Origin of the sequence: Vibrio rotiferianus, from assembly GCF_002214395.1 — a bacterium.
GTDB classification, from domain to species: Bacteria; Pseudomonadota; Gammaproteobacteria; order Enterobacterales; family Vibrionaceae; genus Vibrio; species Vibrio rotiferianus.
The window spans coordinates 170300-285642 of the sequence record NZ_CP018311.1 but is presented as its reverse complement, the minus strand read 5'-3'; the positions used below and the strand labels follow the sequence as shown (position 1 = coordinate 285642).

The 115343-nt window shown below is 45.5% G+C and carries 95 protein-coding genes, 1 tRNA gene and 2 pseudogenes (2 of these 98 running past the window's edge); 57 read left to right on the top strand and 41 right to left on the bottom strand.

The window, feature by feature from the left end; all coding sequences use genetic code 11:
* Nucleotides 1-206 carry the start of an EAL domain-containing response regulator gene (locus tag BSZ04_RS01460; RefSeq protein ID WP_088879297.1) on the bottom strand. It extends 937 nt beyond the left edge of the window, so only the first 206 of its 1143 coding nucleotides appear in the window; its start codon is at nt 204-206; its stop codon lies beyond the left edge, outside the window.
* A gap of 4 nt (nt 207-210) precedes the next feature.
* A complete protein-coding gene (locus tag BSZ04_RS01455; protein ID WP_088879296.1) occupies nt 211-3777 on the bottom strand; it encodes an ATP-binding protein in 3567 nt (1188 codons plus the stop codon).
* 239 nt (nt 3778-4016) lie between these two features.
* Here BSZ04_RS01455 and BSZ04_RS01450 point away from each other — a divergent pair, with 239 nt between their 5' ends.
* From BSZ04_RS01450 to BSZ04_RS01435, 4 genes are all read left to right on the top strand, one after another.
* A complete protein-coding gene (locus BSZ04_RS01450; protein ID WP_088879295.1) occupies nt 4017-4484 on the top strand; it encodes an OsmC family protein in 468 nt (155 codons plus the stop codon).
* A gap of 230 nt (nt 4485-4714) precedes the next feature.
* On the top strand, nt 4715-5743 hold the full coding sequence (locus tag BSZ04_RS01445) for a DUF2804 domain-containing protein (RefSeq protein ID WP_088879294.1): 1029 nt from the start codon (nt 4715-4717) through the stop codon (nt 5741-5743).
* A gap of 9 nt (nt 5744-5752) precedes the next feature.
* Nucleotides 5753-6610 (top strand): sterol desaturase family protein, encoded by an 858-nt coding sequence (locus tag BSZ04_RS01440; RefSeq protein ID WP_038884414.1) that lies wholly within the window; start codon nt 5753-5755, stop codon nt 6608-6610.
* Between the two features lie 102 nt (nt 6611-6712).
* Nucleotides 6713-7120 carry a hypothetical protein gene (locus tag BSZ04_RS01435; protein ID WP_409384600.1) on the top strand — a complete coding sequence of 136 codons (408 nt, stop codon included), beginning with the start codon at nt 6713-6715 and terminating at the stop codon, nt 7118-7120.
* A 65-nt stretch (nt 7121-7185) separates the two neighbouring features.
* On the opposite strand, the gene BSZ04_RS01430 is transcribed toward BSZ04_RS01435, so the two are convergent.
* Nucleotides 7186-7800 (bottom strand): HAD family hydrolase, encoded by a 615-nt coding sequence (locus tag BSZ04_RS01430; protein ID WP_010451377.1) that lies wholly within the window; start codon nt 7798-7800, stop codon nt 7186-7188.
* 125 nt (nt 7801-7925) lie between these two features.
* Between BSZ04_RS01430 and BSZ04_RS01425 the strand changes: the two genes are divergently transcribed.
* Nucleotides 7926-8921 (top strand): S66 family peptidase, encoded by a 996-nt coding sequence (locus tag BSZ04_RS01425; RefSeq protein ID WP_088879293.1) that lies wholly within the window; start codon nt 7926-7928, stop codon nt 8919-8921.
* Nucleotides 8922-8949: 28 nt separating this feature from the next.
* On the opposite strand, the gene BSZ04_RS01420 is transcribed toward BSZ04_RS01425, so the two are convergent.
* The 4 genes from BSZ04_RS01420 to BSZ04_RS24990 all read right to left on the bottom strand — a co-directional run bounded on the left by BSZ04_RS01420 (nt 8950) and on the right by BSZ04_RS24990 (nt 12461).
* Nucleotides 8950-10026 carry a PQQ-dependent sugar dehydrogenase gene (locus BSZ04_RS01420; RefSeq protein ID WP_088879292.1) on the bottom strand — a complete coding sequence of 359 codons (1077 nt, stop codon included), beginning with the start codon at nt 10024-10026 and terminating at the stop codon, nt 8950-8952.
* Between the two features lie 143 nt (nt 10027-10169).
* Nucleotides 10170-11318, bottom strand: coding sequence for an L-threonine dehydrogenase (yiaY, locus tag BSZ04_RS01415; RefSeq protein ID WP_010451381.1), 1149 nt, complete (start codon nt 11316-11318; stop codon nt 10170-10172).
* A 333-nt stretch (nt 11319-11651) separates the two neighbouring features.
* A complete protein-coding gene (gene elbB / locus BSZ04_RS01410) occupies nt 11652-12302 on the bottom strand; it encodes an isoprenoid biosynthesis glyoxalase ElbB (protein WP_010451382.1) in 651 nt (216 codons plus the stop codon).
* Nucleotides 12303-12314: 12 nt separating this feature from the next.
* Nucleotides 12315-12461 carry a hypothetical protein gene (locus BSZ04_RS24990; protein WP_167381296.1) on the bottom strand — a complete coding sequence of 49 codons (147 nt, stop codon included), beginning with the start codon at nt 12459-12461 and terminating at the stop codon, nt 12315-12317.
* Nucleotides 12462-12590: 129 nt separating this feature from the next.
* On the opposite strand from BSZ04_RS24990, the gene yddG reads away from it, so the two are divergent.
* Both yddG and BSZ04_RS01400 read left to right on the top strand, forming a co-directional pair.
* A complete protein-coding gene (yddG, locus tag BSZ04_RS01405) occupies nt 12591-13493 on the top strand; it encodes an aromatic amino acid DMT transporter YddG (RefSeq protein WP_088879291.1) in 903 nt (300 codons plus the stop codon).
* Between the two features lie 24 nt (nt 13494-13517).
* Nucleotides 13518-13850 carry a hypothetical protein gene (locus BSZ04_RS01400; RefSeq protein WP_010451385.1) on the top strand — a complete coding sequence of 111 codons (333 nt, stop codon included), beginning with the start codon at nt 13518-13520 and terminating at the stop codon, nt 13848-13850.
* 704 nt (nt 13851-14554) lie between these two features.
* On the opposite strand, the gene BSZ04_RS01395 is transcribed toward BSZ04_RS01400, so the two are convergent.
* Both BSZ04_RS01395 and BSZ04_RS01390 read right to left on the bottom strand, forming a co-directional pair.
* Nucleotides 14555-15448 (bottom strand): cation diffusion facilitator family transporter, encoded by an 894-nt coding sequence (locus tag BSZ04_RS01395; protein WP_010451386.1) that lies wholly within the window; start codon nt 15446-15448, stop codon nt 14555-14557.
* 175 nt (nt 15449-15623) lie between these two features.
* A complete protein-coding gene (locus BSZ04_RS01390) occupies nt 15624-16502 on the bottom strand; it encodes a LysR family transcriptional regulator (RefSeq protein ID WP_010451387.1) in 879 nt (292 codons plus the stop codon).
* A 49-nt stretch (nt 16503-16551) separates the two neighbouring features.
* Between BSZ04_RS01390 and BSZ04_RS01385 the strand changes: the two genes are divergently transcribed.
* Nucleotides 16552-17250: a class I SAM-dependent DNA methyltransferase gene (locus BSZ04_RS01385; protein ID WP_162531021.1), complete on the top strand. Its 699-nt coding sequence runs from the start codon at nt 16552-16554 to the stop codon at nt 17248-17250.
* A 63-nt stretch (nt 17251-17313) separates the two neighbouring features.
* Here the strand turns inward: BSZ04_RS01385 and BSZ04_RS01380 are convergent, their stop codons facing one another.
* Nucleotides 17314-19284, bottom strand: a complete 1971-nt coding sequence (locus BSZ04_RS01380; RefSeq protein ID WP_088879290.1) for an acetoacetate--CoA ligase — start codon at nt 19282-19284, stop codon at nt 17314-17316.
* Nucleotides 19285-19505: 221 nt separating this feature from the next.
* Here BSZ04_RS01380 and phhA point away from each other — a divergent pair, with 221 nt between their 5' ends.
* On the top strand, nt 19506-20300 hold the full coding sequence (phhA, locus tag BSZ04_RS01370; protein WP_088879289.1) for a phenylalanine 4-monooxygenase: 795 nt from the start codon (nt 19506-19508) through the stop codon (nt 20298-20300).
* A complete protein-coding gene (locus tag BSZ04_RS01365; RefSeq protein ID WP_005433587.1) occupies nt 20290-20628 on the top strand; it encodes a 4a-hydroxytetrahydrobiopterin dehydratase in 339 nt (112 codons plus the stop codon). Before phhA ends, BSZ04_RS01365 begins: the two co-directional genes overlap by 11 nt.
* A 276-nt stretch (nt 20629-20904) precedes the next feature.
* Here the strand turns inward: BSZ04_RS01365 and BSZ04_RS01360 are convergent, their stop codons facing one another.
* Nucleotides 20905-22674, bottom strand: coding sequence for a choice-of-anchor I family protein (locus BSZ04_RS01360; protein WP_162531020.1), 1770 nt, complete (start codon nt 22672-22674; stop codon nt 20905-20907).
* A gap of 503 nt (nt 22675-23177) precedes the next feature.
* Between BSZ04_RS01360 and BSZ04_RS01350 the strand changes: the two genes are divergently transcribed.
* The gene (locus BSZ04_RS01350) at nt 23178-23522 is read left to right on the top strand and encodes a HopJ type III effector protein (RefSeq protein ID WP_045386777.1); all 345 of its coding nucleotides are present in this window, start codon (nt 23178-23180) and stop codon (nt 23520-23522) included.
* A gap of 52 nt (nt 23523-23574) precedes the next feature.
* Here the strand turns inward: BSZ04_RS01350 and BSZ04_RS01345 are convergent, their stop codons facing one another.
* Complete coding sequence (locus tag BSZ04_RS01345) at nt 23575-23883, bottom strand: cysteine-rich CWC family protein (RefSeq protein WP_012129093.1); 309 nt, start codon at nt 23881-23883, stop codon at nt 23575-23577.
* Between the two features lie 161 nt (nt 23884-24044).
* Here BSZ04_RS01345 and BSZ04_RS01340 point away from each other — a divergent pair, with 161 nt between their 5' ends.
* The 4 genes from BSZ04_RS01340 to BSZ04_RS01325 all read left to right on the top strand — a co-directional run bounded on the left by BSZ04_RS01340 (nt 24045) and on the right by BSZ04_RS01325 (nt 26386).
* Entirely contained in the window at nt 24045-24743 is a 699-nt protein-coding gene (locus BSZ04_RS01340) for a DUF3313 domain-containing protein (RefSeq protein ID WP_088879288.1), read from the top strand.
* 3 nt (nt 24744-24746) lie between these two features.
* Nucleotides 24747-24962 carry a DUF3820 family protein gene (locus BSZ04_RS01335; protein ID WP_010451398.1) on the top strand — a complete coding sequence of 72 codons (216 nt, stop codon included), beginning with the start codon at nt 24747-24749 and terminating at the stop codon, nt 24960-24962.
* 41 nt (nt 24963-25003) lie between these two features.
* On the top strand, nt 25004-25246 hold the full coding sequence (locus tag BSZ04_RS01330; RefSeq protein ID WP_088879287.1) for a hypothetical protein: 243 nt from the start codon (nt 25004-25006) through the stop codon (nt 25244-25246).
* A gap of 378 nt (nt 25247-25624) precedes the next feature.
* A complete protein-coding gene (locus tag BSZ04_RS01325; protein WP_088879286.1) occupies nt 25625-26386 on the top strand; it encodes a DUF2076 domain-containing protein in 762 nt (253 codons plus the stop codon).
* 423 nt (nt 26387-26809) lie between these two features.
* Here BSZ04_RS01325 and BSZ04_RS01320 read toward each other — a convergent pair whose 3' ends face one another.
* The gene (locus BSZ04_RS01320) at nt 26810-27058 is read right to left on the bottom strand and encodes a hypothetical protein (RefSeq protein WP_010451403.1); all 249 of its coding nucleotides are present in this window, start codon (nt 27056-27058) and stop codon (nt 26810-26812) included.
* 259 nt (nt 27059-27317) lie between these two features.
* Here BSZ04_RS01320 and pcp point away from each other — a divergent pair, with 259 nt between their 5' ends.
* From pcp to BSZ04_RS01300, 4 genes are all read left to right on the top strand, one after another.
* On the top strand, nt 27318-27956 hold the full coding sequence (gene pcp, locus BSZ04_RS01315) for a pyroglutamyl-peptidase I (RefSeq protein WP_088879285.1): 639 nt from the start codon (nt 27318-27320) through the stop codon (nt 27954-27956).
* 178 nt (nt 27957-28134) lie between these two features.
* Entirely contained in the window at nt 28135-28398 is a 264-nt protein-coding gene (locus BSZ04_RS01310; RefSeq protein ID WP_010451409.1) for a hypothetical protein, read from the top strand.
* A gap of 64 nt (nt 28399-28462) precedes the next feature.
* Nucleotides 28463-29449 carry a CobW family GTP-binding protein gene (locus BSZ04_RS01305; protein ID WP_088879284.1) on the top strand — a complete coding sequence of 329 codons (987 nt, stop codon included), beginning with the start codon at nt 28463-28465 and terminating at the stop codon, nt 29447-29449.
* Nucleotides 29450-29562: 113 nt separating this feature from the next.
* Nucleotides 29563-30855, top strand: coding sequence for a DEAD/DEAH box helicase (locus BSZ04_RS01300; RefSeq protein ID WP_010451415.1), 1293 nt, complete (start codon nt 29563-29565; stop codon nt 30853-30855).
* Between the two features lie 62 nt (nt 30856-30917).
* On the opposite strand, the gene BSZ04_RS01295 is transcribed toward BSZ04_RS01300, so the two are convergent.
* The 3 genes from BSZ04_RS01295 to BSZ04_RS01280 all read right to left on the bottom strand — a co-directional run bounded on the left by BSZ04_RS01295 (nt 30918) and on the right by BSZ04_RS01280 (nt 35776).
* On the bottom strand, nt 30918-33923 hold the full coding sequence (locus tag BSZ04_RS01295; RefSeq protein ID WP_088879283.1) for a DUF6701 domain-containing protein: 3006 nt from the start codon (nt 33921-33923) through the stop codon (nt 30918-30920).
* Nucleotides 33924-34198: 275 nt separating this feature from the next.
* Nucleotides 34199-35035, bottom strand: coding sequence for an arginase family protein (locus tag BSZ04_RS01285; protein ID WP_088879281.1), 837 nt, complete (start codon nt 35033-35035; stop codon nt 34199-34201).
* A 6-nt stretch (nt 35036-35041) separates the two neighbouring features.
* Nucleotides 35042-35776: an IclR family transcriptional regulator gene (locus BSZ04_RS01280; protein ID WP_010451423.1), complete on the bottom strand. Its 735-nt coding sequence runs from the start codon at nt 35774-35776 to the stop codon at nt 35042-35044.
* A 411-nt stretch (nt 35777-36187) separates the two neighbouring features.
* On the opposite strand from BSZ04_RS01280, the gene BSZ04_RS01275 reads away from it, so the two are divergent.
* Complete coding sequence (locus BSZ04_RS01275) at nt 36188-37657, top strand: EAL domain-containing protein (protein ID WP_088879280.1); 1470 nt, start codon at nt 36188-36190, stop codon at nt 37655-37657.
* Between the two features lie 82 nt (nt 37658-37739).
* On the opposite strand, the gene modF is transcribed toward BSZ04_RS01275, so the two are convergent.
* A complete protein-coding gene (modF, locus tag BSZ04_RS01270) occupies nt 37740-39203 on the bottom strand; it encodes a molybdate ABC transporter ATP-binding protein ModF (protein WP_088879279.1) in 1464 nt (487 codons plus the stop codon).
* Nucleotides 39204-39321: 118 nt separating this feature from the next.
* Nucleotides 39322-40260, bottom strand: a complete 939-nt coding sequence (gene dsdC / locus BSZ04_RS01265) for a DNA-binding transcriptional regulator DsdC (protein ID WP_088879278.1) — start codon at nt 40258-40260, stop codon at nt 39322-39324.
* A gap of 212 nt (nt 40261-40472) precedes the next feature.
* Between dsdC and BSZ04_RS01260 the strand changes: the two genes are divergently transcribed.
* The 4 genes from BSZ04_RS01260 (at nt 40473) to BSZ04_RS01245 (ending at nt 45033) form a co-directional block, all read left to right on the top strand.
* Nucleotides 40473-41804 (top strand): D-serine ammonia-lyase, encoded by a 1332-nt coding sequence (locus BSZ04_RS01260; RefSeq protein WP_088879277.1) that lies wholly within the window; start codon nt 40473-40475, stop codon nt 41802-41804.
* 101 nt (nt 41805-41905) lie between these two features.
* Nucleotides 41906-43066 carry a M20 aminoacylase family protein gene (locus BSZ04_RS01255; protein ID WP_088879276.1) on the top strand — a complete coding sequence of 387 codons (1161 nt, stop codon included), beginning with the start codon at nt 41906-41908 and terminating at the stop codon, nt 43064-43066.
* 56 nt (nt 43067-43122) lie between these two features.
* The gene (locus BSZ04_RS01250) at nt 43123-44343 is read left to right on the top strand and encodes an MFS transporter (RefSeq protein ID WP_088879275.1); all 1221 of its coding nucleotides are present in this window, start codon (nt 43123-43125) and stop codon (nt 44341-44343) included.
* Nucleotides 44344-44409: 66 nt separating this feature from the next.
* Complete coding sequence (locus BSZ04_RS01245) at nt 44410-45033, top strand: trimeric intracellular cation channel family protein (protein ID WP_088879274.1); 624 nt, start codon at nt 44410-44412, stop codon at nt 45031-45033.
* A 568-nt stretch (nt 45034-45601) separates the two neighbouring features.
* On the opposite strand, the gene BSZ04_RS01240 is transcribed toward BSZ04_RS01245, so the two are convergent.
* Nucleotides 45602-45692, bottom strand: a tRNA-Ser gene (locus tag BSZ04_RS01240).
* 329 nt (nt 45693-46021) lie between these two features.
* On the opposite strand from BSZ04_RS01240, the gene BSZ04_RS01235 reads away from it, so the two are divergent.
* The gene (locus BSZ04_RS01235; RefSeq protein WP_088879273.1) at nt 46022-46702 is read left to right on the top strand and encodes a MaoC family dehydratase; all 681 of its coding nucleotides are present in this window, start codon (nt 46022-46024) and stop codon (nt 46700-46702) included.
* A 51-nt stretch (nt 46703-46753) separates the two neighbouring features.
* Here BSZ04_RS01235 and BSZ04_RS01230 read toward each other — a convergent pair whose 3' ends face one another.
* Nucleotides 46754-47581, bottom strand: a complete 828-nt coding sequence (locus BSZ04_RS01230; protein ID WP_010451480.1) for a phosphate ABC transporter substrate-binding protein — start codon at nt 47579-47581, stop codon at nt 46754-46756.
* A 156-nt stretch (nt 47582-47737) separates the two neighbouring features.
* Between BSZ04_RS01230 and BSZ04_RS01225 the strand changes: the two genes are divergently transcribed.
* Nucleotides 47738-48094, top strand: a complete 357-nt coding sequence (locus BSZ04_RS01225) for a DUF3024 domain-containing protein (protein ID WP_088879272.1) — start codon at nt 47738-47740, stop codon at nt 48092-48094.
* Here BSZ04_RS01225 and BSZ04_RS01220 read toward each other — a convergent pair whose 3' ends face one another.
* Together BSZ04_RS01220 and rnb are read right to left on the bottom strand one after the other, a co-directional pair.
* Nucleotides 48095-48892 (bottom strand): helix-turn-helix transcriptional regulator, encoded by a 798-nt coding sequence (locus tag BSZ04_RS01220; protein WP_038888091.1) that lies wholly within the window; start codon nt 48890-48892, stop codon nt 48095-48097. It abuts the gene before it with no gap.
* 67 nt (nt 48893-48959) lie between these two features.
* A complete protein-coding gene (rnb, locus tag BSZ04_RS01215) occupies nt 48960-50963 on the bottom strand; it encodes an exoribonuclease II (protein WP_038888089.1) in 2004 nt (667 codons plus the stop codon).
* 380 nt (nt 50964-51343) lie between these two features.
* On the opposite strand from rnb, the gene BSZ04_RS01210 reads away from it, so the two are divergent.
* Both BSZ04_RS01210 and BSZ04_RS01205 read left to right on the top strand, forming a co-directional pair.
* Complete coding sequence (locus tag BSZ04_RS01210) at nt 51344-53263, top strand: DEAD/DEAH box helicase (RefSeq protein WP_088879271.1); 1920 nt, start codon at nt 51344-51346, stop codon at nt 53261-53263.
* 360 nt (nt 53264-53623) lie between these two features.
* A complete protein-coding gene (locus BSZ04_RS01205) occupies nt 53624-54817 on the top strand; it encodes an acetate/propionate family kinase (protein WP_010451490.1) in 1194 nt (397 codons plus the stop codon).
* 79 nt (nt 54818-54896) lie between these two features.
* On the opposite strand, the gene BSZ04_RS01200 is transcribed toward BSZ04_RS01205, so the two are convergent.
* The 5 genes from BSZ04_RS01200 to BSZ04_RS24985 form a co-directional block, all read right to left on the bottom strand.
* Entirely contained in the window at nt 54897-57053 is a 2157-nt protein-coding gene (locus BSZ04_RS01200) for a cytochrome c (protein WP_088879270.1), read from the bottom strand.
* Complete coding sequence (locus BSZ04_RS01195) at nt 57050-57661, bottom strand: cbb3-type cytochrome c oxidase subunit II (protein ID WP_010451493.1); 612 nt, start codon at nt 57659-57661, stop codon at nt 57050-57052. The genes BSZ04_RS01200 and BSZ04_RS01195 overlap by 4 nt, the downstream gene beginning before the upstream one ends.
* Nucleotide 57662: 1 nt before the next feature.
* Nucleotides 57663-59072, bottom strand: coding sequence for a cytochrome-c oxidase, cbb3-type subunit I (gene ccoN, locus BSZ04_RS01190; RefSeq protein ID WP_088879269.1), 1410 nt, complete (start codon nt 59070-59072; stop codon nt 57663-57665).
* Between the two features lie 15 nt (nt 59073-59087).
* Nucleotides 59088-59477, bottom strand: a complete 390-nt coding sequence (locus BSZ04_RS01185) for a c-type cytochrome (protein WP_045382574.1) — start codon at nt 59475-59477, stop codon at nt 59088-59090.
* Nucleotides 59478-59862: 385 nt separating this feature from the next.
* Nucleotides 59863-60033: a hypothetical protein gene (locus BSZ04_RS24985; RefSeq protein WP_167381295.1), complete on the bottom strand. Its 171-nt coding sequence runs from the start codon at nt 60031-60033 to the stop codon at nt 59863-59865.
* 343 nt (nt 60034-60376) lie between these two features.
* Between BSZ04_RS24985 and BSZ04_RS01180 the strand changes: the two genes are divergently transcribed.
* Nucleotides 60377-61255: a DMT family transporter gene (locus BSZ04_RS01180; RefSeq protein WP_010451502.1), complete on the top strand. Its 879-nt coding sequence runs from the start codon at nt 60377-60379 to the stop codon at nt 61253-61255.
* Nucleotides 61256-61334: 79 nt separating this feature from the next.
* A complete protein-coding gene (locus BSZ04_RS01175) occupies nt 61335-61886 on the top strand; it encodes a DUF2301 domain-containing membrane protein (RefSeq protein ID WP_045386832.1) in 552 nt (183 codons plus the stop codon).
* Here the strand turns inward: BSZ04_RS01175 and BSZ04_RS01170 are convergent.
* The 5 genes from BSZ04_RS01170 to BSZ04_RS01145 all read right to left on the bottom strand — a co-directional run bounded on the left by BSZ04_RS01170 (nt 61883) and on the right by BSZ04_RS01145 (nt 67190).
* Nucleotides 61883-62779: a hydroxymethylglutaryl-CoA lyase gene (locus tag BSZ04_RS01170; protein ID WP_038886883.1), complete on the bottom strand. Its 897-nt coding sequence runs from the start codon at nt 62777-62779 to the stop codon at nt 61883-61885. The two genes, BSZ04_RS01175 and BSZ04_RS01170, sit on opposite strands and share 4 nt — an antisense overlap.
* Nucleotides 62776-63621, bottom strand: a complete 846-nt coding sequence (locus BSZ04_RS01165; RefSeq protein ID WP_088879268.1) for an enoyl-CoA hydratase-related protein — start codon at nt 63619-63621, stop codon at nt 62776-62778. The genes BSZ04_RS01170 and BSZ04_RS01165 overlap by 4 nt, the downstream gene beginning before the upstream one ends.
* Nucleotides 63622-63638: 17 nt before the next feature.
* Nucleotides 63639-65243, bottom strand: coding sequence for a carboxyl transferase domain-containing protein (locus BSZ04_RS01160; RefSeq protein WP_088879267.1), 1605 nt, complete (start codon nt 65241-65243; stop codon nt 63639-63641).
* Between the two features lie 21 nt (nt 65244-65264).
* Nucleotides 65265-66434, bottom strand: a complete 1170-nt coding sequence (locus BSZ04_RS01155; protein WP_088879266.1) for an isovaleryl-CoA dehydrogenase — start codon at nt 66432-66434, stop codon at nt 65265-65267.
* Between the two features lie 342 nt (nt 66435-66776).
* Nucleotides 66777-67190, bottom strand: coding sequence for a MerR family transcriptional regulator (locus BSZ04_RS01145; protein ID WP_088879265.1), 414 nt, complete (start codon nt 67188-67190; stop codon nt 66777-66779).
* A 301-nt stretch (nt 67191-67491) separates the two neighbouring features.
* Between BSZ04_RS01145 and BSZ04_RS01140 the strand changes: the two genes are divergently transcribed.
* The 9 genes and pseudogenes from BSZ04_RS01140 to BSZ04_RS01100 all read left to right on the top strand — a co-directional run bounded on the left by BSZ04_RS01140 (nt 67492) and on the right by BSZ04_RS01100 (nt 77039).
* Complete coding sequence (locus tag BSZ04_RS01140; RefSeq protein WP_088879264.1) at nt 67492-68703, top strand: thiolase family protein; 1212 nt, start codon at nt 67492-67494, stop codon at nt 68701-68703.
* Between the two features lie 36 nt (nt 68704-68739).
* A complete protein-coding gene (locus BSZ04_RS01135; protein ID WP_010643729.1) occupies nt 68740-70233 on the top strand; it encodes a CoA-acylating methylmalonate-semialdehyde dehydrogenase in 1494 nt (497 codons plus the stop codon).
* 17 nt (nt 70234-70250) lie between these two features.
* A complete protein-coding gene (locus tag BSZ04_RS01130; protein ID WP_088879263.1) occupies nt 70251-71405 on the top strand; it encodes an acyl-CoA dehydrogenase family protein in 1155 nt (384 codons plus the stop codon).
* A gap of 69 nt (nt 71406-71474) precedes the next feature.
* Nucleotides 71475-72263 carry an enoyl-CoA hydratase gene (locus tag BSZ04_RS01125; RefSeq protein WP_009701914.1) on the top strand — a complete coding sequence of 263 codons (789 nt, stop codon included), beginning with the start codon at nt 71475-71477 and terminating at the stop codon, nt 72261-72263.
* 8 nt (nt 72264-72271) lie between these two features.
* Nucleotides 72272-73396, top strand: a complete 1125-nt coding sequence (locus tag BSZ04_RS01120; protein ID WP_088879262.1) for an enoyl-CoA hydratase/isomerase family protein — start codon at nt 72272-72274, stop codon at nt 73394-73396.
* An 11-nt stretch (nt 73397-73407) separates the two neighbouring features.
* Nucleotides 73408-74313: a 3-hydroxyisobutyrate dehydrogenase gene (gene mmsB / locus BSZ04_RS01115; protein WP_009696177.1), complete on the top strand. Its 906-nt coding sequence runs from the start codon at nt 73408-73410 to the stop codon at nt 74311-74313.
* A gap of 59 nt (nt 74314-74372) precedes the next feature.
* Entirely contained in the window at nt 74373-75131 is a 759-nt protein-coding gene (locus BSZ04_RS01110) for an SDR family oxidoreductase (RefSeq protein ID WP_088879261.1), read from the top strand.
* Between the two features lie 188 nt (nt 75132-75319).
* A pseudogene (locus BSZ04_RS24710) lies at nt 75320-75412 on the top strand (heme o synthase); the annotation flags it as partial.
* Between the two features lie 532 nt (nt 75413-75944).
* Nucleotides 75945-77039, top strand: a complete 1095-nt coding sequence (locus tag BSZ04_RS01100) for an NADH:flavin oxidoreductase (protein WP_088879260.1) — start codon at nt 75945-75947, stop codon at nt 77037-77039.
* Between the two features lie 65 nt (nt 77040-77104).
* Here BSZ04_RS01100 and BSZ04_RS01095 read toward each other — a convergent pair whose 3' ends face one another.
* Nucleotides 77105-78001, bottom strand: coding sequence for a LysR family transcriptional regulator (locus BSZ04_RS01095; protein WP_088879259.1), 897 nt, complete (start codon nt 77999-78001; stop codon nt 77105-77107).
* A gap of 155 nt (nt 78002-78156) precedes the next feature.
* Between BSZ04_RS01095 and BSZ04_RS01090 the strand changes: the two genes are divergently transcribed.
* The 11 genes and pseudogenes from BSZ04_RS01090 (at nt 78157) to BSZ04_RS01040 (ending at nt 89484) form a co-directional block, all read left to right on the top strand.
* The gene (locus BSZ04_RS01090) at nt 78157-78555 is read left to right on the top strand and encodes a RidA family protein (RefSeq protein WP_009704646.1); all 399 of its coding nucleotides are present in this window, start codon (nt 78157-78159) and stop codon (nt 78553-78555) included.
* A gap of 94 nt (nt 78556-78649) precedes the next feature.
* A complete protein-coding gene (locus tag BSZ04_RS01085) occupies nt 78650-80110 on the top strand; it encodes an aldehyde dehydrogenase family protein (RefSeq protein ID WP_088879258.1) in 1461 nt (486 codons plus the stop codon).
* 67 nt (nt 80111-80177) lie between these two features.
* Nucleotides 80178-81167 (top strand): membrane dipeptidase, encoded by a 990-nt coding sequence (locus BSZ04_RS01080; protein ID WP_010451550.1) that lies wholly within the window; start codon nt 80178-80180, stop codon nt 81165-81167.
* Nucleotides 81168-81373: 206 nt separating this feature from the next.
* Nucleotides 81374-82882 (top strand): annotated as a pseudogene (locus BSZ04_RS01075) (BCCT family transporter); the annotation flags it as partial.
* A gap of 112 nt (nt 82883-82994) precedes the next feature.
* The gene (locus BSZ04_RS01070; RefSeq protein WP_088879257.1) at nt 82995-84734 is read left to right on the top strand and encodes a hypothetical protein; all 1740 of its coding nucleotides are present in this window, start codon (nt 82995-82997) and stop codon (nt 84732-84734) included.
* Nucleotides 84731-85462 (top strand): DUF3726 domain-containing protein, encoded by a 732-nt coding sequence (locus BSZ04_RS01065; RefSeq protein ID WP_088879256.1) that lies wholly within the window; start codon nt 84731-84733, stop codon nt 85460-85462. Before BSZ04_RS01070 ends, BSZ04_RS01065 begins: the two co-directional genes overlap by 4 nt.
* Before the next feature lie 400 nt (nt 85463-85862).
* The gene (artP, locus tag BSZ04_RS01060) at nt 85863-86591 is read left to right on the top strand and encodes an arginine ABC transporter ATP-binding protein ArtP (RefSeq protein ID WP_010451570.1); all 729 of its coding nucleotides are present in this window, start codon (nt 85863-85865) and stop codon (nt 86589-86591) included.
* 88 nt (nt 86592-86679) lie between these two features.
* Nucleotides 86680-87423, top strand: coding sequence for an arginine ABC transporter substrate-binding protein (locus BSZ04_RS01055; RefSeq protein WP_088879255.1), 744 nt, complete (start codon nt 86680-86682; stop codon nt 87421-87423).
* A gap of 1 nt (nt 87424) precedes the next feature.
* Complete coding sequence (gene artQ, locus BSZ04_RS01050; protein WP_005431570.1) at nt 87425-88114, top strand: arginine ABC transporter permease ArtQ; 690 nt, start codon at nt 87425-87427, stop codon at nt 88112-88114.
* Nucleotides 88111-88779, top strand: coding sequence for an arginine ABC transporter permease ArtM (gene artM / locus BSZ04_RS01045; RefSeq protein ID WP_088879254.1), 669 nt, complete (start codon nt 88111-88113; stop codon nt 88777-88779). The genes artQ and artM overlap by 4 nt, the downstream gene beginning before the upstream one ends.
* A gap of 132 nt (nt 88780-88911) precedes the next feature.
* A complete protein-coding gene (locus tag BSZ04_RS01040) occupies nt 88912-89484 on the top strand; it encodes a dioxygenase family protein (protein WP_088879253.1) in 573 nt (190 codons plus the stop codon).
* A 9-nt stretch (nt 89485-89493) separates the two neighbouring features.
* Here BSZ04_RS01040 and BSZ04_RS01035 read toward each other — a convergent pair whose 3' ends face one another.
* Nucleotides 89494-90324, bottom strand: a complete 831-nt coding sequence (locus BSZ04_RS01035; protein WP_088879252.1) for a LysR family transcriptional regulator — start codon at nt 90322-90324, stop codon at nt 89494-89496.
* A 118-nt stretch (nt 90325-90442) separates the two neighbouring features.
* Between BSZ04_RS01035 and BSZ04_RS01030 the strand changes: the two genes are divergently transcribed.
* Both BSZ04_RS01030 and BSZ04_RS01025 read left to right on the top strand, forming a co-directional pair.
* A complete protein-coding gene (locus BSZ04_RS01030; protein ID WP_088879251.1) occupies nt 90443-91090 on the top strand; it encodes a glutathione S-transferase family protein in 648 nt (215 codons plus the stop codon).
* 231 nt (nt 91091-91321) lie between these two features.
* Nucleotides 91322-92755 carry an alpha/beta hydrolase domain-containing protein gene (locus tag BSZ04_RS01025; RefSeq protein WP_088879250.1) on the top strand — a complete coding sequence of 478 codons (1434 nt, stop codon included), beginning with the start codon at nt 91322-91324 and terminating at the stop codon, nt 92753-92755.
* A 189-nt stretch (nt 92756-92944) separates the two neighbouring features.
* On the opposite strand, the gene BSZ04_RS01020 is transcribed toward BSZ04_RS01025, so the two are convergent.
* From BSZ04_RS01020 to BSZ04_RS01010, 3 genes are all read right to left on the bottom strand, one after another.
* Entirely contained in the window at nt 92945-94594 is a 1650-nt protein-coding gene (locus BSZ04_RS01020; RefSeq protein WP_088879249.1) for an ABC transporter substrate-binding protein, read from the bottom strand.
* 388 nt (nt 94595-94982) lie between these two features.
* Entirely contained in the window at nt 94983-95600 is a 618-nt protein-coding gene (locus BSZ04_RS01015; protein WP_071234357.1) for an OmpA family protein, read from the bottom strand.
* A 5-nt stretch (nt 95601-95605) separates the two neighbouring features.
* Nucleotides 95606-96913 (bottom strand): TolC family outer membrane protein, encoded by a 1308-nt coding sequence (locus tag BSZ04_RS01010; protein WP_038887760.1) that lies wholly within the window; start codon nt 96911-96913, stop codon nt 95606-95608.
* Between the two features lie 370 nt (nt 96914-97283).
* Between BSZ04_RS01010 and BSZ04_RS25125 the strand changes: the two genes are divergently transcribed.
* Nucleotides 97284-105560, top strand: coding sequence for a VCBS domain-containing protein (locus BSZ04_RS25125; RefSeq protein WP_197697122.1), 8277 nt, complete (start codon nt 97284-97286; stop codon nt 105558-105560).
* Between the two features lie 84 nt (nt 105561-105644).
* Here BSZ04_RS25125 and BSZ04_RS00995 read toward each other — a convergent pair whose 3' ends face one another.
* A complete protein-coding gene (locus tag BSZ04_RS00995) occupies nt 105645-107306 on the bottom strand; it encodes an electron transfer flavoprotein-ubiquinone oxidoreductase (protein ID WP_088879248.1) in 1662 nt (553 codons plus the stop codon).
* 278 nt (nt 107307-107584) lie between these two features.
* Here BSZ04_RS00995 and BSZ04_RS00990 point away from each other — a divergent pair, with 278 nt between their 5' ends.
* Nucleotides 107585-108334, top strand: a complete 750-nt coding sequence (locus BSZ04_RS00990) for an electron transfer flavoprotein subunit beta/FixA family protein (RefSeq protein WP_088879247.1) — start codon at nt 107585-107587, stop codon at nt 108332-108334.
* An 11-nt stretch (nt 108335-108345) separates the two neighbouring features.
* Complete coding sequence (locus tag BSZ04_RS00985) at nt 108346-109311, top strand: electron transfer flavoprotein subunit alpha/FixB family protein (protein ID WP_088879246.1); 966 nt, start codon at nt 108346-108348, stop codon at nt 109309-109311.
* A 913-nt stretch (nt 109312-110224) separates the two neighbouring features.
* Here BSZ04_RS00985 and BSZ04_RS00980 read toward each other — a convergent pair.
* The 3 genes from BSZ04_RS00980 to pdhA are packed head-to-tail and all read right to left on the bottom strand — an operon-like array spanning nt 110225 to nt 113434.
* Nucleotides 110225-111367, bottom strand: a complete 1143-nt coding sequence (locus BSZ04_RS00980; RefSeq protein WP_162531019.1) for a dihydrolipoamide acetyltransferase family protein — start codon at nt 111365-111367, stop codon at nt 110225-110227.
* Nucleotides 111364-112347 (bottom strand): alpha-ketoacid dehydrogenase subunit beta, encoded by a 984-nt coding sequence (locus BSZ04_RS00975; RefSeq protein ID WP_071234362.1) that lies wholly within the window; start codon nt 112345-112347, stop codon nt 111364-111366. Before BSZ04_RS00975 ends, BSZ04_RS00980 begins: the two co-directional genes overlap by 4 nt.
* On the bottom strand, nt 112340-113434 hold the full coding sequence (gene pdhA / locus BSZ04_RS00970; RefSeq protein WP_088879244.1) for a pyruvate dehydrogenase (acetyl-transferring) E1 component subunit alpha: 1095 nt from the start codon (nt 113432-113434) through the stop codon (nt 112340-112342). The genes BSZ04_RS00975 and pdhA overlap by 8 nt, the downstream gene beginning before the upstream one ends.
* Nucleotides 113435-114071: 637 nt before the next feature.
* Here pdhA and BSZ04_RS00965 point away from each other — a divergent pair.
* Complete coding sequence (locus BSZ04_RS00965) at nt 114072-114614, top strand: NAD(P)H-dependent oxidoreductase (protein ID WP_010452238.1); 543 nt, start codon at nt 114072-114074, stop codon at nt 114612-114614.
* Nucleotides 114615-114620: 6 nt separating this feature from the next.
* Nucleotides 114621-115343: the 5' portion of a NupC/NupG family nucleoside CNT transporter gene (locus BSZ04_RS00960; RefSeq protein ID WP_038886423.1), read on the top strand. The gene runs 483 nt beyond the window's last position; only the first 723 of its 1206 coding nucleotides appear in the window; the start codon lies at nt 114621-114623; the stop codon falls past the right edge of the window.

Here is a 115343-nt window from a genome sequence, read left to right as displayed (position 1 = left end):
TCAGATAGTGACGATAGTAAGTCAATGCCATTTAAACCCGGTAAGTTTAAATCACAAAACATCAGGTCGATTTGTTGCTTGGCACACAATGGAGCGACCTCTTTGCCGGAATGCAGCAGCTGAATGTTGGCGCTAGTGTAACGGCTCAGTAAAATCTTCAGGTTTGTCGCTTGTAGAATGTCGTCTTCAACAATCAATATATTCATTTAACTACGCTCTGTTATCTAGCCACGCTTTCGTGCTTGACAAAATCTCTTCAAGTATTTTTATCAGTGCGTCCTTACTAACTTGCTCTTTGTCTGAGCCTATCCATTGTTCACATGTTTTTGCAGCTTGCTCTAGTTCACCAATAGAGAGTGCCGCTGCTGAGCCCTTAATTCTATGGGCGACAGATTTAAGAGGTTCTTCAGCACTGTTTAGTAGCGCTTTGTCTGAGGCAAAAGCCATGAGTACCACCTCTGCAATTTCAACCTGCTCATCCACGTGGTAACTATCAAGCCAACATCTGTTTTGGTTTACTGAGCTCGGCGGTAAGTACCTTTCAAAAATGCCTCTGAGTGTTTCGATAGAGTATGGCTTGAAAATGACTTCGTTCATTCCAGCTGCTGATGCTTTTTCCAACACATACTTAGCGTTGTCTGCGGTACAACCGACAATAGGCAGTGCATTCAACATCGGATGATTCTTTATTTTTTGGGTTAATTGATACCCATCCATGTGTGGCATATGGCAATCAGTGATGATTAAATCGTACGCGAGCTCTTCTTTCTCAATAGATTCGATCAGTGTTTTGAAAGCAGATTCTCCACTCGACATAACCGTTGCTGACACACCAATGCTGTCGAGTTGCTTTTTGAACAGCAAGCGGTTGATCGGATCATCATCAACTACCATCACATGACCTGACACAGATAGTGATTGCTGCGGCTTATCTTGACCTTGTTTGGATGTTCGGTTTAGCAGGGCATGATAAAGCGTGTCTGGGTAGAAGTTTGAACTCCCAGATTCTGGCTCTAATGCCGATGCATACAAACCGAACTCATCAACAGGTACTTCCCAGCAATTCAACCAAGCTTCGGTTTGGCTATTGTTGCAAGCAACTGGTCCAGTATTTAAAAGTTGAATCTGTCTACCAACCATTGGAATGCTAATGATGACAGAAGTACCAATATTGGGTTGGCTACTCACACTAATACTGCCTGCCATTAAGTCCACCAAACTTTTTACAATAGACATGCCAAGCCCAGTGCCGCCAAAGCGTCGTGTAATGGTTTCATCCCCTTGGATAAACGGTAAGTAGAGGGATGATACTTGCTCTGGCGTCATTCCACATCCGGTATCGGATATACCCATGACCAACTGAGACTCTGATGAAGCGATAGAAACTTCAACGCTGCCTTCATGGGTAAATTTGAGGGCATTACTCAACAAATTATTTAAAATTTGATTGATGCGCAGCCAGTCAAGGTCAACGTCCGCAAATGCGTTTGGTGGCCAATCGACAATAAATCTAAGCCCTTTTTGCTCAGCGTTCTTTTCAAAGCTACGAAGAATTGGCCCCAATTCGCTATAAAGATTTCCGTTGCAGATGTCTAACTGAAGTTGGTTTGCTTCAATCTTTGAGAAATCCAATATATCGTTTACGTGCAGCTTCAAACGATCGGCTGAAAGCATCGCATTTCTTAACAGTTCTTTGCTCTCTGGCTTCGTAAGATCCTCTTCCAACAGCTCCATTAAGCCCAACATGGCGGCAATAGGAGTTCTCAGCTCATGGCTCACTACAGCTAAGAAGTGGTTCCGTGACGCAATTGCTTGCTCTAGTTCGGCTTCTTTTCTCTTGAGCACTGAAATATCGTCAAAGACCGTCATCTGGTATTCGTTACCATCAGACGGGTGTTTTATTATCTGCTGGTGGACACGGTACATGTGATCATCAAGTTTTAAGTGTTTAGACTCATGTTCTAATGAGGATGCCTTGTCAAATTTTACCGTTTTCAGAAAGAGCTGCTTCTCATCAACTGACGCATTGCCATATTTAGTGCAGCGCTCCATTACTGACAAATATCGCTGATTGGCTAACACTTGTTGACTGCTTTTGTCCGTTATGACGATCAAGTTGGGCACATTATCTAAGATTGATGAAAGCCACTGGTTTTCAGTGCGTTTGATTTTTGATTCAAGCTCTCTTCTTCGCAGTGATCTAGACAATCTATCCGTGTGCATGAAGTAAATCATCAGAGCAATTAGGAACACACAAGTTCCTACCAGCGCCCAAATGACGACTAACTTCTTATCGATACCATAAGTGATCATCACCTTGTTATGACGTTCAATTAATTGCTCGATCTCATCTTTGGACGTAACGGTGAGCACAGTGTTTAGTATCTTGTGTAAGAACGCAGATTCACTACGTAACTCCATGCCGATTGGAGATGTTAGGTCGTATGCTGTTGGCGCAGTTACAGGTACATATAGCTTCTCGAACCCTTTGTAGTAGTGGTTATCAACAATGCTCTTATTGACGAAGGCATGAGAAGCTTTGCCCGAAGCAAAGGCATTCATCAGCGTCTCGAAATCTCGGTACACCGGATATTGTTTGAACTTTTCATTTTGATGAAAGTGGGTGTAAAAGTTACCACTGCGATCCAAGATGGCAGTGGTTTGCTTTCCTTTGATTTGTGTTGCTCTTATGTAGCTAAACTTGAGCTCAGAATACGGTTGTGTCGCGATAAAATCGCGGCGATCGATATTATTCGTATTGCGAGCAGGCAAGAGGTCAACGACACCGTCCTTTAACATCTGTTCGACATCATGACCTTGAGGATCGATATATTCGAATGACAATAAGCTACGTTGGGCTAGCAGTTTCAATAGGTCGTGAACGTATCCACGCAGTCTTCCTGTTTGCGGATCAATATAAGAGAGAGGATACAAATCATCTTCTATCGTGTATCGAATTGCTGTTCGGCCTTCTTGTTTTTCAAGTACTTTTAGCATCATGTCGTTATGCAATATATTGATATTTGCTTCTATTTCGACATGAGTATTCTGAGTGTTTTTTGTGTGTTCAATATACTTGTTGATGATTGACATCAACTCAGGGTTACTATTATTAGTCGCAATAGAGACTTCGCCTTTTGATAGCGACTTGTCATATATCACTTCACCAACGAGTTCACCGTTAACGTTCTGAAAACCATAGCTATTGAGGGTTGAGAGGCCCACAATTGCGGCATCAGCAATCCCAGTGTTTAAAGACTGGAACAGCATTTCGTTGTTATTGACGATATGAAGCTTATTGTAATCCTGCGTTCTTGCGAGGTCGCATGCGCTCGAATTTCTCACACATGCCCACACTAGTTCGTCTAAAGGTTTGGACTTTAGAGAGCTGTCTCTAAGCCAAATTAAGCGTAGAGTATTGAAGATAGGCTGTGAGAAAAGAAAGTCGGCGCTTCGAGCTTGTGTCGCAACAAAGCCAACCGTCAAATCGATCTCGTTCGCTTTTAACGCGGCAAAAAGCGCTTGTATATTGGAAAATGGGACATACTCCGGTGTTATGCCCAACTCTTCCGTCATTGTTTCAGCGTACTCAATATTGATACCTTCTTTTGAGCGAATATCGCCCCAGTAAGGTAACCAGTTTCCTTCTAGCACACCGACTTTTAGTGATGGGTTGTTTTTTAGATAAGTCTGCTGTTCTTTGCTTAAAAGATCAGCGGCAGAAATAGTAAATGTAATAGATGATAATGCAATCAATAAAAGGCTTTGAATTTTCACTAATTCTTTAAACTCAATAACTTATCAAAATGAAAAATGGGGGCGGATAGTATATGTTTTCACCACTTCCGCCAATTTGTCTTGTTTGTCGTATCGATAAGTAAGTCTTCTAGGTGGCTAATTCTTAGCCAGTAGTAAGGTAGTTGATGGTTTGAGACACGGAATGAGTAAATGGCCTTTAACATTCAAGCAATTTATCAGTATGGTGAAGTTCTTAACCAGTTTGACAAGGAAGTGATATGTCTCGACACACCGCTACCGTTTTTTGGCAGCGTCAGCCTCAGGAAATTTTCAGTGATAATTTATATAGTCGTGCGCATGTATGGCAGTTTGATGGTGGCGTGACCGTACCCGCTTCACCATCGCCTCATGTTGTACCATTGCCACTTTCAGTCGAAGAGAACGTTGATCCAGAAGAAGCGTTTGTTGCCGCGCTTTCAAGCTGTCATATGTTGGTGTTTCTCTCCATTGCAGCGAAACGCCGCTACGTGATCGACAGCTATATTGATGAGGCGTTCGGAGAACTTTCAGTAGGAGAAAATGGCAAAGAGTGGGTTTCGAAAGTAGTGCTTAGACCAAACATTGTCTTTTCTGGAGATAAGCAACCGACACGTGAACAGTTAGCGAAAATGCACAACATGGCACACGAAAACTGCTTTATTGCCAACTCAGTGAAGACGGATGTCGTTACAGAGTTAGTGGATTAAGGGAGAGTGGCGTTATAGGTGATAGGGCTGGTATTCAATCGTAATCAGCTTGTTATCTAACCCCAAGTTAAAGCTCTAATTAACCGTCTAATGGCTTGAATGTGAGTGACTTGTTTCACATTTTGAGTCATTAAAAGTCGGAGCCTGAACCAATGTTGTGCAGTGGCGCAAATAGTTTGTTGTTAAATTAATGTTAATATCGAATGGTGTGTCATTGATTAATAACGAGCATGGATGTGCAAACGCCTTTGAATCCCTTTATTCAAGCTAATGGAATACCTCAATTTGGTCACTTAGCATCAATACCGGAATCGCTTCAGTTAGATACTTTCGTGTATCTCACTGAAATGGATCTGCCCGCGTCGAGTTGGCGTAAGCGGTTCGACTACAAGCAATTCCAGTTTGTTTCGATTGTCACGTCGAAATACATCATTGGTGTCGCAATTGCGGATATTCGCTATTTGGCGTCTGGTTTTTGCTATGTGTTTGATACAGAAAACCATGAGCTAGTTGAACAGCAGTGGTTAAAGCCGCTTAATATGGGGTATCAAACGCAACCTTCTAGCTGGAATAGCCAAGCATATCTCGCTAATGATGCAATCCAGTTCAATATTGAAAATGGGCAGTGGCATATAAAGCTTGCCACGAATCTTGTTCAAGCGGATTTGATGCTCTTAGCTGATTCAAAATCTCAAACTGAGCAAGAAAGCTTACCCTTGATGCTTTGCACACCAACAGCATATTCAGGATGGACCTATACCCAAAAACATAATGCACTCACCGTACAAGGTGAAATGAGTGTGAAAGGGCAGCAACAAGACTTGGTGAATGCGGTTGCAGGGTATGATTTCTCGGCTGGGTATATGCGAAGAGAAACCAGTTGGCGATGGGCGAGTATCAATCATCAAGATGAAGATAAACGCATTGGACTTAACCTAGCGGCTGGGGTGAACGAAACGGGGTATTGTGAAAACGTCATTTGGATTGATGGTGAACGTCATCTGATGCCACCCGTACAGTTTGATTTTTCCCGCATGCATCAAGAAGCATCATGGCGGATCACTTCGCAAGACAAGCGCATTAACTTGGTGTTTACGCCTAAAAATCAACGTTCGGAGAAAAAGAACTTCTGGTTTTTGAAAAGCAATTTCCGTCAATTTGTCGGTTACTTCTCTGGCTATTTGATTGATGGCAATGGCATTAAGCACGAACTCGACGAGGTGATGGGACTCACCGAAGATCACTACGCGAAATGGTAGGAACGGACTATGGAATGGTCACAGATTACAGAACATCCTGATTTATTGCTGATGCTGCTCGCGCCAATATTCTTTCTCTGTATTGCGGCGGAATATTGGTTTGGACAGCGCGGCGGGAGATTACCAGAGAATGCGCGATATTATTTACCCGAGGTGGTGTGTAATTTCGTTCTAGCGGGGCTTCATCAAGCAACAGATATTTTAACAGGGCTGCTGATCGCTAAGCTGTATTTATGGTGGTTTGGCTGGCGTCTGTTTGACATTGAGATGACCGTCTCTACTTTCTTGCTGCTGATGGTTTTACAGGACTTCTTCTATTACTGGTTCCACCGTGCAAGTCATCGCATTCGTTGGATGTGGGCTGCCCATGTGGTACACCACAGTTCAGAGCGCATGAACTTCAGTACTGCATTCCGTCAAAGCTTGATGTACCCATTGGCTGGAATGTGGTTATTTTGGCTACCTTTGGTCATTATTGGCTTTGATCCTAAATGGGTTGTGTTTGTGGTGTTACTCAACCTTGGGCTGCAGTTCTTTGTTCATACCCAATCGATTCGTTCTCTCGGGCCTTTGGAATGGGTCTTCAATACGCCATCCCATCACCGTGTGCATCATGGGGTAAATCGTCAATATATCGATAAAAATTATGCCGGGGTACTGATCATCTGGGATCGTATATTTGGCACCTTCGAACCAGAAGTGGAAACGGTTCGTTATGGCATCTCTAAACCCGTCAACAGCTTCAACCCAATCACAGTAACGTTCGCTGAATGGAAAGACATGATCAAAGAAGTGACTCGTCCTAACTTGTCTTGGCGTCAGCGGTGGCGGTGCTTGTTTGCGCCACCATCCGACACTATAGAGTAGTGGTTCTGACTGGTTAACTGAACGACATACTATTTGTTATTGACAGGATTCTGCAATGTTGATTTAATGGTATGGTGTTTTGTGAATTTTAAGGTGCGGACGATGGCATTAAATCGATCTTTCTCAATCGCGGCGATGACATTGGCTATGCTTGGCTCTGGGTACGCAAATGCAGCTGCGGCTTTTAGTGCAGATCAGCTGTGTAAAGCAGGGTTGGCTCTGGCTATTGATAAGCAACCCCGCGGTATTAAATCAGCGGGGACGTCGGGTCAACGCATTTTGCTGGCGTTGAAAAATGGCAAAAATGATTGGGATTACCGTTGTACGGTAGATCGTCAAAATCGTACTTTAAAGATTGATGCTAGAGATTTGAAGCGAAACGATAAATATCTTGCCCAAGCGATACGCTATCGCGTCAATGAAGGGAAGCGAACAGTTGAGGTCACCATGAAAAAACGCACTGGTGGCGGATTGAAGAATGAGAACTTCTCTAAGATCCAATTAGACTAATCGCTTCGATTGACGACACAATAAAATTAGCTAAATAAAATAGCCCCTGCCCGACAGGGGCTATTTTATTTGTCATGAGCCAAATGAAATAAACTAAGTAAATCGCCTAGTTGCTCAAGAGCGACGGATGCAGATGGAATAAAGTCTTCTGGATTCCCATGGTGAATCAAGCAGGAGGGCATTTCAGCGTTAAATGCTGCTTGCAAATCATACAAGTGATCCCCGACATAGAGCACCTCGTTGGGCAACAAGCGCCAATCTTTAGCCAATACTTGCAGTGAAAGCGGATCGGGTTTGGGTGGGTAACACTCTCTCGTGATCACGATTTCAACGTTGATTTGATTGTGTTCGAGTTTCTTCTGCGTCGCAATTAAACAGTTGCGGGTTACAATCGCTGTCTTGATTTGTTGGCCGTGTAAGTGGTCTAACAGTTCATGGCATCCTGGCATCGGTGACGAGTGTTCCGCATCAGAAATCTCATAGTCAAAGATAACATTGTGGGCGTGTTCTTTATGATGTGGGTGATCAAGTGCTTCTACAAAATCCAATAAGTCCTCATCTGATGGACAGCCGAGCTGATGTCTTAACTGGCTGAAATTCATATCAGAACTGACAAGTGTATTGTCTAAGTCAAAAATAACAGCCTTGATATTTTCAATTTGTAATGGGAAAGGAACCATAGTGACCTCGTACAACAAAACCGAACGATCGTTTTAAAAAACAATTGGTTATTGTTAAGTGTAGGATCTTCTGTTTAGATTGTATGAAAATAAATCAATAGTGCATCACAAAACAAGGATGAGTCATGATAGTTCCAAAACCGTTACAAAAGGGCGATACCATCGGCTTTTTCTCTCCTTCATCTCCTGCCACAGTATTTGCCCCCGAGCGTTTTGAGCGTGCTAAAGCGTATGTGGAGTCATGTGGATATCAGCTAAAAGCAGGAAGCTTAACGGGCAAAACTGACCAATATCGCTCGGGTTCGATTCAAGAGCGAGTGGAAGAGTTGAATGCGCTGATTCGTGATCCCGAAGTACGCTGTATTATGTCGACCATTGGCGGTTACAACAGTAACTCATTGCTACCTTACATTGATTACGATGCATTGAAGAAAGATCCCAAGATCATTGTTGGCTATTCAGACGTGACAGCCCTACTGATGGGCATTTACGCACAAACTGGCATCGTCACTTTCTATGGTCCTGCTTTAGTGGCGTCGCTGGGTGAATTCCCGCCTTTGGTCGACGAGACCTTTGCTTCGTTCGAATCGAACGTAAATACGTTAGATGGCTTGGCACATCAGTACACAATGCCTCAAGGTTGGACAGATGAATGGATAGAGTGGGGTGACCAAGACCGCGCAAAGCACACTTTGCAAAACCAGTGGCACTTCAAAGGCGAAGGCAAGATCACCGGACGTTTGATTGGCGGTAACCTCAACACCATGACAGGAATCTGGGCAAGTGAGTTTATGCCGAGTATTGAACATGGCGATATTTTGCTGGTGGAAGATTGTTTGCAGGGGATTGAAACCGTAGAGCGTTCATTTGCGCTGCTTAAGCTCTCTGGGGTGTTTGATAAAGTCAGTGCGGTTGTGCTGGGCAAACATGAGAAGTTCAATGACAAAGGCACAGGACGTACACCAATAGATGTGTTACTGGAAGTTCTTAACGGTCAACCATTGCCGATTTTGTATGACTTTGATAGCTGCCATACTCACCCAATGCTCACCGTTCCATTGGGCTCGACCATGACGCTCGATTTTGACAATGAAACGGTGGCAGTCAGTTTAAAGAGCTAGCTTTGTCTGACTAGCTCGTCAGAGAAAACTATTTCTCCTCTAGACGAAATATTTTGCCGCTATCGGTAGAAAAGTAGATATAACCATCGGGGCTGATGGTTATATCTCTTACTCGCTCACCGAGATTCTCCATCAATCTTTTTGATTCGGTGAGCTTGCCATTCTCAATCGAAACCACGTTGATGTGCGCCAGTTTCAAGGCTCCGGCGAGGATTTTTCCGTCCAACTCTGGATATTTATCGCCACGGTATAAAATCATGTTACTTGGTGCGATAGAAGGGATGTAAACCAGCTTTGGATCTTCCATTCCGGGAAGCGATTTTGCTTCACCAACGTCCAACGGTCCCCAATATTCCTTACCATGAGAGACTTTTGCCCAGCCGTAGTTCGCGCCTTTCTTTATCAGGTTAATTTCATCACCGCCGCGCGGTCCATGTTCAATCGACCAAAGCTGTTTTGTTGCTTCGTCATAAAACATGCCTTGCGGGTTGCGGTGCCCGTAACTCCAAATCTCGGGACGAGCCTCAGAAGGTTTGAATGGGTTGTCTTGCGGAACCGAACCATCAAGGTTGAGACGAAGAATACTGCCAGCATGGGTTTGAGTATCTTGCCCATTATCACGTTCGCCGCGGTCACCAATCGAGAAGTAAACTTTGTCGTCAACAAACGCAACACGACTTCCGTAGTGACGTCCCGTGTCAGTGATCGCGTCAGCGACAAATACGTCTTTCCAGCCAACAAGCTGATTATTTTGCAATTGCGCAGTCGCTAATGCCACCGTATTGCCTTTTCTAGTGCGCTTACTGTAGGTAAAGAAGAGGTGCGGGTTCTGCTCATTGGTATTCGGTGCGAGTGCGACATCCAATAAGCCTGCTTGCCCACTGCTATTTATGTCTGGGACGTTAAACAGCTTGTGAGGCTTGCCTGAAGTGATATCGAGCAATGAAACCGTACCGTTTTTTTCATTAATGATAACGCGTTGGTTATCTAAGAACTCAATTCCCCAGGGAATTTGCAATCCATTCGCTACCTCGTTAGCGCGGTATTCAGCAGCGCTGGCAGAAAAGGATAGACAAGCGAGTAGGGCGGCGGTAATCGTTCTCATGGTTCCTTCCAATATGAATCGTATTAATGCTTAAAAGCTAACACTAAAAGACCATGTTTGGCAGGGTATGCGAACATAAAAAAATCCCCGATACGAGATCGGGGATTGAATTAAGGCAATAGAGAATTAATTATTCAGCGAGATTACATCGCTTCTTCGAAGATCTTCGAGATTTCTTCGTGAGTTGCTTGTTTAGGGTTAGTGAAACCACAAGCGTCTTTAAGTGCGTTGTCTGCTAGTGTTGGGATGTCTTCTAGCTTCGCACCAAGTTCTTTAATACCTGAAGGGATGCCAACATCTTTCGCTAGTACAACGATAGCGTCGATAGCTGCTGCCGCACCTTGTTCTGCTGACATACCTTCTACATCTACGCCCATTGCTTTCGCTACATCGCGTAGGCGCTCTGGACATACTTGCGCGTTGTAACGCTGTACGTGAGGTAGAAGAATCGCGTTACAAACACCGTGTGGAAGGTCGTAGAAACCACCTAGTTGGTGTGCCATTGCGTGTACGTAACCTAGAGACGCGTTGTTGAACGCCATACCAGCCATGAACTGTGCGTATGCCATTTGCTCACGAGCTTCTAGATCTTCACCATTTTTCACTGCTGTGCGTAGGTGCGCTTGAATCAATTCGATCGCTTTGATTGCTACTGCGTCAGTGATTGGTGTCGCTGCGATAGATACGTAAGCTTCAACGGCGTGCGTCAGTGCATCCATACCTGTAGCTGCTGTTAGCGAAGCTGGTTTAGCAAGCATTAGCTCAGGATCGTTTACAGAAATAAGCGGAGTAGTGTGCTTATCAACGATTGCCATCTTGATGTGACGTTCTTCGTCAGTGATGATGCAGAAACGAGTCATTTCAGATGCTGTACCAGCAGTCGTATTGATTGCAATCAGTGGCATCATTGGTTTTGCTGACTGATCTACGCCTTCGTAATCAGCGATTTTGCCGCCGTTAGAAGCAACTAGTGCGATACCTTTTGCACAGTCGTGTGGTGAGCCACCACCTAGAGAGATAACGAAGTCACACTCGTTATCAGAAAGAAGAGTTAAGCCTGCGTTTACGTTGCCAATTGTAGGGTTTGGCTGAGTGCCGTCAAACACAACAGTTTCAACGTCACGCTCAGTAAGAAGATCTTGTACCTGCTTTACTACGCCGATTTGGTTAAGGATTTTATCCGTAACGATCAAACCTTTTTTAAAGCCTTGAGATTGGATGCTGTCTGTTGCGTCTTTAAGGCAACCTGCGCCCATTAGGTTTACGGTAGGGATAAAAAATGCACTTGTCATATTGGATTGCTCCGTCGTTATTTTTAATAATCTTTCTTAATCTGTCATTTACTTTTGCATACCAAGTTCATGTTTGAGATTGATCTAGAACAAGAATAACCCCTTAGAGGTATCTTGAACGCAGAAAGTGTGATGGCAGTCTTGTTGCACAGTGAGGTGGTGCAACACCTACTTAACGTAGCTGAAATATTTCATTTATCACGCAAACGATTGGCAAAAATAGCAAGTTTTGTACGGTTAATCTCCCAATTCGACTAAAGTATAAAAAATCCCCATTGATGTTATATCTATCAATGGGGACTGGTATGCTGCCTTTAAGCAAACGTTTTCCTTTTAGGCAATTTTAACTAACTTATCTACTAACTTCTCAATACCTGACGCCGCTTGGGTTATATTCTCCGCTAACATATAAGCTGGTGTAGAAAGTACTTTGTGTTTTTCATCAAAGTGGACTTCATCAACTTGGCAATCAATGTGTTCACCACCCATGCGATTAAACGCCGCTGCCGTTGCTTCATCGTTACCAATCGTACCTTGTACGCCTTGGTCATAAACCAGTGGAATAATTGCTGGAGCAATACATAAATAACCAGCAGGTTTACCTGATTGAGCAAACGCTCGGCATGCTTGTGCTACGTGAGTATTGATAGAACACTCCGCACCGGAAACGGCGAAGTCAGTTAAGTTTTTTGCTGCGCCAAATCCACCAGGGAGAAGTAGGGCATCGTATTCGTCGACATTCAGTTTGGCGACATCATCAATGTTGCCGCGTGCAATACGCGCTGATTCGACTAGAACATTACGCGAGCCTTCCATTTCCTCGCCTGTCAGGTGATTAATGACGTGAAGTTGGTCGATGTTAGGTGCAAAGCAGTGCCATGTGGCGCCTGCTTTTTCGATAGCATAGAGTGCTAGTACCGCTTCGTGGATTTCTGCTCCGTCATAAACGCCGGAACCACTTAAAATAACTGCGATTTTCTTCATGATTGGATTCCCTTACTCTGAACGTTCCGTAGATTGTTCCTCACTATCTAAACTATGAGCTTCCGAACGTGTTTCAACGTTTTCACTTTCGTCTTCTTCTTCATAGTAGCGCACAACAAACGGTGTCAGCATGACACTGGAAGGAAGAAAATGTTTCATATCGACTCCAATCGCTTAATAGAGTAGTTCTTATACCGATTTTGGAAAAAGAGTACGTTGAAGCGGATCATTTTTGAGTTAAGCTGCAGTTTTCGTTGGTATTCATGAGCAGTAGGTCACACAGATAATATGCAATCTTATCAATTTCGTTTCACCCTCTATGGCTGTATCGCGATTCTTTGTTGGAGCTGTTTGCTCGGTATTGCTAGGTTGGTGACAGAGAGTCTAGGGCCAGTAGGAGGTGCAGCGATGCTGTACTCTCTGAGCGCCATCTTTCTACTGATTGTGGTTGGCATTCCTAAGTTGTCGTATTTTTCGCCCAAGTATTTAGTTCTTGGTGGGGCGATGTTCGTCTGCTATGAGATTTTCCTCGCTCTGGCATTGGGGTACTCAAACTCTCGAGCTCAAGCAATAGAGGTTTCTATTGTCAATTATCTCTGGCCTGCGCTAACCGTTTTATTCGCTGTGTTGGGCAGTAATAAAAAGCCAAACTGGTTATTGTACCCAGCAGTTACGTTGGCTTTTATTGGCGTTGCATGGACAGTTAGTGGTGACAACGGTCTATCTCCGACACAGTTAGTCGCTAATATTAGTAGCAATCCTCTGGTGTATTTTATGGCGTTTACTGGCGCAGTGATTTGGGCTGTATATTGCAACCTAACGCAACGACAACAATCAAAGCACAACGCAATTACGTTGTTCTTTATCGCAACGGCAGTATCTTTGTGGATCAAATACGCCTTTACTGATGAGCCACCAATGACATCCAGTTGGGAAGCTGCGGGTTATTTGCTCGCATCTGCCGCATTAATGGCGGGTGGCTACGGGTTGTGGAACATTGCGATCGTGGGGGGTAATATGGTGTTTCTCGCAACGTTGTCTTACTTCACGCCGATTTTCTCAGCTTTGTTTTCCTCTCTTATTCTTGGAGTCACTCTGAGCCACAGCTTCTGGCAGGGCGTCGTGATGGTGACGGTTGGTTCGTTGATGTGTTGGCTAGTTACTAAAGAGAAGCGCGAAGCAGCAGGATAAATGAGTACTTAAAAGGAAATATCTATGAAACTCAAAACTATCGCAGGCCTATTTATGCTTTTTGCCCATCCTGTAGTCGCTGATTCAGCCCTACCTGAAGGAGCAATACAAGAAGGAAGCTTGTCGAATCAAAAATTGATCCAGGATGCTATGGTTGGTGTTGTCGCAGAGGTAGCGACTAGGGGGTGTGAAAGTCCAGAAAATTTCCTGCCATACGTCAAGGCGCTACCTCAAGGAGAGATCGGTTCAAGATATTGGCGTGAGATTTGGGTGGTCAAAGGCTGTGAGAAGACATACCCAATTAACTTATATTTTAGTGAAGATGGTGTAGGTGCGGCAAATTGGGTTATTGAATAACGTGCTAACAAAGCGTTTATGTCAGATTCGCAACGCTTGGTATTTGGGGTTGAAGTAACTTTTGTTTTTAACGCCACAATGGTTTCAGTGAGATGGAGGGGCTGAGAGTCCACAAGTCCCAGTTCAATATTACCAACCCCTCCTAACCTCCCCTTGTATTGGCATTTAAGCTCTCAACACTCTGAGTTAAAGGGGAGGGACGGGCCCTGCATCCGAGAACAATCCAATACTTACCGTTAGCAATCACAAGACTTGCAGAATAACGGGGATCTTAAGTTAGCAAAGAGTAGCTCTCCCCTTGAAAGCTGTATTCAAACGCGGTGCAACTCAAGTCAATAAAAGGGGGAGTTGGAGTGGGGGCGAATGTGCAAGTCAAAGTCCCTGTTCAATGTACCAATCCCTCCTAACCTCCCCTTGTATTAGGCATCTAAGCTCTTAACACTCCGAGTTAAAGGGGAGGGACTGGTCCTGCATCCGAGAACAATCCAATACTTACCGTTAGCATTCAAAAGACTTGCAGAATAACGGGGATCTTAAGTTAGCAAAGAACAGCTCTCCCCCTTGAACGCTGTATTCAAACGCGATGCAACTCAAGTCACTAAAAGGAGGAGTTGGAGGGGGGGGCGAGTGCACCAACCGAACAAACAAAAAGCTCCCGAAAGTGGGAGCTTTTATTTTGAGTTCGAATGTTTTTCTGTGGCGTTTTAGCAAGCAACATTTAACTGCAATTGAAGCTTGAATCTGTGCTTCGATAGTCGCTTAGTAAGCTGCTTACGAGTGTGCTCTAGCGTATCCAGCTCTAGAGTATCGTCATCAATGTGAACGTCTACATTCACTCGTAACTCTTGACCTACCTTTGTCACACCAGCCAGTTTCAATTGGTGATCTGTGACTTTTTCAATTTCAAGTACGTCGTTCCCAACACTATGACAAAGCTCTTTGCTTGGTGCCATCATTAGTAGCTCACGTAATGCGCCAACCAGCATATCAAATGGTACTTTGAGGAAATAGAAGCCCATCAATACCATCATCATTGGGTCTGCATAGACCGCGTAATGTGCATATGGCGTTAGAGATACTAACCACGCAGCGATGAAACCGACTGTGACAGCAACACTTAGAAGTGTATCCATTTGCCATTGTTTTTTCTCAGCTTCGATCAGACCTGAAGAGAAGCGACGGCTTTTCTTCGCCATAAACCACCATGCATAGCCACAACCAATTACGTTGATTGCACCGAAGATAGTGGCAATTGAAGCGTCAACCTCGCGACCGCCAGATGTTAAGGCCGCTACTGCTGAGAACAATGAGAAGGCGACCACGACTAAAATTACAGCTGCTTTAATCGCGATAACGATTGGTTCTAGTATCGCTTTGCCAAAAGGAAAAATAGATTTTGATGGCTTGCTGATGTAGTACGAAGCTGCCAGTGACAATAAAGTTAACAGCAGGCTGACGAGAGAATATACACCGTCAAATACAATGACGATCGACCCAACAAGCAAGCCAAGTACCATTCCTCCTACTGCAAACCCAGAAGCTAAAAGGGCTGAGAAGATTAAGATACGGTTTTCGTTTTTGCTTGTCCTGTCACACATAAAAGATGCCTATAATTTTTACACCTTTATATTCTTCTCTTCTGAGTGAATTTAAGCAAATAGAAACTGTGTGACATTTAAACGATAAAGTGTGCTACTGATGATTGGTTCTTATTTTTCAATGGCTTATCTTGATTCTGCGCTGTCAATAAAATTGACGCTCACTGTGAAACGTTTAGAAGTCGAATAAATACTCGCTTAATTTATCAGCCAGCCAACTCATTGCTGGGTGTTCTGTTTGGCCATTTGGAACAAACATACAGTAGTCTTCTTGCTTCAAACCATACGTATGTTTGATCACCGCAAGCTTCTGATGTCGCAAGTAATGTCGGATCAACGGCTCGGGTAAAACGCCCCATGCGTCTTCTTCCAAAATGGTGTTGAGCATATAGTCAAAACTTGAAAAACCAATATATCGAGTAGAAAAGGGTTGCAGTTCAGGGTTGTCTTTCTCGTTCAAATACACCATCAGAGCTTGCATTTGGTTACGTAGGTCTTCATCGGTTACACGACGCATTTTGCTTAAACGGTGATCGAAGCTGCACACCGACATCATGCGAATTTTACCCAACGGGTTATAAACGATATGTGGGTCATCAACGCGTTCATAATCGACCCCAAACGCAAAGTCGACTTGTTGGGTACTCACTAAATTGGCTAAGTCACCACTGGACGCTAGGATCAAGTTGAATGTCGTTGAGGGGAAGCGGTTATTAAGCGTATGAGATAGCTCTTGCCACAAGTCATCAGGTAAAGAGTCATCTCGGGCAACCCAAACTTCAGCGTTGAAACCATCTGAGACTTGGGCACAAGTTTTCTTGATGCGTTGTGCGGTAACGAGCAAACTCTCACAATCTTTATAGATAGCTTTACCGGCTTCAGATAGGTTGAGTTGGTTGCCAGTACGGTTGAACAGTTCGACATCTAGGTCTTTCTCTAAGGCTTTTATCGCCATACTGAGCTTAGTACGGTTGCAGTCGAGTTGACGCGCGGCCTCCGATACGGAGCCATATTCGGCGATGGTACAAAAAGCTTCGACTTGAGTTAAGTTCATGATTAAAAAAGACCTAAACTAAAATGATAAGAACCGATAACGTAGATGAATGCGCGAACTAACGCCTAGAAAGATTATCGAAAAAAACACGGATTCGCCAGATAAGTCTATGGTGTTTTGGCGTTTTTGCGGTAATCTATGGGGGTTACAAGAAGTGAACATGGAGGCCACGATGGCACAAGATTGGGACGGCTTAGCAAAGAATTGGGAATCTAACCCAGCAACAGAACAATTTGCTCAGTCGGTGTTTGCACAGTTACAACAGCTTACTCAGCTTGATGGCATTAAAGTATTGGATTTTGGATGTGGGACAGGACAGTTAAGCCAACTGTTGTCACCATCCGCAAAAGAGATCGTGGCGCTAGATGCATCGGAAGCCATGATTGAAGAGCTTGATAAGAAAGAGCTAGATAATGTAGAGCCAATTGTTGATGCATTGACTCGTGGTTTGGTCGCTCAGCACCCAGCATTCCGTGGTCAGTTTGACCTAGTCGTTGCTTCTTCAGTGCTGGCTTTTATCGAAGACTACGAAACGTCTCTTGAGATTGCTCACTCGCTGCTAAACGCTGGTGGTCACTTCGTGCATTTTGACTGGATCGCGGATTCAGCAAAAGAAGGTTTCACGCTAGCGAAGTCAGAGATCGCTCTTATCAAAGCAGGCTTTACTGAGGTAGAAACGAAGAAGGTCTTCGAAATTACATCAGACGGCCATACAATGTCAGTGTTGATGGGTATAGGTCGCCGTTAATTCCCGATAAAGAACATAAGAAAAGCGAGCTAGGTAGCTCGCTTTTTTGTTGCCTTTGATTCGCTAGACAAACGTGAGTTTTCGAATTTCTTCCAGGACTTCTGGGTTCGAAATCGCACCTAAGTTCTCGACTTCCTTACCATTAATGACTTGTTTGACGGCAAGTTCCACCAGTTTACCTGAACGTGTTTTAGGAATGTCACTGATGGAGAATACTCGGCTTGGTACATGCCTTGGCGAGCAGGACGTTTTGAGTCGTGATTTAATTTCGGCAACTAATCCGTCATCTAAAGTGACACCAGAAGCGGTCTGCACAAATAGCCAAATTTGTTCGTTTCGATCGACCTCTTTACCTACAGCGATAGAATCTACGATGCCTTCAAGAGCATTCACTTGCTGATAAATTTCCGCAGTACCGATGCGCACACCGCCAGGGTTCAACAATGCATCGCTGCGACCATAGAAAATGAGCCCACCTTTGGCGCTTCGTTCTACATCATCACCGTGGTGCCAGATATTATCGAACTTGTCCCAATAGGCATTGTGGTAACGCTCGCCTGAATCGTCCCAAAAGCCGACAGGGAAGTTAGGCATGGAATTGGTGCAGACTAACTCACCGCGCTGTTCATTCACGCTTTGACCCTGTGAGTCGAACACTTGAACATCAATGCCCAAGCCAGCGTACTGGCACTCACCACGATAAACAGGCGAGATAGGGTTGCCTAATACAAAGCAACCACAGATGTCTGTGCCGCCTGAGATGGAAGCCAAATGGAGGTCTTGCTTGATGTGTTGATACACGTAATCAAACTGTTCTGGATAAAGCACAGATCCAGTAGAGCAGAGTGTTCTTAAATTAGGGAGTGAGTAATCTTTGATGGGTGACAGTCCGGCTTTTTCTATCGCTTCTAGATACTTGGCGGCAGTGCCAAAGAGACACACCTCTGCTCGCTGTGCTAAATCCCACAAAACATCAGGCGTTGGATGAACCGGGCTACCATCAAAGATCACCAAACATGCGCCGCTTGCAAGGGCAGACACGTGCCAGTTCCACATCATCCAGCCACAAGTTGTGTAGTAAAAAACACGATCTTTAGGCTGAATATCTGAATGAAGTTGGTGCTCTTTTAGGTGATTGATAATCGTGCCGCCAACCGAATGGACAATGCACTTAGGCTTGCCTGTCGTGCCGGAGGAATAAAGCACGAACAACGGGCTATTGAATTCAACGCGAGTGTAATGAAGCGGAGCAGGGGAGTATTGATTTATGACGTTTTGCCAATCGTGAGTACAAACGTCACATTCAAGCGAATGAGGTTTGAGGTAACCGATCTGACACACTTGTTTGAGTCCATCAAGGTGATCCGCGATATGATGGTTCTTCTCCGACATATCGAAGGTTTTGTCATTGAAGGTATAACCATCGCAGGTGAACAGGACTTTTGGCTTCACTTGTCCGAAGCGCTCAATAACGCTTTCCACGCCAAAATCAGGGGAGGTAGACGTCCAAGTCGCGCCTAAGCTGGTGGTGGCTAGCATTGCAGTAACGGTTTGTGGCATATGCGGTAAATAGCCTGCAACCACATCACCTTGCTTGATGCCGCACTCTACTAACCATTGCTGAACGCTCGAGACCTCATCACACAGCTCTTTCCATGTGTAGGTCTGTTTATCACCGCGTTCATTTTCGAACCAAATTGCCAGCTCATCGGCTTGTTTCTCTGCCAAGCTGAGTAGATTCTCTGCATAGTTAACTTGTGCTTGAGGGAACCACACGGTATCACGGTTTGACATAGGCGATTGCCAGCGGCTCTCACCTTGCGTTTTGATTGTATTTCCTTGCGTTCCAATCAAGTCACAAAACTGCCAAACCTCTTTCCAAAAATGCTCGTTGTGCTCCAAAGACCATTGGTGCAAATCAGAGTAGTTTTTGAGCTCGAAACCCTGTCGATTAATGTGTTCGATAAACTGCGTGATATTGGCTTGCTCGATTCGATCTTCCGTCGGCTGCCAGACTCTGGTGCTCTCGCGCATAGTTCCCTCTATAACAAAGTTTTAACGTTTTCAGTCTGAAGTGAAGCTTCAACAAAGTCAAACCAATGAGTGAATGTGGCTTTTTAGTTATATCAAGGTGTTAAGTGCTAATGTAAAGAAAATGTTACACCTAAATTTTGATTGAAAAATGGCCAGGGGATTGGAAGGTGAAAAGAGTGTAGATAGGCTTAATGTAAGGGATTTGTTAACGGAGATGTGCAATGACTCAGTATCATTCAAAACCCGTCGATCAGGATGGAAGGGTGGAATGGAGCCATGAAGAGGATGCCATTTGGCGCGACTTGGTAACCAGACAAATGAGCGTGATTCAAGACCGTGCATGCGAGGCGTATCTGCATGGACTTAAGCTGCTTGATTTACCTCTGGACCGAGTGCCACAACTGCCCGAAATCAATCGTGTTTTGATGGAGACCACGGGCTGGCAAGTGGAGCCAGTGCCAGCGTTGATCGACTTTGATCGTTTCTTCAATCTGCTTGGCAACAAACGCTTCCCAGTCGCGACGTTTTTGAGAACGCGAGAAGAGTTTGATTACCTACAAGAGCCGGATTTCTTCCATGAGATTTTTGGTCATTGCGCCATGCTCACCAACCCTGATTTCGCCGCCTTTACCGAGCACTACGGACAGCTTGGACAGGCCGCGACACCGAAGCAGCGAGGGTACCTTGCGCGTCTATATTGGTTTACAGTCGAGTTCGGCTTGGTCCGAGAAGGTAATCAAACCAAAATTTATGGTGGCGGAATCCTTTCATCTCCGGGAGAAACCATCTATTCGTTGGAAAGCGACATCGCGATTCGAGACGAATTCGATCTTCAAACAGTGCTAAGAACCCCTTACCGTATCGATATCATGCAGCCGAAATACTACGTGATTGAAGAGTTGTCCCAGCTTTTCCAAATTAGCCAACTGAATTTATTGAAACAAGCCGATCTAGCGATTGAAGCCGGATTGCTTCCACCACTTTTTGAACCAAAGGAACCTGCTCATGTTGAATGAACAAAAATGCGAAGCTTGTAGTATCGATGCCATTGCACTTAGTAAAGAGGAACAACAGTCTTTGCTGCTGCAATTGTCTGATTGGCAGATCATTGAGAGAGATGAGATTCCTCAACTTGAGAAGGTCTATAAGTTTAAGAACTTCAAACAAGCGTGGGCGTTTAGCAACAAGATTGCTGAGCTTGCAGAAGATGAATTCCATCACCCATCTATCTTGTTAGAGTGGGGCAAAGTGACCATCACTTGGTGGAGCCATTCCATCAAAGGTCTGCATAAGAACGACTTTATCTGCGCTTCGAAATGCGATGCGTTGGCGATTGAAGAATAGAGCTGAGTGATTAAAGAGAGATTCCGGACATCTCGTTCCTCGATTCCGGAATGACGTTGGTAGTGATGGTACTACTTGGAGGTGGAAGAGAGCTTTTCCACTTTGCAGGCTAGTATCGTTCTAAACTGTTAGGTTAGCTTCCGTCATTCTCGAGATCGACGAAGGAGCGAGTCGGGAATCTCACTCTCAAACAATGCTCAATCGTTATAAACAAAAAGCGCCCGGATTGAATTTCGGGCGCTTTAGTTTTAATTTTGTTGCCTTGAAGCTTGGGTATTAAAGCTCAATTCGAAACACAGATGTTGTCCCCGACACTTCATTACCAACCGCAATAAAGTGTTGTCCGTTACGAGCAAAGTAGTTGATTGACTCTGGCGCCAAATCACCTGCTTTTGGGTTGTAAGTGTTGTTCGCACATTCGCTATCTTCCACTTTCGTACAAACTGGTTGGCTGTAATCACGACGGTTTACGTAATGCAGGAATTGCGCTTGTTTCGGGTCGGTAATGTCATAAATCATGATGCCGCCTTGACGCTCCAAGCCGATGAACGCGTAATGACGACCATTGATTTGTGCCACTTCAATCGCTTCCGGCTCAATGCCTTTGTCGTCACTGCGGTCATCGCCGCTGTCATTGCTATCGTTAGTGCTGTTGAAGTTCTTACCTTCATTCATCAATGCGATGGTCGCGAAATCGTCACCACTATCGAAAACCAACTCACCGTTTTCATCCCAAATAGAGAATGAACGGGCACCATACGCTTGAACGTTGTCTTGCGCAGAAAGTGTTTGTTCAGGTTTAATCACTTTTAGACGCGCGAGTTGTTTGTTGTCCTTTAGTGCTTCTGCCAATGGGTGGCCTGCTGCTACTTTCAGCTTCTTACCGCGTACCTCATCAACATGGCTTAAACAGGTGCCTAGCTCAGAAGTATATTCATCTGTACCGAAGTAATCGTCTTCATCCCACTTAAAGCCCGCTTGGTCACATAGCTCTTGTGTTGTTTTGAAGCCATATTCGCGACCGTCACCTTCGTTGGCAGAGAGGATGTACGTTTTACCGTTTACGGAGTAGCTGTCGAGGGTATCTGGCATGTACAGACCAACCAGCTGAGGGTAGCTCTTAAAGTTGCCAATGATTTTGTCTTTGTTCGAAGCATCCAGTTTTGAGTCAGACCAAGATTTCTCGCCCAGACCCACAATCTTCTCTACCGATTTGCTTTCTGGGTTTACGATTGCCATCGCATTGTTCTCTTGCAGTGCAACGTAGATTTTGCCGTTGTCTGCAAAAGTGAGGTATTCCGGCTCTAGATCCTGCGCCACCGTGGCATTTGGGCCTGAGATTCGAACACCAGCAGGCAATTCAGACTTACGTGCACCATCGAACTCATTGAAACCAATCTGCGTGACTTCCGCTTGGTTTATGCCTTGGCTCAAGTCAATCAGCGTGATGCTGCCTTCTGGGTCGACACTGTAGTCACCATTTGGCTCACCTTCGTTTGCTGTTGCGATGTACCTGCCGTCTTTTGAGAAGCCAACCATGTCCGGCAGTGCGCCAGTAGGGAAGGTGGTGAGCAGTGACAAATCATCCGAGCGGTACAAACCAACAATACCATTTGCTTGTTTATCGCTGTTTTCAATCGCAACAGCAACTAAACCATTAAAGACTGCAACGCTGTTTGCCGCACCAATTTCAACGTCTGCCGCTTCGCCCGCGCTGTTGAGATCAATGAATGCGGTTTGTGTTGGTGCGCCGTTGTCATCAATAGAAAGCACATCGACACGTTTCGCTTGAGCGTTGACCACATAAAGCTTGTCAGTACACGCATCATATTGAACGATTTCTGCTGCTGATGTGTCGAATGGTGCATCAGCGATAGACGTTCCCACAAAGGTCAAACCTTGGATGGATGCCTCTCCCGCAACAGGTGCTACCGATGCTTTACATTGGGCTGTAAACGAAGAGAGAGAATCGTCAGGTTGAGATGAACATGCGATGGCAAGTGAAGATAATGCCAATACGCCTATTGCCTTAAATGGGGTGGTCATGATATTTCCTTATTAAACGGATACAATGTCACTCAATGCACTTAAATTAGATATCTATTCATTCACTACAACAGTGAGAAATAGCGCATTGATTGAAGTGTTATGAGGGTCTGTTGATCTTTCGCGGTTAAATTTTGTTCGGATGGGGACGCCTAGTCAAAATCGTTTTAGGCGAGGCAAGGAGTGTGTCGCCTAGTCGTTCTAAGCAAATACTCCTTAACAAAGCATGAAACGATTTTAGCCGAACCCTCCGGGCAGCGTTTGTTGGTCATTTCTACCGCGTTATCGACTTCTCATGTAGGCTAGCTACATAGCAAAGTCTCTGCCTTGTATAAATATCCAACAATTCGCTGCAAAAATCAGCTCGAAAGGTCAACAGACCCTAAGTAAGGCTCTGAATATATTTATGATTTATGACCTTTGTATTGGCTTTTTATGAAACAAATGTGTCACTGTTTATCCAATGTTACTTGGGAAAGTAAAGGCACTAGGAAATAGAAATAATGGAACTTAAAGTATTTTTGGATGCGCTAGCGGCATCACCTGAGACAGTAGAATTCGAAACGACAATGGCAGTAATTGAAGCGAACTACGAGTTTACGCCAACGGCCTTTGTGAATGGTGAAACCCAGAATAATGCAGGTGAGAACAACGGTTCATGCAAGATCTTCGCTTTTGGTCAACTGAATAACCTAAGCAAAGAGGCAACGTTGGCGTGTTTTGGTCGTTTCTACCGAGAAGATGTGTTGGCGTACCCAGAGAATAACGACCATCAAAACATTCGTAACTTTATGGTGACGGGTTGGCATGGCGTGAAGTTTGAATCCCAAGCATTAGCTCAGAAATAGCGCGCTAATAGTCTCGATTTCAATGACAAGCCGGTCAGCAAAGAACGACTAACTAGGCGACTGGCTTTTTCTCCAAACACTTACGACATAAACAAAGCTGTCCTGCCTCTGGCTTTGGTAAATCTCTGGTCTCGATATCAAAGCACCAACACGTCTCTTTCCCCGCAGCAATATCGCAGTGCGCGTTCGTGCCACACTCAGGACAAGAGTGGGTTGAATCATTTCCAACCAATTGTTCGATGATGGCGTCTCGTTGAGCATCAGACTTATTTTTCCACTGAACGATTTCTTCCACAGTTCGGTGGCAACCAGAACAGATCCCGCCATTGTTTTTACAGGCCGCGCGGCAAGGTGACTTCATTATTTTTCTCGTAGTACTTTCCAGTAAGCGGCGTACTTTAACATGAAATTGTGATGCGGGAAGCTCAATCCGTGATTCAACAACACATCCATTAAGTGAATAAATACTAGCCAAATTTATATGGAATGATAAACTGTATGCTCGAAGTTTGAGGAGCTGGTATGTTTAAGTTATTGGTTGAGCGCTTGTTTAAGACAACGGTAGTTGTATCTCTAGGTTTCATCTTGAGTGGATGTGCTGGTGGCCCTGTCGTCAGTGCGACGAAATTCACCAGTTATGAAGATTTTCGTCCTGGTCCAGAGGGTGGGGTCGATCTCGTTTGGGCGAGAGTAGGCTTGCGCGATGCTACTCGTTTGAAAGAGAAAATGGATGATTACGACAGCGTGGTAATTGACCGAGTAATGGTTGTGGTTCAAGAATCTGAGCTCGATGATGAAGAAATCCAAGAGCTGACAACTTACATGGTCGATCAGCTAAAAGCGCGCATCTCACCCGTCAAAAAGATTGTCGACCAACCTGGTGAAAAAACACTTCGTTTGAGTATTGCGGTCAGTAATGTGGAAACGCCGAATCCTGTCCTTGCTGTCACTTCAAGTATTCTGCCAGTTGGTTTAGGGATCTCTACCATCTCAAAAATCACGACAGGTGAGCACACCAATGTAGGTTCCGCGACAGTGGAGTTACTTGTGAGTGATTCTGAGAGTGATACGCCGCTGTTTGCTGCAATTGATCGCCAAGCAGGGAACAAAGACTTCTCTACCATGATTGATTCTTTAGACGACGCCAAAGATGCAATTAACTGGTGGGTCGATCGCTTGGGTGTTACTCTTAGCCAAGATGTATCCCAACAGACCCCGTAGTATATGTTAGAAAAAGAAAACCTTATCAAACTCGCTCGAATGCAAATGCCGTTTGGCAAATACGCTGGGCGTGTACTTATTGATCTCCCAGAAGAATACCTACTCTGGTTCGATAAAAAAGGTTTTCCGGAAGGGGAGCTAGGTGACTTGTTGAAACTCTGCCTTGCATTAAAAATTGAAGGCCTAGACAGTGTTGTTAAGCCTTTAAAGCGCATGTAATCTGCCACAGCAACTCCCCATTTTTAAATAAAAGAATGTCCATGAATTTTGATATCAATGCACTGAAACACCATCAACTCGTCGAAGATGGCCAACTAGAAGGGTGTTACCTTCATCAGCCCGCTCAAGGTAGTCAGCAAAATGACAAAGCCGTTTTGGCAGAACGCCAAGCGTTGGAGAAGATGGGGTACAAGGTAATACAGGTTAAAGCCAAAGGCGGGACAACAACGTTTGCCGAAGCGATGCAAGAGTTTGCAAAGAAGACTGGTCACCAGCCTAATTAGTAAGTGAATGGGGCTGGGGCTTTTTACATCAGTTAGTTAGCTCCTGCTGTCACCATTTTGTCCATTCGTGAGTTACCACAATAAAGGTTTCCCCAATGTGGACTTTGGACACGTTTTACAACACTGCTTGGCCCTAAAATGAAGGGGTTAGATTCGGTTATGAAGCCGTTTAAGTACGCCCCTTTCCTACGATATTAGAGACAGAAACCACCATCCCCCTAACTTATTAGAGAGTCGAAGCAAGCTAATTTGTTTGCTGACAGACCTACACACGATAGTGGAAATTTGCAATATAAGTTTGTCTTGCTATCGGCATCAGGTAATCGGCGTATTGTGCGGATCTGTAATTTTATTTCTCGTCGCTATGCGAGGATATTTATGACCCCACAAGAACAAGAACTTATTCAAAAATTGGCTGATAAAATGCGTGTTAATCAAAGCAACGCAAAAGATGCCGCAGCCGCTCAGCTAATCCAAGAGCAGATCGCATCTCAATCCGACATTGTTTATCGTCTTACACAAGTCGCTCTGGCGCAAGAAGTTGCACTCAAAGATCTAAAAGAACGTAACGAGTATTTGCAACGCAATGCAGATTTTTATAAACAAGAATCTAACAGAGGTAGCCTGTACCGTATGTTTGGCAGGGCCAGCACACCACCGTTGCCACCTCAGCCTGCTTACCGTCCTAGTGCCTTTGGCGGCTTCATGCAAACAGCTGCCGGTGTTGCCACTGGGATGGTTGCGGGAAGTGCATTAAGTCATCTTTTATTTGGCGGTGAGCATAGTTCACCGATGGTGGAAGATGTTACCAACAACACCATCATTGAGCAGCCTGAAGAAAGCGCAGACTCCCAAATAGATCCCTCACAGAATACCTCTAGTCAACCAACTGATACAGCAGATAACAGTGGGGGCTTTCTGGATGGCACCGATGGTTATACGCAGGATTACACAGGTGGAGGTTGGAGCCAAAATTCAGGTTTTGATGATAATTCGGCTTTTCAATCGTCAGGTCTTGATGATGGTAACGCGTTTAATGATGATACGCTCACAAATAATGATGCTGATAGCTTTGGTGGGGGGAGTAGCTTTTTTGGTGGCGATGAGATCGACTTTGGCGATGATGATAGCTTGTTCTGAATCATGAAAGCTGAGACAGCGTCGTTAAACCACTAATTAATAGTAACCAAATACTCAAATAATCGCTGCTTAGTCAGCGGTTTTTTGTATCTAGTCTTGTATACCCATATACGTAAAAAAGCCCCGCTTAGTCCAAGGCTGTCAAGCGGACTAGGCGAGGCAAAAAGAACAGCTAGGAACTCTGTTCTTTGATGGTGTCTGGAAACGAATAGTTGAATCGTCTCCGAAATAAATTTTAGGAATTTCTGACGCTGTTTTGTCAGCGAAATGTCACGACTCTACATCATGCCGGCAAGCTTATTTTTTATTTTTGAACAATAGCTTAGGAAGCAATCGGACTTTGTAGGAATCGGCGAAGTGTTCTGACGAAAGGCACAAAAAACTCGCTATGTAAGCGAGTTTTCTGTCAATTGAAGTTCTGGATTAATGTCGACGTTGAGGGCCGTGACGAACGATGTCTTTACCGTGTTCGTAAACATGTTGAGAAACCCAACGGCCAAGAACCAGTTGATGCTTGTCATCTAGTACCGCTACAAATGGGCGGCCATCTGTGTTGTTTGTCGCTAGTGCTACGCCTGCGACGCCTTCAAGGCCTAGCGCACCACTTTCAACTAGGTGTAGGAAAGCTTCTAGCTCTTCCAATGTTTCGATAACGTGATTATCAATATTCATTGTCTTCAATCTCTTCGAATTGTAGATACTCTATTGGCGCGTACTCTACCTAAGTTGCAGTGAGAAACCAAGCAACGATTTGATTGGAATAGCCGAGGTCGCGGGGTAAAGAGGAGCGTATCTCATATTTGTCGGCAATTGGGCGTCGTGAGCTTGGGCTGGTCATATCTGCAACATAATAAAATTTGGCTTTGTGATGCTAAGTTGTTGTAAATTCGAGTACTAACCTCAGAGTTTTACCATTAAAGGGAACAGCCCAATGAAGAAAGTACTAATTACAGGTTTTGAACCGTTTGGTGGTGAATCCATCAATCCCGCTTTGGAGTCGGTAAAACGACTCGACGGGAAAAAACTCAATGGTGGGGAAATTGTTGTTTGCCAAGTGCCTGTAACGCGTTACGAATCCATCGATACTGTGATTAGTGCTATTGAGCAACACCAACCAGATATTGTGATTACAGTAGGGCAAGCGGCAGGACGCGCAGCGATTACGCCAGAACGTGTAGCGATTAATATCGATGATTTTCGTATTCCCGATAATGGTGGTCATCAACCAATCGATCAGCCCATTGTTTCTAGTGGTCCAGATGCGTATTTTACTACATTGCCGATTAAAGCGATGACTAGTGCTCTTCAACACGCAAACATCCCATGCCAAGTTTCGAATACCGCAGGGACATTTGTCTGTAATCACCTCTTTTATGGTGTTCAGCATTACTTACGTGATAAATCCATTCGTCATGGGTTTGTTCATATCCCACTTTTACCTGAGCAAGATGCGTCAGGAAATCAGCCTACCATGTCACTAGGCGTTATTGTTGAGTGGCTCAAGCTATTGGCTCAAGCCGCTATTGATAATGAAGCTGATATTGCCGTCACTGCTGGCCAAATCTGCTAACAAACAGAGTTAACTTGAGTATTTAAGCAAACACCGAGCGAAGACATGCTCGGTGTTTTTGTATCTGTTAAGTCGCTCAAATTATGTTCGTTATGAAAGGAGTAGCATTAATTCATCAAGTAGAGGAGTTGACTCTCATTCTGGTTGGTGTCCCATTCAATAAAAAAGGCGAACTTTCATGAAAAGCAATAGAAGTAAGATCATTGCGCTTTCCTCTGCGGTTGTTTTCGCTTTGGCTATTGCTGCCCTAAAATTCGAAAACACCCTTGGACTGCTTCCTATCCTTATCGCTATTGGCGCGTTTTTTACTTGCGTCATTCATACCAGCATGCATCTTTCTGGTGTGGGAAATGCAGATACGTTTGGCTATTACGAACGCTCGCAGCGAACAAAGGCGAAAGCATTACATAAAGGCTTAGATTCCCGCGATAAAAAGCGTTGAAGCAAGTTACATTCTCCGTATACTTTGGCAAAGCATTTAAAGCACAAGCTTGTCGGAGAAAAGCATGTCACACCGAGTACCTACTAACATACTGACGGGATTTCTTGGCGTCGGTAAAACCACGACCATTCTGAACTTACTGAAAAACAAACCAGAAAACGAAAACTGGGCTGTGTTAGTGAATGAGTTTGGTGAGATAGGTATCGATGGCGCGATGATGACCGACCAAGGAGCGCTGATCAAAGAAGTACCGGGCGGCTGCATGTGCTGTACGGCAGGTGTCCCTATGTCTGTTGGTATCACGGCTTTGCTGCGTCAAAATCCAGATCGCCTTCTTATTGAGCCAACGGGGTTAGGCCACCCCAAGCAAGTCATAGCCACACTGACTTCTGAGCAATACTTGCCATACGTTGACCTTAAAGCAACTATCGCGCTTGTGGATCCGCGCCATTTAAGTGACGAAAAGTACCTATCAAATAAGAACTTTGTTGATCAATTAGATAGCGCAGATGTGGTCATCGGTAGCAAGGTCGATCTGTGTACCAGTCATGACATTGACGTATTCAACAATTGGGTAACCGACCAAACGCCTTCAAAAGTGTTCAGTAAGCTGATTCACGATGGTGACTTACCGATTGAAGTGTTGGACATCGAACGCGTGCACGGTAGTGCATCTTCCCACATTGAAGCTCATCACCATGACCATGCACATCAAGAGCCACAATTCCAATTGCCTCCTGGTGAAGCCTTTATCCGTAAAGAGAACAAAGGGCAGGGTTACTTTAGTTGTGGTTGGTTGTTTGGTGCAGAATATACGTTCAATTTCGACCAACTGTTCTCAATGCTATCTGAACTAACGGCTGAACGTGTGAAAGCGGTGATGAACACAGATCAAGGTTGTTACGCGTTTAATGTAGCAAATGGCGTTGTATCCGTTAACCAAATGAGTCTAGAGGGTTTCGAATCACGTCTAGAGGTCATTGACTCGCAATTGATGCCTTGGGATCAGTTAGAAGCGATCCTGCTAAAGCTCTGCGGAATTGCTGATTAATAACGCATAGGTTGGTGCTTAGTAAAAAAGTGAGATAAATCACTGGAATTCGGGTATAGTGCACCGCTAAAATTTTTATAGCTATTTAGTGATTTGTTTAAGGAATACGCTCAATGTCATTTTCATCTCAAGGTTTTGCGCCAGAAGTGGTAAAAGCACTGGCAGAATGCGGTTATGAGAAGTTAACGCCAATTCAACAGAAGGCGATTCCAATGGCTCGTAAAGGTCATGATATCTTTGCAACTGCGCAAACGGGTACAGGTAAAACAGCCGCGTTTTCTCTGCCTATGATTCAACAGTTGTTAGAATCTGGTCGCAGCGCATCTCGCAAAACTGCACGTGCACTGATCATGGCTCCTACTCGTGAGCTAGCAGAGCAAATCGCGGACAATATCAAAGCATACACTAAGTACACAGACCTATCGGTTGCCGCAATCTTTGGTGGCCGTAAGATGTCTTCTCAAGTGACGGCGCTAGAAGGTGGCGTGGATATTCTTGTTGCGACGCCTGGTCGTCTAGAAGAGCACATCGAGCAAGGCAACGTATCCGTAGCAAACATCGAGTTTCTTGTGTTTGATGAAGCGGACCGTATTCTTGATATGGGCTTTATCCATGCTGTACGTAAAATCATGATGGATGTGGATACAGACCCACAAATCATGATGTTCTCAGCAACAACATCGAGCCAGTTGAATCTATTGGCGAAAGACATCCTTCGCAAGCCAAAGCGTATTGAAGTAGAGCGTGCAAACACAACGGCACAAACTATCGCACACGTACTTTACCCAGTGGATCAAGAGCGCAAGACTGAGCTTCTTTCTGAGCTGATTGGTCGTAAGAACTGGAAGCAAGTATTGGTGTTTGTGAACTACAAAGAGACCGCGAACGATGTTGTAAAAGAGCTTAAGCTAGATGGCATCAAAGCCGTTGTGTGTCACGGTGACCGTGCACAAAGCGCACGTCGTCGCGCGTTAGAAGAGTTCAAAACGGGTAAAGCTCGCGTAATGGTTGCAACAGATGTAGCAGCACGTGGTCTGGATATTGAAGATCTACCACACGTGGTGAACTATGACATGCCATTCCTAGCAGAAGATTACGTTCACCGTATTGGTCGTACAGGTCGTGCGGGTAAACAAGGTCACGCCGTATCATTTGTTAACCGCGAAGAAGAGTTAACTGTGGTGCAGGTTGAAAACCTAATTCAACAACACATTCGTCGTATCGAGTTAGCGGGTTACGAGCCAAAGCAGCGTGAATCTTACATCGAGAAGCTAAACTCAAAGCCTGCGTTCAAGAACCGTCAAGGTCGTCGTAATAACCCGAACCAATCGGCAACAGACCAAGGTTCAGCAGAGCGCCGCCTAGCAATGGTAAAACGCCTAAAAGCGCGTCGTTCTTCTAACTAATCGAACAAAATTAAAAACGCCCCTTACTCAGGGGCGTTTTTATTACAATTGGCATAAGAATACTAATTTATGCCAGTTAGGTTTGGCTCTCCACGATAAATCACTCGGTCGTTACCTCTGTTTACCCCGAAAGTGACAATAACCGGGGGATCTTCTTCACCATTGCTAGCGTTATCCCAGTTATAACGCAGCCAAGGCAAATTATTTGCACCGTTGGCTAGATCTAGATGGAACTTAACTTGTTCGCGGGATGGCGTCGTTTGCGATGCAAGAACTTGTAGCGTGCGGCCTACTACAAGGCTCCCATCACCAGAAAGCGAAGCGGTCGATGTTGTGCCATCAGACCACAAGATATCAGAGCGACTATGTGTACTATCAAAGCCCGTCTGGCTGTCACTGAAGTTCGTGGTGAAGCGACCATTCTCCCAATATTCTACATCTAAAGGCACTTTGATCTGCTGGCCTTGAGGTCCACCAACATCTCTAAATTTTAAGCGACCAAATCTAACATCCGGTTGGGTTGTCAGGATATGCGAGTCGTCGAAGAACTCGAATTTATCTACTTTGCTTAAGTAGGTTAGGCCAATTTTACTGAGTGTTGCATGGCTTCCTGTGTTGAATGGCCCATCGGGGTAGCTTCCTCCAATGTCGTCCTTTTCCCAGCAGGCACTGTTTGAACAGTCGTATTTCGACCCAGATGATTTGATAAGAAACGTACCAATACTTCTGCTTGCTAAGTCACTCCATTGCACCTGAGTAGGGCTAGGTGGCACAAACCTATTGGTATAGTTGCTAAGCTCTCCCAAGGTGAAGTTTTGTTGTTTCTTAGGTGCAAAATAGGCATAGTTTGCCACGTCAGACTTGTTCGCGTTTAATGCTACAACGGTATAGCTAACACTCGTAAGCGGCTGGTTCATATAAACAAAAGATTGACCAGATGGGTACTCCCAGTTCTGGTTAATGACTTTGAAATGCTTTGGATAGAATCGACCTACGTGTCGATAGCCCTGGTTAATATCACTGTTCGCAACATCAACCTTTATGGTCAAGCTGCCGACCTCATTCCAGTATAACTGGTCAAATACATAACCAAGCCCAGCGTTTTGGTGATTAAGCTTACTTAACCCCATTAGCCCTTCTAATAGAACTGTCTGATTAGCTGCGTTCTGAGTCGGAGTATGTTGTTCACTCGATAACTTGATGCTGGCAGAAGGGGAACCGGAATTCATGAAGTTTGAGGTTACGCGGATACTATCACCACAGTACGCAGTAGTGTTGATAGGAGCACTTAAGGAGCCTCCAGACTGCCAAACAATAGGCTTACTAAACAGAGAAAATAGCTCACTTGCCGCGACAAACCCTGCGCCATCACTTGAGGTGCCCGAGGGTAAAGCTGCGTTCTCGCCGTTTGGGCAGATAGCAAAGGTCCAAGGCCTTGACTGAACGAGGAACTGGCCGGTTACTTCACTGTGACCGCTTTCAGGGCATTTGGCGAATCCAGTACAGTCGAATGTATCGGTTAATTGGATATTAAACGAACCTGATTCATAAGTAATTAGGCTAGTATTGGATACACCGTGTTTGAACTCTGGCTGGTAGTTAAGATCACCCAGCGAGCCATTTGTCGGTGAAACGACAGATGGGGTGATAGTTGGGATTGCAGAATAATTTGAGGCTTCGACTGCCTCTCCTTCTTCTGTACAGGCGAGAATGCGTGTATTGATTGTCTCGGGCTTGCCTGCAACAACTTGAATTTCCCCAACAGGAATTCCAGGGTCGAGAGAATATGCTTCAAATATAAATGGCTTAAACTTAAACTCTGCGAGTTTAGATTGCGTGCGATCTGTCACTAATTCTGCTGTGACACTGTAAGTCTTATCAAAATCGACATTTTCAATTTGGTTTGGTTTGACTTTAATTTGAACGACTAGCTCGCCAGAATCATTGGATGTAAACAACCAAGGGTTAGTTGAGTCTTGTGAAGCTCCGGAGATCATTATCACGTCGAAGAAATCAGAATCGGCAATCGACAGTTGAACCTGCAGGCTTTCGCCAATGGCATTGTTTTTGGTCTTAATAGTAAAGGTTGGCGGTTCATCACCACACATTAATGCTAAATCATCTTCAGGGGAGATGGTAAGTTCATATTCATCATCGACTGGCGGTAGTATTGGACACGTTGGCTTTACTGGCGCGGGGCATACCCACGAGGCTTGATTACTGTAACCACAGTCACTCGTAGAATCAGTGCCACAGTATTGTAAAAGCTTATTCTCACTAATGGTATGTGATGAGATAGAACCACATACACTCGAATTATTGAAATACGAGTTACTGTGGGTTATTACGGCGATATGAGGCGCATAAACGTTACTGTTTTTGAAATCAGCAGTTAGACCGACAGACGTTACCTTTCCAAATACATCGACACCCTGAATCGATACAGCATGATGAGCGCTAATATCTCCAGTGATATGGTGATCATTGCCTTTGACGGTGATTTTTTCACCCTTCGATGTGACTAGACCACACACATTAGTATCTTTCAAATCAATACTACTATGAATAACCACATCACCATTAACCACGCTATTATTTGCGATGAGAGAGCCCCCTGCAGAAGCCGAGGCAGGTAGGTGAGTGGTATCGCCATCAATGGCGCTGTTTTCTAGCACGATGCTATAGTCTGATGTTAATGAACCAAATACCGTGCCATGGCTAATATATATGCCATCAGAGTGCTTATTGTTTGCACCACCACTTAATGCTTTGAGATTTATATTCTTTAACGGGGTTCCGACAAAGTTGTTCTTCACTAATGTGATAGAACGATGTGCTTGCAGGGTGATATCTGAGTTGGAGTCTAAGCTCGAAATTAAAGAAGCACCTTTTGGAAAAGTGATATCGCCTTCGCAGTGATAGACAGCACCGTCACCACTGATACTAAATCCGCTACTGTTGCTGCAAAGCGGGCGAAGGGAGTCAATATCATTAAGATCATATTGTGTTGCACTAACATACAAAGGGAGTAGTGCTAGAGTTGTGCTAAAGCTTCGAAAAAGCATCATTAAGTATCCTATTTCCGTGGAACTCAATGGCATCAAGCAAAGGTGGAAAGGAGCGTCTCCCTAAGTTACTTAGGGTAGATTCACTCTATAAAAATATGTGTGTCATTATTTTTTGGTACGTTATACCAAGCTATTATGCGCTAGATTACAACTTAAGTGTGATGTTAGTTCAAGAGCAAATGATGATATCAGTCGCATATAAGTATGAAATATTGTTAGGAAATATGAATTTGCCTGATGTATGGAGCTAGAGCATAGTCCAGCTCCAAATATCACTAGGCAGCATGGTCAATCAGAGGGGCCATTTGGTAAAGCTCTTCCAAAATAGCTTTGGTTTGTTTCGAGTATATGAGTCGGTCTTTATCACCGACCAACTGAATTGCACGTACTTTTCCACTGACTAGGCTGTGTCTTATCGTGCGTAATGCCATCTGGAGGTCTAGGCATGTACCTTCTAGGCCATTTTTCGGAATGAGAGAACTTAGGTCAACGCTCAGAATGACTTGATCGCAGTGGTCAAGATAGTTTGAAGCTTGTTGTTTTAGATGGTTACGGTGTCTAAATACGAACTCTCGGTCGGTTATCCAATCGCACCCCTGATCTTCAGCGTATTCCCACATTGTTGAAGCAGCCCCTGATTCACTTACGCCGGCGAAAAAAAGTCGAACGTTATTGTATCGAGTAAGAGCAAAATGAAATGCGGACCCCAGCCTTGGTTCAAGAGTTTGATTCAGATTCATCTTATGGCCGATACTGATGATGCCGATTTCATCTCGTTCATGAACAACTACGGGTAGAATGGAGATTATTACTTCGGAGCAGTTAGTCAAAATCACAGGAACTGAGTGTCGGGATAAAGACAAACTCAATGCTTCTTGGAAATCACCACTATCAATTTGGGGATGATCAAAGTGACCAAGGTTAGCAGCGGAACCTTGGTCATGCTGTTGGTAAAGCCAGTCACTGGCATTGTCCAAGCTTTGATTAGCTAGATCATACGTTGCAGCAGTCATGGGGGTTAAATGTTCACATACCGTCATAAAAGAAAAAGGGTGGTGGTGAACGGGTTTTGATGCTCTATGAAATGCGTAACGTTTGAAAAAGCTTAACATGGTGAATTACCTTTCTGGCGGCAACGCCCTCGCTGCCTGCAACACATGTAAAATGATACGCTGCTTATCCTTTTCGACTCGGTGTGCTGGAGCCATGACAGATACAGCACCAATTAACTTGCTGCCTTTCATCACTGGCGCACTAATACCAGATACACCTGGGTCTATCTCAGAAGTACTAACTGCGTAGCCATTTTTCCTAATGGTGCTTAACTCTTGTTCCCATTCGTCCATACGATGATCCTCACCAAAATGGCGAAGGATTTTTTCGCATCGTGCCTGGGGCATATAAGCCAGCATCACTTTAGATGAGGCGCCCCGCAGCAATGGTTGACTTTGACCCTGGACGTAACTGCAACGAAGCGCCTGCATACTTTCTTTCTGTCGGACACAAAGCGCGCGATAACCAGAAGGCACCATGTAAGCTGCCATTTCTCCCGTCTGTTGAACGAGACGAGACAGAATGCTTTCTACCATGTCTAAGCCATGCTGCGCGGTTTCGTAGCTGTGCATTAAAAGCAGTGCAGCGGGGCCGACTACAAAGGTCTTGTCATGGACGCTTTCTTCGATCAGGTTCCACTCTTTTAGCAACTTCAAATGGCGATATAAGCTACTTAAAGGCACATTCATTTGTTCGCTAAGCGTTTTTGCAGAAACCGGGAATGGGCTAACAGCAACTTGCATCAATAATTGAAGGGCTTTTTCGTTTACCTGATTAGCGTTGGCTTTGTTTGTCGTCATAGGTGCGTTGTAACGTGATAAAGGGGATGTCTCAACTATAATTCTTAACTGTCGAGAAAAGGAAAATATTTATAAACCATTATTCTCATTTGATGAGAAAAGTGCTGTCTGATTTCTGGTTGTGAGCAAGCGTGCTCCTATGCAAGAACCAAGAAGTAGTTTTGGATTAGTAGGGTGTCATCTAAAGGGGCTTGCTCGTGTGTGGTAAATTGTCTGCTAATTTTATTGTCGCGTTGAACTGTCGACGCTTCCTTAGTGTAGACTTTGAGGTCCATTAAGAGTCTTACCTAAATTGTTGTTATATTTGCAGTAATGTTAGGTTGTGCTCATACTCATTTAGGAATGAAATGCATTGAGCAATCCTACCGACCAAAGAGCAGGGGTGTCGACGTTGAATTGGAGCGATAACGAATGCTAAGCAAAGCAACGCTAAAAAAAATCAGCATATTCTTTATTCCTGTCCCTTTAATCTTGGCGCAGGTGTTTTTTCTCGCTCAACAGAATATTCAAAAAAACCTAGATAATATTTTAGAGAGAAACATACAAGTTGCCGATCAAATACTGTTCCATATCGAAACTGAAAATAAAACGGCATTAATAGACCCGACAAGGTGTGAAGCGTTACAGCAAAACCTAATGTTTGAAAGAAACATTGATGAAATGCTGATTGTTCACGGTGACAACATTATCTGTTCTTCTAAGTTAGGTTCGATATCCAAACCTTTGGACAGTTATTTAAAGCAATATGGCACTGATACACTGTCTTTCGCGCGTATACACGGTTACCCAGAGCAAGTCCTGACACTCACCACACAGAGCACCGAAAATCCAGAGTATCGCGCTATCACCATTGTGGATAGGGACTATTTTGGTGCGACTATTGGTTATAAAAATGATCTTCGTCTTAAGCGCTCGGCACTGTATGTGGGAAAAGGTGTTGCTCCGCTTGGTTCGCTCAAGCAAGGTGATAATCCCATCGCCATCGCTCATTCTAAAATCTTTGATTATGAAGCCTTACTCGAAGCCAGTAATGTCTATATTGAGCAAAAAGAGCTGTCTTATTTTATTTCAGCGATCCCCCTCCTACTGATTTTCTACTTAACGATTTATATCGTGACAAAGTTTGTCGATCCTCAGAGAAGCTTGCTCGTAGATTTGAAAAAGGCCATAAAAAGGAAAGAGCTGGCGCTGTATTATCAGCCACAAATTGATGCAATAACCGGTGAATTAAAGGGGTGCGAAGCGCTTCTACGTTGGAAGCACAAGAGTCGTGGTTTTGTCTCTCCAGATAAATTCATTGTAGCTGCGGAACAAAACGGGCTGGCGAATGACATCACCGATTATGTTTTGGATAAAGCACTTAAAGACTTTTCTAATAGTCATTACTCAAAGCCTTTTCATTTAGGCGTCAATGTACCACCTGATTATCTCTCAGACGCGCATGTTATCCATAAGATAGAGCGCATCCACAAGAAACTAAAACAAAATAATGTTTTCTTGGGGATTGAGATTACCGAGCGCCAGCTTATCGATGAAAATACGCAGAAGTACATTTCAGCGCTGCGGGTGCATGGCATAGAAGTACTTATTGATGACTTTGGTACGGGGCAAACTTCTCTGGCAGCTCTGCAACACATGAGAGTGGATTACTTAAAAATAGACAAGTGTTTTGTCGATACAATCGGTATTGAGAGTGTTAACGCTCCGGTTTTGAATGCCATTGTCCGATTTGCCAATGAGCTTGAGATAAAGCTCATTGCGGAGGGAGTGGAAACTGAAGCGCAAGTGAAGCATCTTATTGATCTAGGAGTAGATTTCCATCAAGGTTACTTTTACTCAAAGCCTGTGCCATTTAAGCAACTATTACTTAATTATCAGTAGGGTTGTGTATTTGAGAGGCGTATTCTTAGGGCCGGAAGATAGCTTAAGAATACGCAACTCTTGTCGGTTAAAGTTACGACTTCTATTCTGCTCCAGATTTGATGAGATAACCTTTGTAACAGCTTGCTTCATTATCAAACCTAAACTCTAAGTAGTTTTGAATGCTTTCTATACCATCTTCTTGGTAATGTGAAACATATAAAAGCTGACTTAACTTCTCCTTCGCTATCAACTCTAGAGTGTTTTTTACTAACATTCGCCCCAAGTAATCTAAGCCTTGATAAGGTTCGTCCAAAATTAGCAATGTAGGCTGTTTAACAATAGCGCGAGCGATAAGAAGCAAGCGCTGCTGACCATATTCCAGTTGTTTAAAAGAGGTCTTTTGATATTGGCTCATGTGTAGAATTGTCAGCCAATCCTTCGCAATATTGATCTCATTCTTAGTCGGTTGTGAGTAAAGACCAATTGAATCATAGAATCCCGATAAAATGACTTCTAGAGCGCTGCAGTTAACTCGATATTGAAGGTGCAGGGCGGAGGACACCATACCGATATGTTGCTTTATTTCCCAGATGCTTTCCCCACTGCCGCGTTTCTTACCGAATATATGGATATCATTACTGTAACACTGGGGGTGATCGCCAAATATCAACCCTAACAAGGTGCTTTTACCGCACCCATTCGGCCCTTTCACTTGCCAGTGTTGGCCTTTATCAATTCGCCAATTTAAGTCAGTGAAAATGGTCTTGTCGGTGTATTCCACTTTGCCACTCTTAAGTTCAAAAATTGGATTTTCAAAATGGGTTGTATGTTGATGCTGACGAATTAATGCCATCATCTCTTCGCTTTGTTTCTCTGACTGGGACTTAATCTGCGCGATGATGGGGTGCTGATCCCAGCTTTGCTTGTCCATTGTGCTATCAAGTTTGCCACCATTGAATAGTGCTACTTGATCTATCCAGTCGGGCATGTCGGATTCACGAGAGAAGGTAATTAGTATTTGAACCGATTGAGCGAGCGTTTGAAGATACTTTGCCAATGAAGCACGGTGCGCTACATCTAATCCTGTAAATGGATTATCTAACAACACTAGATCTGGTTTTGCCGCGAGCGCACGGGCGAGCATTACACGTCTCGTTTCACCAGTAGAAAGCACTCTAAACCCGCTCTCGGCCAAATGTGATAAGTCGAGCTCTTCAATTACTGTTTGTGCGAAGGTGTCATCTTGGCAGACGTCAAAGATCAAGTTATATACTGAGCTGCCTTGGTCAATACGATCGAGAAAATCGGTGTCATCTCTTTCGATCTCCAACTCTAGCAAGCGTTGTTGTTCAGAAAGAGAGACTTGAGCAATCTGGCAACCTTGAACGTTCAGTTCACCTGACTCAGGCGTAATTTCTCCGCACAGTAAGTCACCAAGCATAGATCCAATATCGCCCTTAGAGCTGAAAATGCCCCAAGATTGTCCTGCTCCAATGTGCCAATTGTCGATAGAGAGGGTGGAGGTATTTTCCTTTGCAGTAAGCTGATGAAATTGAATCGGCATAGTATTTGTCTTCCATGACAGTTTTTATTTGGATGTATGAGATAGGGCAAAACACTTATACTCAAGTAGTCTCGAGATACTTGGTTCCTAGTCTTTACAAATTTAATGAAAGCATAAATTATCTCGCGACTTGTTGGTTAATCCACTGGATAAACAGCTCAAGTTTGCGAGAGTGTGTCTTCTTCGCTGTTACGATGTAGTATTTGTGCTTGCAGAGCACGGCTTTATCAGCAAAGGGCGTGATTAATTGCCCTGAACTTAAAATGCTCTCGACTAAAGACACTCTCCCCATCGCAATACCTGCGTTGTGCATTGCCGCCGTAGTTGCCAAGTCTGAGCGATCGAATGAAATGCTTGAGGTCTCGTCAAGTACGGATACGTCATTGCTCTCCGCCCATAGCCTCCATTCATTGTCATGAGAGTTGTAATCCCAAGCCTGTCTATCATGAAGTAAAGTTGCGTTTTTGAGATTGTTTACATTCCCAGCCAAGTTCATTTGCTCTGCGTATTCCTTGGTACAGACAGGGATAATGCTTTCTTCCATCAGTTCTTGGTACCAGAGTTTGCTAGGTATTTCGTCGTTGAAGTAAATGGCAACGTCAATCCCATGCCCTTGAAAGTTGATATTTTCATTACCAGTGAGAATATTTAGTTTTATCGAAGGGTATTGTTTTATAAACGTATGAATTCTTGGGACTAGCCAACTTTGAGCAAATGATGGACGAGAGTAAACGGTTAGATCTCCTGAGATATCTCCATTCTTCACATCACTCAACTCCTGATTGATCTCGTTTAGTATTCTGTTTACAGCGGAGTAGATACGCTCCCCGTCTTCAGTAAGAGCAACTTTTCGGTGAGAACGTAAAAACAGCATGATCCCTAGCTCTTCCTCAAGTTTGCTAATGCGGTGCGAAATTGCACTAGGAGTCATTGATAATTCTTCTGCGGCAAGAGAAAAAGAGTTGTGGCGTGCAGCAACTTCAAAAGTGTGCAACTTAGAAAGTTGGAAGCTGCTGATTCGATGGTTCTTAGAAAAAATATTGTCTTTGGAGTACATCGTGAAAGTAGTTAGTAGTAGATGACTAAACTCCAATATATCACGCTTGATTAATCTAATTTAAACCGAGCTGAGGATATTTCATTAATTTTAACAAGAATCACGTTTTTGTTTTAATTCAATTCACACAGCGGTGAATTTATATCGTTTGTTGACCATTTTTCTTTTTGATTTAATTCCTAGCAAGAATCAACCGTTAATTGGAAGACAATATGACTCATCAAGAAGTCTCCACACTTGTAGATAAATTTCCTCTTGTTAAAAAACTAATTGAGTTAGAAGAAATCGTCTGGTTCAACCCTAATACAACTTCAGTGGAAGTGGGATTACCTTATGTTGGTCTTGATAGAAGTGATACTCAAGACGCTAGCGATAGGCTGAAACGCTTTGCCCCCTACCTTGTCCAAGCATTCCCAGAAACTAAAAGTTCAAAGGGGATAATTGAGTCTCATGTTGTGAATATTGAGAACATGAAGGCAAAACTAGAAGAGCGATATGACACCGAGATTTTGGGGCAACTCTACCTAAAAAAAGATAGCCACCTTCCAATTTCTGGCTCAATCAAAGCACGTGGTGGGATTTATGAAGTGCTTACTCATGCTGAAAAACTCGCGATTGAAGCTGGGTTACTCTCGAAAAAAGATGACTACAGCAAGCTATTTAGTGAAGAGTTTCGACAATTTTTCAACCAGTACAGTATTGCCGTAGGTTCTACCGGCAATCTAGGCATGTCAATCGGAATCATCAGTGCAAAGCTTGGCTTCTCAGTTTCTGTGCACATGTCAGCTGACGCAAGGGAATGGAAAAAGAAAAAACTACGCTCACACGGAGTAAGGGTTATTGAGCATGAGCAAGACTATGGCGTTGCAGTGGAAAATGGTCGTCGAGAGGCTGATAAAGACCCTAATTGCTTCTTCATTGACGATGAAAACTCGCGAACCTTGTTCCTCGGTTATTCAGTCGCAGGGGAACGGCTGAAAGATCAATTTAACGATATGGAGATTGTTGTAGATGAAAATCACCCGCTATTCGTCTATCTACCATGTGGTGTTGGAGGAGGTCCTGGCGGAGTGGCCTTTGGTCTCAAGTTAGCATTTGGAGACAATGTTCATTGTATCTTTGCCGAACCGACCCATTCTCCTTGCATGCTCTTAGGAGTACATACCGGTTTGCATGACCTTATTGCGGTGCAGGATTTAGGTATTGATAACTTAACTGCAGCAGATGGCCTCGCTGTAGGTCGAGCTTCTGGTTTCGTTGGGCGTGCAATGGAACGTCTACTCGATGGTTTTTACACAATCTCTGATGAAAATATGTACAAGCATCTAGGTGAACTATCTGAGTTAGAAGATATTCAACTAGAGCCTTCAGCATTATCAGGCATGGCTGGTCCTGCGCATGTTTCGAAAAATGCTGAATACCTCAATCGTATGAACCTAACTACAAACAAGATGAAAAACGCGACCCACCTTGTTTGGGCCACTGGAGGCGGAATGGTTCCGCCTGAAGAAATGGCCGCTTACCTCGCGAAGTCAGATAAATAACCCCATAAAAATCAGAGAGGTGTGCTCATTCACCTCTCTAACAACAATAAAGAAAGCTTCAAAAGATTTAAATTCAATTCAAGAAACAAGAGTACCTAACAATGATTAAAGAAATAGAAAACAACAAGGAAATGTTCGTTGAGTGGCGACGACAGTTACATATGAACCCGGAGTTGAGTTATCAAGAGCATGAAACAGCAAAAATAGTTGCGGAGTTTCTAGAAAGTTTCGGCTTTGATGAAGTGCATACGGGCATTGGAGGGACGGGGTTAGTTGGTGTTCTGAAAGGTAAATATCCATCAGATAAAGTCGTCGGGCTTAGGGCTGATATGGATGCTTTGGCAATGGAAGAACTCAATGACTTTGAATATGTATCAAAGAAGAAAGGGTTAATGCACGCCTGTGGTCATGATGGTCATATGGCAACGTTGCTTGCCGCTGCATGGTACTTGGCGCAAGGTCGAGAGTTTAGCGGTACCGTCCACTTCATTTTTCAAACGGCAGAAGAAGAGCTGACCGGCGCTAAGACGATGATTGATGATGGTCTCTTTGAACGATTCCCTTGTGATGTCATTTATGGGCAGCACAACATGCCTCATGTCCCAGAGGGCCATATTTGGTTACGTGAGGGTGCAATTGAAGCGAGCTGCGATCGTTTCGATATAGAGATCGTAGGCAAAGGAGGCCATGCTGCGATGCCGGAAGGGATGCTCGATGCACCTCTGATTATGAGCAATATCATCATGGCTGCTCATACGGTTGTTTCACGCAATATCTCTCCTTTAGAGTCAGCAGTACTCTCGTTCTCGGACGTGCATGCTGGTAGTGGGACCTACAACATTATGCCAAAGACTGCGACTCTAAAAGGTTGTGTTCGCGCGTTTGATGAAGGTGTTCGACAACTTACATTAAAACGCCTTCATGAAGTTGTAGAAATGACGGCCAAATCCTACGGTGCTACTGCGACTCTTACTATCCGTGATGGAAGCTGCCCAGCAACCATAAACAACCCTAAACAGGCACAACTCGTTGCCCAAATTGCCGCGGAGCTTATTGGGCAGGAAAAAGTTAATGCTGACTGTCGTCCTTTATCCGGCAGTGAGGATTTTTCGTGGATGCTTCAGGCTGTTGAAGGGTGCTACTTTTTCGTAGGTAACGAGGGCGCATCACTTCATAACCCATCATACGACTTTAACGACAATATCATCACCACTGGAGCATCAATGTTCGTCAAGCTAGTAGAACACAATCTTCCAGCCTAAAAGAATAAATAGAATCAGCTCCCTTAAATTCTAAGGGTATAAATGAGGTTAATAGAATGAAATCTGAAAAGTATATTGTTGAATTTTTGATGTTCTCAGTGTACCTAATATTCGGTGCTTCGTGGGCTACCACTGGTGCGGTTGGTGCTCAAATCATGCAGGATTTTGGTGTTGGTGTAGCAGAGTCTGCAATGATGACCAACGCTATCTTGTGGGCTAAAATACTCGGCGCACTAGGTGTTGCAGTTGTTACTTATAAGTTAGGAATCAAGAAGTCTTATCTGCTAGCTTTGGTTTTAGTGGGTTCGGCAATATTTATACCGTTTACAGAAAACTTTTATACGCTTGTTCTCATCCGCTTCCTGAATGGCTTGGGTGGGGCAATGTGTCTGGTATCAATGGTTCCCGTAGTAGCGCACTACTTTGAGCCAAAAACGGCAGCCAAGTTAAATAGTATTAATGGCATTCCAAATGTTATCGGCTCGGCGATCATTTTAATGTTTGCTAGTTCAATTATTAGCTTTGCTGGTGGATGGAAGCCTCTGCTAGCAGCCTATGGCTGGATTACTCTTGCATTTGCTGGTGCGTGGATGATTTTCTTTAAAGATTTCAAGCAAGAAAGAGCAAAAGAACCTACACAGGAAGAGAAACGAGCTGAGATTAAAACAGCTGTAAGATCTCGAGTTGTTTGGAGTATGGTTGTTCAGTATGTTGGTGGCCTTCTAATGCTGCTAGTTCCATTCACTTACTTACCAACATATTATGCGGAATATGCTAACCTACCTGCAGATAGTATTGCTTATCTAGCCCCATCAATTAACCAAATAGGAATTGTTGTTGGTGCTGCTCTTTCTATCTGGTTAAAAGGTAAAGGTATCCCTTACAAAAAGCTCTTTGCGGTAACATCAGTAATAATGGCGGTAACTACTTACATGATGTTCTTTGGTTCCAATGAGTACATTATTGTAGTTGGAGCGTTTGGTGCTGGTATGATGCTTTCATCTTGGTTTAGTTTTATCTTCTCTCTACCAAGAGAGCTTCTTAAGAACCCATCAACAAACACAATTATGTTTGCTATGTCTACATTCTGGTTGGCTTCATATATCTTAGCCACAGTTAATACGCAAATCGTTGGCTACTTAGTGGATATGACGGGAAGTTTTGTTAGCGCATTCTATTATGTTCTTGTGATCTTAGTTATTTGTCCTATCGCCGCTCAGTTCTTATTTCCAAAAAACGAAGCTACAGAGTTACAAGCGACTGCAGCAACTGCTTAAGTACTTAGATGAAAAGAAATTAGCCCTCATCGCAGAGGGCTAATTTTTATTTGGTATAGATCAAAGATGTCATTAATTTATATTTTCGATATATTCGGAACGGCTGTTTTTGCGATATCAGGAGTTTTAGTTGCTTCCAAGTTTCGCATGGACGCTTTTGGTGCCGTAGTGCTTGGAAGTTTGACTGCTATCGGTGGTGGGACTGTTCGAGATATGGCGATAGGTGCTACGCCTGTATTCTGGATGATAGACAGTGTGTATTTATGGGTAATCCTTGTAACTTGTATTACAACTATTATTGCTATCAGGCGGCAGAAGTACATACCAAACTGGGTATTGTCTCTCGCTGATGCAATAGGGCTCGCGGTTTTTGTTGGTATTGGATTTGAAAAAGCGATGCAATATCAAGGCTCATACACAGTTGCTATTATAATGGGCGTGATTACAGGATGTGGTGGAGGCATACTCCGTGATGCACTTACCGGAGAAGTGCCATCTGTTCTTCAAAAAGAAATATACGCAACATCATGTTTGATAGGTGGTATGGTTTATACTGCATTTTTAAATCTAGGTATTTCAAATACCAAAGCCTTTTTCCTATGCGTTATCACAGTGCTAGTCTCTCGGCTTATTTCTATTAACTATAATCTTTCACTACCTCAAGTCCTAATGAGCAAAGTAAATGATTAAAATTAGATTGATGGAGATATGAAGTTTTATTGGATATCTTTGAGAACTCTATGTATTTCACGCTAACTAATTAGTGATAATTGATTTTAATTACATATGGCAATTAGCGTATTATCTAATTTGAGTTACTTGGTCTAGTGGTCGCCCTAACGCTAGCATGTGTAAAGTAAGTTATATTGAATGTGCACATATAATAAAAAGTGCAAATTTCCTAAGCAGGCTTTTTACTGGAGTGTGGCTAAGTGCTGGGGTCGCACACGACTAGGTATTTAGCAATCCCGTAATTTTCCAAATGCTAAAACGACGAAAGCCCGTTGATTTCTCAATGGGCTTTCTAAATGTGGGGGAGTTCGGGGACGCCTAGTCTGGGCTTGCATTCAAGGAGGGATTTAGGTTAATCCCTTTAAACCGCTGATATACGAAAAAGCCCGCTAATCTCTTAGCGGGCTTTTTACTGGAATGTGGCGGAGTGCTCAGGTCTCACACGACTAGGGATTTAGAAATCCCGCAATTTTCCAAGCGCCAGAACGACGAAAGCTCGTTGATTTCTCAACGAGCTTTCTAAATGTGGCGGAGAGATAGGGATTTGAACCCTAGATACGCTATTAACGTATGCCGGTTTTCAAGACCGGTGCTTTCAACCACTCAGCCATCTCTCCGTTGCGGGGCACATAATATGTTGTGGCATAGAACTTGTAAAGCATTGATTAGCGGCAAATGAACTGTTTGCCTGTTTTGTAATCAGTGGTTACTGTGCTGTTGCGCATGAAAGGTGAAAGAAAGAGAGCGGAAATCGCTAGATAGTAGAGCAATGACTTTAATGATGACTTGTATAATAAAATAGCGTTTTATTGGTAAGTTTATGAAATTAAAGGATAACTAGGCTTTGAGTATACATGTGTTCGCCCGAAAGTATTTGCAACAGAATGTGAACTAATTCAAAATTAACTGGTATAGCCAGTTGTGCTGAGTTTCTCTAAGGGTATTTATGAAGGTCACGAATCTATTTAAAGACAAAGTTGGTGCGATTTCTGCTCATCAATCAGAGTTTATGAATTGGATGTCTCCAACGCTGCGCGATTATTGGAGTGACTTCTTAGGTAGGGCACAAAACAGTTTCCTCTTTTCCAAAGTACGCGATCATCAGCAACCAGCGGTGAATGAGGAAGTTATCCCTCAACCTGAACCGATCGTACTTAAGCCAGAAGCCCAAGTTCTATTCGATGAGCTTAGCGAAAAAATTGGCGAAGTGATCCATGTTGGTGATTGGGTTCACGTATCTCAAGAGCGTATTAACCAATTTGGTTCGGTAACAGAAGACATGCAATGGATTCATACTGATCCAGATCGTGCCGCGACCGAGTCCCCATTTAAGACAACGATCGCTCACGGATTTCTAACGCTAGCGCTGCTGCCTAAGTTGACTGATTCTGTTGACCCAGAAAAGCCAATGTTTCCAACAGCGAAACTGGTTGTGAACCTTGGTTTGAATCAAGTTCGTTTTCCATATCCAGTCAAAGCAGGCAATAACGTACGCGCATCAAGCACATTAACGAAGATCACTCCAATTAAGAAAGGTCTTGAGATTGAGCGTGAGATAAAAGTAGAAATTGAAGGGATACGTCGCCCAGGTGCGGTTGTTGTATCCGTAATTCAACTGCACTTCTAAGCAAAGAATTGATAAAAAAAGAGAGCTAAAATTAGCTCTCTTTTTTTGTTTTTACTGGCTGAAGCTCTTAACCGGTGTGTAGCCATAATCGGCAATGGCTTTTTGTCCTGTTTCAGACTTTAAGAATGAAACGAACTCTTTTCCTGCTTTATCTAATCCATCAACTTTGTACAAGATTAAGAAAGGGCGTGCCAACTTGTACTTATGACTCGCGATATTTTTTGCTGATGGTGTAGTTCCTTCAAACTGAATAGCTTTTACCGACTGATCGACAGAGCCTACTGAGATAAAACCAATGGCATGAGGGTTGTGGTTCACGATGGTTTTTACCATGCTATTGCTGTTGACCACTAAGTTGTTTGGGCTGATATCTGAGACAAGACGGTCGTTCACGACTTTAGTTAGGCCAAGTAAGCTTTCAAAGCTATAACGAGAACCTGAAGAGGCTTCACGTGTTACCACGGCGATCGGCTGATCATTGCCGCCCACTTGTTGCCAGTTATTTATTTTTCCTTTGTAGATATCAAAAAGTTGCTGTTCTGAAAGGTTATCTAAAGAGTTGGTACGGTTAACAACAACGGCTAATCCATCATAGGCGATGGGAATGACGTTTAAGTCTTCACCTTTTTCTCTTTGGGTGAGGTATCGCGAACTCATGCCGATTTCAACCACACCTTTATTTACCATAGTGATCCCGGCGGTAGAGCCAATGCCCTGTACAGCGATGTAGTTATCTGGGTGGACTTTATTGTATTCCTCGGCAATAACATCCATAACACGGGCAACAGACGTTGAGCCAGAGATATTGATTTCCTTCGCGATTGCCAAAGGAGCAGACAGAGCCATGGCTAAAATACTTGCCATAGTTAAACGTAACATATTGAACTCCAAAAATAGTATACAGCAGCGCATATGATATTTCGTTCAGGTTACACTTTTGTGAACGGGAAATACGATTGCCAAATAGTTCTGGTTTACACTGCTCTTAGTTGGTAGGTTCAACCTATACTGATGTTAGGTTCTAGGAGTATCTCTATGTCCGTTTCTCGATTGGCTATGAGTCGACTTAATAAAGCGATTCAAACATTTTGTTCTAAGCGAAATGCTAGCTTACCTGTTGAGTTAGGAAAAAGTTTGTATCAGCCAATTGATAATGGTGTAGAGCTATACCATGCGCACTACTTGCTAGATTCTCAACATAGTGAATACACATCTTCCATTGCGCGTATACTCTTTCATGAAGACACGCAAACATGGCTGTTTTTTGTTCCTAGCGAAGGGGAAAAAGAAGGCAGCGAGTGGGTACCTTATTCAAGCTTGCCACGCTGTAAAGAGCTTGAGGATCTTATTGCGGAGTTAGAGTCCGATCCTCAAGCATGTTTTTGGCAATAATTATCGAGTGATTTGGTTTCGGAAATCTTTCGGTGTCATGTTGTACACAGATTTGAACGCTGTACTAAAATGAGCCGCACTTTTGAAACCAGAATCGAACGCAATTTGCGTGATTGATTTTTGCGATACTCTTAGCTGAGTAGCAGCATAGTTAATACGCTTTACCTTTAGTATATGTGAGAAAGACATGTCATCAGCTGCTAAGCGTCGCTTCAATGTCGCGATAGACATGCCTAATTCAGCGGACACTATCTCAAGTGTGATATCTTTCTCGATGTTTTTCTCAATATAGTCGATGATTTTTTGTGAATCACTCAGATGACCTGCGTTGTTAATAATACTAAGAAGGTTAGGTTGAACTTCGGCCATCATTGCAATTAACGCCAACGCTAGGTGGCATTGAGCTAATTCATTCTTCTGTTTAGAAACTAAGCTCACTAATAGGTCTTTTGCTACCGCGATGTCGCCGTACTGATTTGAATCAAACGGGTAGAACAGTCTTGTAGAGGCTGTTGAGGCCGCTCCTTCAAGTTGGTGAAGGTTAGACAACAATTCGCTATCAAAGACTAGGGCGGTTGCTTGAAAGCCATTCTCACCAGCTTGTGACTCAGCAGTAAGTAAGTCTTCTGAGTTATAAAGCGCGAAGTCCCCAGCTTTCCATTCCATTTCTTGCCCATCGGGCTGGTGGACAAGCAGTGAACCCTCTTCAACAATGTACAAGCCATTATGCGGAGTTGTGTATCGTTCACTTTTTCTAGCAGTAAAATGATTAAAACGTAGTATCTGTATATTCGGCATAGGCTCTTATGTCTTTTACAAAAACAAAAAAGGCGCTCATTTGAGCGCCTTTTTTAACGAACAGCTGTTATTCGCTTACTGTCTCTTTGGCATCAGTTGCCGGAGCGTCAGCAAATACTTGTGTTGGTTTAGCGACCAAACTGCGATTCTCTTGATTCACATCAGTTAGAATAACTTCTAATGTATCACCCAGTTTGTATACCACTTCTTTATCGATCGAAACAGTACCGTTGTCGCCATTGCACTCAATTCTTTCTTTATTATCAAGAATCAAGCTACCAGGAATAAAGGCTGCTGCGCCATTTTCGAGAAGTCGGACACGTGCTCCCGCACGATTAATGTCAAAAATCTCACCTGTGAAACACGTTTGCTTGTTTGGCTCGTCTGCAAGAGTACGTGCGTATAGCCAATCAGAGACATTTCGTTCAGCGATTTTATGATGCTTACGATGCAATGCTAGCTCTTCGCCAACTTCATCATCTGGTGTTTGGATCGGTTCTTTGTTTAGAATCACGGCTTTTAGCATGCGATGATTGATCATATCGCCGTACTTACGAATTGGTGATGTCCAAGTAGCGTAGATGTCCAATCCCATTGCGTAGTGAGGCAGTGGTTGGTTACCCACTTCACTGTAAGTTTGGAATTTACGAATGCGATTATCTAGGTACGAGCTTTCTTGAACACCCAACCAGCGGCGTAGCGCAGCAAAACCTTCTAATGTGGCGATAGATTCCGCTGTGAACTCAAGCGTGCCTTCAGGGTTTACCATTTGAACGACGTCTTCGATCTTTTCTGCTTTCAAACCTGCGTGCGTGTTGAAGACGCCCGTTTCAAACTTGTCACGAAGTGTACGGCCAGCACAGATGTTTGCGGTGATCATAGACTCTTCAACTAGGCGGTTTGCACTGCGACGCATGTCAGCGTGGATTGCTACAACGTCGTTGTCTTCGCTTAGTTCGAAGCGGTAGTCTGGACGATCTGGGAATACAACTGCGTTCTTTTCACGCCAATCTGCACGAGCAAGTGAGAAGTCATACAGGTCACGAACGATAGTTGCGATCTCTTCTGATGGCTGCCATCTGTCTGAGCTGCCGTTTTCTAACCAATCAGAGACGTGGTCGTATGCAAGACGTGCGTGAGATTTGATGTTTGCAGCGAAGAAGTTGATGTCATCACCAATTACGCCATCTTTGCTTACTGTAACTGTACAGCAGATAGCAGGGCGGATTTCACCTTCGATTAGAGAACATAAGTTGTCCGCTAGATCACGAGGCAGCATTGGGATGTTGCGACCTGGAAGGTAGATGGTGTAGCCACGCTCACGGGCGACTTTATCCATATCATCTTCAGGTGTGATGTACGCGGTTGGATCCGCGATTGCGATAGTCAGTTCGAAATCACCAGATTCTGTTTTTTTCGCGTACAGTGCATCGTCCATATCTTTGGTTGATTCACCATCGATAGTTACGAAAGGAACGTGAGTCATGTCGACGCGTTCTAGATCTGCGTCGTCTTTCAGTTCCCAGTTTTCGATGCCTGCTGGCTCAGAGTTTGGTAGATCGTTTTGAGCAAGCGTTACCCACCAAGGAGCAATCTTGTCGTTTGAATCAGTAATCTTCTCAGAAATTTCTACGAAGAAAGTGTTATCGCCTTTAAGAGGGTGGCGAATAAGATGTGCGACAACCCAGTCGCCTTCTGCGAATTCGTCAGGTTTTAGACCTTTCTTTAGCTTCGCTTTAAGAGATAGCTTTTTAAGCTGTGGGTGATCAGGTGCAACGTTTAGCTTGCCTTTGAACATTTTTACTCGGCCAATAAAGCGAGTTACGGCTTGTTCTAGCAGCTCTTGTGGTTCTGCAACTTCACGTTCGTTTTCCGTGCGGATGATGGCAACCACTTTGTCGCCGTGCATGCACTTCTTCATGTACGCTGGTGGGATGAAGAAGCTGGTTTTGCTATCCACTTCCAGGAAGCCAAAGCCTTTATCAGTTGCTTTGACTGAGCCTTCTTTTTTAGGCAGATTTTCTTGGATTTGCTGCTTAAGCTGAGCTAATAGTGGGTTATCTTGAAACATCTTTTTTTTAACTTACCAATGGAGTTGGGCACACTATAATCATTGCGCGCTATTATTACTACTGAAAGCGCGCAAATTCGCCCCTGTTTATTGACTGTTTTGTTGAATATTCATCATCGACAGCCCTTAAAAATAGGGGATAGGTGGAAATTTACGCGAATAATACCATTAGTGAGAATAAATTGTGATGTAATTCAATTTTTTCTGGCTTTTTTTATGCATTTAAGGAATAATCCGCCTCCCTTAGTCGTCCCTAATGGCTTATCGCGGTTGTGTACTGTACTAATTCCCTTTCTGAATGGATTTAGTAACTGGATGAATCAGTATCGAATTGGAAGAGCATATGGGACTGTTTTTTTGTTTAATTAAGTAGGATCCCAATGCAAGATTCTGTTATTCAATTCAGCGATTTATCTCTGAATGATTCTATCCTTTCTGCTCTAGACGGAATGGGTTTCGTGTCACCAACTCCAATTCAGGCTGCGGCAATCCCACACCTATTGGAAGGTGCTGACGCGCTGGGTAAAGCACAGACGGGTACAGGTAAAACGGCAGCATTCTCTCTGCCTCTTCTAAACAAACTAGATCTAAACCAACGTAAACCACAAGCAATCGTTCTTGCTCCAACTCGTGAGCTAGCGATTCAGGTTGCGGCTGAGATGAAGAACCTTGGTAAAAACATCAAGGGTCTTAAAGTTCTAGAAATCTACGGTGGTGCATCTATCGTAGATCAAATGCGTGCTCTTAAAAATGGTGCACACGTTGTTGTTGGTACTCCTGGCCGTGTTCAAGACCTTATCAACCGTGAACGTCTACATCTAGACGAAGTTAATACTTTCGTACTTGATGAAGCGGACGAAATGCTAAACATGGGTTTCGTGGACGACGTAACTGCTATCATGGAGCACGCTCCTGAGTCAGCTCAACGCGTTCTGTTCTCTGCAACTATGCCACCAATGCTGAAAAACATTGTTGAGCGCTTCCTACGTGATCCTGTCACTGTTGACGTTGCTGGTAAAAACCACACTGTAGACAAAGTTCAACAACAGTTCTGGGTAGTGAAGGGTGTAGAGAAAGATGAAGCTATGTCTCGTCTTCTTGAAACTGAAGAAACTGACGCGTCAATCGTATTCGTACGTACTCGTCAAGACACTGAGCGTCTAGCTGATTGGCTATCTGCACGTGGCTTTAAAGCTGCAGCACTGCACGGTGATATTCCTCAGTCTCTACGTGAGCGTACTGTTGATCACATCAAACAAGGTGTTATCGACATCCTAGTTGCAACTGACGTTGTTGCTCGTGGCCTAGACGTTCCACGTATTACTCACGTATTTAACTACGACATCCCATTCGATGTTGAGTCTTACATCCACCGTATCGGTCGTACTGGCCGTGCAGGACGTAAAGGTAAAGCGATCCTTCTAGTTCGTACTAACCAAATCCGTATGCTTCGCACTATCGAGCGTGTAACTAAGTCATCTATGGAAGAAATCCAACTTCCTCTACGTGACCAAGTTGCAGAAGCTCGTCTAAACAAGCTAGCGGCTGAACTGGAAGCAGAGAAAGAACACAAAGCACTAGACAAGTTCGCTGAGCTTGTAGAGAAACTACAAACTTCTCTAGAAATCGATCCAGCGATGCTTGCTGCAATGCTTCTTAAGCGTCAGCAAGGTAAACGTCCTCTATTCTACATTGGCGAAGACCCAATGGTAGAAGCAATTGAACGTGACAAGCAACGTCGTAAAGAGCGCCGTGAAGGTGGTCGTGACGGCGGTCGTAACTTCAACAACCAAGACTGGGATACTTACCAGCTTCAAGTTGGTCGCGAGCAAGGCGTTCAAGTTAAAGACATCGTTGGCGCTCTAGCAAACGAACTAGGTCTAGGCAAAGGTTCTATCGGTGCGATCAAGCTAGCGCAAGGTCACACATTCGTACAGCTACCTAAAGCAATGACTTCAGACGCTGCGAACAAGCTAAGCAAACTACGTATCCGTCAACAAGATGTTGGTGCTGTAGTATGTGACTTCGATGACTTCCGTGAGTCTCGTGGTGGTCGCCGTGACGGTGGTCGTCGCGATGGTGGTCGTCGTGATGGCGGTGGTTACCGTGGTAACCGCGATGGCAACCGTGAAGGTGGTCGTCGTGAAGGCGGCCGTCGCGAAGGTGGTTTCCGTGGTAACCGTGACGGTAACCGTGAAGGTGGCGAACGTCGTTTCGATCGCAACCGTGGTGGGGATCACCGTGGTGCACACCGTGGCGAACGTGGTCACAGCCGTGGCCGTCGTACACAAGACGCATAATAGCTGCACACTATTGCATTAAAAAATAGTTGAATTTGAAAGCCGAGCACTTAGCTCGGCTTTTTTGTCTCTGCTTATCTATCTCACCCATTCAAAAAAATTCGTAATATTTTTGCTTTATTCTTCATTTATTGACGTTTTTAAGTGTCTGATTCCACTTTAGTTGAGTGAGGTAATATATTTCACGGCTAAAATAAATTTTAAAATTGCGTTAGATCAACAAAAATCACGCAAACGAACAACTAACTCTAAAAGATAGTTGAAAGATTAAAAAATTATTGAATAATAGGTCTTACAAACAAGAAGTACACAGCGCAACTGCGCAATTACAACCTTTGCTCCACAACAGGAAACTATTTCATGTCTAATTCGTTTGTACTGGTGATCAACTCTGGTAGCTCATCACTAAAATTTGCGGTAATCGACTCTCAATCTGGCGATGCTGTATTGAGTGGTTTGGGCGAGTGCTTTGGTCTTTCAGACGCTCGTATGAGCTGGAAATTCAACGGTGAGAAATTTGAGTACGCTATTCAGGGCGATGAGAATCACCATCAACTTGCAGTAGCAAAGTTAGTTGAGTTAGTAAAAGAGTACAAATTAATTGAAGATGTTGTTGCTGTTGGCCACCGAGTGGTCCACGGCGGTGAGAAGTTTACTAAAACAGTTCGTTTAGATGAGTCTGTTATTGCAGACGTAGAAGCGCTAAGTGATTTAGCTCCTCTACATAACCTTGCTCATGCGATTGGTATGCGTGCTTCAATGGCGGCATTCCCTGAGCTACCTCAGTTTGCTGTATTTGATACTGCTTTCCACCAAACAATGCCTGCAAAAGCTTACACTGGCGCAATCGCGAAAGAACTTTACACGGACTTCGGTATTCGTCGTTACGGTTTCCACGGTACTAGCCACTACTTCGTAAGCCGTGAAGCTGCGAAGATGATCAACAAACCAGTTGAAGAGTCTAGCTTCATCTCTGTTCACTTAGGTAACGGTGCTTCTGTTTGTGCAATTAACAACGGCGAATCTGTTGATACGTCTATGGGCTTCACGCCACTGTCTGGTCTAATGATGGGTACACGTTGTGGTGACCTTGACCCAGGCATCATTGAGTACCTACTTAAGAAAGGTTGGTCTCAAGAGAAAGTGTTCAACTCACTGAACAAAGCTTCTGGCTTCTTAGGCGTGTCTGGCCTAACAAGCGATGCTCGCGGTATTTTGGAAGCGATGGAAGAGGGTCACGAAGGTGCAACTCTAGCATTCCAAGTATTCACTTACCGTGTGTCTAAATACATCGCGTCTTACCTTGCTGCTTTAGATTCATTCGACGGCATCATCTTCACAGGCGGTATCGGTGAAAACTCAATGCCAATTCGTAGTGAAATCCTGAAGAACCTAAAACTGCTAGGTTTTGTTGAAGATGTGAAAGGTAACGAAGATGCTCGATTTGGTAACGCAGGTGTTGTTGCTACATCTGAGTTGCTAGGTGCGAAAGCACTAGTTATTCCTACCAACGAAGAGTGGGTAATCGCTCAACAGTCGGTAGAACTGCTGTAAAACGGCAGAATTTTGGGAACTAAGTTAAAGCCCTTTCCGGTTGGAAAGGGCTTTTTTTGTGGTTGGATTCTACAAGTTATTACCGAATATTGATGTTGTTATCACGCCTGTCATACATGTCTGGCGTGGTGTGAAGCCCGCCAGCGTACCCAGCCGCTTCCAGTGTTTCTCTCACTTCTCGAACATCCTCAGCGGTAACCTCTTGTTGTTGGTCTCCGAGGTGTTTACGTACAAAGGTAATTAGCTCGGCTAAACTGGCGTCAGAGAGGATATCCTCAAAACTCGCCATCGGCATAAAGTTGCGCTCTGGGTCGATGTAGGTGGGTTGTAAGCCACGCACTGTTACAGCAATGGTGTTGAATGGGTCGCTGTGCATGATAATGCCATTGTTTAGCAATGTTGGTGCAATTGGGTTACGTCCTTTACCATCGTTGCCGTGACAAGCGCCACAAGTCTGTTTATAGACGGTGTAGATTGGAGCTTGATAGGCGGCGTCATTGAATCCTTTAGGCTCTAGTGGTACAGCGTCGGCGGCAATAAAATTGTTCACATCGCCACTGAGCAAGTAGTAGGACATGGATTCAATGTCTTCACGCGTCATTAAACTCAAGCTGTTCTTCACGACATCCGCCATCCCGGCAAACGCGGTGCCTTTGTCTGAATGGCCAGTGTGTAAGAAGTCGGTCAACGTCTTTTTATCCCAACCACCAACGTACAACTCTGTTGAGGTAATATCAGGCGCATTCCAGCCGTCTATCAAGTTACCTTGGAAGATGCGCTCAGGAATTAGGGCTTGAGCAATGTTACGCGGCGTGTGGCATTCTGAGCAGTGTCCTAAGCCTGCTACCCAATATTTGCCTTTCTGCCACTTCTCAACATCTTCCACGTGCCCTTCAAGTTCTTGCGGCAAGCTGTAGTCAATTGGGTCAGTATCCATAAAGACGATATTCCAACCAAGCAAACCAAGACGGATGTTAGACGGGAACATCATATGGTTTTCATCGTTACGACGAGCCACCGCGGGGATAGATTGCATGAACTCCCACAAATCCGTCATATCTTGTTCCGTGAGGTATTGATAAGACGTGTAGGGCATAGCAGGATACAGGTAACCATGTTTACCTTTCCCTTTCACAAGCGCATCTCGGAAGTCATCATAATCATACTCACCGATACCTGCACTAGCATGGGGCGTGATGTTAGTGGAGTAGATGGTGCCAAATGGGGTAACGAATGGCAGACCGCCGGCAAAAGGTTCGCCGCCTTCTGCACTATGACAAGCCACACAGTCCCCGGCATGGGCTAGGTACTCACCGCGTTTAACCGACTCAGCATTCAGCGCTGCGAGTTTCTGCTCTTGCTCTTCACCCGCTTTACGGATGTAAGCACCAAGCGCGAGGATTTCGTGCTCAGAAAGTTGGTTTTCAAACGCAGGCATTAAGTTGTTTAAACCGTAATTGATGGTGTGTTGAATCTCCTCGATACTCCCGCCGTGTAGCCAGACACTGTCTGATAGATCAGGCACACCCGTTTGTTGATTTGCTATCGAGCCGTCACCATGGCATGACGAGCAATATTCGACGAACAAACTCTTACCTAATTCAACTTTCACTTCTGGCACGTCACTGTGTCGCTGATTAAGGGATGCAAGGTAATAGGCGACTTTGTCGACTTCGTCTTTCCTCATGACCTCTACCCAACCGGGCATGGCGCCGTTACGACCTTTGGCGATGGAGTGAATCAGAGCTTCGTCATCGCCGCCATACATCCATTCTTTATCGATCAGGTTAGGGAAGTGCTTTTGGCCCTGAGCGTTGTCTCGGTGACAAGCGGCACAATGGGTTTGAAACAGGATTCGACCAGAGCGGACGATATCTTCGTTTTGTGCCAATGCGTCGAGCGACGAGTCCGTAACTTGGCTAAATTGTTCATCAAGCGTCGTTGACGGTGCGCTGAGTTTATCGTCACTTTGATCGTAATTTGCCAAACCTTTCCATTCGCCTAAACCCGGATATAACACTAGGTATCCTGCTGACAACAGAAAGGCGACTGCGTAACTGGCAAACAGTAACTTGGGTGGTGGTGCGTCTTTTTCGTCAATGCCATCAAAGGAGGCAATGGTGTGTTCTTGGTCTGCTTTATGGTTGCTACGCCAATATTTGACGATGACAGATACCATTAATATGAAGAAGACAATTGTGGCGGCAATTGTCCACCAGTTCCAGAATGTGCTCATTGTGCCACCTCCTGTGCTGTGTCTTGACCAAGGCTTTGAAGATAACGAATCAGAGCTTCCGCTTTGGTTTTACCGCGTATTTGTAATCTCGCGTCTGAGATCTCTTGGTCGGTGTAGGGCACGCCCAACGTACGCAGCGTTTCCATCTTGTTACCAATGGCGTTACCAGACAATGTCTGTTCAAACAACCAAGGATAAGCTGGCATGATGGATGTCGGAACGACTTGGCGTGGGTCGATAAGATGCAACACATGCCATTGGTCCGAATACTTACGCCCAAGATTGGTCAGATCTGGGCCAGTGCGTTTGGAACCCCACAAGTTAGGGAACTCGTAAATATCATCGGACTCTTGGTTCGCGCGTCCGTTACGTTTGATTTCGGGTTCTAGCGGGCGAACCATCTGCGTGTGGCACACATGGCAACCTTCGCTGATGTAGATATCGCGACCAGCAAGCTCCAACGCAGTTAACGGCTTCGCTAAACTGCCTTTGGCGATGTCGTCAGTACGCAGGATGTTAGGCACTACCCAAACTGCAAGAGAGAAGGAAGCTACAACAACGGTGGTGATGATCAAGATGATCACTGAATGCGTAAAGTCTTTGCTCATCTTATGCCTCCTTCGCTACCAGTACGGACGGAGAGCGTACGGTCTTGTACAAGTTGAATGCCATCAGGAACAAGCCGAGCACAAAGAGCGCACCACCAAAGAAGCGTAGGAACAACCATGGTGCTTTAAAGTTCATGGCTTCGATAAAGCTGTATACCAGCTCACCATTCTCGTTCTGAGTGAGCCACATGTAGCCTTCACCAATACCGGCCACCCAAAGTGCGATGGCATAAATGGCAACACCTGCATGGGCAAGCCAGAAGTGCCATTTGATCAGTCGCTTCGACCACAGTTCCGTTTTGTTCCACAAACGTGGGATGAAGTAGTAGAACACCGCAATGCCAGACATGCCCACCCAGCCTAATGCGCCAGAGTGAACGTGTCCGATCACCCATTCGGTGTTGTGCGCCAGCATATTGAACCAGCGAATCGCCAATAGAGGTCCTTCAAATGTGGCCAAGCAGTAGTAAAGAATTGCTGAGAAGAAGAACAGGCAAATATAGTCAGACTTGAGCTTCTCTTTGTTTTGTAGAAGTGTCATCGCACTGTTGAAAGCGCCTGCCCAAGAAGGAAGCCAAAGGATGAGAGACATGATGATGCCAATGTTTTGCACCCAAACCGGTACCGACGAGTAAACCAAGTGGTGTGTACCAGCCCAAGTGTAAAAGCCAACTAAGCCCCAAAAATGGATCACAGACAAACGATAAGAGTAGATAGGACGATCAGCGGCTTTAGGAATGAAATAATAGTTCATCCCAATCACACCCGCAGTCAGCAAAAATCCTACCGCGTTATGACCCCACCACCATTGGACAATGGCATCTTGTGCACCAGCAAAGACGGAATAGGATTTCATCAGTGAGACGGGCATTGCGAGATTGTTTACGACGAAGATCATCGCAATCACGATAATGAAGGCGGCAAAGAACCAGTTTGCTACAAAGATATGGTCTACTTTGCGCTTGGCAATCGTGCCAAAGAACAGCACGGCATAAAGCACCCATACCAAGACGATTAAGACGTCGATTGGCCATTCCAACTCCGCATATTCTTTTGATGTCGTGTAGCCAGCGGGTAGGGTAATAAGCGCCAAGAGCAGAACGAGTTGCCATCCCCAGAATACCATCCAAGACAAGCTCTGGTTGAACAAATTACAACGGCCAGTACGCTGGGCAATGTAGAGCGAAGCACCCATTAAAATGTTTACGACAAAGCCGTATATCACTCCAGATGTGTGTAGAGGTCTCAGACGACCGAATTGGAAATATTGCGAATCAAAGTTCAGAATGGGCCAGTACAACTGCGCAGCTAGAATGACGCCGATGATCATCCCCGCAATCGCCCAAACCAACGATGCCAACACAAAATACTTCACAACTTGAGTGTTGTATTGAGTAGTTGTTTGTTCCATAAGAACGCTCCTCGTTTAAGGCTGGGGCTCGTTATCTGACGGTGAATGCTCGTTCCCTAACTGCGAATAATAGTGCGCAATGTCTTCTATATCTTGGTCAGACAGGGCGTCGGCTTGCTGCTGCATGAGCACCGCCAACCCACTAGTCCGCTCCCGCGCTTTGTAATCTTTCAAAGAAGAGATCAGGTAACTTTTTTTCTGACCGCGTAGGTTTGGATAGGCGTCGATGGTAGAGATCCCGTCAGCACCGTGACATGTCATACATACTTTCGCTTTTTCTTTACCAACCTCAAATTGCTCGTCGACTTTGGCGTCAGATGCGAAAGTGAAAGGAGAGAAGCACATCGTGGCGAGGAGAGCCGCCTTTATACCTGTGCTCATGAAATGCGTGTTCTTTAATCTCATCACTGTTTCCCTAGTAAATTGAATGCGTTTTTCACTAACTTGGGCTATGAAAGCCAGCGCTTCGCTCTTATTTGTGAGATGAATGAACTGGCGTGTTTCTTATATTTGTAAGTTAAAGAGTAAGCAGGTACTGGCAATATCGCTATGTACAAGCCGATTTAGTTATGAATTTTATTAGTAATACGTGCTGGCACAGCGGATTGGACAAAATCAGCGCCAATAAAACTAAAGTGAAAATAGATGCTTAGCTTTTGGCGTTTGAAAAATGGTGGGTTTTGTATGATTTGTTCGTATTTGGGGTGTTTTAAAAAGAACAGTAGAAATTGAAAACCGCTCATGGTTTTAAGCAAGAGCGGTTTGAGAATAAGAGAGCTTGGGAAACAAACTATCGACCGCGATAGATCATCATGTCATAGACGTGCGTGACAGAAATTGGGTCGGCTTCGATGTAGCTTAAGCGAAGGGAGCTAACAAGACTAAACAGTGAGCCCAGTGCGATAGGCGCAATAATAAGCAGGGCAATCAGAATGAAAAAGAGTACGGTTGAATGTCTCATAAAGCACCTCCTGACGACTGTTTTACTCCGTTGTTATTTTAACATTTCGTGCCTAGTTTAGAGTCAGGTTATTCCTTAATCTATTTGAGTTTTTGCCTAAGATTTCAGCGCCGATTTTGATGACATCAAGTCACGAAACAATGATTGGATTTCATAGTAATTTACTCGATGATAACTAAGTCACACTGTATACTGTGCGCGTTTCGCAAACGTTAGCACTCCTCAGTCTAAGTACACATTTAGTTCAGCATTTGCGATGTAAATATAACTATCTAATACACATTAAAATTAATGATGTACGAACCCTGACGATTGCTTCGCTGGGTCTTTTTTGTGAGTAATTATGCTTAACTCTGAACGCAAAGCTGCATTCGTGCTCGTCGCAACTACGATGATCGCGGCACTAGGGTGGATCTTCTCTAAAGAAACCATTCAAGGTCTTCCACCATTTGGATTTATTGGGCTGCGATTTACCATCGCTTCTTTGTGCTTGTTACCGCTGTGTATCAAGCCGCTTCGTGCTGCCAATAAGAAAGATATTTTTGCCGCGGCAGGCGTTGGTGTGCTTTTGGGAGGCGCGCTGATGTGCTGGATTCATGCTATTTCAATCAGCGACACCCTAGGCGAGGGCGCATTCATCATGAGTTTATCGATGCTGTTTGTGCCAATCGTTGCTTGGGTGATGTTTCGTCAAAGGCCGCAACGCATTTTCTGGATCTCTCTGCCCATTGCTATCATTGGTCTAGGATGCTTATCGCTGGCTGGTGGTTGGCAACAATCTTCTAGTCAGCTTTGGTTCTTGGGAGCCGCTCTCATGCTGGCTTTACACTTCAACGTAAACAGTAAGTACTCGCAGAAATTGCCGGTATTGTTGCTAACGTGTATTCAGCTGTTTGTGACAGGCTTGATTGGTTTACTTATTTCATCTTTGGTGGAGACGGTGCCAACTGAAGTGTCGACGTCTATCTGGATTTGGTTTGCTCTGAGCACGCTCTTGGCAACCAGTTTGCGATATGTGATGCAAACCATGGGACAGAAGTTTGTTCAGGCTGGCAATGCAGCACTGATTATGATCCTTGAGCCGGTATGGACGGTAGTTTTGAGTGTGATTTGGTACGGTGAAGTGCTAACTTCCAATAAACTGGTTGGTTGTGCGCTTATCTTATTTTCGTTGGTCATCTACCGAACTGGTGGCAAACTCCGTTTTCTCAAACGCGCTTAAACTAAACTTATAAAGCCAGTGATAACGTTATTGCTGGCTTACGGACTCTCTTACTTTTCCTCTGGCAGGACGCTTATTGATGGCAAATACAGAATATCAAGAAACGCTCGATTTACTCGATAAACTTAGTGTCTGCCTTTATCGCCTTGGCATCACCTTGTTTGCTGTCGCACTACTTTGTTTTTCGATAATCGTTTCTGGGGCTATCACTAGCTCGCTATTCGTTTACCAAGCCTCTTTAATTGCACTCTGTGTTGCAAGTGCTCTGTCTGCGGCAAATATCCACGTTTATAACAAACATGTGCGTGCTGCTATCAGTTGGGCATCTTGGATTGGCTTGGTACTGATGGTGAGTGACTTGGAGTTTCAGCGCACTTGGTTAGGGCTAGGCTTTATCTTTGTGACCTTTTCGGGCATTGCACTTAAAGAGTCTTTTTGCTTTAAAGTGCCAGGCTTAAAGATGGTGCCTGTATTTCTCGCAGTCGCGACGTTTGCATTGTGGTTTAACCTTCCAATTCTTGCAGCCATCACTATGTTGTTGGCTGGATTGGTCATGGGCTTCCTGTCTTTTGCTAAATGGCGTATGCCGCTGCATTTCGATATTGGTATCAAAGCGAATTACGAGATCTAACGCAGCTTTAACGCCAGAGAGACTTTAGAGGTCGGCTGGCGGTTTAATTCTTCACTGATCATCCATCCGGCTTTGGCGAGCAGTTCCAAGTCCACGCCTGTTTCTATTCCTAAACCTTGGCAAAGGTAGAGCACATCTTCGGTGGCTACATTGCCTGATGCGCCATGAGCATAAGGGCAGCCTCCGAGGCCTGCCACACTGCTGTCGATGGTACTGATGCCCATCGTTAAGGCTTGGTAGATATTCGCCAGAGCTTGTCCCCATGTGTCGTGGAAATGCACAGCGAGCTTGTCGGTTGGGACTTTTACTTGCACTGCTTCAAGCATTTCAGCGATGCGAATGGGCGTACCTGTGCCTATGGTATCTCCCAGCGAAACCTCATAGCAGCCCAGTTCTTGCAAAAGATTGGCGATTCTAGCGACTTGTTCTGGTTTGGTTGGCCCATCATAGGGGCAATCAACAACGCAAGATAGGTAACCACGAACCGGAATACCATGTTTTGCAGCCAATTCAATCACTGGTTCAAAGCGAGTGAGACTCTCAGCAATGGAGCAATTAATGTTGTACTGACAGAATCCTTCAGATGAAGAAGTAAAAATAGCGACTTGTGTAGCACCGGCTTCTAACGCCTTCTCAAAACCTTGCACATTAGGTGTTAACGCTGAATAGATGACGTTGTGGCGGTGAGTAATATTTTTCATTACCTCCAGCGAATCAGCCATTTGTGGCACCCATTTGGGAGAGACAAAAGAGCCAGCCTCAATGTGGGTGAGTCCGGTATCCGAAAGTAAATCGATTAAGCGGATTTTGGCATGTGTGGAGACAGGTGATTCGTTTTGCAAACCGTCTCTCGCGCCAACTTCAACAATATTTACCTTACTTGGCAATTTCATTCTTTATCCTTATTTGACTTGAGTGCCCAATCGGGTGTGCGTTTTTCCAGAAAGGCTTGTAAGCCATCTTGTCCATGTGGCGATACGCGGATGTCGGCGATCAGTTGGCTAGTGTATTGGATAAGCTGACCATCAATTGGGTTTTGATGACACTGATGGCACAAGTCTTTCGCTTTACGCATTGCATCAGGGCTATTGAGCAGCAACGATTCAATCAAGCTTTCTACAACGGTTTCGATGTTGTCCAGCTTATGAACCTCATGCACAATGCCAAACTTTTCTGCTTTAGCTGCGTTAATCACTTCGGCGCTGAGTATGTAACGACGAGCTTGTCGGTTGCCCATTGCTCGCATCACATAAGGAGAGATGGTAGCGGGTACCAACCCCAGTTTTACCTCACTCAAGCAGAAGTTGGCATTGTCCGCAGCGATTGCAATATCACAGCAACAAATCAAACCTAATGCGCCACCAAAGGCAGAACCTTGCACAACCGCAATCGTGGGTTGAGGGAAGCCATCTAAGGTGTGCATCAAGCGTGCGAGGTTCTGTGCGTCCTCAAGATTTTGTTTTCTAGTGCTGTTTGCCATGGATTTCATCCAGTTTAAATCAGCACCTGAAGAGAAGTGTTTGCCATTGCTGCGTAAAACCAAGCAGCGAACGTCGGTGCGCAAAGCGAGGTAGTCCAGCCTGTGGATCAGCAGATCAATCATGCAGGCATCAAACGCATTGTGCTTCTCTGTGCGATTGAGCGTAAGCGTTGCGACGCCGAATTCATCGACGTTCCAAAGTACTTCGTCTTGTCGCTTTGTATTGGGGATGATACTTGGTTGATGATCCTGCATGTGACGTCCTTTCTTCTCTACATTCTGAATATGCCAAAGTTGCTATCAGGAATTGGTGCGTTGAGCGATGCTCTTAACGCTTGAGCTAGCACCTGACGTGTCTCTTTCGGGTCGATGATGCCGTCATCCCATAAACGTGCGCTGGCGTAGTAGGGATGTCCCTGAGACTCATACAAGTCTACGATAGAATCTCGGAATGCACTTTCTTCTGGTTCTGGCCAGTCTTCACCTTGGCGCTTTTTCACTTCTCGACGAACTTGAGTGAGCACACCTGCGGCTTGTTCTCCGCCCATTACCGAGATTCGCGCGTTCGGCCACATCCACATCATGGTAGGGTCATAAGCGCGACCGCACATGCCGTAGTTGCCTGCGCCGTAAGAGCCGCCAATAATCACGGTGAACTTGGGCACATCCGCACAGGCGACTGCCATCACCAGTTTCGCGCCGTGTTTGGCAATTCCTTCCGCCTCAAGCTTTTTGCCCACCATAAACCCAGTGATGTTTTGCAAAAACAGTAGGGGGGTTTTGCGCTTGGCACACAGCTCAATAAAATGTGCGCCTTTCTGTGAGGACTCTGAAAACAAGATGCCGTTGTTTGCCACAATGCCAATCAGGTTGCCGTGGATTCGGGCGAAACCGCACACTAAAGTCTTGCCATAAAGTGCCTTAAATTCATCGAAGTCTGAGTCGTCGACCACGCGAGCGATGATCTCTCGAACATCAAAAGACAAGCGAAGGTTCGCATTGACGATGCCGTACATCTCTTCGGCGTCATAACGTGGTGGTAATACCGGTTTGTCGCTTTGAACGGGGAGTGATTGATTGGTATTCGAGATGGCTTCGCGCGCAAGCTGTAATGCGTGCTGGTCATTTTCTGCATAGTAATCGGCAACGCCAGACTTGCGACAGTGCACATCGGCACCGCCTAGCTCTTCATCCGTGACGATCTCTCCGGTTGCTGCTTTCACTAGCGGTGGACCAGCCAAGAAGATGGTGCCTTGCTCTTTGACCATAATGGAAACGTCCGACATGGCTGGTACATAAGCGCCACCAGCGGTACAAAGCCCCATCACCACTGCAACTTGAGGAATGCCTTGCGCCGACATTCTTGCTTGATTGAAGAAAATACGTCCGAAGTGTTCCTTATCAGCAAACACTTCCGCTTGGTGAGGTAGATTCGCCCCTCCGGAATCGACCAGATAGACGCAAGGCAGTTGGCAGCGTTGGGCGATCTCTTGAGCGCGCAGATGTTTTTTCACCGTGAGTGGGTAATAGGTGCCGCCTTTCACTGAGGGGTCGTTGGCGATCACCATGCATTGAATACCTTCAATGGTGCCAATACCAGCAACGACACCTGCGCAAGGTATCGACTCTTCATATACATTCCACGCGGCGAATTGTCCAACTTCAAGAAACTCGCTGCCTTCATCCAAAAGGTGCATGACGCGTTCACGAACTGGCAGCTTTCCTTTTAGGCGTTGACGGTCGATAGCTTTCTGTCCGCCACCCTGTTTGATGGCTTTGATATTGGCATTGAGGTTGTTCACCAACTCGGTCATGACCGCTTTGTTCGACAAGAACAGCTCGTCGGTTGGCTTGGTTTTACTTTTAATGATTGCCATAGTGACTTCCTTGTCGACGGGTTAGCGAGACTCTTCGAATAGCTCTCGTCCAATCAGCATGCGGCGGATTTCAGATGTGCCAGCGCCAATCTCATACAGTTTGGCGTCGCGTAATAAACGTCCGGTCGCGTATTCGTTGATGTAGCCGTTGCCGCCTAATAGCTGAATAGCGTCGAGCGACATTTGTGTGGCAAGTTCGGCGCTGTAAAGAATCACGCCAGCGGCATCTTTACGTGTGCATTCACCTCGGTCACATGCTGCTGCGACAGCATAAACATAAGCTTTGGCGGCGTTCATGCGTGAATACATGTCAGCAAGCTTTCCTTGCACTAATTGGAATTCACCGATGGATTTACCGAACTGTTTGCGATCATGAACATACGGAACCACCTCATCCATACAGGCTTGCATGATGCCAAGCGGTCCAGCGGCGAGTACCACGCGTTCGTAATCCAAACCGCTCATCAACACTTCAACCCCCCGGTTTAATTCGCCCAACACATTTTCTTTAGGCACGATACAATCTTGGAACACCAATTCGCAGGTGTTGGAGCCGCGCATGCCAAGTTTGTCGAGCTTCTGCGCATGGCTAAAGCCATCAAACTCTCGCTCAATAATGAAAGCGGTGATACCGCGAGAGCCGCCATTAGGATCGGTTTTCGCGTAGACGACTAAGGTGTCGGCATCGGGACCGTTGGTGATCCACATTTTATTGCCATTCATCAGATAGTGATCGCCTTTGTCTTCAGCACGAAGCTGCATGCTAACCACGTCAGAACCTGAGTTCGGCTCACTCATGGCTAGTGCGCCAACGTGAGAACCATCGATGAGTTTAGGCAGGTATTTTTCTCGTTGAGCAGGGGAGCCATTGCGAAAGATTTGGTTAACACAAAGGTTGGAATGTGCGCCGTAACTGAGCGCGACAGACGCCGAAGCTCGGCTGATCTCTTCCATTGCAACAACATGAGCAAGGTAGCCCATGCCTGCACCACCGAACTCTTCGTCAACGGTCACGCCGAGCAAACCCATTTCACCAAACTTGGACCACAAATGATTGGGGAATTGGTTGTCGCGGTCGATATCTGAGGCGATGGGAGCGATATGCTCGGTGGCAAACGCGTTGACGTGGTCTCGGAGCATATCGATGGTTTCACCAAGCCCAAAATTAAGTGGGGTGTAGCTGCTTTTCATAACATTTCCCTGTTGCGAGTACTGCGGTTTTTAGGGTCTGTTGATCTTTCGCGGTTAAATTTTGTTCGAGATAAAATCGTTTTAGGGGAGGCAAGGAGTGTGTCGCCTAGTCATTCTAAGCAAATACTCCTTAACAAAGCATAAAACGATTTTAGCCGAACCCTTTGGGCAGCGTTTGTTGGTCATTTCTACTTCGTTATCGACTTCTCATGTAGGCTAACTACACATCAAAGTCTCTGCCTAGTATAAATGCCCAACAATTCGCTGCAAAAATCAGCTCGAAAGGTCAACAGACCCTAGTACAAATAAGGTTCGAGTTACACTGCTTGGGCTTGGAATTTATTACTGTTTTTTGTTTTTATTGCTCACTAACTCAGAGCTATTGGCTTTATTGTTGCTCAGCGCTTGTTTACATCGCTCTTTGGCGGTTTCTAGCTCGTTCATCACGACGCTAATGTCATCGAGCTGTTGCTGTAAGTGTGCTTGTTTTTCATCAATGATGGTCAACATTTTGAGCAGTTGCCCATCGCTTTGCTGGGTATCGTACAGCTCGAACAATTCTCGAATTTCTGCAAGTGAAAAGCCCAATCGCTTGCCACGTAAAATCAGCTTGAGACGGATCTTGTCTCTACGTTGATAAACGCGAATGTTGCCTTTTCGTTCTGGCTCTATCAGCCCGACATCTTCGTAAAAACGAATGCTTCGGGTGGTAATGTCGAACTCCTTGGCGAGGTCACTAATCTTGTATTTATCCACTCGGCTTGTCCCTTTAAGTAAAAGTTTTGGCTTCTTAAAATCCCGTCATGCATTTATCCAAAAGGCCTGATATCGGTCTTCGCAAAAAACAGGAGAAAAAATTATGTTGTTATTAATGTGTTTCTTTACGTTTACGTAAATGTTAGTGCTATGCTTACGTAAACGTCAAGAAATCACAGTGCGAAAATTCATCGTTTTATGAGAGGCTGGAGTAACAACACATTCTGTGTGAAAGCTCCGTGGTAGCAGGTGTGAGGGATGAGTTCGTGAACTGTGAATTATCGTCAGAAGGGACGAGATCATGGGAAACGACATCTGGATTGTCAGTGCAAAGCGAACGCCAATCGGGCGATTTCAAGGTCAGTTACAAGGTTATTCAGCGCCTCAATTAGGGGCATTTGCTATCAAAGCGGCAATGGATGCGAGCGGTGTTAGCGAAATCGACGAAGTCTACATGGGCTGCGTATTACCCGCGGGGTGCGGACAAGCACCAGCCAGACAAGCGGCGTTAGGTGCAGAGCTTCCGCTTACCACAGGCAGCACCACCATTAACAAAGTGTGCGGCTCGGGAATGAAGAGCGTCATGCTGGCTCACGATCTTATCAAAGCGGGTAGTATTCGAAGTGCTATTGCTGGTGGGATGGAAAGCATGACCAACGCACCGTATCTGCTCAAAGAAGCACGCAACGGCATGCGAATGGGTCATCAATCTACCTACGACCACATGTTCCTCGACGGTCTTCAAGATGCGTATGAAGGGCATTTGATGGGAGTCTATGCGCAGCAAACGGCTGACCGTTCTGAGTTTACCCGTGAGCAAATGGATGAATGGGCGATCCTATCCGCGACAAGAGCATTGGAAGCGCAAGAGCAGCGTCTGTTTGACGATGAAATCTCGCCGATAGAAATCACGACACGTCATAACACTTCAATTTTGGATTACGACGAGCATCCTCGCTCGATTAAGCTCGACAAAATTCCTCAACTCAAACCTGCTTTTGATAAGAACGGCTCGGTGACCGCAGCAAACTCTAGTGCGATTTCTGACGGGGGGGCAGCGTTAGTATTGATGGATTCTCAAGTCGCACAGCATCAAGGCTTAACGCCATTAGCAGTCATCAAAGGGCACTCAACCCACGCCAGAAAGCCTGCTGAATTTACCCTCGCGCCAGTGTTTGCGATGGAACAGCTACTCTCTCAACTTGATTGGTCGGTAGACGACGTTGATCTTTGGGAGATCAATGAAGCCTTCGCCGTTGTCACACAAATCGCGGTACGCCAACTGGGCATCGATAAAGGCAAAGTAAACATCAAAGGTGGGGCGTGTGCGCTTGGGCATCCAATTGGTGCAAGTGGTGCTCGTATCTTGGTGACTCTCATTCATAGTCTACGCCAACTGCAAACGCTTGGTGTAGATGGTGACAGCAACAATAAAAAGGTGATGCGAGGTGTTGCATCACTGTGTATCGGTGGTGGTGAAGCCACTGCCATTGGTATCGAGATACCGCTTTAAATCCAATTATCAAATAACGTAAAGAAGGACTAGATTATGACTCGCACGGTTCCCTTATTCATCGATGGTGAGTTTCGTGAATCTCAAGCAACGGATTGGGTAGAAGTGACAAACCCTGCTACCAATGAAGTGATTGCGCGCTTGCCGTGTGCTACGGATGAAGAGATGCACGCGGCAATTGAAAGTGCAAAAGCCACCTTTACCTGTTGGAAAGATGTCGCCGTTTCTGAGCGCGCTCGCTTGATGCTGCGCTATCAACATCTACTTAAAGAACATCATGATGAATTGGCGACGCTACTTTCTCACGAAACAGGCAAGATCTTTGCGGATGCCAAAGGGGACGTATGGCGTGGTATTGAAGTTGTCGAGCAAGCTGCCAATATTGCCAGCAATATGATGGGAGAAACCGTCGAGAACGTTGCGACCGATATCGACAGTTATTCGCTGATCCAACCGCTTGGGGTGTGCTGTGGTATTACGCCGTTTAACTTCCCCGCCATGATCCCTTTGTGGATGTTCCCAATTGCGATTGCGAGCGGTAATACCTTTGTTCTTAAACCTTCTGAGCAAGTGCCTCTCACGTCAATTCGCTTGGCTGAACTGTTCGAAGAAGCGGGTGCACCAAAAGGTGTGCTACAAATCGTGCACGGTCGTAAAGAGCAGGTCGATTTGCTGCTGAAACATCCCGATATCCAAGCCGTTTCTTTCGTTGGTTCTGTACCCGTAGCGCAATACATTTACACCACAGGTACACAGAACTTCAAACGTGTTCAAGCCTTTGCTGGCGCGAAAAACCATATGGTAGTGATGCCAGATGCGAACAAAAACCAAGTGGTGAACAACTTAGTTGGCTCTTCGGTTGGTGCGGCAGGGCAACGTTGTATGGCGATATCTGTCGCTGTGTTTGTAGGTAGTTCGAAAGAGTGGATTGCCGACCTAAAGCAAGAAATGGCGAAAGTGCATCCCGGCGCTTGGGATGACGAAAATGCCGCTTACGGTCCTTTGATTAGCGCACAAGCAAAACAGCGTGTGCTTGGTTTGATTGAAGAAGGCAAACAACAAGGGGCGGTGTGTGAACTTGATGGTAGCCAATGTGAAGTGGAAGGCTTCCCAGAAGGTAACTGGGTCGGTCCGACTTTATTCAGTGGCGTCACTACCGAGATGTCGATTTACACCCAAGAAATCTTCGGGCCTGTTTTGGTGTGTATTGAGGTCGACACGTTACAAGAAGCGATAGAGCTCGTGAATCGCAACCCATACGGCAACGGCACTTCCATCTTCACTGCGAATGGTGCGGCGGCGAGAAAGTATCAACATGAGATTCAAGTCGGACAGGTAGGGGTGAACGTGCCGATTCCAGTGCCTTTGCCATTCTTCTCGTTTACGGGGTGGCGCGGCAGTTTTTACGGTGATTTACACGCCTACGGCAAACAAGCGGTGCGCTTCTACACCGAAACCAAAACCGTGACGGCACGTTGGTTTGATGACGATATCCCAACCGGTCCAAACCTCACCATTAACTTGCGCTAACGAAGTAAGGAGCTCATATGGATTTTGAACTCAACGAAGATCAACGTATGTTTGCCGATACTGCTCAGCAATTTGCGGCAGAGCGTTTAGCGCCAATGGCAGCAGAGTGGGATGAGAAGCAAATCTTCCCGAAAGATATTCTACGAGAGGCGGGAGAGCTTGGTTTCTTGAGCCTCTACACTCCAGAAGAGCAAGGCGGTTTGGGCTTAAGCCGTTTGGATGCATCTATCATCTTCGAGCAGCTCTCTATGGGATGCACATCGACCACTGCATTTATGACCATTCATAACATGGTGACTTGGATAGTCGCGAGCTTTGCGACCGAAGAAGTAAAAGACGAGTTTTGCCCAAAACTTATTACGGGGGAATTTCTCGGATCTTATTGTTTAACCGAGCCAAACGCGGGCTCGGATGCGGCATCTCTAACGACGTCTGCGACTAAACAAGGTGATAACTACATACTCAATGGCGGCAAAACCTTTATCTCCGGCGCAGGCGATACCGACGTTTTAGTCGTGATGGCGAGAACCGGCGATGCGGGCGCGAAAGGTGTATCCGCGTTTGTTGTCCCCGCCGATGCAGACGGCATTAGCTACGGACGTAAAGAGCCGAAGATGGGCTGGAACAGTCAGCCAACACGCGCGGTGACCTTCGATAATGTTTCTATTCCTGACTCACATTTGCTCGGTGAAGAGGGACAAGGGTTTGTGTTCGCTATGAAAGGTTTGGATGGTGGACGCATCAACATTGCTACCTGTTCGGTCGGTACGGCTCAGCAAGCGCTGAATCAAGCGGCGCAGTACATGCAAGAACGTAAACAGTTCGGCAAATCATTAGCTCAATTCCAAGCATTGCAATTCAAACTGGCAGATATGGCAACCGAGCTTGTCGCTGCCCGCCAACTGGTGCGGTACGCCGCCAGCAAGTTAGACCGAGGTGACCTAGACGCCACGACTTATTGTGCCATGGCAAAACGCTTTGCAACCGATGTCGGCTTTCAAGTCTGTGACCAAGCGCTGCAACTATACGGTGGCTACGGTTACATCAAAGAATACCCAATGGAGCGCTATTTCCGTGATGTTCGAGTGCACCAGATTTTGGAAGGTACTAACGAGATCATGCGGTTGATCATCGCGCGTCGATTGCTTGCAGAAGAGTCCGCATTGCTATAAGTGCAGCCGACAAGCTCTGCTTTTATCCGTAAAGCTCAGGTCATTTTCATCAAGAAAGGATTCAGAGATATGTCACTAACAGAACAACAAGCGATTCAACATACCATCAGCAATCATGTTGCGGTGGTGACCATGAACAACCCGCCCGCCAACACTTGGACGTCACAAAGCTTAACCGCATTGAAAGAGCTTGTGCTGGCGTTAAACGACAATAAAGACGTTTACGCTCTAGTGCTCACAGGGAATGGTGAGAAGTTTTTCTCTGCAGGGGCAGACCTCAAGTTGTTTGCCGATGGCGATAAAGCGGTTGCGTTAGAGATGGCGCGTATATTTGGTGAAGCCTTTGAAACGCTCTCTGCATTTCGAGGGGTTTCCATCGCAGCCATTAACGGCTACGCCATGGGAGGCGGATTAGAAGTCGCATTGGCGTGTGATATTCGTGTGGTGGAAGAGCAAGCCGTACTGGCACTGCCAGAGGCGAAAGTAGGCTTACTGCCTTGTGCTGGTGGTACGCAAAACCTAACCGCATTGGTCGGTGAAGGTTGGGCGAAACGCATCATATTGTGCGGTGAACAAGTCGGTGCAGCACAAGCGCGAGAACTCGGGTTAGCAGAAGAAGTGGTGGCAAAAGGTGGAGCGCTTAATAAAGCCATTGAGCTTGCAGAGTCGGTTGCCAATCAATCGCCGTCTTCGGTAACCGCATGTAAAGCGCTTATCCAAAACATGCGCTCAGCGCCACTCAAACATGGTCTGATTAAAGAGCGAGAACTGTTTCTAAACTTATTCGATACCGAAGATCAAACCGAGGGGGTTCGTGCCTTCTTAGAAAAACGTAAACCCAACTGGAAGAATCAATAGGAGGTCGCATGACAGGGAAAGTAACCATTAGCGAAATAGATTGCTTAGACGGCGTGCACCGAATTGGTATCGCGACGTTAGACAACACGGCTTCTTTGAATGCGTTGACTTACGACATGCTGGCAGAGCTCAACGACCAACTTATCGAATGGCAAGATGACCCTGATTTGGTGTGTGTCATCCTCAATGGAGCGGGTGAAAAAGCGTTTTGCGCAGGGGGCGATGTACGAACCATGTACCACGTCATGCACGAAAAAAGCAAAGAAGAGACTGCCGAGTTCTGTTCTAACTACTTCTCGCTCGAATACGAATGCGACTACCTGATTCATACCTACCAAAAGCCAATCATTGGCTGGGGAGAGGGCATCGTGATGGGCGGTGGAATGGGCTTGTTTATGGGCACCAGCCATAGAGTCGTCACCCCTAAATCTCGTCTCGCGATGCCAGAGATCAATATCGGGCTTTACCCAGACGTGGGTGGTACTTGGTTCTTAAGCCAAATCGACCCAGAGGTAGGTTTGTTCCTTGGGTTGACTGGCGCAATGGTGAATTCAAGTGACGCTGTCACTATAGGGTTGGCGGAATGGTTGCTGTTGGAAGAGCAATATCCAGCATTGCTTGAAGAGTTGAGACAAGTCGACTGGGGTTCAGCCGATGCCAAATCGCTTGTCAGTGCGTTACTTCAGTTGATGGAAGATCAAGTCATCGACAGTAAGCCGACAACTCAGATTTGCCCTTATCTCGACCAAATTAAAGAAGCCTGCAAAGGCTATGACTTAAATCAGATTTCCCAACGTATTCAAGCAATGGAAGGCGAGACTCAATGGCTTGAGAACGCACAAAAATCGTTTGTTGCGGGCAGTCCAATCACCGCACATATCTGTTTTAGACAAGTCAAAGAGTACCACCGTTTGTCGTTGGCGGATTGTTTTCGTCTAGAGCTTACCTTGTCAGTTCGCAGCGCATTACTCGGTGAGTTTGAAGAGGGCGTGCGCTCTCGATTAGTTGATAAAGATGGCAATCCAAAATGGATGTTTAACAGCGTCAGTGAAGTCGATGAGAGCGTCATCGATACCTTGTTCACTTCTCTTTGGTCAGAAGAGGAACATCCACTTGCACAGCTAGGAAAATAAGGAGAAACAACATGAGTACCATTGCATTTATTGGCTTGGGCAACATGGGCAGTCCGATGGCACAAAACCTATTGGCGTCAGGGTTTCATGTGCAAGTGTTCGATGTAGATGTGAACGCGGCGAAGCAACTTGAACCGTTTGGCGCGGTGGTTGCTAGCACGTTAGAAGAAGCCGTGGATGGCGCGGGAACCATCATCACCATGCTACCAGCAGGTGCACACGTGCGCGCGGTGTACTTAGGGGATTTACACGGTGGTGTCGGTCTGCTCAATATTGTGCAGGACAACGCATTGCTGATTGACTGTTCGACCATTGACCCAGATTCTGCTCGCTTGGTGGCGAACGAAGCTCAGAACAAACGATTGTTGTTTGTCGATTCTCCCGTCTCTGGTGGTGTAGCAGGTGCAAAAGCAGCAACGCTGACCTTTATTGTTGGTGGCTCGGATGAGGCGTTCTCTAAAGCCAATGCGATCTTGCAATACATGGGTAAGAACGTGTTCCACGCTGGTAAAGCGGGCGACGGTCAGATGGCAAAAATCTGTAATAACCTGATGTTGGGCATTTTGATGTCGGGAACCTGTGAGGCGCTCAATCTCGGCATTGACCATGGTCTCGACCCGAAAGTCTTATCCAATATCATGCTGCAAAGCTCTGGTCGAAACTGGGCGCTAGAGCTCTATAACCCATGCCCAGGCGTGATGGATTCTGCGCCAGCGAGTAATCAATATAATCCCGGCTTTATGAGCAAGTTGATGCTCAAAGATCTTGGCTTGGGTTTGGATGCTGCGCTGCAAACCAACTCTTCTGTTCCGATGGGCTCTTTGGCTCGTAACCTTTATGCATTCCATAACGCAGCAGGTCATGCAGAACTCGACTTTTCAAGCTTGTTTGAATTCTACAAGAATCAGAAGGGCTAAAAGGGAGATTCCCTATCAGGCGTTTAAGCATGGAAGTTATCCAGTAATGGAGTACAGATATGGATTTAAAAAACAGTGTCATTGCAATTACAGGTGCGGGGCAAGGGTTGGGGCAGATGATGGCGGTCAGCCTTGCTCAAGCGGGCGCGGATTTAGCATTGCTTGACGTTAACGAAACGGGACTGCTGAATACCCAAGAACAGTGCCGAATGCTCAGTGCCAAGGCGCTGATTTATCGACTCGATGTTACCAATGAATCTGAAGTGGAAGAAACCTTCGATGAGATTATCCAAGATTTTGGGCAGCTTAATGGTTTAGTCAATAACGCCGGCGTTTTGCGAGACGGGTTGTTAGTCAAAGCCAAAGACGGCGAGATCGCTAAGATGTCGCTTGAGCAGTTCAACTTAGTGATGAACGTCAATGTCACGGGCACGTTCTTGTGTGGTCGAGAAGCGGCAGTCAAAATGATTGAGAGTGGCTCGAAAGGCGCCATCATCAACATCTCCAGCGTGGCGAGAGCGGGCAATATTGGGCAAACCAATTACTCTGCCTCTAAAGCAGCCGTCGCAACCATGGCAACAACATGGGCAAGAGAACTCGCCAGATATGGCATTCGCTCTGCGGCTATTGCGCCCGGTGTCGTCAAAACTGCAATGGCAGATCAAATGAAACCAGAAGCTATAGACCGACTGCAAAAGATGATACCCGTCGGTAGGATGGGGGAGACGAGTGAGATTGCTCATGCTGTGAAATACATTCTTGAAAACGACTACTTCACAGGGCGAGTGCTCGAAGTGGATGGCGGAATGAGAATGTAGCATTGAGCCATTTGTTTCTAACAGCGAGCGCTAGTTAAGTAGCGCTCGTTTCGTTTTAGTGACTTCATTCGATTAACAATTGAACCAAATAACGCTTCAAAAAAGTGCCTAGTATTAATCTGGTAAATTGGATTGCATGATTAGTTATTTGTGCTGGAAATGCCATGTAAATACTATGTGAATTCATAACTAAAGTGGTGTTTAAGATGTCGTTATTGGTTGTAATGGGCATCAGCGGCGTACTTGGGCTGGAATTGATTCCATTGCCGTTTATTCATTAAAGGAAAGTAAGTCTGAGTTAACGATTGATGCCATCAGTAGTGGTGATGGGAACAAAACCAATGAATGCGGAATCGGTGAGCTATCTCACCAAACCTTAATCCAGATTAAAGTTTTGCCGCAGTTTCGGCGGTAAGGTTCGCGTCGCTCATCGCACTGAACAGAAATTCAGAGAAGGAACAGCCATGCTTTGTGTATCGCTGTTCCTTTTTCGTTCCTTCTCGGTAGTGATGTATACCCAAGTAACCTCGAGATGCTTGCTTCAGCGAGAATGACTTGGTTCGTAGACACGGCGGCGATTTGAAGATCTAGTTACTCTAAATCAATAATCGACAACAAAGTATACGAGCCAAGACAACTCGCCCTTCGGGAGCGTGTCATTAATTCGATCTCTGCGTCAAACAACTTGGAAAGAGCTGGCTATTCCGCTGCGTTGTTTTCCTTGACCTCGAATCAATGACAACGCTCTGAATCTTGCATCTTGAAGTCACTTGGGTATGTGAACTAAAAAGACAGATTTTAAGAGGACTGGACTTGAGCATTTTGTTTTCAGAAGCCCGCATTGGCAACATGACACTAAAGAACCGCTTTGTACGTAGTGCAACGTGGGAAAATATGGCGACAGAAGACGGTCATATGACCGAGAAGCTGTACGACATTTATGAAGAACTTGCCAAAGGTGAAGTGGGCCTGATCGTTACTGGCTACGCGAACATCGTAGAAGAAGAGAAGCCGAACGCAGGCATGATGGGGATCTACAACGACTCTTTCATCGATGAATACAAAAAGCTGACTGACCTTGTTCATGAGCATGACGCTAAGATCGTCATGCAGATCGCTTACGGTGGCACAAAAACAACATTCAACGTTGGTGAGCGTGTGATTTTTGCTCCAAGTGAAGTGCCAGAGCGCGGCACCAAAACGGAAGGCAAAGCGATGACTCAAGATGAGATCGACTACATCGTTAAAGCATTTGCGCTAGCGAGCAAGCGTGCACAAGATTCTGGCTTTGATGGTGTAGAAATCCACGCGGCGCACACGTACTTGATCAACCAGTTCTTAAGCCCATATTACAACCGTCGCGAAGACCAGTACGGCGGCAGCCTTGAGAACCGCATGCGTTTGCTTATGGAGATCTATGCCGAAACACGCAAGCTAGTTGGTGCTGATTTCCCGATTCTGGTTAAGCTGACAGCAACGGAATTCTTCGATGGCGGTTTGACGTTCGATGAAACGCGCATTGTGTGTAAGAAGCTAGAAGAAGTGGGCGTGGATGCGATCATTGTATCGGGTAACATTCATGGCAACGCAAGCACCATGGTAGGTGAATCGTTCGACGGTTACACGCTACAAGAAGAGGGCTACTTCCACGAGTACGGTCAAGTGATCAGTCAAGATGTGAATGTACCTATAATTACCGTGGGTGGCTTAAACGACTTATGTGCTATCGAAGACTTGGCTGAAAACACCAAGATTCAATTCTTCGCGCTTTCTCGTCCGTTATTGGCAGAGCCACAATTGATAAAGCGCTGGAAAGACGGTAACCGCGCCGAAGTAGATTGCGAACGTTGCTCTAAGTGTCGCACCAAGCGTGGCAACTTCTGCGTGGTTTACAAGCGCAGAAAGTAACGTGTTCTGACTCATGAAATTTAAAAAAGCCCCTGATGCTTAACGTGTCAGGGGCTTTTTTATGCCTATGCAGTTTCGACTTCTTCTTGGTAGTTCAAGTAGTGAATGCACAAATCATGAAATGCTTTTGCCTGAGGGGAAATGGTTCTATCGGTCAGAGTAAAGATACCTACTTGTCTTTCCAAAGGCGGATCGATCAGAGGAATCCAAACCAGTCGAGTTTCGTTGGTCGGGAACGCTAATTTTGGCAAGGTGGTAACACCAATACCAAGCTCAAGGACTGAAAACAAAGACGTAATATTCTCCACGGAATACAAAGCTTGTTCACTTAGCGCGCGTGCAGGCGTCGGATCGAGTAGGGTACACGTCCCGTTTCGAATAAAGGGCTGTTCTAATAAGGTCTGCCACTCAATACCTTCCGGATGCTGAGCGATAGGGTTATCCTTCAAACACACCACACCAATGGGGTCAGAGATTAACGGGGTAAACTCGATACCGCCTTCGTCCAAGTGTGATGGGTTACCCAACGCTAAATCCACTTCGCCTGATAACAAACGCGCTTCCACGCCAGCGGCGTTATCATCAATTAGGCTGACTTCTACATTCGGGTATCGTTCACAGAATGCGCCGAGCACACTGGGAATCAGCTTGGCAGCAACAGAAGGAACGCTGGCGATGCGTACCCGACCTTGTTGCCCTGCAGCGGCGGCTTTCAAGTCATTATCCAGTGCGTTATAGATGTTGAGAAACTGAATGATCTTAGGCAGGCAGATCTCACCGAAAGGAGTGAGTTTGGATTTGTTTCCAGGCTCAAATAGGCTCTGACCAAGTATCTTTTCGAGTTCTTTTATGGATGTCGACAGTGCTGCTTGAGAACGATTTGCTCTATGTGAAGCCGCCCTAAAACCGCCTTCCTCGACCACCATTACAAAATGCTTTAATTGTTGAAGCTTGATACTCACGGCGAAACCTCTGTAATCCCTTTATTTACCTTAGTTTTAATAAGGTGATAGATTTTTCTTATCAAATGTAAAAAATTTACCGTTCGATTTATCGCCTGTCAATGTGCAGTATTTAACTATCTTGAAACAAGGTTGTTACAAAGGTTGAGAGGCACGTGAATACTTCTACGAAAAAATACCCAGTCAAAACGGCACTATTTGCTTCTAAAGCACCACTAGAGTGGGCCATTGTCAACAATGGCACGTTATACACGGCGCAAATCCCAATCGATGATACGGGCGCGGTCGTGGAAGGTGGCATCGAAGCGCAAACACGCCAAACCTTTAATAATCTCGTTCACACGTTGGAGTGTGCAGGAGAGTCTTTAGATTCTGTTCTGCAGGTGCTGATTTATGTGACGGATCGTGAGTATCTAAAAACGGTAAATCAAGTGTATGCGGAATACTTTGAAGCGCCTTATCCAAACCGCGCAGCCATGGTCGTGGCGGGACTAGCTCGTGAAGAGATGTTAGTGGAGTTTGTGGTGTACGCATCGGCGAGTCAGCCAGAGTAAAGAATAATAATCAAAGCCTCATAACCGGGCTTTGTCAGTGAGATCAGTGAGCTGGTGGCAATCACCAGACGTCAGGAAGAATAAGGACAGAGCAATGACTTTTATTAATAGTGTTCAAGCAGAGAAATCTCTCTACATTGCAGGCGAATGGCAGTCTGGCATTAATACGGTTGCGAACATTAACCCTTCAGACATCAGTGAGAACTTAGGCGATTTTGCTCAGGCGAGTGAAGGTCAAGTAGAGCAAGCCATTCAAGCTGCCAAAGTCGCACAGCCAGAGTGGGAACAAACGCCGATTGAGCGCAAACAAGCGGTTTTGCAGGCAATTGGTGATGAGTTGATCGCTCGTTGTGATGAGCTTGGTACGCTGCTTTCACGTGAAGAGGGTAAACCTTTTGCTGAAGGTCGCGGTGAAATCTACCGTGCTGGCCAATTCTTCCAATATTTCGCAGCGGAAGTGCTGCGTCAAATTGGCGATAACGCAGCTTCTGTCCGTCCAGGCGTTTCCGTTGAGGTCACTCGTGAAGCCGTCGGCGTTATCGCCATTATCTCTCCTTGGAATTTCCCAACCGCAACGGCTGCATGGAAAATCGCGCCAGCGCTTGCGTTCGGCAACAGCGTAGTATGGAAGCCCGCAAACCTGACACCAGCAAGTGCGGTTGCACTGACGGAGATTATCCATCGACAAGGCTTACCAGCAGGCACGTTCAACCTTGTGTTGGGCAGTGGCTCGCAAGTGGGTAACACGCTTATCAACTCGAAAGACGTAAATGGTGTGAGCTTTACTGGATCTGTTGATACGGGTCGTAAAGTTGCAGCGGCGACAGCGCCAAACTTCGTTCGTTGTCAGTTAGAAATGGGCAGTAAGAACGCACTTGTGGTTGCCGATGATGCAGACATTCAAATCGCAGTTGAAGCGACCATTGCAGGTTCTTTCTCTGGCGCAGGTCAGAAGTGTACGGCTTCATCTCGTTTAGTGGTGATGGATGGTATTCACGATGCGTACGTTGAAGCACTGATCAAACGAATGAGCGAGCTTAAAGTTGGCCACGCATTAGAAGAGGGCATCTTCATGGGGCCTGTGGTGGATGGTAACCAATTAGAAGCTAACTTCGATTGGATCGAGAAGGCACGTCAAAGTGGTGCGGAGTTAGCATTCGGTGGCGAGCGCTTGAGCTTAGAGCATAACGGTTTCTACATGTCGCCAACCCTTTTCCTCAATACGCAAAACAGTTGGGAAGTGAACCAAGAAGAAGTGTTTGCACCGATGGCAAGTGTGATTCGAGTTTCTGACTTGGACGAAGCCATTGCTGTCGCGAACGATACTCGCTTTGGCTTGACGGGCGGTATCATTACACAAAGCCTCCGTAATAGCGCCATCTTCAAACAACAAGCTCAAACTGGTTGTGTGATGGTCAACCTACCAACCGCAGGGACGGATTATCACGTGCCGTTTGGTGGTCGTAAAGAGTCGAGCTTTGGTCCACGCGAGCAAGGTCAGTATGCGAAAGAGTTCTACACCGTGGTGAAAACCGCTTATCAACGTCCTTACTAAGTGAAATAGGGCAGCCGAGGATTCCGCTGCCCAACCTTAAAGACTCATTAATGTTTAAGGAGTGGTTATGTACCAACAACGGATTGTGATTGACGGATTGCAGTACTGCAATTGGGATCGAGAATACTTCCAAACGCTGAAGGCGAGCGGTATTACGGCTGTGCATGCGACGATTGTTTATCATGAAAATGCACGCGAGACCTTAACTCGCTTTGCCGAATGGAACCTGAGATTCGAACAAAATGCAGACCTGATTATGCCTATTTACTCGATGGCTGACGTTGAGAAAGCAAAGGCCGAGGGTAAGGTTGGTGTCTTTTTTGGTGCACAGAATTGCTCTCCAATTGACGATGAAATCGGCTTGATTGAAGTTATGCGCCGTCAAGGTTTGCTGATTATGCAGCTGACGTACAACAACCAAAGCTTGCTGGCGACAGGATGCTATGAGCAGAACGACTCCGGTGTCACGCGTTTTGGCAAACAGGCTATCGAAGAGATGAACCGCGTTGGGATGATCATCGACATGTCCCACAGTGCTGAGCGCTCAACGTTGGAAGCGATTGACCTCTCTTCCCGCCCAATTTGTATTAGTCACGCAAACCCAACGTTTGCTCATGATGCTCTGCGCAATAAATCGAACAACGTCATTAAAGCGCTCACCGAACGTGGCGGCTTGATTGGCTTTAGTCTTTACCCATTCCATCTTCCAAATGGAAGCCAATGCACGCTAGAAGATTTCTGCCAAATGGTCGCTAAAACGGCCGATCAGTTCGGTGTAGATCATTTAGGCATCGGCAGTGATCTTTGTTTAAACCAGCCACAGCAAGTGCTTGAGTGGATGCGCAACGGTCGTTGGTCCAAAGCAATGGACTATGGCGAAGGTTCCGCTAGTAATGCGGGGTGGCCAGATGCTCTGCCTTGGTTTAGTGGCAGTAAAGGGATGGAGAACATATACAACGGCTTAATGCGTCATGGATTCAGTGAATCCGAGGCAGGAAAAATACTGGGTGAGAATTGGTTTAACTTCTTGGAAGAAGGGTTGGAGGCCAAGTTATAAGTTGTAACCCAAACATGGAATAGCTCGCTAAAAAAATAATAACAAGGCGGGTGTTAAAGTCACTTTTTGTAGCCGTTAAGGCAGCTGCAATAAACCTCTGGAGTCAGAGTATGTCTGATCTAACCGATAGCATGAAAACTTCTGCGATGAGCGTGTCATCAAAGAAGCCACTAGCAACACACAATGACATTTCAGCAACTGAAAATTCACCGGACAAACTGGGTCTAAGCAATCCAGCACTTTGGTACAGTGGCGGCTTTATCGCCCTGTTTGTTGCCATCGCGCTTTATGATGGTGAACTGCTATCCACATTGGTAAACACAGGATTTGCGTGGTCAGTAAAAGTCTTCGGCCCATATTGGCAACTACTGCTTCTTCTCACTTTTCTTATTGGTCTTGGTTTGGCTGCAGGGCGAACAGGCAAGGTGATTTTAGGTGGCACGACCAAACCTGAAATGGATGGTTTTCGTTGGATGGCAATCATCTTCTGTACACTTTTAGCTGGTGGTGGCGTGTTTTGGGCGGCGGCAGAGCCTATCGCGCATTATGTGAGCCCTCCACCTTTGTATGGCGCACAAGATAATCCACAGCAGGGTGCAGTGAACGCACTATCGCAATCTTTCATGCACTGGGGTTTTCTAGCGTGGGCTATCGTTGGTAGTTTGACGTCTATCGTGGTCATGCATTTACACTACGATAAAGGACTACCGTTAAAACCTCGCATCTTGCTTTATCCTGTACTGGGCGAACGAGCGCTAAAAGGCCAGATAGGTGCGTTGATTGACGCATGTTGCATCATTGCCGTAGCGGCAGGAACCATTGGACCGATTGGCTTCTTAGGTTTGCAGGTTAGCTACGCGTTAAATGCCCTGTTTGATATCCCAGACGGCTTTACCACACAGTTAATCATCATTTTATTTGCGATTGTGTTGTACACAGTGTCTGCGCTGAGTGGTTTGAACCGTGGTATGCAAATGCTGAGTCGCTACAACGTGATTCTCGCACTGGCATTGATGGTTTACATCCTTCTATTTGGTCCAACAGATTTTATTTTCAATGGTTATATTCAAGGCGTGGGTACCATGCTGGATAACTTTATCCCAATGGCGACTTACCGTGGTGATGAAGGTTGGTTGAGCTGGTGAACAGTATTCTTCTGGGGCTGGTTCTTAGGGTACGGCCCGATGATGGCAATCTTCATTGCACGTATCTCTCGCGGTCGCAGTATTCGTCAAATCATCTCGACGATCAGCATTGTTGCTCCGCTTACCACGTGTTTTTGGTTCACCATTGTTGGTGGTTCTGGCTTAGCGTTTGAAATTGCGAATCCAGGCAGTGTGAGTGCAGCATTTGAAGGCTTCAATTTACCGGGCGCGTTACTCGCAGTGACTCAACAACTGCCGATGCCAATGTTGGTTTCAATCTTGTTCTTGATTTTGACCACCATCTTTATCGTTACCACCGGTGACTCAATGACGTACACCATCAGTGTTGTGATCAGTGGTGAGACAGAACCGAATGCGATTATTCGTACTTTCTGGGGCGTGGCTATGGGTATCACGGCGTTGATTCTCATCTCTCTTGGCTCTGGCGGTATATCAGCCCTGCAATCCTTCATCGTGATTACGGCCGTTCCAGTGTCATTAATACTGTTACCGTCACTTTGGAATGCACCGCAGATCGCTATGAAGATGGCGAAGGAGCAAGGGCTATAACTACGGCAATAACAAAAAGATCAAACCCAATAACGTGGAGCTTGTGTGGGTGAATCCTCCCCAAACCCGCACAAGCCCTTATTCTTACGATAAAAAATAGGTGGTGAGCAAAATGGATGCACATCGTTCTACTTACACTGAAACAACACTTCGCAACGCTGCAATTGTGATGGCACCAGATAGGCTAGGGGCTATGCACCAAAATCGAATCAGCTTTGTACGAAGCTTGATCCGAAAAATGGCGAGTCAGGAATGGCGAGTGAGCAAGCATGAGTGGCAATTGTGTCCACGCGGTTTTGGTCATGTAATTTACAAATTAGTGACGCCGGAACACGTTTACCACTTGGTTGTTTTTTGCGATGAAATTGCTGATGAAGAGCGCAATGATCGCGTTATCGCCGAGAAATGGGATGTCACCTTTGCACTTGTGAAAGGGGATGTCCATGTCGAGCTTTTAGAACAGCTAAGAGCTAATGTGCCTTTGCAAGAAGCGGGGCGCAATCCAAACAACGTGCTTGTTCTTGCTCGTGCGAATAAGAGTGTTCGTGTGTTTGAACACATTGTGAATGCTCTTTCTAAAGGTGAGCAGCCAGAGCCTTCGGAACTGGCAGAAGTGGGTTACATCCTAAGAACCACCGCCGTTTATGGTAACGGTAAATTTGGTATTGCCGATTTTAAACTGCTGGAGAACAACCCTGATTTCAACCAGTCGTTCAGTGCACAGATGTGTGCCGTTTATATGCTGCGTGAATTCAGCTTAGATTGGGTTCATTACCTTGCTGAGATAAAAGGCGGAGATAATGCAGTTGCACTTCACAAAGGTCTGCAGCGTTATCTCGGTGTAGGGAATGCAACTGGCTTGGGTATGGCGCCATATTTAATCAACCATCCATGTATTGTCGACCAATGGATGACATCACGTGAGCGTGCTATTGCCAATGTGCTTGCCATGCCATGTGAACCTACCGAGTTAGAGCTGCCGTTAAAAGCCCTGCTTAAAAAAGCACAGCGACACTTAGAGCAAGTGATAACAATCAATGAACATCAAGATCAGCTTAATCATCAAGCGATTGCTGATCTCCAAGCGCTACAAATTAACTTAAATGCTTTGATGGCAGAGCACTCGAATTGGGCAAGCTTGATCAAACAAACCACAACCATGAGTTTGGAAGCCCAAGAAATCCTAACTTCATGTTTGATCGAGCTTTACCCGTCTTTGGTTGATGAATTTGAAAACCAAATGAACACCGATGAGTCACTCTCTATTCCTGGTGGAAAAAGCGTTCAAGATGTTTTGCAAATACTAGAGAGCAAATACCGTTGGTCAATCGATGCTGACTACACGTTACCAGAGAACAACTATTGGTTCTGGTATCGCTCGCAAGACAAAGAAGAACCGAGGCTAGGCATTCGTGGGGAAGAGATCGGTGAAGAACGTGAGTTGCCACTCGATATAGGGCGACAAGTGAACCGCCTCTACCATGCGCTGCAAACGTGCCAGCCAGAAACATCGTTGGCGGAGTTCTTACTGCAGCATCCACAGTATCGTGCAATCACTCGTCGTGTATGGACGCTCGGCAATCGAGAAATGGGCGATATCCAGATGAACGTGCTACGTGAAGACGCACTGCCGATGCATCTACTACGCTGTAAGTTAGCAATCTTTGGTGCGACTAAGTTTGATCCGCGTTCAGACCGATGGGTGCGCGTGACCTTCTTCCAAGGCGCACCATTGCTTGATGAGATTCAGGACCCGCGTTTCAGCGATACGTGGATTTTCCCAACCATGCCAGAGCGTGAAGAAATCGCGCAAAGCGACAATCAAAAAATCACAGGAGGTTTTGCATTATGATCGTTTCGCATAACGAGCTGGTAGCAGCAGTAAACAAAGCTTTTCTTGGTATGCGCCGTCATTGCGGTGAAGCTGATGTGATTGCCAATATGGTTGCGGATCTGCAAATGGTGGGTTTGCACGGCGTGCGTCACTTCAACAACGCCAGTCTGTTTCTCAACTTAGATTCAGATTGTGCGGTCAGCATTACGAGTAACACAGAGTCTCATATCGAAGTCGATCTGCACAATGGTAGTATCGCCTGTCATTTACCTGCAGTGTTGGATTTTGCGCTTGAGAAAATGGTCAGCAGCAAGAGCGTCACCATTACACTGAAACAATGCCACAATCGCTGGCTGGCATTTAGTGAGCTAGTTAGGCTCTCTGCCAAAGGCATTGCATGCCGTGCCCAGTGGGTCAATGGTACCAGTCCAAAGCGAACCTTGTATGTGCTAAACCGTGGGCGGATTGCACCAGAGGTATTCTTTTCTGACCAGATTGAAGATAACAGTACCGATTATCACAGTATGACGATAGAGCTTGCCATTACGGATTTTGATATCGAAGCGAGTTCGCAAGGTTACACAATTCATATTGATGGAGATGAGCTGAACCGTGCGCAGAAAACGTCGTGGGAAGAGGGTATCTTTGTTGAAGACGCAGAATGGGAAGCACTTAAACAAACTGCCACAGTTTTTCTTGTTGAGAACAGTGAACGCTCTGTGCAAGGCGCGGGCGAGTTAGTGTAGCGCAACCGAATCGGAATCACTGAGAATAGAAAAAGAGGTAGTTGAATGCTGCCTCTTTTCGTTTAAGAATAAAGTAGGATCATGACGCTCAACTACGCTAATGACAGCTTGTTTTCGTGACGAAGGAGAATCAAATGAGCACCATGCAAATCGACAGCGCTCGCTGAACATACCGTAGATGAAGGCAAGTTCGAAGAGGCAAGCATTGCAAGATTATCTAGCTCAACGTAATCCAACAAAATCCGTTAAAACTCTACTGATTACACCAGTGAGATACTCTGCAGCGTTGGTTGTTTCTTATACAAAAAATTAACAATCTAAATTTTTATACATTTTTATTGCATAAAATCTCTTTCTTGGTAGTATAAATCCCAAGTGACAATTAATGCAGTATGGCAGCATGAGTATTCAAGTTAAAAGTATCAATAAGTCTTACGGCGATACCCAAGTTCTACACGATGTCAGTTTTAATTGTGAAAGCGGTGAAACGCTGGTGTTACTCGGTCCAAGTGGCGCAGGGAAGAGCTCTCTGCTACGTGTTCTTAACCTTCTTGAAGGGGCGGATAACGGCCAGTTAAACATCGCTGATGACGCATTCGACTTTTCAACTGAAATCAAAGAGAAGCAAGGCTTAGCGCTTCGTCGTAAAGTGGGCATGGTGTTCCAACAGTACAACCTATGGCCACACATGACAGTGATGGAGAACCTGATTGAGGCTCCAGTAAAGGTCTCTGGCATGGATAAAGAAGAAGCGAAGAAGCAGGCAATGCAAATTCTCGCAACGCTGCATTTGGCAGACAAAGCGGATGCATGGCCGATGCAACTTTCTGGTGGTCAACAGCAACGTGTGGCGATTGCTCGAGCACTGATGATGAAACCAGAAGTCTTGCTTTTTGATGAGCCTACCGCAGCGCTCGACCCTGAGATCACAAATCAAGTGGTTAAGATCATTAACGATTTAAGCGAAACCGGCATCACTCAAGTCGTTGTTACTCACGAAGTCGATTTTGCTAAAAAGATTGCTAGTCACGTTCTGTACCTCGAGAGAGGACATATTGTGGAGCATGGCACGCATGACGCGTTTGTTAACCCGCAAACCACTCAGTTTGCTGATTACCTAAATCACTAAATTACGTTTTTAAAGTTCAGTCTATTTAACAGATAAGCTCGGCTGTCATTGCGAGTGTCAGCCCACTAAGTACACACGGAGTATTGCAATGAAAAAGATTCTACTAGCTTCACTAATCGGCCTTTCTTCTGCAACTATGGCAGCAAACGCAGCAGCACAAGAAGAGATTAAATTCGCGATGGAAGCGACTTACGCACCATTCGAGTACATGGATGAAAACAACCAAATTCAAGGTTTCGATGTCGATTTGGCGAACGCATTGTGTAAAGAAATGGAAGCAAAATGTACTTTCCACAACCAATCTTTTGACAGCCTGATCCCTGCATTAAAATTCAAGCGTTACGATGCTGCTATTTCTGCAATGGACATTACCGAAGCGCGTTTAGAGCAAGTTAATTTCTCTGCACCTTACTACGATAACTCAGCTGCATTTGTATCTATTAAGGATAAAGTGGCTGACCAAAAAGGTTTAGAAGGTAAGCGTGTTGGTGTTCAAAACGGTTCAACACACCAAAGTTACCTGATTGAGCAAATGCCGGGCGTAACCGCGGTTCCTTACTCAAGCTACCAAGACGCGTTCATCGATATGAAAAATGGCCGTATTGATTCTGTATTCGGTGACACAGCAGTCGTAGCAGAATGGTTCAAGAAAGAAGGCAACCTAGCGTACGTAGGTGAACACGTCACTAATCCTAAATACTTCGGTAACGGTTTCGGTATCGCGGTAAATAAAGGTAACGACGAGTTAGTGAACAAGCTGAACACGGCACTGAAAACAGTGAAAGCGAACGGCGAATACGACGTAATCTACAACAAGTACTTCGGTAAGTAATATGGCACTAACGGGTTACTCTCTATCACTTGTTCAAGCTAGTTGGATGACAGTCCAGCTAGCCTTCACAAGCCTATTAGTCGGTTTGATTCTGGCAGTGGTATTCGCCAGTGGTGAAATGTCTCGCCGCGTTTTCGTTAAATGGCCAATGACGGCGTTTGTGACGATTGTACGTGGCTTGCCAGAAATCCTTGTCGTGTTGTTCATCTATTTTGGTTCGACGCAGGTTCTGTTTTTAATCACCGGAGACTTTATTGAGGTAAGCCCGTTCTTGTCTGGCGTGGTGGCGTTGTCATTGATCTTCGCTTCCTACGCTTCTCAAACTCTTCGTGGCGCATTGAAAGCCGTAGGAAGAGGACAGAGAGAAGCAGCAAGTGCACTCGGCATCAGTCAAGCACACGCTTTTGTTCGCATTGTTTTGCCACAAGCAGTAAGACACGCACTACCAGGTTTAACTAACCAATGGTTGGTTCTGCTGAAAGATACCGCGCTTGTATCACTGATTGGTGTGACGGACTTGCTGAAACAAGCGCAGCTAACGTCAGCAGCTACGCACGAGGCTTTCACTTGGTACGCAACAGCTGCGGCAATTTATTTGGTCATTACACTCATTACACAACGTGCCGTCAAACTGATTGATAAGAAGTTCTCAATTCAAGGTATGAGCATGGGACAGGAGGCAACCGCATGAACGAACAACACGTTTGGCAAATGCTGGATGGCTTAGGCACTAGCCTTCAATTGACAGCGGCCTCTTTGGTTGTGGGGTGTATTCTTGCTTTGATGATGACGCTAACTCTGATCCTACGTACTCCGGGTTTGCATTGGGTAAGTCGTGGCATCATCACCTTGTTCACTGGTACGCCTTTGTTGGTACAGATCTTTTTGGTGTACTACGGTCCGGGTCAGTTTGATGCGGTAAGAGAAAGCGTATTTTGGACTTGGTTGAGCCAACCTTGGTTTTGCGCGATGTTAGCGTTAGCGCTTAATACTGCGGCGTACAGTACTCAGTTGTTCAAAGGTGCATTTAACGCGATCCCGTCTGGTCAATGGCAAGCTTGCCGTGCTCTGGGTATGAACAGAACGGCGACACTGAAAGTATTGTTGCCATACGCAATTCGTCGCGCCGTTCCTGCTTACTCTAACGAAGTGATTTTGGTGTTCAAAGGCACGTCACTGGCTAGTACCATCACGATTATGGATTTGATGGGTTATGCGCAGCGTATTAATGCACAAACCTACGATACGTTGACAGTATTTGGTATTGCAGGAGCGTTCTATTTAGGTGTGAATGGTATCCTTACATTGATATTCCGTCAGGTAGAGAAGAAAGCGTTAGCGTTCGAAGCTGCATAAGACAGTCCTTATAAATTTGATTTCACTTAGCCTCTGTGGATGATTCTCTCGCAGGGGCTTTTTTTATATTGGTCGTGGCAAATCGCTCAAGTTTCACCAAACTTAACTCAGTGTATTTGAATTGGTGACACGATGGAACGACGACACTTTTTGGCGCTTTGGACTCTGATCTTTGCACCCAGTTTAAAAGCGAAAACGCCAATGCAACCAACTCCTGAACAAGCAGAAGGTCCATTTTATCCGGTTGTTCGGATTCCTCTTCGATCAAATTTAGTTATTCAGACTCAAGGATTAATCGGGGAGCCCCTCATATTGCAAGGGAAAGTACTGGATACAACAGGAAACCCTGTCTCTGGCATCAAAGTAGAAATCTGGCAATGCGATGGGCAGGGTATTTACGATCATCCCAAGCAGCCAAATAACGATAAGTTTGATGCTCACTTTGCTGGCTTTGGCGCAGTCGAAACTCAATCGGATGGTCGCTACTTGTTTCAGACCTTGTACCCTGTACCTTATGCCTCTCGTCCGCCGCACATTCACGTTAAGTTGTGGCGAGAAAATCAAGAACTTCTGACCACTCAGTTGTACTTGAAAGGCAATACGGGTGATGAATGGTGGGGAGGCAAAGCCCGTGATTATCTACAGTTTGAGACTATACGAATCGACGGGCGATTAACGGGCGAATTTAACTTTGTGATTGGTTAGCGAATCCGGTTAAGCCATTAACTCAACCAATTGCTCCAAGCATTCTTTATCCAGTATTGGATGAGGCTCGACGCCCGTTACCAGCACAATATCCACGGAAGGCAGCGATGGCATATCGTCTAAGATCTTAAGATCCTCGCTAACGCTAATATTGCCCATAGCACCGATAGCCATGCCTGAACGTACAATCGCTCTTTGTGCCGAGGCCGTATTGCAACATGCCAGTAGTTGATAAGGAGTGCCACGTTTGGTTAACCCGTCTACCGCTGCCGCGTGGTATTTGCAGTCGGTTTGGAATAGGGCGAGAGGGAGAGGTCTAGTGTTCTTGATGTTAAAATCAGGGTGAGCAATCCATACGCCTTTGTCACTTGCTAGCCAGTAACCTTCTTCACTGTCCGGTGCTCTTGTCACAATCGCCGCGTCTAGCTTTCCTTCATCGAGTTTTTCTCTCAAGGTGATGCTTGGCTCACTGAAGACTTGAATAGAACATGTGGGTTCAGATTGCTGTAATACACGGATGACTTTAGGCAGGATATTGTCGTTGTAATCTTCTGGGCAACCTAAGCGAAGAGGGCGCTTGTTTTCATAACGTTTCACTTGTTTCAGCGCTTGATTGTGTAAGCTGACTAGTTGCTCTGCATGAGAGCGAAGTGCCAGTCCCGCTTCACTTAAGACAAGGTTACGACCTTCTTTTTCAAACAAACTGACGCTGAGTTCGTCTTCCAGCTTACGCATTTGTGCACTAAACGCTGATTGGGTGCGATTGATCTGCTTAGCTGCACGAGTGAAACTTCCCGTTTCTACAAAAGCAAGAAAGCTGCGTAACGCATCGATATCCATATCTAAAACTCATCCATCGTTTTTGTTGAAGTGTTCCATCAAAACTATCCGTTAGTCCCCTTAAACACAATCAGATATTGTGAATGGGTACTCAAAACACGAACCGCATGGAGGCGTCATGAAACTGTTTATTGCTAACCAAAACTACTCAAGCTGGTCACTGCGTGCATGGCTGATCTTTTCTCAATTCAAATTGAATGTGGAAGTCACCAAGCTGAAGTTGTTCACGGAAGATTTTTACAAGACCTTGGAAGGTATTACACCAACGGCGAAAGTACCTACCTTGGTGGATGGCGATGCAACAGTGTGGGATTCATTAGCGATTTTGGAATACGTAAACGAGCAATACTTGCAAGGTAGAGCATGGCCAAGCAACTCTACAGAACGAGCTAAAGCACGCGCCATCGCATCAGAAATGCACTCGGGTTTCTTTGATTTAAGAAACGAACTACCAATGAATATCCGCGCGCGCAGAAAAGTCGATTTAACGGATGGTGCACGTAAAGATATTGCTCGCATTGACGCTATTTGGGCAGAACAAGCCAAGCTGCATCCGAATGGTTGGCTATTTGGAGAATGGTCAATCGTCGATGCCATGTATGCACCTGTGGCATTGCGTTTCCAAACTTATGGCATCGAGTTATCGGAAGGTGCCAAAGCTTATCAACAGAAGGTGCTAGCAAGTGAATCTCTACAACAATGGCTGGAAGAGGCGAGCCAAGAAACGGATATCGTAGAAGAAGATGAAGCAGGGGTAGAGGTCTAAAAAATAGTGTGTGAGAAGTAGTTGGTCGATATGGGCATTGAAGCCACATTGTTTCGTGGCTTCAGAACTCGCATGGCTGTTGCAGAAACAAGCTATCATTAGAGATGTCAGGCATAAAGGTGGCATCCCGAGTAATAAGCACAATCCCGAGGTGGTTGGGCGTATCTTGTTGTTAAAAATAAAAATATAGATACGTCAACGAAAGTAAATCTACTTCGATGGAGGATTGGTATGCGACGACTTACTTTTAGGAACATCGCTATTGGATTGTTATTAATGATTCAATCCATGGCGCATGCTTCGACGCTAAATGATGTGGATATACAAGAACAAGACGTTGGGAATAAACCGTATTATGTGATTTCCGCTATGTTTGCGGGGGAGGTTGAAGAGCCTAGCCAAACAAGCTCACCGTTTAGTGTCCCTGTCTCTTTAATGATTCCGAAGCAAAGCTGTAATCAGGTTGCGATTGTTGATGTTGTAAACAGCGTACTTTTTGAATTCCCACCCACACCACTTGGTTACATCACGCTAAATATTGGACAAATAATACTCGGAGAAAGCTTCATTTCGGGGAGAGGTGAGAATAGTTTTATTTATGCGAGCGTTATTTGGGATAAAAACGTGGTAGACCAGACGAGTGGAACGATCGTCAAGGGGACGGATGGTTATAGCATCTTGCGACAGTTTGCTCATTTTTTAAAAACGAATGAGGTCCTTGCTATGTTGCAGCTAGAAACTGACTGTGAAATAAAACAAACGATTGGTTTCGGTTGGTCGCAAACTGGTAAGTTGCTAGCGACCATGCTAACGGAAGAGCTCAATGGGAGCATAGAAAATCCCGCCTTTGATGGCTTGTTCCTTGGTGTCGCTGGTGGCATTTGTCGTCATTTAATTAATGATGTGTTTCCTTGGCGATATACTTCTTGTGCAAAAGTGCCTAATAAGCATGTCCCGACGGTCGCTTATAATACACAAAGTGAAACAGAACTTGCTCGCGGAGATGGCAAGTTAAGAAACTCAACGTCGAGCTTAAGTGTTTATGAGTACGCTGGTCTGGCTCATATTGATAAGCAGTTTTTGCCATTTGAAGTGTTGTTTGGTGGTTTAGGGTTCAACTTTAAGCAAAACCCAATTTCTGTTGCGCCTTCCGTTAGAGCCGCGTTTTGGAATCTATATTTGAAAGTAAAAAATGACGTCCCAACACCGAAAAGTCGTACGCTTTTTTCAAAGCCGGATCCTCAGACATTCGTTTCGTTCTTGGATCTAAGAGGGGATGACTCTCTATTGAGTTGGAGTGGTGGCCAGGTTTACATCACTGATTCGAATAGAGATGGCTTCGCCGAAGGCGGGATACGCCTCCCTCACATGCCTAGTTCAAAGCAAAGTCCATTCTCATCTATGCTGGGTGCTCCACTGGGTATCTATGGCGGTATTGATTATGACTATGCCGGTGGGCCTGGGATATTCTTTGCTAACGGTGGGACATTTTTAGAATATGACGACGAAACACTACTAATGCTTTATCCAACTAAGCAAGCGTACATCCAAAGAGTCGTTTTATCGGTTTGGTCCTTGATCTTTGAGCGCTATCTTTTGGTTGAAGACGGAATGATGCTCATAGAGCAAGCTGAGGCATTGCAATTGCCGATATGGGAGCCTTAGGTTTTCGTAAGTAGGCGGTATGCTATGCCACGGCTTCAAGGTCGTTGTAATGCTTAGATACAATCTTCACTTCGACGTTGCGAGCGTGATATTTAAACAGTATCACGCTCGTCGTTTTGTGTGTTTTTAAGAGAGTGGTGATATCTCAAGAAAACAGAAATATGACTTGGGCATCAGCGGTTAGCTTTCTCAGGAATTTATCCTTAGCTTATAGAAATCACTGTATCCAGACTTACGTATTTGTATGCCAGACACTCCTTTTTGACAGGTCACTTGTTCTTGGCCCCAAAATAGCGGCAAGATGCTAGCGCTATGCCTCAATGTGGCCAGTACTTCTACTAATCGTCCTTTGTGTGCTCCTTGAGAGATAGCAGTGTGTACAGCATCAAAGTGTTGATCAAACTCATCTGGGTCAAAGATAAAACGAATACCAGTGCCTGTAAGCAACCATTCGTATGCACCGTATTCTAATGGCGGCTCAATGAGATCTTCAATCATCAACAGATCTGCACTTTCTTTTACGAGCTGGGGTTTACTTGCATCAGATAATTCTACGAACTCTACGTTTAACCCTGTTTGACGAATTAAAGCTACTAGCCAATTGCTCATTTTTTCTAGGTATTTGATGGTCCATTTTGGGTGCGCTAACACAACAGTGCCTGTCAACTTTGGCACATCACTCGTTGGTGCTGACGCTCCAAGCATTTCCATTACATCTAAGTCACTATTGGCAGCAAATTCAAATCGGCGACTTTCTATAAAGGTAAATAACTGTTGCCACGTTTGATCGCTAATTGAACAGCTGGAACGACGGTTATGTGCCAAATAAGAAAAAGCTTGGATCGTGTAACTTTCATTATCATCAGAGTCTTGGTTGTAACTAAGATGCTTATCGAGATCTTCTCCCTGATGGGAGAGGGTAATTTGGTCCAATAGTGCTTTCTTAGCGAAGTAATGATGGTGTTTTTTCATCACTATCTTATCTTCTTCCCAGTACTCTAGCTTAAATGGGCCTGTGCCAATTGCCACACTTCTTTGATGACTAAAGGCTTTGTGGCGTCTGGAAGCGATAGATGCATTCGCGGTAGCGAGGCAGTAGATAAATAAGGGGTTCTCCTGAACAAGCTCGATACAGATAGCTTGTTCTATGTCATCAAAGCTAATTTTGGTGACTTGTTGAAACAACCTTTTTACAGGACCGTCAGTTGTTACTAACTGCTCCAGTGCAATGATGACATCTTTAGCTTCGAGTATGAGACCGTCGTGGCTTAGGATATCCGGACGAAGCCAAATATAGATATACTTACCTTCAGCTTGGTAATCACAGGCTAGGTGGGGTTTTAATTGACCATTAGAATCAATAGTGAATAGGGTATCATAAATGCTTCGTATGACTTGGAGCTCTGAAAAGCGATATGTCACTGATGGATTGAGTTCATTGACCCAAGGGTATTGGCTAATGATAAGAGAATTTGCGTTCTGATTTTCTTGTGCTGCTTCAGCCATTGCTTGGCTGAGTGCACTTGCTGCAACCGTTTTATACGTTTCTAGGTATTTAGGGATAGCATCGAAGTTACCAGTGCTAATTTCATGGTGGATAGTTCTATACAGGGCTTGGTGCATAGAAATCATAACCTTGAGAGTACTAGCTTTTCCACGGCCACGACCTGGTGTCCAGCTTATCCAACCATAGTCATGTAGCATTTTTATAACATTGGAAGTATTACGCCGAGAGGTTGCGAATACGGTTTCTAACTCATCTAAGCTTACTTGATGCAATTGCGAATGATTATAATGATTTAATAATTGACTCAATCTGCGAAGGCATGTTTCGGTCATTTTGCAGCGCCATAGTTTGTAAATAGATAGGAATGCGACACTCGACTTTAGTATGTAAAATAACCAACCACTAGTTTTGGATTAGCTAAGACTTCTCACTGTAACTCGTTCGAAAAAGTGCAATCACTTGTTTAAGTGAAATATGTTACTACTATTTTTATCTGACAGCTTTTATTTTTTATAATTAAATAAGTTAATAATATTTCCTAAAGTAAGTTACAACTATATTAATTAGATGGTTCTTAATTTCGTACGGAGCTCAATTCTCTAAATGAATGGTGGTGATTAGCTTTAGTTTAAGTCAGTAAAATGTACTGATATCTGTTTCATCAAGCCCCTATAGAAAATGCCTCTAGCCATTGATGAAAACTGGCCAGAGGCAGGGGTGTTAGTCTACCTTGGGAAAGGTAGTAAATATCGTCCATTCATCTTTAACCATGCCTTTATGGCCAATGACGGTAGCGGTTACACGACGGTTTAAAGCGTGGCTGACATCATCTGTCCCCAATTTAGCTAAATGGGTATCACCAAAGCCAACAATAGTTAACCTTTCCTCTGAAATGCCTTGCTTAATTAATAGGTTGCGTACGTTACTTGCTCGGCGGCGTGATAGCTCAAGGTTGTAAGTTGCGGTACCAACTTTACTTGCGTAACCCTGTATTTCGATAGAAGTCGTAGGGTACTTCTTAAGGAATGCTGCTAATTCAGTAATCTTACGTTGGAATACTGGATTAATGCTGTCTGAATCATTAGCAAACAAAATCTTAAGTTGATACTGTTCTTCTTTGTTTAGGTAGGTTTCGCAGCCATCATTATCTACTTCGGCACCAACTGGGGTATTCGCACATAGATCACGAGCATTGATTACGCCATCGTTATCTACGTCATGAAGGTCAGCGACTTGAATGTGCTCCGGAGTAGGGATGTAATCGAACTTATCAGTCGCAAATGCACTATTTAGGCTCATTGTTGATAGAGCTAGAAATATTAAGGTATTGTTTTTCATTGTGTTTAGTACTCTACTGGCTGAGTCCATTCTTGCGGAATATCGACGCGCAATGCATCAAGAAGTTTTCCTGTAGAAGTTAGAGTTCGGTATTTAGCGTATTGTTGATCGAACTGCGTTTCGAGGTAGTTTTTGCGGGATTCAAATAGCTCATTTTCAGTATTGAGCAAATCAAGCAATGTACGTTTACCAATGCGGTACTGCTTTTGATAAGCAACAACGGTGTCTGACATTGAATCAACATGTTGGCTTAGAAAGGTTTTTTGCTTGCCAGTCAATTCTAAAGCACTCCATGAGAGACTAAGCTCTTGCTCAACACTTCGGTAGGCACGTTCACGTAGGTCTTTCGCTTTGTTGAGCTGGTAGGCCATACTATCAGTGTTTGCTGAATCTCTGCCGCCATTATATAGGTTATAGCGGACGCGAAGCATAGCAGTGGTTTCAGAACTGTTACCTTCAATACCTCCTGCATCATCACGCCAGTTTTGTGCTGCTTCAACGGAAACTACGGGATAGTGGTTCGCATCTGCTTGCTGGTACTGGAATCTTGCAGAGTCGACATCTGCTAAAGCTATCTTTATCACTGGGTGGTTTTCAAAAGCCTGATTTTTGGCCTCATCCAACGAGTCGGGAATAAAGTTTTGGTCTGCGCGTGGAAAGATCAGATCCTGAGGGTTTTCACCCACTAATCGAATAAATGTGGTTTGCGCATCTTTGTAGTTATTTTGTGCAGCTAGTAAATTGCTGTGAGCTTTTGCTAGGCGACCTTCAACTTGAGTCAAGTCGGCGACTGAGCCTATTCCTGATTCTGTGCGTTTTTTGATGTCAGTATAAATACGCTCGTGCGTATTTAAGTTGCTTTCTGAAAGAGTAATGAACTGCTGTGCCTTAATTACATCCAGATACGCTTTAGCAACTTGTAGGGCAATATTTTGAGCATCAGCAAGCAATTGATAACGTACCGATTCAGCGTCTGCTGATGTGCGATCGATATCGTAAAGAGTTTTAGAACCATCCCAAATCAACTGGCTAAATGTAATTGCAGCTTCTTTACGGGTCATGTCGGTTCTATCTGCGGAGTTCGCAGGATCTATGCCCTCATAACCGATACCTGCGTCTAAATCGATGGTCGGTTTGTATGCACCAGTGGATTGATCAATGATGTAGCGTTTACTCATATATTCATTGAACGCACTTTTGATCTCTGGGTTGGTTGCAAATGTAACCGCTACGGCTTGCTCTAATGTTTGTGCACTGGAATGAAGAGGTATTAACAAACCAAAACAAACAACACTAATACTACTAAGCTTCAAAAGAAGTCTCCCCAAATAATTCGTAACGCTAATTATCTTTAATTTATTGTCTCAATAATGAAACTTTAAGAACCGGATATATTAAAGAAAACGTTTATATCAAATCTGGCTTGGTTAATTTAAGCCATCATTTTAAAAAAATGTAATCGTTGGAACAAAGTCCCTAAAAATAAGCCGCATAACATATGACTTTCTGGGGAAAAATAAAACCACTTTAAAACATGAAACTTAATGTGGGAAAAAGTGCATGTTTTACATTGAGCAAATAATGATAAATTATTAACTAAATGTATCACTGCCTGAAATAATTCTCATTGCCTGATTTAGTCAAGGGGAGGGGTTATTTCATCTGTTAAATGGGGTAATAACTTTGGTTGGAAAGTCAAATTCAACGACGGATAAGTATGTTGTAATCGGTAAAGATGGTCATATTAGAGTAGTTGAATCTAAGGAGAACCTACTTCCGGGTGAGATTGTCGTGGAGACGTTGAATGGTGATTCTCTACCTGCGCATGCCTCATTAGAGCGCAGTGGTACAAATTCAGATATATCTCCTGAAGTTGAGGAAATCATTAAAGCCGTTGCGCAAGGTGATGACCCTACAGAATTAGGAGAAGAATACGCTACTGCTGCAGGTGAGCAATTAAGTTCTAGCTTAACCAATTCCGGAACGATTGAACGTTCAGGGGCTGAACTTCTGGCAAGTACGTTTTTTGAAACTTCAGGTTTAGACAGTGAGCAGAGCGATACCAATGTTTTGCCTGACGTGCATCGTTCTACTGAAATAGATAGTAGTAATTCCACGGCGTTAATTGATGGTGACGACGTGGGGGCAGTAAGAGAAGACGTAACGCTTACCACAGGTGGCAACCTAAACGTGGATGACCCTGATGCAGGTGAAGCGGTCTTCCAACCCCAAACGGACGTTCAAGACGGTAACTGGGGTATTTTCTCTATCGATGAGCAAGGTAACTGGACGTATGAGCTGAACAATAGCCACCCAGACGTTCAAGCGTTGGACGCCGATAGTGATCCGATTATTCGTACCATGACAGTAACATCTGCGGATGGCACGACTCATGACGTTGTAGTCACCATTACTGGTTCAGACGACAACTCCATTATTACGCCAGATCAACCGGGCGATGACAAAGGCGCGGTTCAAGAAGACGTAACGTTGACCACTGGCGGCAACCTAAACGTGGACGACCCTGATGCAGGTGAAGCTGTCTTTCAACCGCAAACAGGCGTTCAAGATGGCAACTGGGGTACGTTCTCTATCGATGCTGATGGCAACTGGACGTATACGCTGAACAACAGTCACCCAGATGTGCAAGCGTTAGACGCTGATAGCGAACCGGTGATTCGCACCATGACAGTGACGTCTGCGGATGGCACGACTCATGACGTGGTTGTGACCATTACGGGCTCAGACGACAAAGCGGTCATTACGCCAGATCAACCGGGTGATGATAAAGGCGCGGTTCAAGAAGACGTAACGCTGACCACTGGCGGCAACTTAAACGTGGACGACCCTGACGCAGGTGAAGCGGTATTCCAACCACAAACCGACGTTCAAGATGGTAATTGGGGTACTTTCTCTATCGATGAGCAAGGTAACTGGACGTATACGCTGAACAACAGTCACCCAGATGTGCAGGCGTTAGACGCTGATAGCGATCCGGTGATTCGCACCATGACAGTGACGTCTGCGGATGGCACCACTCATGACGTTGTAGTCACCATTACTGGTTCAGACGACAACTCCATTATTACGCCAGATCAACCGGGTGATGATAAGGGCGCAGTTCAAGAAGACGTAACGCTAGCCACTGGCGGTAATTTGAATGTTGACGACCCTGATGTTGGTGAAGCAGCCTTCCAGCCTCAAACTAACGTTCAAGATGGCAATTGGGGCACTTTCTCTATCGATGCAGATGGTAACTGGACCTATGAGCTGAACAATAGCCACCCAGACGTGCAAGCGTTAGACGCCGATAGTGAACCCGTTGTTCGCACTATAGCTGTGCAGTCCGTCGGAGGGGGAGCGCATCAAATTGTAGTGACGATTACGGGCTCAGACGACAAAGCGATCATCACACCAGATCAACCGGGTGATGATAAAGGCGCGGTTCAAGAAGACGTGACGCTGACCACTGGCGGCAACTTAAACGTGGATGACCCAGATGCAGGCGAAGCGGTCTTCCAGCCCCAAACCGACGTTCAAGATGGCAACTGGGGTACCTTCTCTATCGATGAGCAAGGTAACTGGACGTATACGCTGAACAACAGTCACCCAGACGTGCAGGCGTTAGATGCTGATAGCGAACCGGTTATTCGCACCATGACAGTGACGTCTGCGGATGGTACCACTCATGACGTGGTTGTGACGATCACCGGTTCAGACGACAAAGCGATCATCACACCAGATCAACCGGGTGATGATAAAGGCGCGGTTCAAGAAGACGTAACGCTGACCACTGGCGGCAACTTAAACGTGGACGACCCTGACGCAGGTGAAGCGGTATTCCAACCACAAACAGACGTTCAAGATGACAATTGGGGTACTTTCTCTATCGATGAGCAAGGTAACTGGACGTATACGCTGAACAACAGTCACCCAGATGTGCAAGCGTTAGACGCTGATAGCGATCCGGTGATTCGTACCATGACAGTGACGTCTGCGGACGGCACGACTCATGACGTGGTCGTGACGATCACGGGCTCAGACGACAAAGCGATCATCACACCTGAACAACCGGGTGATGATAAAGGCGCAGTTCAAGAAGACGTAACGCTGACCACTGGCGGCAACTTAAACGTGGACGACCCTGATGCAGGTGAAGCGGTATTCCAACCGCAAACCGACGTTCAAGATGGCAACTGGGGTACTTTCTCTATCGATGCTGATGGCAACTGGACGTATGCGCTGAACAACAGTCACCCAGACGTGCAAGTGTTAGACGCTGATAGCGATCCGGTGATTCGTACCATGACAGTGACGTCTGCGGATGGCACGACTCATGACGTGGTTGTGACAATTACGGGCTCAGACGACAAAGCGATCATCACACCAGATCAACCGGGTGATGATAAAGGCGCGGTTCAAGAAGACGTAACGCTGACCACTGGCGGCAACTTAAACGTGGATGACCCTGATGCAGGTGAAGCGGTATTCCAACCGCAAACAGGCGTTCAAGATGGCAACTGGGGTACGTTCTCTATCGATGAGCAAGGTAACTGGACGTATAAGCTGAACAACAGTCACCCAGATGTGCAAGCGTTAGACGCTGATAGCGATCCGGTGATTCGCACCATGACAGTGACGTCTGCGGACGGCACGACTCATGACGTGGTCGTGACGATCACGGGCTCAGACGACAAAGCGATCATCACACCAGAACAACCGGGTGATGATAAAGGTGCGGTTCAAGAAGACGTAACGCTGACCACTGGCGGCAACTTAAACGTGGATGACCCAGATGCAGGCGAAGCGGTCTTCCTGCCCCAAACCGACGTTCAAGATGGCAACTGGGGTACCTTCTCTATCGATGGGACTGGTAAATGGACGTATGAGCTGAACAACAGTCACCCAGATGTGCAAGCGTTAGATGCTGATAGCGATCCGGTGATTCGCACCATGACAGTAACGTCTGCGGATGGCACGACTCATGACGTGGTTGTGACAATCACGGGCTCAGACGACAAAGCGATCATCACACCAGAACAACCGGGTGATGACAAAGGCGCGGTTCAAGAAGACGTAACGTTAACCACTGGCGGCAACGTAAACGTGGATGACCCTGATGCAGGTGAAGCGGTCTTCCTGCCCCAAACCGACGTTCAAGATGACAATTGGGGTACCTTCTCTATCGATGAGCAAGGTAACTGGACCTATAAGCTGAACAACAGCCACCCAGATGTGCAAGCGTTAGACGCTGATAGCGATCCGGTGATTCGCACCATGACAGTGACATCTGCGGATGGCACGACTCATGACGTGGTTGTGACAATTACGGGCTCAGATGACAAAGCGATCATCACACCAGACCAACCGGGTGATGATAAAGGCGCGGTTCAAGAAGACGTAACACTGACCACTGGCGGCAACCTAAACGTGGACGACCCTGATGCAGGTGAAGCGGTCTTCCAACCGCAAACAGACGTTCAAGATGACAATTGGGGTACCTTCTCTATCGATGAGCAAGGTAACTGGACCTATAAGCTGAACAACAGCCACCCAGATGTGCAAGCGTTAGACGCTGATAGCGATCCGGTGATTCGCACCATGACAGTGACATCTGCGGATGGCACGACTCATGACGTGGTTGTGACAATTACGGGCTCAGATGACAAAGCGATCATCACACCAGACCAACCGGGTGATGATAAAGGCGCGGTTCAAGAAGACGTAACACTGACCACTGGCGGCAACTTAAACGTGGAGGATCCTGATGCAGGTGAAGCGGTCTTCCAACCTCAAACAGACGTTCAAGATGGCAACTGGGGTACGTTCTCTATCGATGAGACTGGTAAATGGACGTATGAGCTGAACAATAGCCACCCAGACGTGCAATCGTTAGACGCCGATAGCGATCCGGTGATTCGTACCATGACAGTAACATCTGCAGATGGCACGACTCATGACGTGGTTGTGACTATTACTGGTAACAACGATGCTCCTGAATTTATTAGTGGAACGAATGATAGCCACGGCCTAGATGAAGATGGTAAAGCTGATACCGATAGTTACCAATTTAGCATTAATGAGAATGCTGTTGCTGGCGTAATTGGGCAGGTTGAGGCATTTGATGTCGATAAAGGTAGCAATGTAACTTATCAGTTAACCAATCATACTGACCTCTTTGAAATAAACAGTCACACAGGTGAGATCAGCGTTAAAAGTGGCGTAGTCTTTGACCATGAAACGTCAGATAGCTACCAACTATTGGTAGAAGCTGAAGACCAGTCTGGGGCAAAGGATACGGCCAACGTCAATGTCGTGATAAATGACATTAACGAAGCTCCAATCGCTGAAGATGACAAAGGTATTGAGAAAGAGACTAAGGTTTTAGATCACACGAACTGGGACGACAGTGCAGATATTAGTGTGGACTACTACATCGTTGATACCAACACAGGTAACAAAATCGGTGACGCTAACATGGCGGATTACACTGGTGACGGTGGTACGCATAAGTTTGGGGTTAGCTCTTCCTTAGATGGTGGTACGGATCAGGTAAAAGACGGTCAAATTGGGTTCGATGATGCTACTTCACACAGTGAGGCTATGCGTTTCACTTTCGCTGATGGACAAGTCGCAGATCATGCTGAAGTTCAAGTTGAAAATCTTTGGAGCTTTTGGGAGCCTGGAGTTGAGCGCGGTGTTTGGAAGGCTTACTACAAAGGTGAGGTTGTCGCTTCGGGAGTATTTGAAGGAACTGGCAATGGTAAGCAAGTTGTAAGTATTGATGCGGATGGTCGATATTTTGATAGCATTGAAATGTCAGCCGTGGGTTACAAAGATGGCTTGGTTGATCCTAAGGGGTCGGAGTACTTTGTAACACAAGTTTCTGCCGATTTGACGAGCTTTGATGAGGACTATCAAACAACAGGAGCCGGTATTCTAGAGCTGGATGTGTTAGCGAATGATAGCGATCCAGACGGTGACGAACTGACTATTATTAACTACCCACAAACAGAATATCTAAACTTAATAGATGGCAAATTGGTGTTTGATGCAGCCAAGTATCTTGAGTCATTGCCAGAAGATCAGCGCACGATTAAGACAGGGGAAATAAAGGAATACTCATTTGAATACGTCATTGAAGATGCGGATGGCCTAACTGATAAAGCTGAAGTGACAGTGCATGTAGTAGGTGAGCCTATTTCACTGGATGATTCGCATATCACGCTCGATGAGTCTGCAGTTGGTGCGAACTCTAGCGTACATGCTGAAGGTGATTTAGTTGCCAGCCTTGGTTCTGCATCAGATGCTGAGTTCCGATTTGATTCTGAACAGAATCTGGAGAACGTTACCAGTGAAGGCAAGCCAGTTGTGTTTGAAGTGAGTGATGATCGCGGTACTTTAACCGGATATGTTGGCTCAGGTGATGATAAGGTCAAAGTCATTGAAGCGAGCATTGATGGTAAAACTGGGCATTACACCGTCGAGCAATATGAGCCAGTAGATCACTCGGAACTCGGTGCTGACACGTTAGATATCCCTGTTAGCGTTCAAGTGGATGCGGGTGGCCGAGTTGAAAATGCAACTTTGCACCTTGGTGTTGTTGACTCTCTACCCTCAGTTAATTCAGAGCACCATGAAATCATGGATGTTGATCCACAAAACAACAGTGTTGTTATCGCGTTAGATGCATCGGGTTCAATGTGGGATGACATGGTTAAAAACGAGCAAGGCGTTGAAGTTACCCGCTGGGACCTAGCACGCAGTGCAATTAAGACCATGTTTGAAAAGTATGATGATCTTGGTGACGTTCGATTTAAGATTGCGACGCACTCAGGTTATCCAGATGGTCAAACGTCTGAATGGCTGGAATCGGTAGATGATATTGATGCTTACTTGGATTCGATTGGTCGCGGCGGCTGGACGCCATATAGCCAAGCGATTGACCAAGTAAATGCTGCCTTAACTGACCTTAGCCAAGAAACAGATGACACTAGCAATCATCAGCTTTACTTTATTTCGGATGGTGCGCCAAGCGACTTCAACTCATGGACTACTACGTCAGATCCTGCATATGCAGAGTTACGCGAGAGCTTAATGAAGTGGTCTACAGCAGACGATTTTGAAAGTGAGCAGCGCTACGAGTACTTAGCTAATGGTTGGGATCAACCGACAGAAGCTGAGCAAAGCATCATTCTTGAAAATGCGATGGAGCGCAGTATCGGGTCGAGTGGTGCATCTTTAGAGAACATCTGGTCAATTGGCATTGGTGCTGGTGCAGATTTGAAGTATCTAGAACCAGTTGCAACCGATAAAGGCTCTGCTCTAGTAGTAACTGACGACTCACAAATAGAGGGGCTTCTGAACAAAACAGTATCAGGACAGCTTCAAAGCAATCTTCTAGATGAGATCGGTGGTGATAGCCAATGGGTGGATCAAATTGAAGTTGATGGTGAAACCTATCATTACAATAAAGCTGATGGCACAGTAAGTACAAGTAATGGGGCGGTTATCTCTCTACACTCGCTAGCAGAGATCGACACTGAGCATGGTACGCTAACCCTTAACTTTGAGAATGGTCGCTATGACTACAAAGCGACGAATGTTAAGGGGCATCAACAAGAAAAATTCAATATCACCGTTATCGATGCAGACGGCGATACAGCGACTGGTGAAGTGACAATCGATATTCGAGATCGCGCTCCTGAGTTTATTAGCAATACTGATGCAGATCAGACTCATGGAACCGATGTCAGCGGTATGCCAACTGCGGATAATGCAACTTTTAACGTTGCGGAGCAGGAAGCTGGATTGTTGGTGGGTAAGGTTAAAGCTTTCGACCCTGATGGTGCAGATACCATTAAATACGAGCTAAGTGGCGGTGATGCCAATTTATTCCGCGTAGATTCAAATAGCGGTGAGATTTGGCTTAAAGACGGAGTTAAGCTAGACCACTCTGTTCAGGATAGTTATCAGTTGGAAGTCACGGCGACGGATGGTACGGACAAAGACACAACTCAGGTCACTCTAAATGTAACTGAAAACCATGCCCCAATTTCACCTGAACCAATTGCTGGTGAGTTGCTGTCAGGAAGCCAAGATGCAGATGGCGACATCATGACAGTCTCTTTGGCTGATGGGGATTTCACTCTTTTGAGTGCTGATTTGCATGATGCCACCGTCGACCAAGACCTTGTTTCTTCGACGAGCCAAGTCGATGGGAGCTTACATGTAGAAACGGCATTTGGCTTGTTAGAGGTCGAGTCAAACGGCAGTTACAGCTTTACACAAAGTGATAGCTTTACCTTAGAAGGTAACCAACAAGTTGATCTTAATTTTCTCTTTAAAGTGTCAGACGGAAGAGGCGGGGTGAGTGACAACGTCTTTACTCTAACACTTAGTGAATCAGGTGCAGACGTCGCTTCTACTGAGCGTCATGCTGTCATGGGTAATGACCTGGCCAACTTGCTTGATGGTAGTGAGACTATTGATATCATGCTGGGACAAGACGGTGCAGATACCTTAAATGGCGCTGCAGGCGATGACATCCTAGTGGGTGGTCTTGGCAATGACATTCTCATCGGAGGTTTAGGGAATGATATCCTAACGGGAGGTGAAGGGAGCGATACGTTTACTTTCACCAATGAGTCTTTAAGTTCTGAAGCATCTATGGATGTCATCAAAGACTTTAATCTCGGTGAAGATAAATTAGACTTGAGTGATATTGTTTCACCAGTAGATGATGATGTGGCAGCCATGGAAGCCTTGCTGGATCACGTCAGCGCTAGTTTTGATGGTGAACAGGATACCCTCAACCTAACGATTACTAATGAGACTGGCCAATCTACATCGGTCGCACTGGAGCACTTTGACATGTCTGGCCTAGAACTGGGCGCATCAGCGACGTCGCATGAAATTGTTGACCAATTGTTCCAGCATCAAGTGTTTACAACTGACTAAAAATTTAGCGTTGGTAAGATAACTATTAATGTTAAGCGGCATCTGGATTATTCAGATGCCGTTTTATTTTGGTTAATCCAGGGACTACATATTCTGATAACTCGGTCCACCGCCACCTTCTGGTGCTTTCCATGTAATGTTTTGCGACGGATCTTTGATGTCACAGGTTTTGCAATGCACACAATTTGCGGCATTGATTTGGAATATTCGCTCGCCTTCGACTTCTACCACTTCATACACGCCAGCAGGGCAGTAGCGCTGGCTTGGCTCATTAAACTTCTTTAAATGGACTTGAATCGGAATATGAGGATAGGCGAGTTGCAAGTGGCAAGGCTGATTCTCTTCGTGTTGTGTACCTGACAAAAATACCGATGAAGGTTTATCGAAGCTGATTACGCCATCTGGTTTCGAGTATTGAATAGGTTGGCACTCGTCGGTTGGTTTCAGTTGTTCATGATCGTGCGAAGGATCTGTGACCGTCCACGGTATTGGTTTCTTTACCAGTGGCTGCCATAGATTGTGCTCGAAGGTGGAAAGTGCGCCGCCGATCACACTGCCGAACTTATGAATATTTGCACCAAAGTTGCGTGTGTCATTAAGTTCTTCATATAACCATGAATCTTCAAACTTGGTTTGGTAATCCGGTTCCGAATTGGATTCTGTGAATGCTTCAGCAATGGCTTCTGCGGCTAACAAACCGGATTTCATTGCAGTATGGCTGCCTTTGATTTTGGCGACGTTTAAGGTGCCCGCATCACAGCCAATCAATAAACCGCCGGGGAATTGCTGTCTCGGCAGAGAAGACAACCCTCCTTTCGCTATGGCTCTTGCGCCGTAAGCGATTCGTTGAGCGCCTTTCAAATGCTGCTCGATTGCAGGGTGGTGCTTAAAGCGTTGAAATTCGTCAAACGGACTCAAGTAAGGATTGCTGTAATTTAAGTCGACAATAAGCCCAACGGCGATTTGGTTGTTCTCCATGTGATAGAGAAAACCGCCGCCTGTGGTGCTGGATTCACACAGAGGATACCCTGCAGAATGAATCACGCTGCCTGATTGACCTTTGGCATCGACAGGTAACTCCCAAATCTCTTTAAGCCCAAGCGCATAATGTTGCGGTTGTTTATCATCGTCTAAACCAAATCGTTGAATGAGCTCTTTACCTAGATGACCTCGGCACCCCTCGGCGAATACGGTGTATTTGGCTTTTAGCTCAATACCTGCTTCAAAGTTGGGTTTGGCTTCTCCTTTCTTGTCCAAACCCATGTCGCTGGTGTTTACCCCTGTAACAGCGCCAAATGCATCGTAGTTAATCGTGGATGCGGCGAAACCGGGATAGACCTCGACACCAAGTGATTCTGCTTGTTCTGCTAACCAACGACACAAGTTCGCCAAGCTGATGACGTAGTTGTTTTCGTCATTGTGCATTGGGTTAGGTGTAAGAAAGTGGGGAACACGAACGTGATTAAGTTCTGTGGTTAGGTACAAGAAGGCATCGTTTTTTACAGCTGCGGAAAGCGGCGCGCCCATGCTTTGCCAATCAGGAAAAAGTTCATCCAGTGCATGTGTTTCGAATACCGCGCCAGATAAGATATGTGCACCAACTTCTGAACCTTTCTCTACCACACAAATAGACAGCGGTTCACCTTCACGTTCTTGATTGAGTAGCGCTAAGCGGCATGCTGCACTCAAACCAGCAGGTCCGGCGCCGACAATCACCACATCAAATTCCATGCATTCTCTTTCCATCTTCTTGCTTCCTTTATGCGAAACCGTTCTTTGTGTTTCAGGTGCTTCTTCTATTACGCAGTGCTCGTATAAAGAACTATAGTCCAGTTGACGTAAACGTAAACTAAACTAAGCTCAAATGGTAACGTCATAGGGCGTGATAAAGGTTTTGAGTGACGGTGTCATGATGTGTTTTTACCAAGCAAGGTTATGAAAAAACTGAGCTTTAATGCAAATCTTTGTCGCGCATGACCCAATTGCTAGGACGCGTATCGCTTTGCGATCTGCTAGGAGGGAATGTGAAAGTACTGGTTGCGATTAAACGTGTAATTGACCCTTACGTTAAAGTAAGAGTGAAATCTGATGGTTCCGGCGTGGAAACCAACAACGTGAAGATGACGATGAACCCATTCTGTGAAATTGCGGTGGAAGAGGCGGTACGCCTTAAAGAAGCTGGGGTAGCAGAAGAGGTGTTAGTGGTGTCGATTGGTGACACTAGTTGTCAGGAACAATTGCGCTCAGCGCTTGCATTAGGTGCGGATCGTGCGATTCATATTGATGTTGAACAGTCACCAGAACCGCTTGCGGTCGCGAAGTTACTCAAAGTCGTGATGGAACAAGAACAGGCTCAATTGGTGCTTCTGGGTAAACAGTCAATCGATACGGATAACAACCAAGTCGCGCAAATGTTGGCAGCACTGTCGAATCGTCCGCAGGGGACATTTGCATCGGAAGTGAAAGTAGAAGGGGAAACGGCTCTGGTTACGCGAGAAATCGATGGTGGCTTAGAGACGCTCAAACTGGAACTGCCTGCGATCATCAGCACGGATTTGCGTTTGAATGAACCGCGTTACGCCTCGCTACCTAATATCATGAAAGCAAAGAAGAAGCCTCTATCGGTAATGACGCCAGACTTCTTTGGGGTGAGTGTTGAGCGTTCTCAGCAAGTGCTGGAAGTTATGACTCCGCCTGCCCGTAAAGCTGGCGAAATAGTTGGTAGTGTGAGCGAGTTAGTCGACAAACTCAAAAATGAAGCGAAAGTGATTTAGGAGGCATAACTATGGAAAACAAACCGTTAGCAACCTTGGTCGTTGTAGAACACGATAACCAATCACTTTCAGTCGATACACTACGCGCGTTGAGCGCTGCTTCTCAAGTTCAACAAGACGGCGCCTCTTTGCCTGTCACCGCCTTGTTAGTCGGGCACCAATGCAGCTCAGTTTTGGATGAGTTGAAGTGTGTGCAAGGTATCTCTCAGATCGTTGTGATTGATGCAGCTGAATACCAGCATGCATTGGCAGAAAACCAGTCTACCTTGATTGCCGAAGTTGGTCGGGATTATTCGCACATCCTAGCTCCTGCGAGTACCTTCGGTAAGAACTTGATGCCCCGAGTCGCTGCCTTACTGGATGTTGGGCAGTTGTCAGATGTGATTGCAATTGAATCGCTCGATACGGTTGTTCGCCCCATCTATGCCGGTAATGCGTTAGCCAGAGTTCGTTCGGACGATGCAACCAAAGTGATGACGATTCGAAGCTCAGCGTTTGACGCAATTGCTCTGTCTGACTCTCCAGTAGCCGAGAATGTCATGACGTTAGAAACGGTCATTAAGGCAGAGCACAGTGAGTTTGTTTCACAGCAAAAAGCGGAAAGCGAAAGACCAGAGCTACCAGCAGCAAACGTTGTGGTTTCTGGTGGTCGAGGGTTAGGTAGCAAAGAGAATTTTGCGCTGGTGGAACAGCTTGCAGATAAGCTTGGTGGTGCAATTGGCGCATCACGCGCTGCGGTAGACGCAGGTTTTGTCTCTAACGATTTGCAAGTTGGGCAAACGGGTAAGATTGTCGCGCCTCAACTGTACATTGCCGTGGGTATTTCCGGTGCAATTCAACATTTAGCAGGGATGAAAGATTCCAAGGTGATTGTGGCGATCAACAGTGATCCTGAAGCGCCAATCTTCAAAGTCGCAGATTATGGTTTGGTTGGTGATTTGTTTGAGATTATGCCGGAATTATTGGAGAAGGTTTAAGTTCGGTATTTGTCGGGCGCCGTTCCCTAGAGCGAAGAATGAGCGAGTAGGGAATCCCTTCTTGCTCACTACTTTAAGTCATCATTCTGAACTGCGAGGAACGAGCGTGATTCAGAATCTGTTATCAAAGTGCGCTGTGGGTTCATTACTATGAAAGCCCTCCAGTGCACTTTGCCATTAGATTCCTAGTCGCGCTTAGGCTTGCTGGAATGACACGTTAGAGTTTCTTACAAAGAATCAGAATTTTAGGACGCTTTTGTTGAATGCAGTCCTAACAGCGTCATTCCTTAGAATGAAGAATAAACGGGCAGGGGATCTCCTTGTTGCTCGCTACTTTAGGTCGTCATTCTGAACAGCGAGGAACGAGCGTGATTCAGAATCTGTTATCAAAGTGCGCTGTGGGTTCATTACTATGAAAGCCCTCCAGTGCACTTTGCCATTAGATTCCTAGTCGCGCTTAGGCTTGCTGGAATGACGCGCTAGAGTTCCCTTATGAAAATCAGATTCTTGAGGAGATTCTTGTTGAGTGCAAACCAAACAGCGTAATTCCTTAGAATGAAGAATGAACGGGCAGGGGATCTCTTTCTTGCTCACTACTTTAAGTCGTCATTCTGAACAGCGAGGAACGAGCGTGATTCAGAATCTGTTATCAAAGTGCGCTGCGGGTTCATTGCTATGAAAGTCCTTCAGTGCGCTTTGTCATTAGATTCCTAGTCGCGCTTAGGCTTGCTGGAATGATGCGCTAGAGTTTCTTCTTAATAATCAGCTTGTTAGGTCGATTTGTTGAGTGAATGCCAAACAGCGTCATTCCCTAGAGTGAAGAATGAACGAGTAGGGAATCTCTCTTTAAATTTAATCTCAAAACAAAGGGCTTCCGATCGGAAGCCCTTTTGTTATTCATGGCAAACGTTGCTTAAACGCTCGCTTTTCTTAGGTGCTCTGCCAGTACTTTTGTGAATCTTGCCGCTTCACCGCCGGTACATGCACGGTGGTCAAAAGTAATCGACAGCGGCATGGCTTTCACTGCCACAGCTTGCCCATCTCGAATTACAACCTTCTCAATGATTCGACCTGCACCGACAATCGCGACTTGTGGCGGCGTGACCACAGGCGTTGCGTATATGCCTGTAATTGCACCAAAGTTTGAGAGCGTAATGGTGGCGTGTTGCAACTGCTCACGGCCAATCTTACGTTCACGTATACCTTGTACGGTTTGGTCCAACCAACGACGTACCTCTTGCGGCTCATACTCATCAGCGTGTCGTAGAACAGGCACGTACAAACCGTGTCGGCTGTCTACGGCGATACCGATGTTCACCGTGCTGTGGACACAACGCGTCATGGTTTCTGCATCAAACCACGCATTCATGGCTGGCTCTTCCTGACACGCATGCACGATCGCTTGGACCAGACGAATACTGATGTCTTCACCTTGCTTCCAGCCTTCCAAGACAGCTTCTTCAGTAATGGTCACTGCCGCGACATTGTGGTGGGATTCCGCCATGGTCGACACCATGGTTCGGCGTGCGCCTTTAAGTACTTCTGTACCTGGACGCTGTTTGCCGGCTTCGTCGTAAATGTCGGCATCGACGATCAAACCGTCCGGACCACTGCCTTTGATCAAATCTAAATCCACACCCAGTTTCTTCGCTAATAGGCGAGCAGAAGGAAGTGCCGTGATGAGGTTATCTGGCGATGGATTGTGTTCGCCTCCAATCCAAAAATCATCCACATTCACGCTGTGTGCATGTTGGGAGACATTACCGACCACCGTTGCTGCATCGGCAGTTTGTTTCTGCTCTGAGACGGTTTGCTCTGCTCCAGTTTCATCGATTTCCAGAAGTAGAGCACCAATGTTGATTACGTCGCCTTCTTCGCCATGACGACTCACGATACGACCGCCATAAGGAGCAGGAACATCCACCGTCGCTTTTGCGGTTTCTACAGTAAGCACCACTTGATCGAGCTTGACCATATCGCCAACACTAATATGCCATTTGACAATTTCTGACTCAGCGAGACCTTCGCCGAGATCGGGTAAGTTAAACGTCTTCATTTCCAATCCTCCACGAGTTCGCGCGCGGCGAGCACAATGTCTTCTTCCTGAATCATGTAATAATCTTCGTTGCGGTAGTACGGCATGATGGTATCCATGCCCGTAACGCGTTTTGGTGGCGCTTTGAGTAGGCACATGGCATGTTCTGCGGTTTTGGCTAGTAGTTCTGAGCCGACACCACAGGTTTTGCTGGCTTCATGGACCACCAAGAGGCGTCCAGTTTTCTCAAGTGAACGGAAGATGGTCGCGGTATCAATGGGTTTGATGCTGGCTAAATCAATCACCTCAACTTCGATACCTTGATTGGACAGCGTTTGAGCCGCTTGCAGTGATTCGACAACACATGCCCCCCAAGTCACTAACGTAATGTCGCGACCTTTGCGAAGGGTAAAGCAAGTGTCGAGAGGCAGCGCTTCGCCATTATCCACCACTTCAGATTTCACTGTGCGATAGATACGTTTTGGCTCAAAGAACATCACCGGATCGTTGCTACGAATGGCTGCTAGAAGCAAACCATAAGCGCGTTGCGGTGATGAAGGAATCACAACCTTAAAGCCTGCGGTGTGAGCAAATAACGCTTCTACACTTTCAGAATGGTGCTCTGGTGCATGAATACCGCCACCAAAGGGCGCGCGGAACACTGCAGGGCAGGTGAGTCGACCACGAGTACGGTTACGCATTCGTGCCGCATGACACATCAAATGCTCTAATGCAGGGAAGACAAAGCCTTGGAATTGAAACTCTGCCACAGGTCGTAAGCCTTGCGTTGCCATGCCGACAGTGACACCGCCAATAAGCGCTTCAGCAAGAGGTGTGTCGATAACGCGCTTAAGACCGTATTTTTGTTTGAGTCCAACTGTGGCGCGGAATACACCGCCGTTGTCACCCACATCTTCGCCGAGGACGATGACATTCGGGTCGTGTTCCATTTCATGGTGCAGCGCGAGGTTCACTGCTTCAACTAACGTCAGTTCAGCCATGTTTCCCTCCCTGCATTCGCATTGCTTTGTTGATTAGCTCATCCCTTTGCGCATGAAGCTCTTGGGGTAGGGATTCATAAAGGAAGTCGAGGCCCGTTTCAGGCGCTTGATTCGGCATATTGAGATAACGTTCAACGGCGAGTTCAACTTGTTCTTTGCAGTGGGTTTGCCACTCTTGCTCTTTCTCGTTACTCCAAACGCCTTGATTGATGAGAAAGGCTTTAAGTCGACGGACGGGCTCATATTGCCAAGCCGTTTGAACTTCATCCTCGTTACGATAACGGGTCGCATCGTCGGCAGTGGTGTGATCGCTCAAGCGGTAACTTACGGCTTCTATTAACGTTGCGCCTTTGCCTTTTCTCGCTCGTTCAAGGGCGGTCATTGTTGCGTCAAACACGGCGACTACGTCGTTGCCATCCACCGTAATACCGGGGATGCCGGCGCCTTTGGCTTTTTCTGAGAGAAATTCCGCAGCGCATTGCAAACTACGCGGTACGGAGATCGCCCATTGGTTGTTGTTTACGACGAACACCAGTGGAATGTTCCATGCGCCCGCACAGTTAACGGATTCGAGGAAGTCGCCTTTTGATGTTGCGCCGTCACCACACATCACCAAGGCTGCATCGTGATTACCTTGGATTTTCAGCGCTGCCGCAACACCAACGGCATGGGTGCACTGAGTAGCGATTGGGACACAGAAGGGGAGGTCTTTGCTAGGAAAAGGGCTGCCTTCGGGTGCGAAGTCGCTTCCGCGCTCATCGCCTCCCCAGTATTGCAGGTTCTTTTCCATTCCTATGCCACGACACCACATGGCAGGCATGTCGCGATAGTATGGAACAAAGACGTCACTGGCTTTTAGCGCTCTGCCTACGGCAATCCCAATGGCTTCCGAGCCAAGATGCGAAGGGTAGGTGCCTAATTTACCAGTGCGTTGCAGGGCAACGGCTTTGTTATCGTAGGTGCGAGTTAATACCATATCTTGGTAAAACCCGACCAAGGTTTCTAGATCAGCCCAGTTGGGTAGTTGGCTGACGAGGTTCCCATCATGGTCGATAAACCGATGCATGGGTAATGCCTGAACGTTCATCTCAAGCTCCTTTTGACGCTGCGGGTCTTTTGGACTGCAGCTGCTCATAGTTAAATCAAAGTCTGTATGGGTACTCAGTCTTTGATATCAGCGCAAAAGGTTATACCTAGGATTGCAGTTGTTTTTGTTAGTTATCGACGCACCTCTTTTCCGTCTCTCTAGCAAAACCGTGTTGTGGTAAACACAAGGCGACATCTCATACTGCTGTTTACACCGCCTAATCCAGTGATGAATCTTGGTATAACCAGATATAGTAAGTGTAAACAAATTGTTAAATTGTGCTTTAATTTGAGTTATCTTCATCAGTAAAGTTTCGCTTACACCGCACTTTTCTAGGATAAAACACTGCTTTTTAGAATTGTAAGTTTTCAAAGTTGAAGGGATTCACTGAGCTTGACATGAAAATTGTAATAAAATTGTGTTGTGAAATTTCACAGAGGATACGTTTTAATCTGCAGGGTTTATGTATGAACTTTTGAGCTCTCTCGTCAAGGGAGGGACATTTGTCCTCTAGATTTCGCCACGACGGCGTTACCATAAACACGAAAATTATCAATACAACAGAAAGGTGCTTTGCTCTTCCTTGTTCTTACTGGCAGTGGGAAAATGAGCGCACTAATAATTATAGGGCAACGCCATGAACGTACTCGTTATTAATGGTCATCCAAATTTGGACCGTTCTTACGCAAACTCTGAAATCCTATCCCATTTCTCTCAGAACACGAGTTGGCAGATTGCAAATGCCACAGATTTTACTGGAGATATAAAATCTGAGCAGCAACGTCTTCTTAGTTCTGATCTGGTTGTTATTCAGTTCCCACTTTACTGGAGTACGTTTCCATCAGTATTAAAAGAGTGGATCGATCAAGTATTTACCTATGGATTTGCTTTTGGTCCAAATGGAAGCCAGTTAAAAAACAAAAAAGTGTTGTTTTCAATCACGGCCGGGGCGACAGCAGAATCATACTCTGAATCTGGTTTTAACTTTATGCCTCTAGAGTGTTATCAGCGAGCGTTTGAACATGCATTTAAAGCTGCTGAAATGAATATTGTCGACACCGTCGTTACATTTGAAATGAATGCCATTCCAGAGGAAGGCGGTGATGTAGAAAAAACCATCGAGTTAGCTCACCAGCACGCAAGTCAGGTTATCAAAGTCGTAGATTCTCACAACGGATAAAACATTATGCTTCAGTCATTACTTGGTATCGCCGTATTACTCGGTGTGGGCTTCCTATGCTCAGAAAACAGAAAACAAATTAGTTGGCGTGCGGTTTCTGGCGCGTTTGGAATCATCTTGGTTGTTGCGGGCTTTGTGTTGGCAACAGATATTGGTGCAGATGTATTGCTATCAGTGTCTAGTGCAGTCGGCAAGGTGTTTAGCTATGGCACGGAAGGCATTAAGTTTGCGTTTGGTAGCTTAGTGAACTTCAGCGTTGATGGTATAGGGTTTATTTGGGCGCTACAGGTTCTTCCACAAATCATTTTCACAGCGTCACTGACCTCCCTTCTTTACTACTTAGGCATCATGCAGTGGTTCGTTCGAATCATTGGTGGTGGATTGCAGCGAGTGCTGGGAACATCTCGTGCAGAGTCAATGAACGCCGCTGGTAACATTGTATTAGGTCAAACAGAAGCTCCGTTGCTGGTGAAGCCATACCATCGCGTACTAACACGAGCACAGATCTTCGCTATTATGGTGGGTGGCTTGTCGTCTATTGCAGGCTCAATTCTGGCAGGTCTTGCAGGCATGGGTGTTGATCTCAATTACTTAATCATGGCGTGTTTTATGTCTGCACCTGCAGGATTGATGTTCGCAAAGTTGATCATCCCTGAAACAGAAGAAACGATCGATGAAGTGCCAGAACTGCCAGATAATGAAAAACCGACGAGCTTTATTGATGCGGTA

Bases quoted from the DNA above. Each gene is read 5' to 3' on its own strand.
- BSZ04_RS01300 (WP_010451415.1), top strand. From the start codon at position 29,563: ATGTCATTTTCATCTCAAGGTTTTGCGCCAGAAGTGGTAAAAGCACTG.
- BSZ04_RS01220 (WP_038888091.1), bottom strand. From the start codon at position 48,892: ATGCCGAATATACAGATACTACGTTTTAATCATTTTACTGCTAGAAAA.
- BSZ04_RS01030 (WP_088879251.1), top strand. From the start codon at position 90,443: ATGAAACTGTTTATTGCTAACCAAAACTACTCAAGCTGGTCACTGCGT.
- BSZ04_RS01230 (WP_010451480.1), bottom strand. From the start codon at position 47,581: ATGTTACGTTTAACTATGGCAAGTATTTTAGCCATGGCTCTGTCTGCT.
- BSZ04_RS01070 (WP_088879257.1), top strand. From the start codon at position 82,995: ATGGATGCACATCGTTCTACTTACACTGAAACAACACTTCGCAACGCT.
- BSZ04_RS01250 (WP_088879275.1), top strand. From the start codon at position 43,123: ATGAAATCTGAAAAGTATATTGTTGAATTTTTGATGTTCTCAGTGTAC.
- BSZ04_RS01395 (WP_010451386.1), bottom strand. From the start codon at position 15,448: ATGTGTGACAGGACAAGCAAAAACGAAAACCGTATCTTAATCTTCTCA.
- BSZ04_RS01400 (WP_010451385.1), top strand. From the start codon at position 13,518: ATGAAACTCAAAACTATCGCAGGCCTATTTATGCTTTTTGCCCATCCT.
- BSZ04_RS01140 (WP_088879264.1), top strand. From the start codon at position 67,492: ATGGGAAACGACATCTGGATTGTCAGTGCAAAGCGAACGCCAATCGGG.
- ccoN (WP_088879269.1), bottom strand. From the start codon at position 59,072: ATGGAACAAACAACTACTCAATACAACACTCAAGTTGTGAAGTATTTT.
- BSZ04_RS01180 (WP_010451502.1), top strand. From the start codon at position 60,377: ATGCTTAACTCTGAACGCAAAGCTGCATTCGTGCTCGTCGCAACTACG.
- BSZ04_RS01085 (WP_088879258.1), top strand. From the start codon at position 78,650: ATGACTTTTATTAATAGTGTTCAAGCAGAGAAATCTCTCTACATTGCA.
- BSZ04_RS01450 (WP_088879295.1), top strand. From the start codon at position 4,017: ATGTCTCGACACACCGCTACCGTTTTTTGGCAGCGTCAGCCTCAGGAA.
- BSZ04_RS01015 (WP_071234357.1), bottom strand. From the start codon at position 95,600: ATGAAAAACAATACCTTAATATTTCTAGCTCTATCAACAATGAGCCTA.
- BSZ04_RS01200 (WP_088879270.1), bottom strand. From the start codon at position 57,053: ATGAGCACATTCTGGAACTGGTGGACAATTGCCGCCACAATTGTCTTC.
- pdhA (WP_088879244.1), bottom strand. From the start codon at position 113,434: ATGAACGTTCAGGCATTACCCATGCATCGGTTTATCGACCATGATGGG.
- artP (WP_010451570.1), top strand. From the start codon at position 85,863: ATGAGTATTCAAGTTAAAAGTATCAATAAGTCTTACGGCGATACCCAA.
- BSZ04_RS01335 (WP_010451398.1), top strand. From the start codon at position 24,747: ATGTTAGAAAAAGAAAACCTTATCAAACTCGCTCGAATGCAAATGCCG.
- BSZ04_RS01330 (WP_088879287.1), top strand. From the start codon at position 25,004: ATGAATTTTGATATCAATGCACTGAAACACCATCAACTCGTCGAAGAT.
- artQ (WP_005431570.1), top strand. From the start codon at position 87,425: ATGGCACTAACGGGTTACTCTCTATCACTTGTTCAAGCTAGTTGGATG.
- BSZ04_RS01360 (WP_162531020.1), bottom strand. From the start codon at position 22,674: ATGACCACCCCATTTAAGGCAATAGGCGTATTGGCATTATCTTCACTT.
- yiaY (WP_010451381.1), bottom strand. From the start codon at position 11,318: ATGACAAGTGCATTTTTTATCCCTACCGTAAACCTAATGGGCGCAGGT.
- BSZ04_RS01235 (WP_088879273.1), top strand. From the start codon at position 46,022: ATGAAGGTCACGAATCTATTTAAAGACAAAGTTGGTGCGATTTCTGCT.
- BSZ04_RS01325 (WP_088879286.1), top strand. From the start codon at position 25,625: ATGACCCCACAAGAACAAGAACTTATTCAAAAATTGGCTGATAAAATG.
- BSZ04_RS01440 (WP_038884414.1), top strand. From the start codon at position 5,753: ATGGAATGGTCACAGATTACAGAACATCCTGATTTATTGCTGATGCTG.
- BSZ04_RS01380 (WP_088879290.1), bottom strand. From the start codon at position 19,284: ATGCGCGAGAGCACCAGAGTCTGGCAGCCGACGGAAGATCGAATCGAG.
- dsdC (WP_088879278.1), bottom strand. From the start codon at position 40,260: ATGTACTCCAAAGACAATATTTTTTCTAAGAACCATCGAATCAGCAGC.
- BSZ04_RS01035 (WP_088879252.1), bottom strand. From the start codon at position 90,324: ATGGATATCGATGCGTTACGCAGCTTTCTTGCTTTTGTAGAAACGGGA.
- BSZ04_RS01195 (WP_010451493.1), bottom strand. From the start codon at position 57,661: ATGAGCAAAGACTTTACGCATTCAGTGATCATCTTGATCATCACCACC.
- BSZ04_RS01280 (WP_010451423.1), bottom strand. From the start codon at position 35,776: ATGACGACAAACAAAGCCAACGCTAATCAGGTAAACGAAAAAGCCCTT.
- BSZ04_RS01125 (WP_009701914.1), top strand. From the start codon at position 71,475: ATGTCACTAACAGAACAACAAGCGATTCAACATACCATCAGCAATCAT.
- BSZ04_RS01255 (WP_088879276.1), top strand. From the start codon at position 41,906: ATGATTAAAGAAATAGAAAACAACAAGGAAATGTTCGTTGAGTGGCGA.
- BSZ04_RS01120 (WP_088879262.1), top strand. From the start codon at position 72,272: ATGACAGGGAAAGTAACCATTAGCGAAATAGATTGCTTAGACGGCGTG.
- modF (WP_088879279.1), bottom strand. From the start codon at position 39,203: ATGCCGATTCAATTTCATCAGCTTACTGCAAAGGAAAATACCTCCACC.
- BSZ04_RS01110 (WP_088879261.1), top strand. From the start codon at position 74,373: ATGGATTTAAAAAACAGTGTCATTGCAATTACAGGTGCGGGGCAAGGG.
- BSZ04_RS00965 (WP_010452238.1), top strand. From the start codon at position 114,072: ATGAACGTACTCGTTATTAATGGTCATCCAAATTTGGACCGTTCTTAC.
- BSZ04_RS01245 (WP_088879274.1), top strand. From the start codon at position 44,410: ATGTCATTAATTTATATTTTCGATATATTCGGAACGGCTGTTTTTGCG.
- BSZ04_RS00995 (WP_088879248.1), bottom strand. From the start codon at position 107,306: ATGGAAAGAGAATGCATGGAATTTGATGTGGTGATTGTCGGCGCCGGA.
- yddG (WP_088879291.1), top strand. From the start codon at position 12,591: ATGCAATCTTATCAATTTCGTTTCACCCTCTATGGCTGTATCGCGATT.
- BSZ04_RS01385 (WP_162531021.1), top strand. From the start codon at position 16,552: ATGCGCGAACTAACGCCTAGAAAGATTATCGAAAAAAACACGGATTCG.
- BSZ04_RS01320 (WP_010451403.1), bottom strand. From the start codon at position 27,058: ATGAATATTGATAATCACGTTATCGAAACATTGGAAGAGCTAGAAGCT.
- BSZ04_RS01420 (WP_088879292.1), bottom strand. From the start codon at position 10,026: ATGAGAACGATTACCGCCGCCCTACTCGCTTGTCTATCCTTTTCTGCC.
- BSZ04_RS00975 (WP_071234362.1), bottom strand. From the start codon at position 112,347: ATGGCTGAACTGACGTTAGTTGAAGCAGTGAACCTCGCGCTGCACCAT.
- BSZ04_RS01445 (WP_088879294.1), top strand. From the start codon at position 4,715: ATGGATGTGCAAACGCCTTTGAATCCCTTTATTCAAGCTAATGGAATA.
- BSZ04_RS01080 (WP_010451550.1), top strand. From the start codon at position 80,178: ATGTACCAACAACGGATTGTGATTGACGGATTGCAGTACTGCAATTGG.
- BSZ04_RS00985 (WP_088879246.1), top strand. From the start codon at position 108,346: ATGGAAAACAAACCGTTAGCAACCTTGGTCGTTGTAGAACACGATAAC.
- BSZ04_RS01160 (WP_088879267.1), bottom strand. From the start codon at position 65,243: ATGGCAATCATTAAAAGTAAAACCAAGCCAACCGACGAGCTGTTCTTG.
- BSZ04_RS01210 (WP_088879271.1), top strand. From the start codon at position 51,344: ATGCAAGATTCTGTTATTCAATTCAGCGATTTATCTCTGAATGATTCT.
- elbB (WP_010451382.1), bottom strand. From the start codon at position 12,302: ATGAAGAAAATCGCAGTTATTTTAAGTGGTTCCGGCGTTTATGACGGA.
- phhA (WP_088879289.1), top strand. From the start codon at position 19,506: ATGACTCAGTATCATTCAAAACCCGTCGATCAGGATGGAAGGGTGGAA.
- BSZ04_RS01065 (WP_088879256.1), top strand. From the start codon at position 84,731: ATGATCGTTTCGCATAACGAGCTGGTAGCAGCAGTAAACAAAGCTTTT.
- BSZ04_RS00980 (WP_162531019.1), bottom strand. From the start codon at position 111,367: ATGAAGACGTTTAACTTACCCGATCTCGGCGAAGGTCTCGCTGAGTCA.
- BSZ04_RS01365 (WP_005433587.1), top strand. From the start codon at position 20,290: ATGTTGAATGAACAAAAATGCGAAGCTTGTAGTATCGATGCCATTGCA.
- BSZ04_RS01295 (WP_088879283.1), bottom strand. From the start codon at position 33,923: ATGATGCTTTTTCGAAGCTTTAGCACAACTCTAGCACTACTCCCTTTG.
- BSZ04_RS01425 (WP_088879293.1), top strand. From the start codon at position 7,926: ATGATAGTTCCAAAACCGTTACAAAAGGGCGATACCATCGGCTTTTTC.
- BSZ04_RS01185 (WP_045382574.1), bottom strand. From the start codon at position 59,477: ATGAGATTAAAGAACACGCATTTCATGAGCACAGGTATAAAGGCGGCT.
- BSZ04_RS01345 (WP_012129093.1), bottom strand. From the start codon at position 23,883: ATGAAGTCACCTTGCCGCGCGGCCTGTAAAAACAATGGCGGGATCTGT.
- BSZ04_RS01025 (WP_088879250.1), top strand. From the start codon at position 91,322: ATGCGACGACTTACTTTTAGGAACATCGCTATTGGATTGTTATTAATG.
- BSZ04_RS01285 (WP_088879281.1), bottom strand. From the start codon at position 35,035: ATGTTAAGCTTTTTCAAACGTTACGCATTTCATAGAGCATCAAAACCC.
- BSZ04_RS01310 (WP_010451409.1), top strand. From the start codon at position 28,135: ATGAAAAGCAATAGAAGTAAGATCATTGCGCTTTCCTCTGCGGTTGTT.
- BSZ04_RS01040 (WP_088879253.1), top strand. From the start codon at position 88,912: ATGGAACGACGACACTTTTTGGCGCTTTGGACTCTGATCTTTGCACCC.
- BSZ04_RS24990 (WP_167381296.1), bottom strand. From the start codon at position 12,461: ATGAAACATTTTCTTCCTTCCAGTGTCATGCTGACACCGTTTGTTGTG.
- BSZ04_RS01205 (WP_010451490.1), top strand. From the start codon at position 53,624: ATGTCTAATTCGTTTGTACTGGTGATCAACTCTGGTAGCTCATCACTA.
- BSZ04_RS01390 (WP_010451387.1), bottom strand. From the start codon at position 16,502: ATGAACTTAACTCAAGTCGAAGCTTTTTGTACCATCGCCGAATATGGC.
- BSZ04_RS01350 (WP_045386777.1), top strand. From the start codon at position 23,178: ATGGAACTTAAAGTATTTTTGGATGCGCTAGCGGCATCACCTGAGACA.
- BSZ04_RS01340 (WP_088879288.1), top strand. From the start codon at position 24,045: ATGTTTAAGTTATTGGTTGAGCGCTTGTTTAAGACAACGGTAGTTGTA.
- BSZ04_RS24985 (WP_167381295.1), bottom strand. From the start codon at position 60,033: ATGAGACATTCAACCGTACTCTTTTTCATTCTGATTGCCCTGCTTATT.
- BSZ04_RS01275 (WP_088879280.1), top strand. From the start codon at position 36,188: ATGCTAAGCAAAGCAACGCTAAAAAAAATCAGCATATTCTTTATTCCT.
- BSZ04_RS01055 (WP_088879255.1), top strand. From the start codon at position 86,680: ATGAAAAAGATTCTACTAGCTTCACTAATCGGCCTTTCTTCTGCAACT.
- BSZ04_RS01020 (WP_088879249.1), bottom strand. From the start codon at position 94,594: ATGACCGAAACATGCCTTCGCAGATTGAGTCAATTATTAAATCATTAT.
- BSZ04_RS01305 (WP_088879284.1), top strand. From the start codon at position 28,463: ATGTCACACCGAGTACCTACTAACATACTGACGGGATTTCTTGGCGTC.
- BSZ04_RS01175 (WP_045386832.1), top strand. From the start codon at position 61,335: ATGGCAAATACAGAATATCAAGAAACGCTCGATTTACTCGATAAACTT.
- BSZ04_RS01430 (WP_010451377.1), bottom strand. From the start codon at position 7,800: ATGGTTCCTTTCCCATTACAAATTGAAAATATCAAGGCTGTTATTTTT.
- BSZ04_RS01260 (WP_088879277.1), top strand. From the start codon at position 40,473: ATGACTCATCAAGAAGTCTCCACACTTGTAGATAAATTTCCTCTTGTT.
- BSZ04_RS01155 (WP_088879266.1), bottom strand. From the start codon at position 66,434: ATGAAAAGCAGCTACACCCCACTTAATTTTGGGCTTGGTGAAACCATC.
- BSZ04_RS01165 (WP_088879268.1), bottom strand. From the start codon at position 63,621: ATGCAGGATCATCAACCAAGTATCATCCCCAATACAAAGCGACAAGAC.
- BSZ04_RS01135 (WP_010643729.1), top strand. From the start codon at position 68,740: ATGACTCGCACGGTTCCCTTATTCATCGATGGTGAGTTTCGTGAATCT.
- BSZ04_RS01435 (WP_409384600.1), top strand. From the start codon at position 6,713: ATGGCATTAAATCGATCTTTCTCAATCGCGGCGATGACATTGGCTATG.
- BSZ04_RS01130 (WP_088879263.1), top strand. From the start codon at position 70,251: ATGGATTTTGAACTCAACGAAGATCAACGTATGTTTGCCGATACTGCT.
- pcp (WP_088879285.1), top strand. From the start codon at position 27,318: ATGAAGAAAGTACTAATTACAGGTTTTGAACCGTTTGGTGGTGAATCC.
- mmsB (WP_009696177.1), top strand. From the start codon at position 73,408: ATGAGTACCATTGCATTTATTGGCTTGGGCAACATGGGCAGTCCGATG.
- BSZ04_RS01225 (WP_088879272.1), top strand. From the start codon at position 47,738: ATGTCCGTTTCTCGATTGGCTATGAGTCGACTTAATAAAGCGATTCAA.
- artM (WP_088879254.1), top strand. From the start codon at position 88,111: ATGAACGAACAACACGTTTGGCAAATGCTGGATGGCTTAGGCACTAGC.
- rnb (WP_038888089.1), bottom strand. From the start codon at position 50,963: ATGTTTCAAGATAACCCACTATTAGCTCAGCTTAAGCAGCAAATCCAA.
- BSZ04_RS01170 (WP_038886883.1), bottom strand. From the start codon at position 62,779: ATGAAATTGCCAAGTAAGGTAAATATTGTTGAAGTTGGCGCGAGAGAC.